The following is a 115,343-nucleotide window of genomic DNA, read 5'->3' as shown; positions in this document are numbered from 1 at the left end:
TGCAAGCGCCTTTGAAACCCGGTGAAACGGAATGGAAACGTTTTGCAATCAGCAAAGAAAATGCACCCGGAACGGAGCCTTTTTCACATGGAATTGGATTTGGAGATGTAAATAAAGATGGCATAAATGATGTCACCGTGATGGAAGGCTGGTTTGAAGGAAAAAAGGATCCGAAAGAAGGAAACTGGGTGTTTCATAATGCAAATCTTGGCGAACCCTGTTCCCATATGCAAATCATGGATATAAACGGCGATGGGAAAAATGACGTGGTAAGTGCATCTGCGCATTCGATGGGCGTTTGGTGGCATGAACAGATTACAGATGTCAAAGGCCGTCTTTACTTTGTTTCGCATTTAATGAGCAAAACGACAGCACAAACACATTCTTCTCTAATGGCCGATTTGAATGGCGACGGTCGAAAAGATTATATTACCGGAAAAAGATTTCTTGCACATCACGGCCACGACCCGGGCGATAGCGATCCTCCGATTTTATTGTGGTTTGAGTTTAATTCAGCCAAACAGCCTTATTACACAGAACATATTATTGACAGTGATTCAGGTTCGGGACTGAATATTACGGTAAAAGATATGAATGGCGATAGTAAACCGGATATAGTTGTTGCCAACAAACATGGGGTTTATTTGTTTGAAAATAGGATGAAAAAGTAATGTTGAATTGATAATTTGATGAGTCGTTATAAATTGCGGCACGAAAAACTTATCATCAACTAAAAAATACAAATATGCCGGAATTGCCAGATTTGCAGGTGTTTAGCAAGAATTTGCTTAAAAACCTGAAAGGGAAAGAATTAGAAAAAGTTGAAGTTGTTGAAGGAAAAAAGATTGATGCAGGTGAAAAAGCACTGAACGATGGCTTGTCCGGAAAACATTTGAAAGACGTTTACCGCCTGGGGAAAGAACTATATTTTGATTTTGGAAAAGATGCTTTGGTCAGTATGCATCTCATGCTTAATGGAAAGCTTATTTTGCAGGAAAATGAAGAATTGCCAAAGTATACGATCGTTGCTTTTATTTTCAAAGACGGCACCCAGCTTGCTATGACGGATTTTCAGAAAATGGCAAAAATTTCTTTGAATCCTGAAAGCAATGATACTGTTGACGCGCTTTCGGATTCACTTACTGCTGATTGGCTTGAAGGGAAACTGGCAAAAAGCAGGTCGGTAATAAAATCTTTCATTATTGACCAGAAGATGATTGGCGGGATTGGAAATGCTTATGCCGATGAGATTTTATGGGAAGCCAAAATATCCCCTAAATCTATTTCTTCCAAAATTCCAAAAGCGGAAGTAGGAAAACTGGCCAAAGCAATAAAGCACGTTTTAACGGATGCAGAAAAGCAAATCCTGAAATCTCATCCTGATATCATTAGCGGGGAAATTCGTGATTTTATGTCTGTTCACCATAGTAAACGAAAAACGAGTCCGACGGGAGCTGAAATTATTCAGGAAAAAATTGGTGGAAAAAGTACTTATTATACCGATGAACAGGAGTTATATTCCTGATTATGAAATGTGAAAACAGGCTGATTCAATAATCGCTGGATCGGCCTGTTTTCATAAATGAACAGATGTCTCAGCTTTTTTTCTGAATGCTCCGGGTGAAATTCCGATAACCTTACTGAACAACCGGTTGAAATATTGCGGATCTTCAAAACCAAGAGAATCTGCTATTTCCTTCACAGCAAGATCGGAATGATATAATAACCGCTGGGCTTCCCGCATCAATTCCTGCTGAATATAATAAGTAACCGGAAAACCGGTGACAGATCTGACTGTATCGTTCAAGTGGCTTACCGAAATATTCATTTTAGAAGCAAATTCCGATGGCTTTTTCATCGATTTGAAATTGTGACGAAGAATCTGCTTAAAAGTTTTCGTTATTTCAATACTTCGGGTTGCGTGTTTGATTAAATTAATTCGCTCCATTGACAAATAATCCGAGGCAATCTGATAAACTAGTGCGGTTACCAGAGACTGCGTAATGGTTTGGCGAAACATGTGCGTCCGGTCATCATAAATTGTATGTAAATGATTAATGAAGGAAGACAGGTTCATCGATTGTTCAGGCGATAACGGCACTCGAATTACTTCCGAAAGGCATTGATCCAGAATATTTTTAAGCTTTTCGTCCAGTATAGCGGGATCAAATGCCAGAAACCAGCCCTGTTCCAAATCTGCTGAAATAATCCGGTGAATCTGTCCCGGATAACACAGAAAAAGGGAATGATCAGCCAGCTGAATTTTTTCAAAGTCAACTTCAAGTTCCATCTCGCCTTTGTCAAGCAACACGAAATAGTAGAAATCATGCCGGTGAGCCTGGGAAACTTCATAGGTTTTACCGGCTGAATTCGCAGTAGCAAAAGACTTTACATAAATTCCGGAAAACCAATCATCCATACGATGAACCGGAATCTTTCCTTTTTTACTCATTGATCGTATTTTATGGTTCAAAAGAAAAATAAATAATAAGACCTGCCGAAATAATCTTCATTTTATAAATGTCGTTAAAAGATGGACAAATCACGGCTGTCTGTTTTTTTTAGAATTTGTAAATCACATTATAATGAGGCCAAAATATGCCATCATATTGATTCAAATGGCATATCAGTTACGGATCCATGATAAATAGTCATGTCTGTACCGTAATGTTTTCTCGCCATTTCGATAGCTGTTTTTGATATCTCGATGCCGGTCACCGTGATGCCGTTTTCTCTGAAAATTTGGGTATTGCGTCCGTATCCAATACCAGGAATCTGAATATTCTTCACAGCGTTTTGAACAAAAAAATCTTTTGTTGCTACTGCCGACTTTGAAGGCTCAAAGCCCCACATTTCCTGTTATTCTGTAAAGCTTGATTCCCAAAATTCAGGTTTATACGTTTCATTTTTCATAACTTTTCTAAATGATATTGTTGAAGCAATTTAATACATCATTTGTTATGCCGCACTGGTTAATTCAGGAGGACTTTCCGACAGAAAATGATTTTGAGCGACTGGAATATTTAAGGACAAAAAAAAGATTAACATCAATTCGATTCAAAATTATATTGCCGCAATTCTTAAATATAAGATATCAGTTTGTTCCTCTCTGGTATTCGCTATGCATGCGAGCCGCTGTTGGTGAATTGAACAAATTATCAAGACGGGCGCGGGCAGTCATTTGACGAAACGTACCGTGTTGGCCAGGATCGCCCGCGTCATGCATCATATCAGTCATCCAGACACTGAAATCCTGGTAATTCCAAATATGTGGAAGGACAGTATCTGAATAATTTTCCAATGCAGTTTTGTCCTGATCAAGTATAGCACCAAGCAGAGCTTTCGACAATATGTCTATGTCAAAAAGAGCCAGATTCATTCCTTTGGCACTGGCAGGAGGTACGAGATGCGCTGCGTCACCGGCTAGAAAAAGATTTCGATATTGCATTGGAGCATAAACCACGCTCCGCAACGGAACGAAAAATTTGTCGTGAACGGTAGCATTTTCAATAGCATTATCACTGAGCCGCAGCCGGATTTCATTCCAAAGCCGTTCATCTGACCAGTCTTCATGACCATCACTTAGTGCGCATTGAAGATAATACCTGCTTCTATGCGGACCGCGGGGAAGCTGGGCAACACAGCCATAATCACTGATGCCCATAATTGGATTTCCAGTAACGGGCGCTTCAACAAGTGCTGCCAGCCATGCGTAACCAAACTCATGACTATACCTTGTCAGGATTCCCTGAGGAATCGAAGCCCGGCTGACACCGCGGTCACCATCACAACCGATGATATAATCGCAGCGAATTTGGTGAGAACCACTAGCATCAGAATAGGAGACCAGCGGATGTTGATCCTCCTCATTTTGAATAACCACGTCGGTTACCTCAAAACGGACATCACCTGCCATATTATCAATCAGTTCCTGCAACAGGTTAATGATAAGCATCTGCTGCGTACAGAATCTGCCCGGGCTTCCGTCTTCTCCCGCAACCTCAAAAATCCGACTGTGGCCATTGAGCCGGTAATCAATTGTCTGGGCGACCGGACCACTAAGAAGCCTATCGGCCATATTCCACCGTTCGAACATTTGTACTGCGCGCGCATCAACAACACCTGCCCGTTGCCTTGTTTCCGTATAAGCGCGATCTCGCCTTTCGAGAACTACGCAAGCTACCCCAGATTTTTGCAGGAAAGTTGCCAATGTCAAACCGGACACGCCGGCGCCGATGATAACAACTTTTGTTTCTTCAAACGTTTTATTTTGATTCGTATTCATATTGTTTTGCCTGATTCAATTGTCAGTAAATTCTGTTTTTTAATTCCTGACAAAGGTCGGGGGACCGGATATGTGATTTCTTAACGGGTCACGGATTTACTTGGACGAATCGCGGATTTATGGGAAGTCTTATATAAAAATAAATGCATCAAGAGGTTAATAAAAAAGGCTGCTTCCAAAATTCCGGAAGCAGCCTGTTCTTAATTTAAATATTTTTCAAGCCTCGACAGAATTAATTTCCTGCACAACTTGCGAGAAAAGCTGATAAGATACGATTCTTGCCTGGTGGTCAAAAATATGAGAAGTTGCCATTACTTCATCAACCTGCGTTTTTTCGAAAAATGCAGTTAATTTCTTTTTCAGCTTTTCCGGTCCGCCGATGAATGAATAGGCAAGCATTTGATTCACCGCATGTTCCTCCTGGAAATTCCAGATATCGTCCATACTGTCAACCGGAGGCTGCAAAAGTTTACGACTTCCGCTAACTACGCCTAGAAAGAATTGGAGAACAGAAGTTGATAATCTGTCAGCTTCGGCATCCGTATCTGCGGCAATTACGTTGACGCAAGCCATCACATAAGGTTTGTCCAGATAAATAGACGGACGGAAATTTTTTCTATATAATTCTATTGCTTCAAGAAAATAAGCTGGTGCAAAATGGCTTGCAAATGCATAAGGCAACCCCATTGCAGCCGCCACACGTGCACTATCCGTACTCGATCCTAAAATCCAGATGGGAACTTCCAGGCCATCACCCGGAATTGCACGAATTTTACCGGTTTTATTATTTTTTGAGAAAAGGGTCTGAAGTGTTTCAATGTCGCTTGGGAAATTGTGAACCGCATTGAAATTTTCACCACGGATCGCCCTTGCAGTCATCTGGTCGGTTCCGGGAGCACGCCCCAAACCCAGATCAATTCTGTCAGGATATAAAGATGCCAGCGTTCCGAATTGTTCAGCCACTACAAGCGGCGCATGATTTGGCAGCATAATACCTCCCGAGCCTACACGGATCGTAGAAGTTCCGCCGGCGATGTAGCCGATAAGAACAGCAGTGGCAGAACTTGCAACGCTGATCATATTGTGATGCTCAGCAAGCCAATAGCGTGTGTAGCCAAGTTTTTCTGCCTCTTTTGCCAGTTCCAGACTGGTCTTGAAAGTATCCGCCGGCGTTTTACCTTCAATAACCGTGGCAAGATCCAGCACCGAATAAGCTATATTTTTTGATTCCTTTGTATCCATTGTTAAGCCTTTTTTATGATTGAAAAGTCTGTGAAAGACATTCATAACTGTTGTTGATGCAAATTTGTAACTGAATGTGACATACTGTAATTACCAAGCTGCCACTCATACTAACAACAAAAAAACCGGGATAGTTGAATAATCGTTCAAAAATTATTGTCCAATTTAAAAAAGGGGAAAATGTTTCTTTTGAAGAGAAGAAGAAATTTATCTGAAAGAGAAAACCAGCCGGATACAGGGAGTGGGTTGAAACGAATTTCTAATAAAATCCTTTTTGTAAAATAAAAAATCCAGCTCTTAATTCCCGGAAGAAAAGGAGCTGGATTTGAGTTGTTAAAAACGGTAAAAGTTATGAATAATTAACGCTTTTTCTCGGCGGGAATAAATTCTTTAAAAACCGCATCCCGAATCAAAACAGGTGGCAGCAAGCCTTGTGACAATATAAAATCATGAAAACGAATTGCTTTAAATTTGTCACCCAAAGCTGCCTCTGTATCTTTTCTCAGCGCAATCATTTTGAGGTAACCGTAATAGTAACTATTGGCTTGTCCGGGTGCCCGCAAAGTATACCGTTCCACTTCCTGTTGCGCAAAAGCTTTTGACTGAACGACGTCGTTCATTAAAACATCAAGTGCCTTTTCCGGCGTGATTGTTCCGGCCTGCAATTCCGGATCCAGAAATGCACGGGCCGCTCTCAAAAGCCGGTAATCGAGCGAAACGAGTTGTCCTTCCAAAGGCATATAAGGCTTGGTAATGTATTCAGAATACAATCCCCATCCTTCTGCATTTGTTGAATTGAAAGCGTACAAAGAACGAGCTTGTGAAACGCCTTCTTCAACCATTTTATCAAATTGAAGTTCGTGACCCGGTCTTGCTTCGTGGGCTGTTATTGTCCAGGAAGCGGCGTCAAAGGTAAAATCATCAAATTTCAAACCTTCTTTTTCTCCTGGTGCAGGCGGCATGTTTAAAGGCAAAACAAAAACGCCACGCTGACCGGTATTATTCAGGAATGGCGGCGGAACCATGTGTGGTGCAGGACCTTGTGCCGTTTCTGCCGCAGTAGCCAGACGAATAATTGCCGGTCTGTTTGGCAAAGTTACCAGTTCATGTTTGCGAATGATTTCTTCAATATCTTTCAAATGGAGTTCATACAATGCAATGATGGAGTCGCCGTGTATCTGTTTCTTTTTCAATTCTTTAATCACAAAACGATAATCGCTCGAAGACAGATTTCTTTCCTTTGCAATCTGTTCTGCAATTGATTTCATTTCATTTTGAATATCCGTAAAACCGGTATGTGCCAGTTTGGCCAGTTCAGCCGGGGGAATATCAATCCCGTAAGCTTCCAGCGCCAGAGCATATTCTTCGGGAGGCAAACGATAATCAGTTCTGGCTTTTGTCAGAACATTTTCCCGTGTCCATTTGTCATAATCTTCAACCTGCTTTTTTAACTGCGCATAAGGTTCATCCCAACCTGTCAGTTTATATTTTTTACACAATTCAGAAATGCCTTCGATGATACTGGCGTTCCGGGATAAATCTACTTCCATCTGTTGTCTGGATGGATAAATCATATTTTTCCCCGCGATCTGGCTCGAAACCCGTTGCTGAAAAATAGATGTCAATGACTTATAACCTTTTTCCAAACCGGCATATTTGCGAATTCTGGCGACAGCCGCGGCGTGTCTCTCAGCCGGAGTCTGGTCGTCCAGCAAAATTTCCAGTCCACCGTAAATTGCTGACGCCGCGTTTAAAAATGGTACTTGCCGGTTCCGCTCAAAATCCTGCTGGCGAAATCCAAGTTTCAAATGGCTTATTAAAATGTTAAGGTCCTGAATAACCGCCGGATCTTTTTCAATTTTGAGTGCAGCAACGTATTTGGTCAATAACAATTCTTCATCTTTTCTTTGTGCCAGAAGATTTGCCATTGTTGGAACAGAAATTTGCGTATCATAAATGGCTAATCCCTGCGAAGAACCTGTTTCCGGTGAATATTTGATATCCAGTTCAACCAGCATTTGTGTGTATTTATTGGACTTGGCGATCCAGTCTTTACTATGCTCAGTCGTTAAATTTTGAAGTCGGGCTGGCAAAGGCGCGAGCCAGCTTAGGGCAAAAAGTGTAAGAAAGGAAATCGACGATAATTTTTTTGACATAACAATATGAATAGGAGTTCGATGATTGTAAAGATAGGGTTAAAGCTAAACTTGTTGCGCTGAAATAACGAAAACATCAGGATGAAAATCCCAATTGTTTAAGAAAGGTTTCTCTATAATTTCCACCGATCGGTATTTCCATATTATTGATAAAAACCCGGTTCCCCTCAATATGATCAATTTTACTTTTATTGATAATGAACGACCTGTGTATACGAAGGAAAAGCGATTTTGGAAGAAGTTCTTCAACCGTTGAAAAAGTCATTGCGGGCAGCAAGGTATTTTGCGTGGTGACAATTTTTGTATAATTGCCATTTGCCTCTGCAAATAATAAATCTTGATAAAGGATTTTGAAAATCTTGCCGTCGGTTTTTATAAAAATAAAATCGTCCGATTTCGTCTCAATGTTTTCTGGCACGAGCGGTAATTGATTTTGCAATTTTTCAGTTGCCTTATCAACCGCGATGATGAAACGTTCCAGCGAAAATGGTTTTAACAAATAATCACAAGCCGAAAGGTCAAAAGCATCCAGTGCATATTCTTTGTAAGCTGTTGTGAAAATGACTTGCGGCGGATTTTTTAAGGTTTTCAAAAAGGAAATCCCGTCCATAATTGGCATATTGATGTCCAGAAATAAAATATCAACTTTTTGCTGATGTAAAATAGCCTTCGCCTCCAATGCATTTCCACTCGCTGCCACGATATTGAGATATGGCAAATGCCCGCAATAATTTTTTATGATATCCCTTGCGATTGGCTCGTCATCTACAATCAGGCAATTGAAAATAGTCATTGGTTGTTGGCTTTTAGGTATTGGCGATTGGCTTTTGGATCAGATAATGGATTTAAATTATTTCATTTTCAATCGCAGATTGACATTATAAATTATTTCGTCGTCTTCAATATTAAGTTCAGATTCGTTTGGATATAGTAATTCCAGTCTTTTTTTAACATTAACCAATCCAAAACCGCTGTTTTTATTGACCGAAGTTCCTTCTTCAACGGCCACTTTATTATGCGAATTTTTGATTGAAAACAGAATATAATTGCTCCACGTTTTTAGAGAAATGTCAATAAATATTTTCTCTTCCGCCGTGTTTTTGGAATGTTTAAAAGCATTTTCAATAAAAACAATCAAAAGCATCGGAGCAATTTTGATGTTTGTGCTGTCAATTTTTTCTATCTCTGTTTTTAATACCAAACGCTCACCAATACGGATTTTTTCAAACTCGATATAGTTGTCAATATAAGCCAGTTCATCTTTCAGTGGGACAAAATTCTGGTTGGATTCATACACAGAATATCGCAGCAAATCTGACAAACGAAGTAGCAAAGGCGGTATTTTTTCGTGCTGGGTAATGGACAAACCGTATAAATTATTCAGCGTATTAAACAGAAAATGCGGACTTAGCTGAGACTGTAAAAGATGCAGTTCACTTTGACTGTTGGCTGCGGAAGTCTGTGCTTCTTTCAATTCGTTTTGGGACATGAATCGAATAAATTTTATCAGAACTCCGGTTGCGATGCTTACAACCATAAACGGAATCCAGTACATCAGCAGGTTTAGCGCTGCATGATTCTCAAACGGATAGTCTGCATGATAAAAAATCCAGATTATGTTAATGATGATCAGTATGAAGAGCGAAATCAGGTGAATATTTAAAATCTTCTTGATTTCTGTCATCAGAATTTCCGCACAATAACGACCGAAAAAAACACCAGCCAGAAAACAACCGGTTGCGGCTGCGGAAATGGCTTCATCTTCGTTTAAATGCAAGGCGTTTACGAACGCATCTATGGCCAGGAAAAGCGGCACGGACACAATAGCGGCAAGCAAAAAGTAGGCCGTTTTGTTAGTAAGATCCTTATTATCCTCAATCCTTTTATTTTTCATATGAATCGTATTTGCATCAGTAAAACCTGTTGCAAAGCTTTATAAAAAAATGGGAAACTATCAGCCAGACTGTTGAAACAGCCGGAATCCGTGACAGAAAGCTTTTGTGGCAGGTCAAAATGTTTTGACATGTAAAAACCACATTCTGTCAGTGATTTGGGAAGTTACAACACAATTATTTCATGTAGCTAACGGCGTATTCAATATTTGCTTATCACGATTGAAAAACGCAAATCATATAGCCATGAAAACGATAATCACCTCATTATTAATTCTTTTTTTGACAAAATTTGTAGTAGCACAAACCACAGACAAAACCATCTCCGGAACAATAAAAGACACCCGGAATGAAGTACTTCCGGGAACTACCGTCCGGTTATTACAAGCAATCGATTCGACTTTAATCAAGGGAGAAATTACGGATGTAAACGGGAGCTTTCAGTTTAATAATCTGGAAAATAACACTTATCTGCTCGCCATAACAGCTGTGGGACAAAAGCCGTTTACCAGCGTTCCGCTGACAATTGATAGTGTGCACAGTATGATTTCCCTGCCGGTAATTATTCTGCTTCCGGCCAAAAGTGTTGAACTAAATGAGGTAACTGTTAAAGCAAAAAAGCCTTTGATTGTGCAGGAAATCGATAAAACGACAGTAAATGTTGAAGCCATGATCAGCAGTGCAACAAGCAATACGCTGGAAATTTTGGAAAAAACACCGGGTGTTTCCGTGAGTAGTAATGGTGATGTAAGTTTGAATGGCAGAGGTGGTGTACTTGTTTTGATTGATGGGCGAAGCACTTATATGTCGGGGGCGGATTTAGCGGCATATCTAAAATCCCTTCCCGGAGGAATGCTTGAAAAAATAGAATTAATGGATAATCCGCCTGCAAAGTACGACGCAGCAGGAAACGCAATTATCAATATTCGATTGAAAAAGAACAGGGTGGGAGGTTTTACGGGAAATGTGGCCGCAGGAATCAGTATTGGCAGATATGTGAGAAGTAATGACGCTTTAAATCTGAATTACAATTACAAAAAAGTAAATCTGTTTGCCAATCTGGGTTACGGTTTTGAAAAAAATTATAGTCTGGATAAATACGACAGACGTTTTTATGATACCTCGAACGAACTTACCTCGACTGTCAATCTGGTAAACAAACTGATCAATACAAATAATTTCCTGAGTGCGAATTTCGGGCTTGATTTCACCGCAACGGCTAAAACTACGCTGGGTGTGATTGTGAACCTGAACGGCGGAAACCGGAATGGAAATTTCAACTATACAAGCCGAAATTTCAACGCAGCTCATGAACTGGATGCAATTGGTTCAGGAAGCACGGAAAGTACAGATAAAAGAAATAATACAGGAATAAACCTGAATCTGCTTCATAAACTTAACACGACGGGCCGGGAATTTTCCGCGGATGTGAATTATTTGAAATACAATACAAGTGCAAATCAGATTTTGCAGAATAGTACTTTTTTGCCCGATGGATTATTGAATAACAGAAATGACTTTTTATACGAAATTCCTTCGGATATCAACATTTATACAGCCAAGGCTGATTATGTCCATCCTTTGAAAAACAAGGCGAAAATGGAGGCAGGAATTAAAACCAGTATGGTTGACAACGATTTTGTGTTTAATTATTTTGATGAAAATGGGAATTCACAAACGATCGATAATAGTAAATCCAACCATTTCAAGTACAAAGAAAATGTGAATGCGGCTTATGTGAACGGACAAAAAACATGGAAACGTTTCGGAGCGCAATTGGGTGTAAGGTTTGAAAATACACATGCCCGGGGACGACAACTGGGTAATGAAATAGTTGAAGAAATGACTTTTACCAAAAATTATTCAGGATTGTTTCCGAGTATCTTTTTGAATTACAAACTGGATGATAAAGGGATAAATACATTTGGAATTATGGCCGTCAGGAGAATTAATCGTCCTAATTATCAATTACTTAATCCGTTTATATTTTTCAAAGACCAGTATTCTTACAGCTCTGGAAATCCTGGCTTGACACCACAATATCAAAACAGAGTGGAGTTGAAGTACCAGCACAAACAGTTTTTAAACATGGGCCTGAGTTACAATGAATTTTCTGACCTGTTTTTCCAGACAACCCAGACCGTAGATAGCATTTTCATTTCCAGACCAGAAAATATTGCCAAAGGTTATATGGTGTTATTGAATACTACGGTTTCAGTTTCGCCGACCAAATGGTGGTATATTAATACTACGCTGAGACTTTCGCATATCACCACTCAGGGGAAAATTTATACAGAAAATCTGGATATAGCGTTGAATATGGCCAGATTTGAAATGAATAATTACCTGACTTTGGGCAAAAACTGGAATGCAGAACTAGGTGGTTATTACGCCAGTACAGATATAACGGGCCAGGCTATAACCGGTGGAATGTATCGTGTGAATGCCTCTGTTCAGAAAAAAATCATGAATGGAAAAGGAAGTATTCGTATTTCGGCAGAGGATGTATTTCATTCCTGGGTTTATCATAACCGATCTGTAAGTTTAAAACAATCAGACTTTACGCAAATCACTAAAACAGATACACCGCGTATCGGATTCGCGTTTACTTACCGTTTTGGAAAAGATACTTTCGCCAGAAAGCGCAAGTATAATAATAATGGCACGGATGATGAGAAGGAGCGGGTTAATTAATTTATTGATTGTTTGGATGTTAGTAAAATTAGTGTGTTGATCCGCATTGCGGCGGAGAGAGCATTTTATTAAATAAAGGGATATATTTGAATATAAAATGCTTAAAGCTATGCGTACTATAATTGAAGGTATTTATGAAAATGGGCAGATTTTTCTAAAAAAGCAGTCGAAAATCAATGTTAAAACAAAAGTGACTGTCATTTTTGAAGAAATCGGCAATTTAGAGTCTGATAATAAAAAGAGACCTTTTGGGATATCCAAAGGTGCTTTTGAAATAAGTCCGGATTTCGATGACCCACTTGATGACTTAAAAGAATATATGTAATGAAATTGTTACTGGACACACACACATTATTATGGTTTATTGAAGGAAATAATTTGTTATCTGAAAAAGCCAAGCTTCTTATTGAAGATTTGGATAATGAAATTTTTATAAGTTCGATAAGTCTTTTTGAATTAATTATTAACGAAAAAATTGGGAAAATGAGGCTAAATAAGCCTTTGACAGAAATTTTTACTGATATCAAAATTGCAGATATCTGTACTCTGACAATCAGTAATTCCCATCTTTTAGAATATCAAAAGTCCCCTTTCCCGAGGATCACAGAGATACCTTTGACCGATTAATTATTGCAACTGCGATAGCAGAATCTGCTGCTATTATAAGTGCAGATCAAAAATTTAATAATTATTCAGATCTCGTTAAAATCATCTGGTAATTCTTAACTTTTTCTATTCGTTCAATCCATTAACATTATCTTATTAAGTGTTTTTACAGATTGTAACGAACCCAAAATGTTCCATGTTTACCCTCAATTGATTCAAACAATACTATTTAGTACCAATTCCTACCACGCGAAAGGGAAAAGATAACAAGATTTTAGTTATCGGTACTGCTAGATGACTGAATCTGTTTTACTATGAATGCCCATGTTTGGAATATATATTTTGCAGACCTGCTCAATTTAATTACTTTTATAGAGTGATCAGTCAGTCTTGAAAATGGATAAGGAAAAGGAAATACTAGCAGCAGCATTAAAACTTTTTGTGGAATTTGGTTTTCATGGTACTCCAACGAGTAAAATCGCCAAAGAAGCAGGAGTTGCCAACGGTACTTTGTTTCATTATTTTAAAACGAAGGAAGATTTGATTGTAGCGTTATATAATGGTATTAAGGATAGATTGAATGCTTTTCTGCTAACACAGGTTAACGATGAGGAAACACTGGAAATGAAGATGAAGGCGATTTATGCAAAATCACTGGAATGGGCTCTGATTCACCGTGACGAGTTTTATTTTATCCAGCAATTCAATTTTTCGCCGCATGTGGCAAAGGTTTCCCCGGAAGATAAAGAAAGACAGACACGTTTGTCTACTTGCCTTTTGAGCGAAGGAATGGACAGTCATTTATTTAAATCACTTCCGCTTAATCTGATAGCCATGTTGCTGGGAAGCCATCTCTATGGCGTTCATCAGTATCTGGTCAGCAACGATTTACCTGATTCAAAGCAGAAAGAAGTTATCGATGAAACTTTTGTTTTGCTTTGGGAAATGCTCACAAACACCAAATGATTATATGGATACGACGAAAGGTAAAATCATACGGGCAATAATTACCGGGACCACGGGAATGGTTGGAGAAGGCGTTTTACACGAATGTTTGCAACACCCGCAGGTGGAAGCCGTTTTGATCATCAACAGAAAACCAAGCGGCATAACACATCCAAAAATCAAGGAAATTATCCACCAGGATTTCTTTGATTTTTCGGCCATTGAAAGTCAGCTTTCCGGTTACAATGCCTGTTTCTTTTGTTTGGGAGTTACTTCTGTGGGAATTTCCGAGGAAGTTTATTACAAAATGACTTACACATTAACGATGCATGTTGCGGAAACGTTAAGCAGGATTAATGCTGGTATGACTTTCTGTTATGTTTCCGGAGGTGGAACGGACAGTACGGAAAAAGGCCGTCTGGCTTGGGCCCGGATCAAAGGAAAAACGGAAAATGATTTGATGAAATTACCTTTTCAAGCTGTTTATGCGTTCCGACCCGGATTTATTAAGGCAACGAAAGGATTAAAATATACGCATAAATTTTACAAATATATTGGCTGGTTATTTCCGATTGGACGTGCAATTTATCCAACCGGCTTTTGTACCATGAAGGAGCTGGGTTTGGCTATGATACATTCCGCTACAAAAGGTTATAACAAGAAAATCCTGGAAGGAACGGACATTATTGCTTTGGGAAAAGAATAAAAACTGATTGGTAAAACAATCCGGAATGTTTTTTCATTTTTTTTGGATTATTTATTGTAACCGACTCTTGCTTTATTTATTATTATTCCTGAATAAATCATTTTTGAAACCAGTTTATCAAGTACGCGGAAGCTGCCTTGATGTGCAGTGAAAATCGTTTTTTGATGAAATTTAAGAGAAGCGACCTGACTGAAAAAATATTAACCGAGAAGCACAAATAGAAAAAGCGGATTTGTACAGAGGAGGATTCTTAATTGCAAGGTTTTAGATTGCAGAAAAAAAATATTTGAGAAATAACAGAGGCTTAAAAATAAAAAAATATAAAAAGTGCTAAATCTGTAACCAGATTTGGCACTTTTTATAGATTTGATGAAGTGGATATATATTTAAAGAGATTCAGAAGTTGGGGTTGTACTGCTTAACGAATCAGATACAACAAACTGCGCAAGCTGAAATTGACCTTGTACAACATTGCTTTTTTGTACACCTGCAAAAATGGCGGTTGATGGTTTTTGATTAGTAACTACCTGATTTTCAGTAGATTTTTCTTTGATCTTTTGTGCTTCCAGTGCTTGTTGTTTCGCCTCTTTTTCAAATAGACAAAGTACAAAAAGACATATAGCAATTATAGTAGTAGATAACGATTTCATAGCTAAAATTTAATTTACAGTAGTAAACTGATGCAAATCTAATACAAAGAGTGTTAATGACGGCAAAAGGTTGTAAAGGAAATTGCAAAAATTTAAAAAAGTTATTGAACGGAAGAGAAAATATGAATATTTTAATTTTGCCAGAAGGGCGCATGGTTACAAAATCCTTTACGCTCTTCTGACAAAAACAGGATTTATACAGTTTGCAAAAACATCATTTCACTATTTCTAAATACTTCGGAGCAATTGGCACAAGCCAGCTCTTTTTCCTGGGCATACCATCGACAAGAATTTCTGATCGCGCAGTTTTGTAACGAAGTCCCGGCAGGATTTTGATGCAGCTCAATTACTTTTTGAATCAAGCCGCATTTCCCATCTTCCCACTGATGGCAGCCATGTTGAATACATTTTCCGGAAAAGCGGAAACGTTCTTCGGCCGGTCGTCCTTTTTGTGCTTCCTCAACGAAAGTTTTATCAATCCTTATCGTATCGTTTAAATAATTCACTTTCCCATTTTCTCCTACAATACCAAACAGATCGGCACCTGGTTTGGCAATATAACTTGGACAGTCAAGCGAATTTTCAGATACCTTGTCAGAATCCATTTCCAATCTGGATAATTCTGTTTCTTGCATCATCCCACCATATTCCCCAGATAAATGGATGAAGGCCACCAAAATCAAACGGACCCTTTTTCTTTCCAACTCCGTATTCTTTCAGCGCATCCATATGCGCCAGCTCCTTCATGACAATTTCCTGAATTCCTGAATTAATCCTTTTCTTCTGATCCTCGCTCAGATGCAAACCTTCCAATGATACTAAAAACTGATTGTCCGCTTTCTTTTCCATTGTTGTATTTGTTTAAATTGTTGATAATTCTGATTGAAAACATGAGGAGTACGTTACGTGCAAAATCATAGCTATCGATCTGATTCTTAGTCGCAATCAATTGTGGAAATGGAAACAGAGGGTTATAACAATTTGAAAATTGTTATAATAAATGCGGAATCACATCGTCTGATCTGATACAAGGATTTTAGGAACCAGGGAAAGAAGTTGTTTTGCCAGCTTTGAATTTGGCTGAACTGCTAACTATTTTTATTGAAGAATTATATTACTCAACGCCAATATTAAAATCGCCATTCATAACCAGTTTTGCATCAATGGGCGCATCACTTCCGGGAATAACCAATCCCTTTATTTTGACCGTTTTTCCCTTACTGAGTAAGTCAAAAACATGTTTGGCGGTCAACTTTTTGCTCATCAATTCAAATGGAATTTTAAAACCGCATGCCTGGAAATTGCTGCATCCATAAGCCGTTTTCCCTTTTTTTAACAAATGTTCCTTACATTTTGGGCAGGTTAAGGTTTCAATGGAAATTTCTTCTTTTGGTTCTTTCGGCTTAGGTTCTCTTTTGACTTTTTCCTCTTTTTCAACAACCACAGGAACATCCTGGGCAATACTGATCATACCACCGCGATTGGACAAAACTTCCTTGGTCAAATCTACTACCATCTGGATCAATTCCTGCTTGAAAGTTTCCATCGAATATTCACCCTTTTCAATCAAACGCAGTTTTCGTTCCCAGTTTCCGGTAAGTTCTGCACTTTTCAAAAGCTCATTCTGAATGGTATCAATCAGATCAATTCCCGTTTGTGTAGCGAATAAATTCTTCTTTTTCTTTTCAATATATTTTCGTTTGAAAAGCGTTTCTATAATGTTGGCGCGGGTAGACGGACGGCCTATTCCATTGTCTTTCAGGATCTCACGCATTTCCTCGTCCTCAACCTGTTTTCCGGCAGTTTCCATAGCACGCAGCAAAGTAGCTTCGGTAAATGCTTTTGGAGGTGAAGTTTTTCCGTGGTGAATTCTCGGTTCATGCGGGCCACTTTCACCAACTACGAAATCGGGCATAATCCTTTCATCATCGGCGGCTTCTTTTCGGGCAGAGGCATCATTGGCATACACTTCCCGCCATCCCGGTTCCAGAATTTGTTTACCTGTTGCCTTGAATTCAACCTGTCCGACTTTCCCCATCACTGTGGTATTTGCAACCTTACATTCCGGGTAAAAAGCAGCGATAAAACGTCTGACAATCAGATCATAAATTCTTTTTTCATCCTGACTTACATGATTTGGAAAAACACCCGTTGGAATAATGGCATGGTGATCTGTTACCTTCTTATCGTCAAATACCGTTTTGGATTTTGGAATGGGCTGTTGCAGAAGTACCGCCGTAAGATTGGCATAAGGTTTCAAATCATTCAAAATCCCTGCGATTTTCGGATGTAAATCCTCCGAAAGGTAAGTGGTGTCAACCCTTGGATAGGTGACGAATTTTTTCTCGTAGAGATTCTGGATATGTTTTAAAGTGTCTTCTGCCGAATAACCATATTTTTTATTCGCTTCAACCTGCAAAGAAGTAAGGTCGAAAAGTCTTGGATTTCCTTCTTTGCCCTCTTTTCTTTCAAAAGAAGTAATCTCAAAAGGATGCTCTCCAAGATAAATCAGCCCTTTTTCTGCTTTTTCGATCTTTTTTATTCGGTCGATGGTTGCTGTAAATTCCGTGTCGCGGTAAATTGTTTTTAATTCCCAATACTCTTCTGATACAAACGCATTAATCTCTTTTTGACGCTGAACGATAACCGCCAAAGTAGGTGTCTGAACCCGTCCAATAGATAAAACAACCTTTCCCTGACCGAATTTTTTCGTAAAAAGCCGGGTCGCATTCATGCCTAACAGCCAGTCCCCAATGGCTCTCGCACTGCCCGCTGCATATAGATTATTATATTGATCGCTTTCTTTTAATTTCTCAAAACCTTCCCGTATTGCTTGTTCTGTCAACGAAGAAATCCACAAACGTTTTACCGGAACGGCACATTTGGCTTTCAATAAAACCCAGCGTTGAATGAGCTCACCTTCCTGGCCCGCATCACCACAGTTTATTACTTCCTCACAGTTTTTGACCAGATATTCAATTACACCAAATTGTTTGAGTGCGCCGGGATTATCAATAAGTTTAATACCAAAACTTGCCGGAATCATCGGGAGATCTTCCAAACGCCATGATTTCCAGCGTTCGTGATAGTCGTGCGGTTCTTTAAGTGTACAGAAATGTCCAAACGTCCAGGTTACCTGATAGCCGTTTCCTTCCCAATAACCATCTTTTCGCTGCTTCGCTCCGAGTACTTCGGCAATATCTTTCGCTACACTTGGCTTTTCTGCAATGCAAACTTTCATATTTCGAGGTCAGATCTCCTTAATAAAAAACCGGCAATCTGCGGAATTCTGATTTTTACTGTTGATAAATTTTTGGATTGCAAAGGTCGGAAATTTTTGGGAGTTATTATGGATAAGATAAGGCTGGGGGCTTTGTAATTCTGGTAATATATTTAATAACAATAACTTAACCATAACAAAACGTCAGGAAAACACTGGTAAGCGATTTTTGCATAACCAATCCTGAATGGCATGCAGCGCAGAAGTTTACTTAAAAATATGGGATTACTGGCAGGTGGATTTTCCTTGCCGGTTTTGTCAAAAGGCGAGTCAATCAATAATTCCCCAAAACCCGCTTTGCGCATCGCCCACCTTACTGATATTCATATACAACCTCATATTCTGGCAGCACACGGACTGACAAAATGTTTGCACCAGCTTCAAAATCTGGATATAAAACCGGATCTGATTTTTAATGGCGGTGATGTGGTGATGGGTTCTCGTAATGTTACAAAAGACAAATCGGATAAGGAATGGGTACTTTATCAAAAGGTTCTTCAAAACGAAAATTCCCTGCCCGTTTTTACCTGCGTTGGAAATCATGATATCTGGTGTAAAGATCATTCGATTTCTGCATTTGAAGGCGGGAAAACCAGAGCGATGGATCAACTGCAACTTGTAAAACCATATTACAGTTTTGACCAAAATGGCTGGCATTTTATTGTTTTAGATAGTGTGCAGTTAAAACCGGATGGTTCTCCGTACACGGCTATGTTAGGCGAAGAACAAATGGATTGGCTGGAAAAAGATTTGAAAAAGACTTCTTCTGATACGCCGGTTCTGGTCGTTTCTCACATTCCGATCTTATCGGCCTGTGTTTTTCTGGATGGAGAAAATGTGAAAGAAGGCAGCTGGCATGTTCCGGGAAGCTGGATGCATACGGATTGTGCTGCTTTGGTCAAATTATTTCACAAAAATAAGAATATCAAACTCGCCATTAGCGGACATATTCATTTGCTTGACCAGGTTGTATACAACGGTATAACCTATTGCTGCAACGGTGCCGTTTGTGGTGATTACTGGTTTGGGAAAACGCAGGAAACAAAAGCAGGTTATGCGATCATCGATCTGTTTTCAGACGGATCTTTTACAAATAATTATCACACTTATCGTTGGAGTTGATTTGGAGCTAACACCGATTTGCAATCGGTGTTGCGTGGTTTAGCGTTTGTAACGCGCGAGACTATGTAAAAAACAATCAATTAAGGATATCAAAAGCGATAAACATTCAGCCGCGTTGCAAACGCTAAACCATACCCGCCTTGCGCGGGCCGCCCCAATTGCAAATCGGGGCGAACGCACAAAAAATCCCGGCTTTTAAGAGCCGGGATTTTTAATATATGGTCAATCAGATTTTACAGCAAAACACCAAGTGCTTCTTTGGAAAAACCTACAAGTTCTTCACTTCTGTTTTCCTTAATTTTTTCAACCCAATGCGGATCAGCCAATAGAGGACGACCAACACCAACCAGATCAAAATCTCCTCTGTCGAAGCGACGAAGCAATTCGTCGAGAGAACTTGGCTGAGAACTTTCTCCTGCGAAAGCCGCCAAAAATTCTCCTGTCAAACCAACAGAACCCACCGTGATCGTTGCTTTTCCGGTGATTTTTTTCGCCCAGCCAGCAAAGTTCAAATCGGATCCTTCAAATTCGGGTTCCCAGAAACGGCGTTGTGAACAATGGAAAATATCTACGCCGGCTTCTGACAACGGAAGCAGCCATGATTCCATTTCTTCGGGTGTTTTTGCCAGTTTGAAATTGTATTCAGATGGTTTGAATTGAGAAAGACGAAGGATAATCGTGAAATCTTCACCCACTTGTTTTCTCACCTCTTTAATTACATCAACAGCAAAACGGGTACGTTCTGCCAATGTTTTTCCACCATATCGATCCGTTCTGTTATTTGTTCCATCCCAGAAAAACTGATCGATCAAATATCCGTGTGCCCCGTGAAGTTCCACACAATCAAATCCAAGTCTTTTTGCATCGGCAGCAGCACGGGCATATGCCTGAATGCTATCGGCAATATCAGCTTCATTCATTGCGCGGCCGTTTTTAAGGTTCGGATTATTATATTCCGAAGGTCCTTCGAAAGGCACCGAAGGCGTCCAGCCAGAATGATGATTGGCCATTACGCCCATATGCCAGATCTGCGGGCCCATACTTCCGCCATGTGCATGCACACCGTCAATAACTTTTTTCCAGCCGGCTAAGGATTCTTCACCATAAAAATGAGGAACATTTGCATCATTGGAAGAAGACGGACGGTCAATTACAGTTCCTTCTGATAAAATTAATCCAACTTGCCCCGCAGCTCTTCTGCTGTAATAAGCTGCAACATCATCCGTTGGAACTCCATTTGGCGAAAAAGAACGCGTCATTGGAGCCATCACAATGCGGTTTTTAATGTTTAAAGATTTCAAGCTGAATGGCTTGAAAAGTTGTTCTGAACTCATATTTTTTCGATTTACGATAACATTATATTTCAGATCCGATCAATTTGCTCAAAGCAGCGAAAGCTTCCTCATTTCTTTTATAATAAGTCCACTGGCCCGTTCGGGTTGCTTCAATTAAACCCGCTCGTTTTAAAATGGTGAGGTATTCCGAAATCGTAGATTGAGTTAATCCCGATTTTTCCTGAATGATACCCACGCAAACGCCTGCACAATTCCGATGTTCAGCATCAAAATGCAGCTCAGGGTTTTTCAGCCAGTTAAGAATTTCCAGTCTGGACTTGTTTGAAAGCGCTTTGAATATTTCTACGTGATCCATAATGCAAAGTTATATCGGAAAATCCCGATATTCCAATAAGTCGATGAATATTTATTAAAGTATTTCGATTAATAGATTTTTGAAATTTAAAGCTAGGACATTTTTCTAAGTTACCTACGACTTTTTGGTTCAAAATTGAAGGTTATAACAGCCGTTCAATCATGTTTTTAAAATTTTTTAAAAATATTTTTAATTTTTTTTCTCCAACAATGAGCGTGATTCTTCAAACCATAGAATATTCTGATTTACAGCGCAAATATGCAATGATCGATGGTTATAGGATTAGATGAAATCGAAGCTAAAAGTATTTAAATCAGACACAGAAGAATTTTTCAAAAACCATCATGAGAGAAATTACTCTTTTAGGGTGAATTTATTAGATTAGTACAATTATTAATAATCCTAATACTTTTATTTTTAAGACATTTTTAATGCGTCCAACAGAATTTAATTTTGTTCTAATAGGCGTTGAACGCATTGTATCAAAATATTGTATTATATTTGTGCATGATTTAAGAGTCACACAATCAAATTTAATTTAACAGATACAACAATGAAAAATACAAAAAATATCTTGGCTGCTGCAATGATTGCAATGACCATCACAACTTATGCTAACGCAACTTCAAATATCGTAGTTAACGAAGACAAAGCAACTGTTACAACAATTGGTAAAGCTTTACCAGAAGCTGGTCCTGCTTTGGAAACTCCTGCTCCTCAAAAAGCAACAGTTACTAAAAGTGATAACTACACTGCGCCACAAAAAGCGAATATTGTTGAGCTTAAATTGAAAAGCGATTCAAAAAAGTAATTTCGAGTACGGCCTTCGGAGGGAAGGCTGATAATATTAGATGGGAGAAAAAAGGAGGATATGTATGTCTTCCTTTTTTTTGGTTAATAGGGTACTTCGGCAGTCGGCTTTCGGCTGTCAGATTTTAAGGACCAAAGTTTCGGACTCGTTATCGGAGTCAAAATGAAATGAGTTTCCAGATTTTTGTTTTTAAAACGGTATAACACGTCATAGTCATTCCTTTTATAAGTTGACCGACAATCGACTGAAACCATGATCCGATATTTTCTTCCTTTTTCATTTCTGCTTCTGTCTGCCTTTGTTCTAGCTCCCGAAGCGAAGCAGAAGAATCTATTCAATGGTAAAAATTTTGACGGATGGGAAGGTGATACGGTGAAAACCTGGCGTGTAGAAAACGGGACAATCATTGGAGGATCGTTAACTGAAACGGTCGAGCATAACTTTTTCCTTTGTACAAAAAAGACTTACGCCAATTTTGATCTGAAAGTAAAATTCAAACTTACCGGAACCGAAGGATTCATAAACACCGGCGTACAATTCAGAAGCAAACGTGCCGAAAAGCCGGATTATGAAATGGTGGGTTACCAGGCCGATCTAGGTGATGGATATTGGGCTAGCTTATATGATGAATCGCGGAGGAATAAAACGCTGATCGCACCGGATTCAATGCTGATCAAAAAAATCCTGAGACCTGGCGACTGGAATGAGTACGAAGTAAAATGTGAAAACCGACGCATCAGGATTTTGCTGAACGGAACTCAAACCGTGGATTATACTGAAACCGATCAATCAATACCACAAAGCGGACTAATCGGTTTGCAAATCCATGGTGGAGGAAAAGCACAGGTTGCCTATAAAGATTTATTTATTCAGGAACTGTAATTTCCTTATTCTGCTTTTTTAAATTTCAGCTCAACTCTTGTCATTTGCGGATAATTGTAAGCTGTGCTCTGCGTTTTCATGCTGAATACATCCTTGAAAACGTCCGTTGGATCAATCGTCCATTCTCCACCTTTTGCCGCGGCCGGATCTGCTGAAAAAACGGTGATGTTTTTGTCATTCGTTTTCCACTTCAAAGTCATCGGATTTGTTTCGCCTTTGAAATAACCGGTAAAAGTGCCGTCCTTATTAAACTTCACATTTTCCATATATCTTTCAAAACTCGGTCCGCTAAATTGCTGGATAAGTTTTCCGTCTTTGAAAACCGGTGCGTCATTTGCATCAATTTCATTAATAACCCATTTCTCGTTACCAATCAATCTTTCAGTCGCTTCCTTCGGATCACTTGCCGCGTTATTGCAGCTGATATTTATCACAACAAATGACAATAGAGACAGAGCGGCAAATGTTTTACGGATATGCATATGCAAATTTGTTTTGAATTATCGGCTGTACATATTTGAATTATCGGCTGTACATAGTTAAATCAAAATTTCTGAAATACGCCGGTTTGCAGGAAAATTTAATTGAAGTACTTCATTTCTCCGACAAGTTTATTTTTGTTTTTAAATAATAATAAGTGCCGTTTCAACCGGTTTTAGGCACTTTTACGGCTAACAATTTCTTAATATTTCAAGCATAATTTTAACATTGTGCACATGTTCAAACATGTACATTTGCATCGTTTTAAACATAGCCAGAATTAATAATTCCTCAATCTAATGCCATAGTATCAAAATAAAACCCTCCCTTCATAAGGCAAGACACCATTCAAAAGCCATGTTCGGTAACCCCGGACTCTACTCACTTAAAATCTGAAATAATAATTTTTATCCCGCAAAATGTGGGCTGGAAAAGTATTGCCAAAACATTTCACTAAAACGTTTTATGAAAAAAACCTTACACAAATTTACAAGTCAACTGAAATGGTGGATCTGTGCGTTGGCGCTGTGTTCATCCTTTTCAGCTTTTGCCCAATCATCCCAAATGCGGGGTAGCGTTCAGGATGAAAAAGGCCAGCCGCTTATCGGTGTTTCCATCATTTTAAAAGAAGCTGCAAATGCAGAAACCCGGGGTACAACTTCGGATATAGATGGAAATTTCATCTTCAATAATCTTCGCGAAGGAACTGCCTACGATTTGACTTTCAGTTATATCGGTTACGAAAAACAAGTTGTAAATGGATTTCTGATCCGTCCGGCAACGGAAAATAAACTGGATGTGAAACTGAATCCGTCATCCGCAAATCTGGAAGAAGTGGTTGTGACGGCTTTGGGTGTCAAAAAAGAAGTGAAACGTATCGGTTATGCGGTTCAGGAAGTGAAAGGAGAGGATTTGGTAAAAGCCAGAGATTCAAACCCGATCACAGGTCTGACTGGTAAAGTAGCCGGACTTTCCGTAGCCATGAACCCGGAATTGCTTGGCTCGCCTTCCTTATTATTAAGAGGAAACCAGATCTCGCTTTACGTAGTTGACGGTGTGCCGATTAGCTCAGATACCTGGAATATCAGTCCGGATGACATTGAAACTTACACTGTTTTGAAAGGACCTGCCGCTGCTGCATTATATGGTAGTCGCGCGCAATACGGTGCGATTTTGATCACCACAAAAAAAGCCGGGAAAAAGAAAGGTTTTACGGTTGAATTCAATTCTACAAATTCTGTTGATAAAGGATTCATCGCAGTTCCGCATACACAGCACGAATATGGTGGTGGTATGTATGGACAATATGCCTATGCTGATGGTTTTGGTGGAGGTTTGCAAGATGCTCAGTATCAGCTTTGGGGGCCTAAATTCAAAGGCCAGCTGCTGCCACAATATGACGGAGAATATACACCGGACCAAACTTACACAACCACTTTCGGAGATTTGACTTACAAAGGTCACATCAAACCTACGCCTTATGTAAACCGCGGTTATGTGGATGGAAAAAGCAATCTAGACCGGTTTTTACGTGCAGGTTTTCAAACAACAAACAACATCAATTTATCAGCTTCGGGAGATAAATATGCCTTGCGTTTTTCTTTGTCACATTCCAATCAAAAGGGAATTGTGCCAAATACAGGCGTGCGTGTTTTGAATTTCAATACAACCGCTTCATATCAGTTGAGCAAACGTCTGACTTTCAATGCAAACGTCAATTTCAACAAAACGTATTCTGATAATGTCCCGGATGTAACTTACGGTCCAAATAGTTTGATCTACAATTTGTCAGTATGGACGGGTGATGAGTGGAATGTTGACGCGCCGGATATCCGCGGAAAATGGCAGCCAGGACAGAAAAACGTAAAAATCGTTTTCCCTGAACACGTACATTATAACAACCCGTGGATGATGGTGGAAGACTGGAAACGCGGTCACGATAAAACGGATATTAACGGTTATATGTCGCTGAATTACAAACTGGACGAACATTTAAACGTTACCGGTCGCTCACAGATTACAACCTATTCTTTGTTCCGTTCTGAAAAAATGCCGTGGGGTGCATTTACTTATGCAAGAACTTTGGGACAAGGAGATTACCGTGAAGACAGACGAAATATGTTTGAAAACAATTCGGATGTTCAGATCAACTACAACTATAATATTGGCCGTCTGATCAATCTTTCCGGTTTGGTGGGAGGTAGCCTTCGCAACTTTAATTACAACTCCAATTTTACATCGACGGATTATCTCGTTATCCCGAATGTCTACAACTTCAACAACAGTTTGAACCAGTTGATGACGAATAATTTCAATTCAAAAATGCGTGTGATCAGTTCTTACGCTTCTTTGGATGCCTCAATTGGGAAATACGCAACCATTTCTGCGACTGGCCGGGTTGATAAATCTTCTGCTTTGCCAAACGGTAGTAATGTATATTTCTATCCAAGCGTTTCGGGAGCTTCTGTGATCTCGGATTATGTGAAAATTCCTGAAATTATTTCCTTCCTGAAAGTGCGCGGATCGTTCGCAACGGTTCATGGAGATGCAACGGCAACGCAAATCGGTGCTACGCCTTTCAATGTTTACACAACTTTGGGAGGATCAACAGCCGGAACTTTGACAACCGCTTTTTCTCAATATGGTAACAATTATTTGAGCCCATACGGAGGTCCGGATTATTCATTGCAGGCTGTTTATTCAACCAGCAAACCTTATAATAATGTAACAGCAGCGAATTCTTCTGGAAGTATTTACGATCCTAACATCAAAACTTTCAACAGAAAAACTTTTGAAGAAGGAATTGATTTGCGTTTCCTCGCCAACCGTTTGGGATTAAGTGGTACGGTGTTCCAATATATCGACGGGCCGAGAATTCTTGCCAATGCAATTTCCCCTTCAACAGGTTACGCTTCCTATTATATCAATGCGCTGAAAACGAAGAAAAATGGAGTTGAAATTTCTTTAAGCGGTACGCCGATCAAAAAAGAAGATTTTTCATGGGACGTGATGGCCAACTGGTCGACGTTCAAGGAAGTTTACAGCGAACTGCCTCCGGGACAAAGCAACTACAATACTTTCTTCAAAAAGGGTGACCGTACGGACAAACTTTATTCAACCGGTTTTGTAAAAGCCCCAGATGGACAAATTGTTTATGACGCCGGCGGAAAACCGTTGAAAAATCCGATCAACCAGTTTTTGGGTTACATGAACGCAGATTACATGTGGTCGATCAACAACCGGTTCAAGTACAAAAACATGACCATGAGTTTCCAGTTTGACGGAAGCGTGGGCGGAATTATTTCAAACCGTCTTTATTCTTTGACAATGCAGGGCGGTGCGAACGCAGCAACAGTTCAGGGAGCTCTTGGAAAATCAAGACTTGATGATGATACCAATGCGGGTGTTAGTAATTACAAAGGAACTTACGTAGGTGACGGTGTGAAGGTTTCCAATGAAGTGGCGATTAAATATGATAACCTTGGAAATATTACCAATTATGCTGACCTGAAATTCGCTAAAAACACAGCAACAAGTACCGTACAAACCTGGGCGACACAATATTACGGTCAAATTCAGGAAGGTATGCTGACCAGCAAAACTTATGCGAAACTTCGTGAAGTGGTGATCGGTTATAACCTGCCAAAAAGCTGGTTGCAAGGTACATTTATTGATAAAGTTTCCGTGTCGGTTTTAGGGCGAAACCTGTTGTATTTCTACAAAGACAATAAATACAAAGGTATTGATGTAGAGCAATATAACGGAGCAACTGCTGCCTCGGGTCTACAAACACCAACCACACGCCGCTACGGAGTGAACTTAAATATTGTGTTTTAAAAAAGATTTTGAAAATGAAAAAATATATAAAACAAATAGTAACCCTGGCGTTGATGGTGTCGCTTGGAACGGGTTGTCAGGATAGTTTTGATGACTTGTATCCAAACCCAAACAAACCCACAGATGTGCCTGCGTCCCTTTTATTCAACCAGGTTTTGAACACAATGCTGGAATCGCCGGGCGGACAACTTGACCGGACAAATCAGTATCAATTGCAAAACAATTCCTATTTCGGAAATAATCAGTACAATTTTGGAGCAGGAAGTCAATTGTACGGTACGCTGACAAATGTGGTGAATATGGAAAAGCAGGCGACCGTTTCCGGTGCTTCTGATCTGAACCCATATCACGCCTTGGGCAAGTTTTTCAGAGCTTATTATTTTACAAAAATGAGCCTTGAAACGGGCGACATTCCGATGTCAGAAGCTTTGCAGGGAGCTACGGCCTTAATGCCAAAATACGATTCACAGAAAACGGTTTTCCAAAATAGTCTGACAATGCTTGAAGAAGCAAATGCAGATTTGACACAATTGATCGCCAAAAATGACGTGACTTTGACGGGTGACATGTATTTCTCAAACAGTCTGGCTGCATGGCAAAAAGTGGTAAATACTTTCCGTTTACGTTTGCTGATTCATTTAAGCAAAAAGGCAACTACCGATGCAGATTTAAATGTAGCGCAACAATTTGCGATGATCATCAATGATCCGGTTAAATATCCGATCATGACAAGCAGTGCTAATGAATTGAAATATACCTGGTTGAATCCAACAAACCGCTATCCTCTTAACAAGGAAACTTTCGCGAACGGCGCTTTGAATAACAGTACTTCAACCTATGTAAGTTTGTTAACCGACCGTAAAGATCCACGTGTTTTCATTACCACAGATCCGGCTCCTGGGTTGGTAACAGCTGGTGGAAGTCCTACTGATTTTTCATCTTTCAAAGGCGGTGATATCGGCCAGGATATGGGTGCTTTGGCGAGCCAGAATGGTGGTGGTGTTTTGAGTTATATCAATCGGTATCGTTATTATTCAGGTTACACTGGCGAGACAACAGCGATTATTGGATTCACAGAAATGTGCTTCAACATCGCCGAAGCCATTAACCGCGGATGGATTACGAAAGGGCCTTTGGGTGATGCTGAGGCATACTACAATGCTGGGATTAAAGCTTCTATGAGTTTTTATTCCATTCCAGCAAAAGGTACGATGACGGTTTATTCTCTTCCTTTGGGTGTTCCTGTGGCTGGTCCATATGTTTCGTCAACGGTCAATGTTGATTATGATGCTTACTATGCTCAGCCCACAGTTAAATATGTAGGAAATAACGAAGCTGGTTTGAAGCAGATTTTGGAACAAAAATACATTGCTTTTTATCTGAATAGTGGTTTGGAAGCCTATTTCAACTGGCGCAGAACGGGCGTTCCTGTTTTCAAAACGGGCGTTGGTACAGGGAATAACGGCAAAATCGCTTTACGTTATAAATACCAGGCGGCGGAACAATCTGCAAATACAGCCAACTATAATGCAGCCATTGCCCAGTATAATAATGTGGACGATGTGAACGGCGTCATGTGGTTATTGAAATAAAAATTATTCCGCAGGTTTTATCTCATGGTGAAATCTGCGGTTCATTATTTAACATTGAATATGAAAAATAAAGCACTTTTTCTGGCCGTTTTCTCAATTTTAACTTTTTCAAAAACGGTTAGGGCAAACGATTTTTCTGCCGATTCCTTGCACCACGGCGTGACTGCGCATCGTGGAAATTCGATTAAGTATCCGGAAAATACATTACAGGCTTTCCAAAGTGGAGTGGATTTGGGTGCAGACTGGGTTGAGCTTGATATTTATAAATCAAAGGACGGCAAAATTGTTGTTCTGCACGATCCCACGACTAAAAGAGTAGGCGATATCGATCTCGCAATTGCCAATTCAACATATGAAGAATTGAAAAAAGTGGATATCGCCACGGACTTCCGTACAAGAAATGGAAAGACGTTAGCTGAATGCCCGGCGCAGCACATGCCGCTTTTGGAAGATGCCGTAAAGCTGATCATGAAACAAAAACGGACACACTTGTCTATTCAGCCGAAAGCAGATTGCGTTGCGGAAGCCATTGAAATTGTGAGAAAATTTAAAGCTGAAAATATGGTAGGTTTCAATGACGGAAGCTTGAAATACATGTCGGATGTAAAAAGAATTGCACCGAAAATTCCGGTTTTCTGGGACAGACTTCCAACGACCAATGTGGAAGAAGATATTAAAATCGCGAAAGAAAAAGGATTTGAAACGCTGGTAATTCATTTCAAAGGAATCACCGAAGAAACAGTTCAAAAAGTAAAAGCAGCCGGACTGCACATTGGTTCATGGACGGTGAATGATCGTGAAACTTTGGAGAAATTATTAAAAGTTGGAGTCGAACGTATTTACACGGATGATCCGGCTTTGTTAATTTCAATCAAAAACAATTTGGTGAAATAGGTGCAGAGCACCAAAATATTTGTAGATACACCGGATATACAAATCGGGATCAAGGTGCAGCGGACCGTAATACTTGCGGTCCGCCGCGCGGTAGAAGTCCGCAATTCCCCAGGGTTCATAAGGTGCAGAGCACCGCAATATTTTCAGGTAACCTACTTATCCATTACAGATAAAATTATCAATCAAATAATTCCAAAATGAAACATATAATATTAACAATACTTACCGGAACTATACTTTCAACAACCGCTTTCGCCCAACAAAAACTGGACGTTCAGGCGCATCGCGGCGGCATGGCTTTATATCCTGAAAATACGGTTACTTCAATGATTAACGCCGTAAAACTTGGGGCAAAAACACTGGAACTGGATTGCGTTATTTCTGCTGACGGCAAAGTTGTAGTTTCTCATGATTCCTACATGTCGTCTGATTTTATGCTGAAACCAGACGGTTCCCAAATCTCAAAAAGTGAAGAAAAAAGTCTGGCTCTTTATAAGATGCCGTACGACAGCATCAGAAAATTTGATGGAGGCAGCAAACCGCATCCACGTTTTCCTGAGCAGAAGAAAATGAAAACGTACAAACCATTGCTTTCAGATCTAATTGACAGTGTGGAAGTTTATGTGAAAAAGAATAAACTGAAACCTGTTTATTACAATATGGAGACAAAAATTTCTCCGGCGGGTGATGGCGTTTACAATCCAACGCCAGACGTTTTTGTTTCACTGGTTATGGATGTGATCAAAAAGAAAAAAATCGAAAACCGAACAACAATTCAATCTTTTGATGCACGTACGTTGCAGATTTTACACAAAGAAAATGCAAAAGTTAAACTGGCGTTTTTGTTGATGAATAAAGATAGCTTTGATGATAATATCACAAAACTTGGTTTCAAGCCAGATATTTACAGTCCTTATTATACACTGGTAAATGAGGAATTGGTGAAAAAAGCACATGAAAATAAAGTGCAGGTTTTGCCCTGGACAGTTGATGAAGAAAAAGATATGTCTCAGTTGGCAACTTATGGCGTGGATGGAATCATCACAAATCAGCCCGACCGGATGATCAAACTTTTTGGAAGTTACCAGACAAAATAGAATGAATTTTCTGATTTGACGATACGATAAATCAGATTTTGCCGGTAAGTTTTAAATGCTTGCCGGCATTTTTTATATTTATCAGGCACAATTTTAATGTTATCACTAAAAATGTTGTTACCAATTTTTAGAAATCTGTCAATAATAAATTTACCATGAAAGCAATCTGGAATCACGAAGTAATTGCCGAAAGCGACGAGACAATTGTTGTTGAAAATAACCACTATTTCCCAATACAATCTGTAAATAAGGGGTATTTGATTGAATCGGCCACACACACAACCTGTCCCTGGAAAGGCGAAGCTTCTTATTATACTTTGGAGGTTGATGGAAGATCAAATCCTGATGCAGCCTGGTATTATCCTGAGCCAAAAGACGCTGCCCAGAATATCAAAAATTACGTAGCCTTTTGGAAAGGTGTTAAAATAGAAGCCTGAACCACACTATATTATGAAGTACGACGCAATTGTAATCGGCTCCGGCCAGGCAGGTACGCCACTTTCAAAAAAACTTGCCGCAGCAGGAATGAAAACTGCTTTAATTGAAAAGAGATGGGTTGGCGGAACCTGTGTAAATGACGGATGCTCGCCTACAAAAGCGATGATTTCTTCTGCAAAACTAGCCTGGTCAGTTGCCAATAGTGAAAAACTGGGTATTCATGTCGGCGGATATACCGTGGATCTTCACGAAATCCTGGAACGAAAAAATGAGATCGTTTTAAGAATGCGGGGTAATTCTGAAAAGGGTATTCTGGAAACTGAAAACCTGGATCTGATTTACGGAACTGCAACTTTTACAGGAGAAAAAGAAATCACTGTAAAACTTAATAATGGCGAAACGCAGGTTTTGTCAGCCGATAAATTTTTTCTGAATGTAGGCGAACAGCCATCAATTCCTGAAATTGAAGGAATAGACAAAATTGATTATCTGACTTCTACCAGCATCATGGAATTAGACGAAATTCCTGAACATTTGGTGATAATCGGTAGTGGTTATATAGCTCTGGAATTCGGGCAAATGTATCGTCGTTTTGGTAGCAAAGTTACTATTCTGGAACAATCAGAACGTATTTTGCATCGGGAAGATGAGGATATCGCTGACGAAATCTGTAAAATATTTAAAGAGGAGGAAATTGAAATTATTACCGATTGCAAGGTCGAATTAATTAAGAAAGAAGGTGGTAACATAACGCTCTTTCTAGGTGTTGATCAAACTTCGAAAAATATTTCCTGTTCTCATGTTTTAGTAGCGGCCGGAAGAAAACCAAATACCTCTGACCTGGGTCTTGATGTTACGGGTGTTGAAATAAATGAAAAGGGTTATATTAAGGTCAATGATAAGCTTGAAACAACCAAAGAGGGAATTTATGCTTTGGGAGATGTGAAAGGCGGACCGGCATTTACGCATATCGCTTATGACGATTACCGGATTATCCAGGAAAATGTAATTGAAAAAGGAAACGCCTCCATTAAAGATCGTCTGGTGCCATATTGTATGTTTATCGATCCGCAACTTGGACGTGTAGGCATGACAGAAATGGAAGCTAATGAAAGCGGGAAAAAGATAATTGTTGCTACAATTCCAAATACCAGCGTTGCCAGAGCCATCGAAACAGGTGATACCCGAGGCATGATGAAAGCGGTCATTGACGCTGATTCAGGGAAAATCCTGGGTGCGTCAGTTTTAGCAACAGAAGGCGGAGAAGTGGTAACAATTCTTCAAATGGCGATGATTGGCGGTATTACTTATGAACAAATCAAAAACGGTGTTTTTGCGCATCCAACCTATGCAGAATCGCTGAATAACTTGTTTATGACTTTGGATAAGTGATTTGTAAATTACAGTATTGATTACCAGTAAATTATTAATTTTAAGAATGCTTAACTGATACAACAGCCCTGATGATCATTGCCCAAAATATCAGTAAAAATTTCAACGGTATTCATGCAGTAAAAAATATTTCCTTTGAGGTCAAGGAAGGCCAGACTATGGTTTTTCTTGGTACAAGCGGCTGTGGGAAAACGACAACGCTTAAAATGCTGAACAGGTTAATAGAGCCTTCTTCCGGAAATATTACGATTAACGGGGAGGATATTTTTTCTTCCAAACCGGAAATTTTGAGGCGAAGTATTGGTTACGTTTCTCAAAATAACGGTTTATTCCCTCATTACACCGTTGCTGAAAATATAGCGGTTGTGCCCAATCTTTTAGGTTGGGATAAAGAGAAAATAAGAAAGAGATCAGAGGCTTTGTTGGAACAACTGAAACTTCCGGTTTCAGAATATGCCAATAAATATCCGGATGAATTAAGCGGCGGACAAAAACAAAGAGTGGCCATAGCGCGCGCACTTGTCTCAGATCCGCCGGTTTTGCTGATGGACGAACCGTTCGGAGCATTAGATCCAATTACGAGAGCGGGAATCCGAAAAGAATTTCGTGAATTACCGGAATTGAGAAGTAAAACGATTGTTCTGGTAACCCACGATGTGCAGGAAGCTTTTGAACTGGGCGATCAGATTTGTTTGATGGATAAAGGTGTAATTGTTCAAACGGGTACGCCGGATGAATTAATTTTCAATCCAGCTAACGATTTTTCCAAAAGTTTTTTCAATCATCAAAGATTACAGCTTGAACTAAGTGCGCTGAAATTCAGGAATATCTGGAATGAGCTTGCTAACGCTGAAAATACTTCGCCAACATCATTGATCAGCAGCCAAAGTTTATGGGAAGGCATGGAATTACTATCCGAAAAAAATCAGGAAAAGCTGATTGTGAAAGATGAAGAAAGTAATTCGTTAAAAGAAATCTCCATACAGACAATTCAGTCTGTTTATCTTGAAATAAAAAGAAAGCGATGACGGAGCAGCAAAATCTCTGGCAGTTTATGATGCAGCAATCTGATAAATTGTTGTCTCAAACCGTCACGCATATTGGTTTAACCTGCATTTCTCTTCTAATCGCAGTCGCAGTTGGTTTACCACTGGGAATCTGGATTTCGGAAAAAAAGAAAGCGGCTTGGGCAGTACTTGGTATTGCGGGTATTTTGCAAACAATTCCCAGTATCGCATTACTTGGTTTTATGATTCCACTTTTGGGAATTGGGGCTTTCCCGGCCATTGCAGCACTTTTTCTTTACGCTTTATTGCCAATTATCAGAAATACTTATACCGGAATTACAAGTGTAGATCAGGGAATTACCGAATCCGCTCGTGGTATGGGGATGAACAAATGGCAGATTTTATTTAATGTAGAATTGCCGTTGGCCATGCCGGTTATTCTGGCCGGAATCAGAACTGCTACCGTTATTAATGTTGGCGTCGCAACCTTGGCCGCCTATATCGCAGCGGGCGGATTAGGAGAATTTATATTTGGCGGGATTGCTTTAAACAATACCAATATGATTTTGGCGGGAGCCATTCCGTCGGCATTGCTGGCCATTATCCTGGATTTTCTGCTTTCACTATTTCAAAAGGCAAAGTTGAAAACGATGCGAAAAGTTTCGGTTGTTCTGCCGATAATTCTATTGGTGTGTTCCTCTTTTTACATCATTCCTCGTGCGCAGGTAAAAGTTTTGGCAGGTTTTACACCAGAATTTATGGGCCGGGAAGATGGATATCTTGGTCTTAGGTCAAAATACAAACTGGATATTCCAACCGTAGTGATCAGTGACGCTGTCATGTACAAAGCTGCGTTTGAAAATAAACTGGATGTGATCAGCGGGTATAGTACGGATGGCCGTTTGAAGGCTTATGATCTGGTTACTTTAAAAGACGACAAATCAATTTTTCCTCCTTATTACGCAGCACCGTTAGTTCGCCGGGATGTTCTGGAAAAATATCCTGAATTGCAGCCAGCGCTTGATATTCTTTCTGGTGTAATCAACGACTCCATCATGACGGAATTAAACTATAAAGTCGATTATTTGAAACAGCTTCCGGAAAAAGTGGCGCTGGATTTTATGCTGGATAAAGGTTTATATAAAAAACCGCAAATTGCTAACAATGAGGGGGTAATAAGATTAGGATCAAAGATTTTTGCCGAGCAATACATCCTGATTAATATGTATAAAATGCTGATCGAAGGCAATACAAAATTAAAAGTTGTAACCAGAACCGGACTTGGTGGAACGAAAATTTGCTTTGATGCATTAACAAATAATGAGATCGACATGTACCCGGAATACACCGGAACGGGCCTGCTTGTGATCCTCAAACCAGACAAAAAAACACTCGACGGAATGATTGATAGCCGTGACAAGGTTTTCAACTTCGTTCAAAAGGAATTCTCAGATCAATATAAATTAAGCTGGCTGAAACCGATTGGTTTTAATAACGCCTATGCGCTGATGATGCGCAGGAGTCAGGCACAATCATTGAATATACAGTCTATTACAGATTTAAAACTTTATTTGTCTAATGAAAACCACCAACATTAGGGAAAGATATAATGTCGTCAGAAAGTATACTGAACAGCTTTGTCAACCTCTTGAAACAGAAGATTATGTACCGCAGCCAGTACCCTTCGTAAGTCCCCCAAAATGGCATCTGGCTCATTCTACATGGTTTTTTGAAACCTTTATTCTGAAAAGCTCCCTTCCTGATTACCGCGTTTTTGACGAAACCTTCAACTATTTATTTAACAGTTATTACAACAATGTAGGAGACCGCGTGCTCCGTACCGATAGGGGAAATATTACGCGACCGAAAGTTTCATATGTGTATGCATACCGTCAATATGTGGACGAGCATATGAATACATTTCTCGAAACACTGGAAGATGAAAAATTATTGACGTTGATCGAATTAGGTCTTCACCACGAGCAACAGCACCAGGAATTACTGGTAACGGACATCAAATATATTCTAGGTCATAATCCGACTTTTCCGGTTTATAAACATGGACATAATCTGGTTGATGATGTAAACTCAGACACCGGTTTTGCACATATTTCCGAAGGCGTTTATGAAATCGGACATGACGGTAAAGGTTTTAGTTTTGATAATGAACTGGGCCGTCACAAAGTTTATTTGCAGGATTTTGAAATCAGCAAAGCACTGGTGACCAATGAGGAATATATTGAATTTATTGAAGCCGGCGGTTATCAGGATTTTAATTTATGGCTGGATGAAGGATGGTCGTGGGTGAACGAAAATACCATAGATTCGCCAATGTACTGGCATAAAATAAACGGAGAATGGTTTTATTTTACGTTAGGGGGATTAGAAAAACTGAATCCAAAAGCGATCCTTTCACACGTAAGTTTTTTCGAAGCCTGGGCTTATGCGCAATGGAAAGAAATGCGCCTGCCGACTGAGTTTGAGTGGGAAATAGCTTCGGATCAATTCTCCTGGGGAACGCGTTGGGAATGGACGAATAGTGCTTATTTAGCCTATCCAAATTTTACCAAAGCAAAAGGTGCCGTGGGAGAATATAATGGCAAATTCATGATCAACTGCATGGTTCTGAGAGGCGCTTCGGTAGCAACTTCACCAGACCATAGCCGTAAAACATATCGTAACTTTTTTCACACCAACGAACGCTGGCAATACACAGGAATTCGATTGGTAAAATAGCTGCCGGCTTTCGACATTCAGCAATCGGCTTATGCTCCGGTTCTGAAAGCAAGCTGATGGCGACAGCCCAAACATCAACCTACTTAAATATGGAAACTATTACTACAACCACTGACCTTACTTTTGAACAGGATATTGACGAAGGATTAACCGCACCTTTGAAAAATATTTCATCAAAATATTTCTATGATGACCTGGGAAGCGTGATTTTTCAGGACATTATGAAAATGCCTGAATATTATCCTACACCATGTGAATTCGAGATTTTATCGCTTCAAGGCGAAAATATTATCAAAAAACTGAATTTTGACGAGCCTTTCAATATCATTGAATTCGGTGCCGGTGATGGTATTAAAACCCGTCAGCTGCTCAAAAAGCTCTTGGAAAACCAAGTGGATTTTACTTATGTTCCCATCGATATTTCACAAAAAGCGATTGAAGAACTGGAAGCCAATATGCTTGGCTATCTTCCCGGATTAAAAATCAAATCCATCGTTGGAAATTATTTTTCAATGATAGATGAATTGTCGGAAATGCAGCAGCCAGGATTGTTTTTATTTTTGGGAAGCAATATTGGTAATTATCTGGAAGAGGAGGCAAACGATCTTTTGGGGCAATTTAACAATCATATGAAAAGCGGCGACAAGCTTTTGATTGGTTTTGATCTTCAAAAAAATCCGTCAGTAATTCGTGATGCCTATGATGATAGCCAAGGGATTACCAAGGCTTTCAATATGAATTTGTTACAAAGAATAAATAAGGAATTAGGTGGAAATTTCAAGAAAGAATTCTTTGATTTTTATTCTCACTACAACCCTTTAAATGGCGAAGTCAGAAGTTATCTGGTTAGTCTGAAGCAGCAGGAAGTATCCATTTCCAAAATTGGTAAAACATATTCTTTCCGTCAAAACGAGTTGATATGGACAGAGTTGTCTAAAAAATATACGATTGCTGAAATTGAAAATCTTGCTATCAACAACGGTTTTGAGCTTGTCGAGCATTTTTTAGATTGCAAACATTACTTTACGGATAGTTTGTGGACTAAATAATATCTAAATTTACGTAGATAAGAAATCTGGCTTTACTTAATAGTGAAGCCTTTTTCAATGTATATGTTGTCGATATCATCGATTTTTCCAAATCTGCCGGGAGATTTGCTAACTTTGATACAGCAGTTTTTGCGTTACCAATAACCTTTCTGTAAACCAAATCCTAAATACAATTGTCATGGAAGTCGCTATTAACGAAGTTACCGTTGCAGACCTGAAATCGATTGAACTGTTAAAGGAAGTTCCTGATAATCAGTTGCAGTGGTACATTGATGAAAGTGAACACAGAATTTTGAAGGAGGGTGATGTTTTTGCAAAGATCAATCAGCCTGTCGTATATACGCACATCATTCTCCGCGGACGAATCGAACTTTATCGTTTGCAAAACAATAATAAATCCAAAATAGCCGACCTTGTTGCCGGTAACATTACCGGAATTCTGCCTTTTTCGAGAGCTAAGATTATGCCGGCCAGTGCGGTTTGTCTGGAAGAGACAGAACTTTTATCGCTGCCGGTAGAGAAAATGCGCGAATTGATCCAGAATCATTATGAGCTGACACAAGTACTTGTGCATGTGATGGCTTCGAGGATCAGGGAATTCACAGAATTAGAGCAGCAGAACGAGAAAATGATGGCGCTAGGAAAACTTTCCGCAGGTCTGGCGCATGAATTAAACAATCCGGCAGCAGCAATCGTTAGAGGTTCTGTTTCTCTTGAAAAACATTTGCAATGTCTTCCTGACGCTTTTAAACAATTGATTTCGATTCGTTTGGACACCGAGGATATTAATAAAGTAAATGACAAAATCCACAAAGCGCTTGATAATAAAGAGCGTCCGGTTTTGACCATGATGGAGCGGGCGGATAAAGAAGATGAGATTACGGACTGGCTAGACGATCAGCCAGGGATCAAGAATGTCTATGACATGGCTGAAAATTTCGTTGAATTTGGACTGTCGATTGAAGATCTTGAAGAAATAAAAAGTCATATGCCGGAAGGCAAATTGTCACCGTTGTTGATCTGGATAAATAATAGTTTTACCACGGAACGAATGGTTTCTGAGATAGGAATTGCCTCCAAAAGAATTTCGGATCTTGTTAATTCTGTCAAAACTTTTACCCATATGGATGGGGGAGGCGACAAGGTATTTGCTGATATCCGTACTGGAATTACGAATACGATGACGATGTTGAATTATAAAATAAAGAAGGGAAATATAACAGTCATTGAAGAATTTGACGAAAATCTGCCGCCTGTAAAAGCGATGATTGGTGAATTAAATCAGGTTTGGACAAACCTGATTGACAACGCGACGGATGCACTGGAAAATACTGAAAATCCGCAATTGACATTAAAAACCAGACAGGACCGGGAATTTGTCTGTGTATCTGTAATTGACAACGGACCGGGAATTCCCGATGATATTAAGAATAAAATTTTTGATCCGTTTTTTACTACAAAAAAAATCGGACAAGGTACCGGATTGGGATTGGATGTTGTAACCAGAATCGTAAAACAACACAAAGGTACCATCAGCGTGACGTCGGAACCCGGGAGAACCGAGTTCGTCGTTTGCTTTCCAATTAATGCATAATAACCTTAACCAAGTAAATAAGATTATATGGGGTTGCCAATTATTTTTTCAATTGATGATGATGCGCAGGTTTTAAGGGCCATCACCCGCGACCTAAAATCGAAGTACCGCGATACGTACCGTGTCCTGAGTACTGATTCTGTCAAAGAGGCGCTGGAAAGTTTGATGGATCTTCAAAATAAAGGGGAAGAAGTTGCGATTTTTATTTCTGATCAACGCATGCCTGAAATGCAGGGTGTTGATTTTTTACAAAAAGCAAAAAAGATATTTCCGGATGCGAAACGTGTTTTGCTGACTGCATATTCAGATACGGATGCAGCCATAAAAGCGATTAATGATGTTCAGCTGGATTATTATCTGATGAAACCATGGGATCCTCCGGAAGAGAAATTATATCCTGCCATAGACGATTTGTTAAACGACTGGCAGGCTGATTATCGTCCTGATTTTAAGGGTATTAAAGTGATTGGTTATCAGTTTTCGCCCAAATCTCACCAGATTAAGGATTTCCTTTACGGGAATCTAATCCCTTATACCTGGATGGATATCGAAACCAGTGATCAGGGGAAATTGATCTGTTCAACGAATCATTTTGAAACGGCTGATTTTCCGGTTGTAATTTTGGAGGATGGTACGTTGATGAAAAATCCGGCCGTTTTGGACATTGCTACAAAAATTGGTTTGAATGCAACTGTGAAGCAGCAGATCTATGATGTGATCATTATCGGTGCGGGCCCGGCTGGATTAGCAGCTTCGGTATATGGTGCTTCGGAAGGACTAAGTACACTTTTGATCGAGCGAAAAGCACCAGGCGGACAGGCTGGAACTAGTTCAAGAATTGAGAATTATCTGGGTTTTCCTTCCGGATTGAGTGGTGCGGACCTGACACGACGAGCGGTAACACAGGCAGCAAGATTTGGTACTGAAATTCTTTCTCCTAAGTCGGTTAAGGAAATTAAAGTAAAGGATAAATACAAAACAATCGTACTCGAAGACGATACGGAAATCACTGCAAAAGCGGTCGTGATAACGACCGGCGTCGATTACCGTAAACTGGAAACGCAGGGAATTGAGGATTTTACGGGTAAAGGAATTTACTACGGAGCAGCTAATACCGAAGCAACCTCTTGTGGAAATAAAGAGGTATATATCTTAGGAGGAGGGAATTCTGCCGGACAAGCAGCTATGTATCTTTCCAAATTTGCGACACATGTTTATATCATAGTTCGTAAAACGGATCTGAGCTCTTCGATGTCGCAGTATTTAATTGATCAGATCTCGACGACAGAAAATATAACAATTCTGGGTTGTACCGAGATTCTTGAAGCTTGCGGAGAAAACCATTTGCAGGGTTTGAAACTGGTTGATTTGAATACAAATGCACAACGTTCGGTATCAGCTGATGCATTATTTATATTCATCGGAGCGAAACCGTATACGGATTGGGTTGGTTTGGAAATTATCAAAAACAGCAAGGGTTTTATCGAAACCGGTCGCGAAATGAATAATTACAAAGATTTCAAACGGGTATGGAAAGTGGACAGGGATCCTTACTTGCTGGAAACGAGTTCTCCTGGAATTTTCGCGGCCGGCGATGTTCGTGCGGGCGCAATGAACAGGGTGACTTCTGCGGTTGGAGAAGGTTCTATGTCAATTAATATGGTTCATCAATATTTAAGCGAGATATAAATGGCAGACGGAATTTGCAGCCACATCAGTGCAATCACTGAAATTAAAACGGCTAAAAAACGGGAATGCGAAGAGTGTGTAAAACATGGCGGCAGGTGGGTGCATTTGCGTACCTGTCAAACCTGTGGTGTCACCTTATGCTGTGATGATTCTCCTTCAAAGCATATGACAAAACATTTCCATGAAACCGGCCATCCGGTCGTTATTTCATCGGAGCCGGGAGAAAAATGGATGTGGTGTTATGTTGATGATTCATTTGTGGAATATGATTAATTGATATTTAATTGAAAAAGAGAAACCCAATTAAGATGGATTTTATGATCCGTTTAATTGGGTTTTTATTTTGGTTCGCTGCACCTTAAATCCAGATTATTAGATTCTGATTTGCTACAAATATTTCGGTGCGCTGCACCTTTGACCTGGTTTGTGGATTCTGATTTGCTACAAATATTTCGGTGCGCTGCACCTTTGACCTGGCTTGTGGATTTGATTTGCTACAAATATTTCGGTGCGCTGCATCTTTGACCTGAATTATTGGATTTTGATTTGCTACAAATATTTTTGGTGCGCTGCACCTTTGACCTGGTTTGTGGATTCTGATTTGCTACAAATATTTCGGTGCGCTGCACCTTTGATCCGGCTCGTGACTTTGTTCTGCTACAAATATTTCGGTACTCTGCACCTTTGATCTGGATTGCGGATATTTTTTTGCTACAAATATTTCGATTCTCTGCACCCTTTGATCTGGCTTGTGAATTTGTTTTGCTACAAATATTTTTTTCCCTTGATCATATTTTCGAAATCGGAACGGTGCGGAGCACCTAAATATTTGTAGAACGAAATTCCAATCTCCTTCTTTCCAAAGGTGCGGAGCACCGTAATATTTTACTCAACTATGCTACCTAACATCTACAACAATTCCAATAAATCACTTTTCGACAACGATTTCAAAATCGAAACATCGGTTTTCACCAGATCATTGGCTAAATCCCTTTTCGAATCCTGCATTTTCATGATTTTTTCTTCAATCGTGTCCGGGCAAATTAACCGAACGGCAACCACATTTTTCTTTTGTCCAATCCGGTAACTTCTGTCAATCGCCTGATTCTCAACAGCCGGATTCCACCATGGATCAACCAGATAAACATAATCCGCTTCGGTCAAATTCAATCCAACACCACCCGCTTTTAAACTGATCAGAAACACACGAACGCCTTCGTCATTCTGAAATGATTCTACCCTTTCAGAACGGTTTTTTGTTTGTCCGGTTAAATATTCAAAGGAAATATTTCGGGTTACCAATTCTTTTTTTATTAAATCCAGCATTTTTACAAATTGTGAAAAAACAAGGATTTTGTGCTGCGGTGCCTTGCTCTCAATTTGTTCAATCAGAACCTCGATTTTTGCAGACGAATCACCATAATATTCTTCGTCATTAATTAGTGCCGGCGAATCACAAATCTGGCGCAGTTTTGTCAATCCGGCCAGGATATTCAAACTTTCCCTTGGTAAATCCCTTTCCTTATGTGTAAGCAAAAAGTGTCTGAATTCGTCAGAATAGGAATCATAAACCTTCCGCTGTTCCGCACCCATTTCACAATAAATAACCATTTCGGTTTTGTCGGGAAGTTCGGTTGCAACTTGCTGTTTTGTTCTTCTGAGGATAAACGGATTTACTTTTTTCTGTAATTCCCTGGCGCGTTTACTATCTTCAAAACGGTCGATCGGAATGGCGTAATGATTTTTAAATTGAATCTTGTTACCTAATAATCCCGGACAGGCGAAAGAAAGCTGACCGTACAAATCATAAGTATTGTTCTCAATCGGTGTACCTGTCAGAACAATTTTATTTCTGGATTGCAGCAAACGGGAAGCTTTATAACGCTGTGATTCAGGGTTCTTAATAGCTTGCGATTCATCCAGGAAAATATAATTAAAACGATATTCCTTTAAAAATTTAATGTCAGAAAGAAGCGTTCCGTAAGAGGTCAGAATGATCTCATAGTCGTCAAAGTTTTGATGATCTTTAACACGATTAGAACCGTAAACCGTATGGATTTTGATAGACGGAGCAAATTTTTCAACTTCTGCCTGCCAGTTAAAAATCAGGGAAGTTGGGACGACGATCAGATTCGTATTCTGATGTCCTTTATTTCTTTGAGATAAAATAAATGCGATGATCTGAACGGTTTTTCCTAATCCCATATCATCAGCCAGACAACCGCCAAATCCAAATTCATCAAGGAAATTCAGCCAGTTCAAACCGTCTTTCTGATATTCTCGTAACGATGTTTTTAATTCTTTTGGAACTTCAACCGGTTTAATTGATTCAAAATCAGAGAATTTGGAAGTATATAGCAGCAGTTCATTTTTCACCGGCTGGCTCAATACTTCATCTTCATACAATTCCAGAATGCTTGTGAAATTAATTTTTGGCGTCCGGATCACTTCTCCGGCGATTTCTCCTGCTTCGAAATATTTCGCGAATTTTTCAATCCAGTCTTGCGGCAAAATTCCCAATGTTCCGTCTCCAAGTTCAACAAACTTGCTTTTGTTTCTGATGGATTTTGAAAGGTGTTTCAAGGTAGCAATCTCTTTCCCGAATTTCACCTGCACACTAGTATTAAACCAATCCGTTCCGCTGTTTATCGTTAAAGAAACAGTTGCTTTGTTTTGATTTAATTTATTGTTTTTCAGTTCACTAAATCCTAGAACTATAATGTTCTGATTTGTCCACTCTTCAAAAGCATCCAGAAACCAGCCTTCATCCAGAAATCTTTCTTTGCTCAGATAAAAATGATCAGTCCCAAGTTGGTCGTAAAAATCCGGATGCTGTCTTAATAAGGTTGATGTAAACTGTACTTCCAGTTCGTCGTCGCGTTCAACAGTGAAAGGTCTTCCCTTGCTATCAGTAGAATAAATTTGCTTTTTGGAGAGAACCGGAATCTCGATATTTCCGTAACGCATCACAGGCGTGATCAGAATATAATTTCCCAGATCAGACAAATAAATCAGTTGTTGATTTTCTCTTTCAAAACCATTTTCCCGCAGTTGTGTTTGCGTTGCCGATTTCAAATAAGCATAAGTAACACGGATTTTGTCCTCAACTTTTGAAAGAATTGTATTCTGGAATTCTTCAAACTTGCTTTCGTAAACCAGTATTTTATTATTGTTTTGCTTGAAAAAATCAATAACACGAAGCACATCAGGATTGTCGACCAGATGCATCGTGTCATTTATCATGACGAAATAATTGTATCGGATTTTTAATATTTCCAATGCAAACGGTCTCCCGTCGACAATAAGCTGACCGGAAACTTCGTGAAATTTATCCTTGACATCAACCAGTAAAGTCAGATCAACCGGCAAAGTCCGGATTTGAATTGGTACCAATGAAGCCGCAGAAATGCTTTCCGACACTTTGGTATCGTGGTAAAACACATCCAGTTTGAGGGGATTTTTCACAAGCGACTTCAAACCATCCATATCAGAATCTGATTTCCCGGAACGATATTGATTGTGAAATTTAGACACACCGGTATAAAACTTCAATTCTTCCGGATTTTCAAGTTTCCAGATCAGGTCAAGCGGATTAACGGAAGTCAGAGGGTTTTTCAGTTTTCCTTCCTTGGTCGTTAACGCTTCAAAAAGTTCGACATAAAAATGATCATAATATTTATGCTGTCCGAAAACGATTATTCTTTTTGAAATGTCTTTCGGATTCGTCGTTTTTGGTAAAAGCGGGTTTTGTTTTGGTATTAAATTGTCTTTTAAATAGGTCTTGGTACTTTCATTAACCGCAAAAAGATGCTTTAATTTTGGCTTGATATCGACCGTTTTATTAGCATAATGAAGCTGAAAATATTCATCCGGATTCCTTTCATTTTCCAGTCCGTAATCCTGGGCGACAAGTTTTATTTGATTATATCTCAGGTCCTTATCGAAAAATATACGCAAATCCCGGCGATCCATCAGGTTATACAAAACCTGAACCATATGCTCGCATGGTGCTTTTTTTTCGGCACTGCACGGACAGGAAAATTTAAGTGAATTTTCTGTTTGTTTGACCGAAACGATCAGCTGATCTGAAACACCGGAAGTGGTCAGGAACGTGGCAAAATCTACTTCAATGACATTTGGCTGAATATCAAAAAAACCTCTTCTACTGGTCTCTGTAAGGGAAGAACTGTATTTTAAAATGAAATTATGACTTAGTTCTGCAACGTTGAAATTGTCAAAAATATAGTCATTTTTATGATGTTTTAACGCACTGATCCGCTCGCTTATGCCTGGTTTTTTCAGCATTTTATTCTGACTTCTGGGGATTAATTATATCCTGAATTTTGATTTCGGATGGTGAAAATAACCTTATTTTAGAGAAAAGTGCTCATATTTCTGGTTGGAATTGACTTGATATTTTCGAATCAAAAGAAGATAATAATCCAAATTATTGACTTCATTCATAGTATGGGAATAATTTTTTGGAACTTTCGGCAATTGCGTTCAGTAAAAATCACCTTATGAAAAAAATAATTTCCAGCCTGTTTTCCGGATTGATTCTTTATTCTTTGACACTTTCAAATACTTTTTCTTACGCTCAACAGACGGTCCGGGATAGTTCTTCTGTTTCCGATTCCGTAAAAATGATATTGCCGGATTCGCTAAAAAAGCCTGATTATTTAAAACTGGATACATTAACGTATCGGTTTATCGGCGACGGAAATTTTACCCGAGGTAATGTAAACCGGACCTTGATGGTTTTACGTGCAGAAATTGTGGCGACGGGTCCGGTTATTTCCATTGCATCAAATCCGCGGTTTACCTATGGAAAACAAAACGGTATTCTTGCCGAAAGAGATTCTTATGTCGATTTATTTGTAGATGTTTTCAAGAAAAGAAAAACATATGTTTTTGCTTTGGGTAATTTGGAAACGAGTAATTTACGTGGAATTACACTTCGGGTTTTGGCGGGTGCAGGTATTGGTTATCGTGTGCTTAATTCCAGTAAAAACAGGTTGGTTTTAACAAACGCCATTGTTCATGAATCAACCAATTTTCGAGAGTTGCCAACAATCGGAATCCAGCGAAATTCTTTTCGGGTTAAGGGAAAACATTCGTTTGCCAAGGACCGTTTCCGAATTAATCATATAACTTATGTGCAACCTGCCATCACGGATATTTCTAATTTGAGATGGAATACCGTTATTTCACTCGAATTTCCAGTCAACAAATGGGTGGTGTTAAGAACCAGTTTTGAAAATTCCTATGAAAGTGTTGTGGAGGCTACCAGGAAGCGGGATGATTCAAGAATTACCTTTGGGATTTCTATTGGAAACAAACAGTAAAATCTTTCATTTTTGATTAAATAATTTGTTGAAAAATAGACAAAATTCTATGCTGTATTTCAGTAAAAAAGGAAAGAATATGATATAAGACAGAAAGCGTTGCTGTAATGAGTAAACAAAAATGAAATGTGTATTTTTATCACGACGCCACATCGAAATACATCTTTTATCCTACCTAACCGTAAAATGAAATTCAGTAGAATTCTTCTAGTCATCAATCTGTCTTTGCTGTCTCTTTGTGGTATTGCCCAACCAACCAAATTAGTTATACGCGCCAAAGCGAAGGATGCGAAGTTTATCGGCACTGGGATTGGTGGTGCTTATGTCGTTGTAAAAAATGATTTGACAGGAGAAATTCTTGCAAAAGGATTGACAACTGGTGCTTCCGGAAATACAGGTCTTATTCTAAAAACCCCTCATAAAAGAAATGATCGCCTGACGGATGATAAAACTGCCAAGTTTGAAGCTACCATCAATATTGACGAACCGACATTTGTAACTGTTGAAGTAATTGCGCCGGTGAATAGAAAAAGTTCTGCCATAAAAGCAAGCATGCAGCTTTGGTTAATTCCTGGTAAAAATATTGATGAGGAAGGAATTGTATTGGATATGCCTGGTTTTATTTTGGATATCCTGGAACCGCAGACACACAGGATTTTGATTCTGGAAAAAATGGCGGAGAAAAAGGTGAAGATCAAAATTAACCTGACTATGCTTTGCGGCTGTGCCATAATAAAAGGTGGTGTCTGGGATTCGGAGCAGATTGAGGTGAAGGCAATCGTGAAAAAAGATGGTGTTAAATACAAAGATCTGAATCTAGGTATAACGCCGGTTGACAATATTTTTGAAGGAATACTGGATGTGAATGCGATCGGGATGTACGAAGTTCAGGTTTATGGCTATGATAAGATTACAAAAAACACAGGAGTGGATAGAATTAATTTTGTAATTCAGTAATCATGAAAAGAAATATTTACCTGTTCGGATTTTTGCTGTTTTTCTCAGCCCGGTCCTTTTCACAGACACCTATCACCATTAAGGAAACACCTACCCGACACGGACCTGAAAAAGGATCTTTGATCATTATCGGGGGAGGTGGAGCAACACCTGAAATCTGGAACAAATTTACTGAGCTCGCTGGTGGAAAAGACAAAGCCAGAATCGTAGTGATCACTGCCGCGGCTGGTGATTCTGGTTTTTATAAAATGGATGCAGTTGATCTGGTGAAAAGAGAGACGGGTATTAAAAATGTTACATTGCTGCATACCAGCAGTTTAACCGAGGCAAACAGCGAAAAATTTGTTGCCCCAATCAAGGCAGCGACCGGCATCTATTTTGTTGGAGGTAGGCAATGGAGAATTGCAGATTCGTATTTGAACACACTAACACATAAGGCATTTCAGGAAGTTCTGCAACGTGGCGGTGTCATTTCCGGTACATCTGCGGGGGCCAGTATTCAGGGATCGTTTCTTTGGAGAGGCGATACAAAAGGTGCGCATATATTAATTGGTGATCATACGCAGGGACTCGGATTTTTGAAAAATTCTGCCATTGATCAACACTTGTTACGCAGGAACAGACAATTTGATTTGATAGAATTTATTCGTCAGTCTCCGGAAATCATTGGTATTGGTTTGGATGAAGCAACGGCCATCGTGGTACAGAAAGATATATTTGAAGTCGTTGGAAGATCTTATGTTGCCGTTTATGATTATAATACGATTGTAGCAAAAAGAGAAAGAAAGTTCTCAGACGGAAATGGTCCTGAAACGAACTATCAGGGACAATTTTTCTTTTTGAAACAAGGTCAGAAATATGATTTGAAAGAACGAAAAGTCATTCAATAAAAAGAAAATTCAGAAAGCCGGATAAGCGTTATCCGGCTTTTTGCAAAATGAAGTTTTCATTCACAACTTCGATAAAATCGATTAAAATAGAATTCTGATCATTTGTTTTCAGATAGAGTTTTATCTTTTTTAGAAAGTCGTATAATGGTTCGCTGTATTTATGCCCGGTTTGCTGTTGAAATTCTTCTATTTTGAGATCATTCCCTTTTTTGATCAATAAATGTAAGGCAATAAAAAAGTAGGAAACCGGCAATTTGCTTCCTTCAAGTAATGTCCCACTTTGTAAAGTAGTGCGAAATCGGCATTTCTTACATTGAAACTGATGTTTTGAAGACAGCCAGTAATGATCTTTGCTGCCACATTTTTTACACACAACACCTTTTCTTAATCTATATTCCTTAAAAGCCTCAGTAGAGAGTTCTTCACTTTTATATGCATCGATGAGATCTTTTGACAGCATAGTTTTTCTAATTCCAGTTATCACTATGAGCCAAAATTACACACTTATTTTTAATAAAATATAAAGTCTATATAATTAATATACTATATAAAATCTGTTCACAAATAAAAAGCGTTTTACATCCTGATTTACAAATTTTTAAGTTCTTATATTTGAATATAATACGATTGATTTTATGAATTATAATATGATATTTCGGTTTGTCAAAGTTATTCCAGCCGTTTTACTTGGCTTTTGTCTGTTTAGTTTCATCAATGATTCTGACTATGAAAATAAGATAAAGGAATGGCGCAAGGAGAGGATAATTGAACTTAAATCAGAACAGGGTTATTTAAATCTCGCCGGTCTGTTCTGGCTGGATGAAGGTAGAAATACTTTTGGTAGCGATGCTGCAAATAAATTCATCTTTCCTTCGGATAGAAGCCCTGCAAACCTGGGAGAATTCATATTAGAAAATGGCAAGGTTACGCTAATTGCTAAACCGGATGCTGAGATTTATGCGAATGATCAGTTGGTAACTAAACTAACAATTTTTCCCTCGGACCAGGAAATTGTGCTTAAACACAAAACTTTAAGATGGTTTGTGATCAAACGTGGTGAAAAATATGCCATCCGTTTAAAAGATTTGGATAGCCCTTATCTCAAAGAATTTAAGGGAATAGAAAGTTTCCCAATAGCGGAACAATGGAAGATAAAAGCAAAATTTGAACCAACAGTTGGTAGAAAAATTTCGATACTTGATGTGACAGGAAGACTTAGCGAGCAGGAATCTCCGGGTGTGTTGGTTTTTAATGTGAAAAGCAAAGAATACCGTCTAGATGCGTTGAGCGAAGGTGATAGTTTTTTCATTTTGTTTGGCGACAAAACAAACAAAAAAGAAACGTACGGTGGTGGACGATTTGTCTATACCAGTAAACCTGATGCAGATGGGTATGTTTCACTGGATTTCAACAAAGCCTATAATCCGCCTTGCGCTTTCACACCTTATGCCACTTGTCCCCTGCCGCCTAAACAAAATATACTTGCCGTGGCGGTGACAGCCGGCGAAAAGAATTACGGTCATCATTAATAAAAGTATAAATTATTACTACTGACTGGCGTAGTAGACAACGTCAAATATTATCGTTGTTTTTTCTTTAATTTGGGTTCTGCTTTTTTGATTTCAACAAAACCCAAAAGCATTTTCTTTTAAATAACATTTTCTAAACCCGTACAAATGAATCCTTTTTCTAAAAGATTTAACATCAAAAATGCCTTGCTTGTGTTGGTTGCCGGAGCCTTTTTCAGCAGCAGCACATTGACTTCCTGCGATTCTAAAAAGAAAGAAGAAGCAAAAGAATCCAAACCGGTTGTAATCGGATATGTTGGTGGTTTCCATGGCCTGGTTGATACAGATAAAATTGATGTCAAAAAGCTGACACATATCAATTACGCTTTTGTAAATGTTGAAAACGGACTGGCGTTTCTTACCAATGAAAAAACGGATTCTACAAATTTTAGAAAACTGAATCTGCTTAAAAAGATCAATCCAGATCTTAAAATCCTGATTTCAATCGGCGGCTGGGCATGGAGCGGACGTTTTTCTGACGCTGTGCTGACGGATAGTTCAAGAGCGAAATTCGCCAAAAGTTCTGTTGAAATCATCAAAAAATATAAACTGGACGGTGTCGATATAGATTGGGAATATCCCGCCATGCCCGGTGATTCAGGAAATGTTTATCGCCCGGAAGACAAACACAATTTCACATTGATGTTTGAAGCGATCAGAAAAGAGCTTGATATTTTTGAAAAAGAAGACGGACAGAAAAAACTTTTGACAACAGCGGTTGCCGGTTGGGAGGAATTTATTCCGCATTCTGAAATGGGCAAAGCGCAGGAATATCTTGATTACGTCAACTTGATGACTTACGATCTATTCTCTGGTGATACGGTAGTTCATCACGCAGGCTTATATCCAACCGACCGTTTTAAAGCAAACCGTTCGACAGATAATGGTGTGAAAGCATACCTGAAAGCGGGCGTTCCGGCAAGTAAAATTGTTGTGGGTATTCCATTTTATGGCCGTGCTTTTACTTTGGGAAAAGATTCAAAAATCGTTCTTGGCGAAACTTCTGTTGCCAAAGAATACATCGATGGCTATACTTATATCAAAGACAGTTTGGTCAATAAAAAAGGGTATAAGGAATATCGTGATACCGTTGCACATGCACCTTATTTGTACAATGAAAAAACGAAAGTTTTTATTGGTTATGATGATGAAAAATCGGTGGCTGAGAAATGTAAGTATGTGCTTGACAATAAATTAGCGGGTGTAATGTTCTGGGAATATAATTCTGATCCAAAGGGTTATCTGCTCAACGAAATTGACAAATCACTGAAATAAACCGTACCGATTTTGCTATGAAAACTTTTTTGAAAATCGGTTTCACGCTTTTCTTTTATATTCTGACTGTATTTTTTAGTCTGAAATCTGTTGCCCAAACAAAACCTGCCGCTTTCAAAGTGCTGGCGATTGCAGAAAACGGCGGTCATCATATTGCTTATTCCAAAGGGGCAAAAATCTGGCTTGATAAGCTGGCAAAAGAAAAGAATTTCAGTATTGATTATATTCAGAATACCGAAAAAATCAATGAGGAATACCTCAGTCATTACCAGCTTTTTATACAGCTGGATTTCCCGCCATATGCCTGGACGCCGACAGCGGCAGCTGCTTTTGAAAAATATATTAATGAAGGAAAAGGTGGCTGGATCGGTTTTCACCACGCCACTTTATTGGGAGAATTTGACGGCTATCCGATGTGGAACTGGTTTCACGATTTTATGGGTGGGATAAGATTTAAAAACTACATTTCCACTTTTGCTTCCGGAAAAGTAAATGTTGAGGACAAGAAACATCCGGTTATGAAGGGCGTTCCTGCTTCTTTTGTTGTCAAAACGGAAGAGTGGTATACTTACGATAAAAGCCCTAGACCAAACGTTCATGTCATTGCCAGTGTGGATGAATCGACTTACATCCCTGATTCGACAAAAGTTAAAATGGGTGATCATCCGGTAGTCTGGACAAACCCGAAAATTGCAGCGAAAAACGTTTACATTTTCATGGGACATTCGCCGGATTTGTTTGAGAATAAAGCATATACCACGCTATTCCAAAATGCTATTTTCTGGGCTGCGAAAAAATAATCAGTAAACTTTAATAAAATTCACCCTTTTGTAATCTGTTTTTATCGACATGAAAACATTTCAAAGGGGTGAATTTTTTTATTGCCCCGAAATTCGGATTTCCTTTAATTCCCTTAGCCAACCATGAAAGATTTTATCGTAATATTGCTATTACTAACATTTCAAGTTACAGGATACAGCCAGTCGGCAGGAAAGACGTTTAAAGCGACGGAAAGCGTTTCTTTTTACAAAATCAAACCGGAAGATCCGGAGGCAGTTTACTTTACAGAAGAGCAATTTAAGATTAAAGCGGACGGAAAAATGGAAGTTTCGGACGCATTGCAGGAAGCAATCAATAGTCTCAAAACGATCCGCAATTCTGGGATCATTTTTATTCCCGAAGGCACTTACCTGATTAGTAAAACCATTTACATTCCTACCGCCATAAAATTGATTGGCTATGGAAATAGGCGTCCCTTATTTGTTTTGGGAAAAAACACACCTGGTTTTCAAAAGGAAAATACTGACGATAAAGGTAAAGCGAACTACATGTTCTGGTTTACGTTTTCCATCAAAAAAGACGGTGAAGCAGTCCATGATGCTGGTGCGAGCACTTTTTATAGTTCTATTTCAAATATTGATTTCAGAATTGAAGACGGAAATCCCTTTGCAGTTGCTTTAAGAACACACTTTGCCCAGCACAGTTTTATTGAACATGTTGATATTCATGTTGGTAACGGGAAAGCTGGCATTTTTGACGCAGGCAATGAAATGGAAGATGTCAGATTTTTCGGTGGAGAATATGGGATTCTCACAACCAAACCATCGCCTGGCTGGCAATTTATGATGGTTGATACCTATTTTGAAGGTCAGCGGAAAGCAGCAATTAAATCAAGGGAAGGCGGCTTGACCATTATTCGGATGACGGTAAAAAATGTGCCGACTGTCATTGAAGTCTTTGAGAACTTTTACGAAAAGCTTTTTATTGAAGATAGCCGTTTTGAAAATATTTCCGGCCCGGCACTGATTATCAGTGATGAAAATAATGCTTATACACAGATCAGTTTACGTAATGTCAGTTGTAGTAAGGTACCGGTTCTGGTCAGTTATCCTCATAGTAAAAATTCGATTTCGGGAGAAGGAAATATATACAGGATCAAGAATTTTAATCATGGTTTACAAATTGCCGATTTAGGTAAAAAGCCTGAATTTGGAACAATCCGGGAATTTGAAACCTTAAAATCACTTCCCGTTCCTGTAAAGAAAGATATTCCGGATTTTCCGGATATGAAAAGCTGGGTCAATCTGAAATCCCTCGGTGCGAAAGGTGATGGAATTACGGATGATACCAAAGCGATTCAGGATGCAATTGATAAAAATCCAAATATTTATGTACCGCAAGGCTGGTACCGGGTTACGGAAACAATCAAATTAAAACCTAATTCAGTTTTAATCGGACTGAGCCCGATTGCTACACAGTTTATTTTGCAGGATAATACCGAGGCTTTTGGAAGCTTCGGCGGACCGAAACCTTTATTGGAATCTTCCGAAGGCGGATTTAATATTTTGACAGGAATCGGCCTTTCAACGGGTGCCCTTAATCCTCGTGCAGTAGGCTGTAAATGGATGGCCAACGCCAATTCTTACGTAAATGATGTGAAATTTTTGGGTGGTCATGGTACAATTGAACGGCCCAATTCGATCTGGAATAAATCGTCTTCTTACAGCGACGAACAATCTGCGTGGGATAGTCAATATTGGAGTTTATGGATAACAAACGGGGGAGGAGGGACTTTTAAGAACATCTGGTCGGCCAGTACTTTTGCTACTTCCGGGGCTTACATTTCCAATACCGCCACACCTGGGAGGGTCTATGCGTTATCCGTTGAGCATCATGTGCGTAATGAAGTACGGTTCAAAAATGTATCAAACTGGAAAGTTTATGCTTTACAGCTTGAAGAAGAAAGTAAGGAAAGTTCAGATTGTCAGCCACTTGAAATTGAAAACTGCGAAAATATGGTTTTTGCCAATCTCTATATGTTTCGTGTAATCAGGGTTAACACGCCGGCTGCGTATTCAGTCAGAAGCTGGGGAAATAAAAACGTCGAATTCCTAAACGTCCATCATTATAGCCAGACAAAATATACCAGCACGATACCTTTGTATGATATCAATTCCGACATTGAGGTAAGGCCGTGGGAATTTAACCGGCTATTGATAAGTGGAAATTTACCAAGACAGAAAGAATCTGTTGACTCAATCGGAAAGATACGCCAGCTTGTAAAAGGCTTTGAATTTGCAGATGGTATTTGTCATGATAGCAAAGGCAACATTTATTTTAGTGAATCGAGAATGCGGCGGATTTATAAGTGGTCGGTTGAGACAAAATCTCTGAGTCTTATTGCAGATTTTCCCTGGGAACCGCTTTCGCTGGCTTGTGATACAAAGGATAATTTATTGGTCGTTTTTAAATACATACCACGTCCGGGTTATTTGATTGCCGGAGAGCCGGAAGTTTTTCCCGTCATGCCGGATGCTGCCGGAACTTCATATAGTGGCTGGGGAAATTCGGGATTTGGTACTCTGGTTTATTCAATGGATCCGAAGAATCCGGAAGAAACAATTCAGTTGTTGAAAAAAATACCGGTTGAAAATATTAAGAATATCCGGAAAACACTTAATCCTTCGAACAGAAGACGGGATTCCGGTGATTTCAATAAAGTAAGTACAAATCATTTTAAAGAAGCTTTTGTTGCACCCGATGGCGTAATAATTATTCCCGTAGTTTATGACCTGGCACGATCTAATTCTTTGGTGGAAGGTTATCCGGGAAAAGAAATTTATGCAACAGATGAATATATTAAGCGGACTGTAAAACTTACGGTTGGTCAGGAAGGCTATTTATCAAATCCACAAATTTTTGCAGAAAGAGGAGAATTTTGTTCGGCAGTTGATCAGGATGGGAATGTGTATATAGCTGACGGCCAGATTTATATTTACAATAAAGAAGGAAAACTGATTGGTGAAATTGAAGTGCCTGAGAGACCGGCAACTTTAACTTTTGGCGGTGAAAATAAAAATACGCTTTTTATCACCGGCCGGAGTGCTTTTTATCAGGTAAAGATTAAATGAAAGTTGGAAAAAAGCGACTAGGGCATGGTTATTTTAAGGAATACATGAAAGATACATCAGTGAATTCTTAAATTGAAATACCATGAAAAAGACATATGATCCGGCAGATGCGTCAACGGAAGAATCTGTTGTAAGTCAGGGACATCAATATCCTGATCCGTTAAGTCCACAGGAAGCACCACCATTAGAACCGAGACCGGAATATCCCGATCCTGAAATTCCACAGGAGACACCGCCTTGGGAAAAAGAGCCAGAAACTCCGCCCGTAACACCAGAGCCGGAATTGCCTCCATATACGCCTGATGCGCCGGAAATCAGTCCCGAACCGTTACCAGGACAAGAACCTGATGAACCGCTGCTAGGTTTTTCATAAAAAAATGGAGTGAGGCGCATAGCCTCACTCCATTTTTTTATGAAAGCAATTAAATCAAAAGACAGGAACCTGCCCTTTAAAAATATGAGGATCTTTCGTTGCTGATGACTGAAATTTCTTTGTAACAAGATTAAGAAACTGGTTATCTCTTGCTTCGGCGGAATCGTACTCCCAAATTCCCACTTTTATCTCATTGGAATAAAAAGTGATCAGATATTTAATTGACCCTTCTTCTTTGGGTTCTTCCTGTGATCTGATAAAATAATCAACGCGGTCAATATTGAAGGCGAAATTCTGGCCTTCCAGATGAAAAAAGTTAGGCATAGCTGTAAACTTTAAAATAAAATCCTAAAACGTGTAAGTACTAAATGCTATACCAAAATTGTTCCTGCCAAATAAACCGGATAGCACGGGTTACCATTTTATCTTAATCAAAACAAATATTTTGATTAGAAGTTACACTAAAGGTACAATGTTTTTTAATGATAATCCGGATTACCACCTTAATCTTATCACTATACTTTAACGTCTATAAAATGGATTATCCGGGTTGTTGGTAATATTCCTTGACTGGAAATAAACAATTTGTAAAGGATGTTTAAAAAAATGATGACTTTTTGTACTATTCTTCGTCAATATAAGTGAACAATATAAACGTCCGACTTCTGTTATGGAATAGTAATTTTTTTGTAGAATTGTAGAATTTATTGGATTGCACATTTTGTCATGTACTTTATGGACAAGAACTTAAAGAAAATAAAATATCAGGAACTGTTTCTATCTGAGCTTAGAAATAGTTATTTTGGTGAAAAGAAACTGGAAGAGTCACTCCGGGAAATGGAAACCAAAGAGAATATGAAAAAGCTAGCCAAAGCACTCAAAAACATTTGGAAGCAAACCGATGCGGATGTAAAAAGTCTGGAAGAGGCTTTTCCAAAACCAAAGGTTGCGGATAAGCGTCATGAAGTTGTTAAAAACCAGGAGATTAAAGTGGAACAAACGGTAACTAAGATTGATAAAGCCGAAACAAAGAAAAAAGTATCTAAACCGGAAAACTTACCTCCGTATCAGATTCTGACTTACGATAATCTTGTCGAACTTGTTGATAATCTTAATACTGAACAAATTACCGAGATTTTAAAATCAGCATCAGGGCCGGAAGCAAACAATCATCAATATCTGACGAGTCTGGCAGAAAAGCTTGTTAAAGAACGGGATTCGAGATCTTAGACGCTCGTTATCAAGCCTTACCACCACAATTGCAATTTAGTACTCATACCAGTCGGGCCACCATTGTTGCAGTTTCCGACGAATTTCCTCCTCGCGGGCATTGTGACCCGGCTCGAAAAACTTCTTTCCTTTAAGATCATCTGGTAAAAAATTCTGTTGGGCAAAATTCCCAGGAAAGTCGTGAGAATATTTATATTCTTTTCCATAACCGATTTGTTTCATCAGTTTGGTCGGAGCATTGCGTAGATGTAGCGGAACTGGCAAATGTGCTGTATTTTTTGCCGCTTCCATAGCATCCGCAATAGCCAGATAACTGGCATTACTTTTCGGTGAAGTAGCGAGATAAATGGCTACTTGTGATAAAATTATTCTACACTCCGGGTATCCGATTACATTCACGGCTTGCATACATGCATTTGCCATAATCATCGCAGTTGGATTTGCGTTTCCAATATCTTCGGATGCCATGATGAGCATTCTTCTGGCAATAAAAGACGGATCTTCTCCGGCCACGATCATTCTTGCCATCCAATATACAGCCGCATTTGGATCGCTGCCGCGTAAAGATTTTATGAAGGCGGAAATAATATCATAATGCTGTTCCCCGGATTTATCGTAACGGGCAATATTTTGCTGCGCCACTTCTGTGACCCATTCATCGGTAATTTCCATTTCTTCCACATCACCTTTTCCAAGAACTACCAGTTCCAAAAGATTCAGCAGTTTTCTACCGTCTCCGCCGGAAAGTCTTAGTAAGGCATCATATGAGGTAAATGTAATTTTCTTCTTTTTCAGCCATTCATCTTTTGTTAAAGCACGATCAATCAAAGCTTTCAGTTCATCTTCTCCAAAAGCTTCAAGAATATAAACCTGGCAGCGGGAAAGTAAAGCTGAATTAATTTCAAAAGACGGATTTTCGGTAGTTGCACCGATGAGTGTTACCTGCCCTTTTTCAACAGCGCCTAGCAGTGCATCCTGCTGATTTTTATTGTAACGATGAATTTCATCAATAAAAAGAATAGGAGGGAAAAGGCCGGACGGTCTGGCCAGAACTTCTCTTAATTCTTTTACACCAGAATTAATCGCGCTGAGATTATAAAATTGTCTTTTTGTAGCGTCTGCAAGCATGAGGGCAAGCGTCGTTTTTCCAACACCCGGAGGTCCCCACAAAATCATGGATGGAATTGTATTCTGTAAAATTGCTCTCCGCAGAGATCCGTTTTTGCCCAGTAATTTTTCTTGTCCGATATAATCATCCAGTATGCGTGGTCTCAATCTTTCAGCAAGCGGTGTGGCAATCGGTGATATCATATTAAGGTTGAAGTTTTTTAGTTTGTTGTTGTATGAAGATAACAAATCTTGTTAATGAAGCATTCAATAAATTAAAATGTGTGTTTTAATTTATTGGTAATCAAATTTTTGTGTTTTTGATTAGGTATAAAAACGAAAAAAGCGTAACAACCGTTACGCTTTTCCCAAACAGAATTTAATATTTTAAGATCAGAAAGTAAGGCGATCCAATGTCATTTGTTTTTTAAGATTTCCCAACGCACCAAAAACCAGGTTATAAACAGACTGGATATTGATTTTCATCAAATCTGCAATTTCATGGTTATTCAGGTTCATGTAAAATTTCAAAAATATAGCTTCACGCTGACGACGTGGAAGTCCGTTGATCGCTACATTTAAGTGTTGGTTTGTTGAATCAAATTCCTCCTCAGAAATCATATGGTTTTCGTGAGACGGTGTGTGAATATGCCAGTATTCTACCGGAATATCTTCGTTGCTCGTATGCTTTTGCTGAGCGTTCAAATGGCGTACCAATTTTCTCTTGATAGACGCCATAAGATAAAACCGAACAGAAGTGGTGTCACCCAATGTTGTCCGGTTTTTCCATAATTCCACAAATAAATCGTGAATGCAATCTTTAATCAGTGGCTTATCAATCGTAAACTGTGAGCAGTACTGATAAAGGATATGAACGTACGAGCGATAAAGGCAGGCATAAGCGTTCTCGTCTCCTTTTCTGAACTGGTCCCAAAAACAAAGTTCTTCTTCTTGTTTGTAGCGTAAGTGAGCCATTGTAAGGTTAGGAATTTAATTGGGGTTAGGAATATTTAATAAGGGTCATTTTTACACTTGTAAATATATTTATAAAAAAACGTATTAAAAAAATATTTTCCAGAAAAAATTACATCCGATAGGTTAATCTTTCTATAATCATCCAATAAGTAACCTATTGTATAGATAAAGGTACAAATTCAAACTTTTCGCCATCAAAAAGTCCGCGGTCACTTAGTTTAATATAAGGAATTACTAATAAAGCCATAAAAGATAAAGTCATGTACGGTGACATCAAAGTTGATTTCAACCTCGTTTTTACAAATTGATCGAGTTGCGTGTAAGAAGCTGCCACTTCATATCCATCCACATCCGACATTAGTCCGGCTATCGGTAAAGCCAGCATATGTTTTTCTCCAAAACCAACTGCTGAAACGCCGCCTTTTGCTTCAACCAATAGATTGACTGCTTCACAAATACTTTGATCATCACAGCCAACTACAATAATGTTGTGAGAATCATGTGCAACCGTTGAGGCAATGGCTCCTTCCTTAATTCCAAAGTTTTTAATAAATGCAACAGCAGGTGCAGTATTCTGATAACGATTCACAACGGCGATTTTCAGAATATCGTTTTCAATGTCCGATAGAATAAATTCGCCGCCGGTTTTATAATTTTTAATTAATAACTGTGTTATCAATTGTCCTTCCAGTGCTTCTATCACCCGGATTTTATCACCGTCCGCAAATGAAACCGGAACTGCAAAATCAGCAGCTTCTTTAACAGTACAGTTGAATTGATTAATATGACTACTGCGCAGATCAGGAAGTAAAGATTTCCCATTTTCCGCAACCAGTTCTCCGTCCAGATAGGTTTGAAGGATATTAAAATCATTCATATTATCAATGATGATAAAATCCGCAGTGTCCTGTACACGAAGTAATCCGACAGGCAAATTATAATGAAGCACCGGATTAAGGCATGCGGCAGAAAGTATACTCCAAATGTCGTGACCGAGCGCCAACGCGCGTTTTACCAATACATTGATATGTCCTTCTACCAGATTGTCAGGATGTTTGTCGTCCGAACAAAACATGATTTTTTCCGGGAATTCTGCCAGTAACGGAATCAGTGCGTCAAAATTCCTCGCAGCACTTCCTTCCCGGATCAGGATTTTTACACCGTAACCAATTTTCTCTTTTGCTTCGTCATAGGTAAAACATTCGTGATCGGTTGTCATGCCGACTTCTGCATATTTTTTTGCTGCTTCACCACGAAGTCCTGGCGCGTGTCCATCAATCGGTTTATTGAAATGTTTCGCCCAGTTAATTTTGGAAATCATATCGGGATCACCGTTTAAAACGCCTGGGAAATTCATAACCTCTGCCAGATAACCGATATCCTCACTCGATAGTAATTTTTTGACATCTTCGGGATCAACAATGGCGCCTGCGGTTTCAAAAATTGTAGCCGGAACACAGGATGGAGCACCGAAACAAAATTTAAAAGGAACACGTTTTCCATCCTCAATCATATATTTCACACCTTCCACACCCATCACATTAGCAATTTCATGCGGATCTGAAACGGTTGCTACGGTTCCGTGGACAACGGAAAGTTTCGCGAATTGCGATGGTGTCAACATGGAGCTTTCTACATGCACGTGCGCATCAACGAAACCTGGCAGGATATAGGGTAATGATAGATTTTCTTTTCCTATTATATGGATGTTGGAAATGAGTTTGTTTTCAATTGTAATCTCAGTTTCCTGAACTGATTTTTCAAATATGTTGATTAGGTTGGCTTTCATTTGCTGGTTTTAGCTGTTAGGCGTTGGGGATATGCTTTGGGGTACAAGGTAGATATTATATTTAAAAGGGAGGTTTTGGGTGGTTTGGATTACTGAATTTCCATTATGGCTTGTTGAAGCTTTTAATACCGGTCGGACGGCAGAAAAAGCCGTCCGACCGGTGGCTCGAACCGGATCTTTAAAACTTGATATTTTTGAAGATAGACTTTCTCAAACAAGATTTTGGCACCGGCGACCCGTCCGACGGTTTTTTCTTCCGTCGGACGGGGGCGTCTAGACGGGTAACAAAAACTATCAAGCTTCGAAAAAATAAATTAATCTCAAAAGACTACAAATAAACCTCACATAAGCACCGGGCTCACCCGATACCCTTTTAGATACTGCAGCGGACTTTTCCCCGTATGGATTTTAAAGTATTTATTGAAATTAGCGAAGTTGTTGAACCCACTTTCAAAGCAGATTTGTGCGACACTCAGTTTCCCATCAATCAATAACTTACAGGCATGACCAATACGTAGTTCAAGCAAAAACTGAGAATAAGTTTTACGGCTTCGACTTTTGAAATACCGGCAAAAAGAATGCGGACTGACACTGGCAACTTCTGCAATTTCTTCGATAGAAATTTTTCGTTGAAAATTATCCAGTGAATATTTATAAATCTGATTAATCCTGTCGGTATCATACTGATCATATTCTTCCTGATAATGACTGTTGGAAAGCAGTTTGATATCCTTGCTTTGCGCCAGCGTTTCCAGGATTTGCAGCAGAGAAATAACTGGATTTCCCTCTTTTTGATCAAGCAGATTTTGTAATAATGACTTTACAAGATGATTTTCCGGACCTGATAACTTCATTCCATATTTTGCCTTATCCAGCAATTCGTTAATGGATTTATTCTCAGGCAGATTTCGGAAAACCTCTCCAAACAATTCAGCCGAAAAATGTAAAACCGTTGCCTGTGCATATAGCTTGGAATCACCCCTGAAATATTTCTCGTCGCAACGCCAGTAATGCGGCAAATTTGATCCAATTAACAGAAGATCTCCGCTTTGAAAATGCTGGATATTATCGCCTACAAACTGAGTTCCCGAGCCTTGTTCAATATGAACAAGTTCCATTTCAGGATGATAATGCCAGCGGTTGTAGAAATATAAAACAACATCTCTTCTGATGCTGAAAGATTGCTGCAAACCTTTGGGGACTTTTAATAATTGCGGTTTCACAGTTATAATGTCATGATTTGTGAACTTATCACTTACTTTATGCCAAAATTATTGAAAAATATGCTATAATAGTGAAACATGACCTTTTAATATTTCTATTCATTTGTATAAAAATTCAATAGAAAATATTGGTATTTTTATTTTGGCTAACTTGATGTACTATTTAGGCCCTTTTGCAGTATATATTAATGTTGGCTGCTTTTGGTAAACCGGGTAAAAGCTCATTATTTCGTCTGCTTATTGTAGTCTGAAATGTTGCTTTGCAAGAAGTTATTCAAATCACCAATCATGAACTTTATTAATATATATTTTCTCTTGAGAGTACTATGGCGTCCAATCTTTTAAAAATTCACCCCTCTGATAATGTTATTGTAGCGTTGAGGGATTTACCAACCGGGGCAGAGGCAGAATGGAACGGGGTAAGTTATCATCTGCCTTATGGTGTTTCTTCCAAACACAAATTTGTAACGGAAGATATAGAAACCGGTGGGGCAATTATCATGTACGGTGTTTTGGTAGGTCGCGCGAAGCAGCCAATCAAACGTGGTGAACCGATCACAACTTTTAATCTAAAACACGATTCTCAGGATTACAGCACTGCAAATCGTCAACCATATTTATATACCCAGCCAGACGTAAGTCGTTGGGAAGGCCGGACTTTCAAAGGTTATCATCGTGCGGACGGTCGCGTAGGAACATACAATTACTGGTTGGTACTTCCTCTTGTTTTTTGTGAAAACAGGAACGTGCTGATCATGAAAGATGCTTTCGAGCGTGAGCTTGGATATGCACAAACAGACATGTATCGCGGACAGGTTGCAGAATTTTTGAAAGCATATCAGTCCGGTGATATGTCGAAAATGCAGAATCTTGGCGGGTTTTCGGAACCAACAAGAGAACAGCAAACTAAAAATCGCCCTTTCCCAAATGTTGATGGAATTAAATTCCTGACCCATGAAGGCGGCTGCGGTGGGACGCGTACGGATGCAAACACGCTTTGTGCACTTTTTGCAGCTTACGCGGTTCATCCAAATGTTGCAGGAATTACGGTTCTTAGTTTAGGTTGTCAAAATTCGGAGTTGCAGACCTTGGAAGACGAAATCAAAAAACGTGACCCGAATTTTAACAAACCGTTTTACGCTTTTGAACACCAAAAAGGAACGGAATATTCACTGGTTTCCGGTGCTATCAAATCTACTTTTTTAGGTTTGACCGAAATGAATAAACAAACACGTGAAGACGCTCCTTTGTCAAAACTTTCTATTGGTTTGAAATGTGGGGGTTCTGATGGTTTTTCGGGAATTTCAGCAAATCCGGTACTTGGGCACCTTTCTGATATTGTAGTTGGTTTAGGCGGACAAACACTTTTGGCAGAATTTCCTGAACTTAATGGTGTCGAGCAGGAATTACTTAACCGTTGTGTAACAGAAGAAAAAGCGGCGAAGTTTGAAAAATTAATGCGCGAATATGCAGGAAAAGCAGAAGCCGTAGGTTCAGCTTTCGCCTTCAATCCTTCACCAGGAAACATCAAGGATGGTTTAATCACGGATGCGATCAAATCTGCCGGAGCTGCGAAAAAAGGTGGAAACGCTTATATTTCTGATGTTTTAAATTATACAGAAAGAGCAACAGTTCCAGGATTGGCGCTGGTATGTACGCCGGGAAATGACGTGGAAGCGACAACAGGACAAACTGCGGCAGGAGCAAATATCATTTTATTTACAACGGGATTGGGAACACCAACAGGAAATCCAATTTGCCCGGTTGCGAAAGTTGCGACGAACACCATTTTGGCAAATCGTATGCCGGATGTAATTGATTTTGACTGCGGGCCAGTAGTGGACGGATCTCAATCACTGGAAGAAAATGCGGATCATTTGCTGGAATATGTGATCAAAGTGGCGAGCGGTGAGCTTACAAAAGCACAGCAATTGGGCCAGGATGATTTTATTCCATGGAAAAGAGGCGTTTCTCTATAAACAGGAACTTCTAATAGCAATAAGAAATTAACCCCAGGATTTATCCTGGGATGTACCAAAATTAACCCAAGAATCGGGATTTATCCCGGAGTGAAGTTTTAATATTAACCCCAGGATTTATCCTGGGGAGTTTGATTGAGCGACAAACTTCCCGGGATTTCTCCCGAAGCGTGAAGTCATATTCGAGTAAAGTTATTCATCAAAAGTCTTTTCAAACAGACTCTTGATCTTATATTAAATTGTAAAATACATGTTTGATTTAACTGGTAAAGTAGCATTGGTAACCGGCGGCGCAAGCGGAATCGGGTTGGCAATATCCAAAACCTTTGCAAAACAGGGCGCACATGTCCATATTCTTGAACTTAATATTGATCTTGCCAATCAGGTTGCAGCTGATATTAAAAGTGAAGGTGGAAGTGCCGAAGCACATGCCATCGATATTTCAAAACAGGCAGATGTAATAAATGTCATTGATGAAATTGCTGAAAAAGCGACCATCAATATTCTGGTAAACAACGCCGGCATTGCTCACGTTGGCAAAGCCGACAATACTGCCGAGACAGATTTTGACCGTGTGATCAATGTGAATGTTAAAGGCGTTTACAATTGTCTTTTCGCTACGATTCCACATTTGAAAAAAGCAGGCGGCGGGGTGATTTTGAATATGGCATCTATCGCAGCAACAGTCGGTATTCCTGACCGTTTTGCTTATTCTACTGCAAAAGGAGCTGTTTTTTCCATGACTTTATCAGTAGCACGTGATTATCTGGCAGATGGAATCCGTTGCAACAGCGTTTCCCCGGCACGTGTTCATACGCCTTTCGTGGATGGTTTTATTTCAAAAAATTATCCTGGACAGGAAGCTGAAATGTTTGAAAAATTGTCAAAAACCCAACCAATCGGACGTATGGCAAAACCGGCTGAAATCGGAGCATTAGCACTTTACCTATGCTCAGACGAAGCCTCATTCATCACAGGCTGCGATTACCTGATCGACGGAGGATTCGAAAAATTAAATAACTAATTTTTATAGGTTTCACAGAGGACCCCAGAGAAAAAAAGAGGTGCACAGAGTTTTTTATTAAAAAAGTTTTGTAAAAAAATTCTGTGGTTCTCCTTTTAAACTCCCTTTTTCTCTGTGTAACAACAAACCAAGTTAATATGAAACTTTTCCGCTTTGGCGCATACGAACAAGAAAAACCTGGTGTAGAATTAACCAACGGCGAGTTGCTGGATGTTTCTGCTTTTGGTGAAGATTATAACGAGAAATTTTTTGCTACTGACGGACTTAACCGCCTGTCAGACTGGCTGACTACAAATTCTGAATCATCGCCCCGCGTTGAAAAAGGTTTTCGCTTTGGATCTTGTATCGCTCGTCCTTCCAAAATAGTTTGTATTGGAATGAATTATGCAAAACACGCATACGAATCCGGTGCAACCGAGCTTCCAAAAGAACCGATTGTATTTTTTAAATCTACTTCTGCTTTGGTTGGTCCAAATGATCAGGTGATCATTCCACGTAATTCTGTGAAAACGGACTGGGAAGTTGAACTTGCCGTGATTATTGGCAAAAAAACAAGCTATGTTGAAGAAGCAGATGCTTTGAATTATGTAGCCGGATATGCGGTTCACAACGATTATTCAGAACGTGAATTTCAATTAGAGCGTGGCGGACAATGGGTTAAAGGAAAAAGTAACGACACATTTGCCCCGATCGGGCCATACTTTGTACCAGCATCGGAAGTGCCAAATGCTAATGATCTTAATCTTTGGTTATCATTAAATGGTAAAAAAATCCAGGACAGCACTACATCAGATATGATTTTTCATGTGCCGTTTTTGGTAAGTTATCTGAGCCAGTTCATGACTTTGCTTCCGGGTGATGTCATTTCTACAGGAACGCCTGCCGGTGTTGGTTTAGGTATGAAACCGCCATTTTATTTGAAACCAGGTGACGTAGTTGAACTTGGAATTGAAGGTTTAGGCGAACAAAGACAAGAAGCAATTGCCTGGAAAGCGTTATAACTCAGAGTTAAGAAAAGAAGTTTTGATCAAAAACTTCTTTTCTTAACCATCATCAAAATATAAAAAAATGGTAATCGATTCGCATCAGCATTTCTGGATTTTTGACGAGCAACGGGATTCCTGGATCACGCCGGAAATGGAGGAAATACGTAAAAACTTCCTTCCTGCGGATTTGGAGCCAGTTTTGAAAGCAAATGGTGTTGATGGCTGTGTGGCTGTTCAGGCGGATCAGTCTAACCAGGAAACTGAGTTTTTGCTTCAACTGGCAGAATCTAATGATTTCGTAAAAGGAGTTGTAGGCTGGATTGATTTGCGGGCTGATCATTTATATGACCGACTTGAAGTTTGTTCGCAGTTTGAAAAATTGAAAGGTTTCCGTCATGTGGTACAAGGCGAACCGGATGGATTTTTGGAACAACCTGATTTTATTAAAGGTGTAAGACAACTTACTGCTTTTAATTTTACCTATGATATTCTGGTTTATCCGACGCAGCTTGAAGCCAGCTATATTTTTGCAAAACAGCTTCCAAATGTTCGTTTCGTGCTGGACCATATTGCCAAACCCTATATCAAAAAAGGAGAAATTGAAGGCTGGGCGAAGGATATTAGAAAGCTTGCAGAGCTGCCAAATGTATCCTGCAAAGTTTCCGGAATGGTAACAGAAGCGGATTGGTACAACTGGAAAAACGAAGATTTTAATCCCTATCTGGATATCATTTTTGAAGCTTTTGGAGCAAATCGCATTCTTTTTGGATCTGATTGGCCGGTTTGTCTGGTTGCTGCGGAGTATGGAGCGATGAAAGATATTCTTTCGACTTATGTAGCCAAGTTGTCAAAAGACGAACAGAAGAAAATCTGGGGAGATAATGCGGTTAAATTTTATTCTCTCGATTAAAGAAATATAATAGTAATGAAAAGATACTGCCTTGCGCTGGATTTGGTAAATGATGCTGAAATGATCGCTGAATATGAAGCGCTTCACAAAGCGATCCGCCCTGAAATTGCAAAGAGCATTCTGGATTCAGGGATTACTCAGATGGAAATTTTCAGAATAGAAAACCGTCTTTTCATGATTATGGAAACCGAAGATGATTTCAGTTTTGAGAAGAAAAGTGCCATGGATTTGGCCAATCCAAAGGTACAGGAGTGGGAGCAGTTTGTCTGGAAATATCAGCAGGCACTCCCATCAGCAAAGGAAGGCGAAAAATGGATGTTGATGGATCAGATATTCGCCCTTGTTTAAGAGATAGTTGAAAAGAAGCATATTTAGCCTGTTGAAAAGTAACTTTTAAAACTAGCAAACCACCAGCAACTCAGCAAAAGTCAGGGAAAACTTCTTAGAAATAATAAGCACAGATTGCAATTTTTAACCTAATGGTTTTAAATTATGGTTTGACCCGAATCCTTTTACTTAGCTATTTGATAGATTGAAAAAGTTAGTACTGATTATCAGCTTGATATGTTTGTCCATCACTTTATTATCCTCCCAGCCTCGTCGGGCGATCGAGATAAAGGTAATGAGTTTCAATGTTCGCCATGGTCTGGATTTGAACGACGAGTCAAATTTGATGGGGGTTTTGAAAATAATAAAAGAAAACTCGCCTCAGTTAGTTGCCTTACAGGCAGTAGATAGTTTAAAAAATAACGGGAAAGTACAGTTTCAGTTGCGGCAGCTGGCCATTCAAACGGGCATGTATTATGCATATGGCGTGGCTGACAGTACGGAAAGTGGTTCTCAGGGTGTCGGGATTTTATCGAAATGGCCTTTTGAAAAAACACAAAAATTCAAATTGCCTATGACAAAAGGTTCTGACGCAAGGGTTTTGCAATGCGGACTTATTCATCCGGCCAAAAAACTGACATTCCGTTTTTGTAATGCACGTCTGGAATATGCCTCTGTTATGGACAGAGCCATGCAGGCTGCTTTTGTGAATCAGATGTTGCAGGGAAGTATTCAACCCGTTGTGATTGGGATGGACATGGGCGCACGGCCAAATGAACAGCCGTATTTTTCTTTCCGTAAAAAATGGCAGGATGCAGCGCGTGGATCGCAAATGGAAACCTGGAATGAAGGACTTCCCGGCGACCGGATGGATTATATTTTTGTATTAATGAATAATAAGGTAAGAGTGAAAAAATATAAGGTGATCAAAAATCATCCCGAAGTTTCGGATCATTACCCAATAATGGCAACCATTGAATTTTGGTAAACACATGGATTATTCTCATTTGAAAATCGGGCTTTTTATTCCCTGTTACGTCGATCAGTTTTACCCGCAGGTCGGTATTGCGACTTTGGAATTGCTTGAAAAATTAGGTTGCACAGTTGGTTTTCCAACAAATCAAACCTGCTGCGGTCAACCTATGGCGAACTCCGGATTTGAGCATTTGACAAAAGACTGCAACAGTTTGTTTTATGATTCGTTCGCTGCTTTTGATTATGTCGTTGCTCCTTCGGGAAGCTGCGTGCTGCATATCAAAGAGCATCTGAAGGTTGAAAACCGGGAAAATGACTCGAAAATTTTGCGTAAAAAAGTATATGAACTGGTCGAGTTTATTACTGATGTTTTAAAAATCGATAAAATTGAAGCCGATTTTCCGCATCGCGTAGGATTACACCAGGGGTGTCACGGACAGCGTGGTTTGCATCTTTCACAAATGTCTGAGCTGAATGCGTCGCCTTATAACAAACCGGAAACTTTATTAAGAAAAGTGCAGGGACTGGAACTGGTTGATCTTGACAGAAAAGATGAATGCTGCGGTTTTGGCGGTACTTTTTGTGTGAGTGAAGAAGCAGTTTCTGTGAAAATGGGTAAGGATAGAGTTTCTGATCATATTCGTCACCATGCTGAATATATCACCGGATCTGACATGAGTTGTCTGCTGCACCTCGAAGGGATTTTGAAAAGAAGAAATTCTCCGGTTCAGGTAAAACACATAGCCGAGATTTTGAATAGTACTATAAAAAAACAAATACCGGTACCCAATCATTGAGCACCGGCATTTTACAAAGTTTTACGGAAATCAGAATCTGAGAAGAGCTTGTCGTTTAGTTGATTGAAGAAACGACGCGGCTCGTTTTAGTCAAGATATCAAACGTTTGTGAAGCCTTCTCTTTTCCGTCCGTAACTTCGAATGTATAAGTTCCATCCAAAAGTGTCGAAAGGTCGAAATATTTCACATAAGTTGATTCAGGACGGTGGCTTTCTGAAAAAAGAACATTTTTATCAGTATCAAGAATGCGAACATTTACAAGATTTGATACCGGATTTATATAAGCTACTCTGAATTGCATTGGTTTAACTTGCTGAACTGTCAGTTTGTTTGAAGCTGATTCAGTTTTATCAGAAGTTGCGATGGCGGTTTGTGCATTAGCAGTAAATGCTGAACCTGATATAAGCATACCAATCAAGGCAGCTGAAAAGAGCGTGTTTTTGGTTTTCATAAGGAGTGAAAATTAAATTGTGTCTAAAAAAAGTTAAATAAAACTTTGATCAGACTCTGTTGCCCCGATCAAAAAACTTTGTAATTCAAAAGTATAACATATTGCAATACAATAAAATAGCTTTTTTATGATTTTGTAAAAGTTGTTTATTAAATAATTTGCAAACTTGAAATAATACAACGAATGTGAAAAGTACAATTGTTATTCTTTAGAAAATACTATTATCTAATTGTTAAGAAAACCATGTCAAAAGCTGTAATTGAACATGCCGACGCGGCGGAGACCTTTAATAAGGATGAATCGTATGTCGATTGGCATGACGAAACCCTTTGGTTTGTCCGGACAAAACGTGATAAATCTTCGAAATTATTGCCTGAATGGGAGAATTTGCGTGAAACCGCTTCCCAGATAAAGAATTATGTACTTTCTCATATGGACGATTTGCTCGAAGCATTTGAAAAAAATGCAAAAGCCAATGGAGTCCATGTACATTGGGCGGCTGATGCGGCTGAGCATAACGAGATTGTTCTTGGAATTCTGAAACAACATAAGGTTGACAGAATGATAAAAAGCAAATCCATGCTTACCGAGGAATGTCACATGAATGAATTCCTGACCAAAAATGGAATCGAAGTTATTGATACCGATTTGGGTGAAAGAATTGTGCAGCTTCGTCAGGAGCCGCCGAGTCATATCGTTTTGCCTGCTATACATTTAAAGAAAAAAGATATTGGTGATCTTTTCCATGAACATTTGGGAACGGATGCCGGAGCAACGGATCCACAATATCTTACCGAAGCAGCCAGACAGCATTTGCGTGACAAATTCCTTACACGTAAAGCTGCGCTAACCGGAGTGAATTTCGCAGTTGCGGAAACGGGAGCATTTGTAGTTTGTACCAATGAAGGAAATGCAGATATGGGCGCGCATTTGGCCGATGTTCATATTGCCTGTATGGGTTTTGAAAAACTTATTCCTTTGCAGGCGCATCTGGGTGTTTTCCTCAGACTTTTGGCTAGAAGTGCTACCGGACAGCCAGTGACCACATATAGCAGTCATTTTAAAAAACCGAGAGAAGGCCAGGAAATGCATTTGGTGATTGTGGATAATGGAAGAAGCGTTCAGCTTGGCCGTGCCGATTTCCGGAATTCCCTGAAATGTATTCGTTGCGGGGCTTGTATGAATACTTGTCCGGTTTATAGAAGAAGTGGCGGTCATAGTTATCATAATGCAGTGGCTGGTCCGATCGGCTCCATTCTGGCACCGAATCTGGATATGACCAAAAATGCGGATCTTCCCTTTGCTAGTACATTATGTGGAAGTTGTTCAAATGTCTGTCCAGTTAAAATTGACATTCATGACCAGCTTTATAAATGGAGACAGGTTTTGGTTCAGGGAGGCCATGTTCCGCAGGCAAAAGAAATTGGCGTGAAGGCGATGTCTATGGTTTTGTCTCAACCAAGATTTTATCAATGGTCGGGCAGGTTGGGGCGTTCGGTCATGCGGACTTTGCCTTTTATGGTAAATAATTCTTTGAACCCCTGGTTTAAACAAAGAGAAATGCCGGAGCCGCCGAAAGAAAGTTTCAGAGATTGGTATGTACGGAACCGCGAATAATTTAAGCATTATAAGATTATGAGCTCACGTGAAAAAATTCTTCAGCAGATTAAGCTGAACAAACCTTCGGGATCTGTACTTCCGCTCAATTATACCTTTGAAAGCGGTTATGAAAATACGGAAGCAAAGTTTAAAGAAATATTAGAAGCTATTTACACAGAAGTGATTGTGGTGAATTCGCTTGCTGATTTGAAAACAAAAGTTGACGAAATGTACGCTGGCGTTGTCAATAAGGCTACAACTATTCCTGAACTTGCAGATTGGGCTGATTTTAGCTTGCAAATGTCTGATCCGCATGAACTGGAAATGATTGAAGTTGCGATTTTACAGGCTGAATTTGGCGTGGCGGAAAACGGGGCGGTCTGGATTTCTGATAATCATTTACAGCATCGTGCTTTACCTTTCATTACACAAAATCTTGCTTTTGTAATTCCAAGAAATGCACTCGTGAATAACATGCACGACGCATACAAAAGATTAACCGATACGACAGGCTGGGGATGTTTCATAGCCGGTCCTTCCAAAACTGCCGACATTGAGCAATCTTTAGTGATAGGTGCGCACGGAGCAAGAAGTATGGTTATCTTTTTAGTGGAGAATTAGTTATCAATTATATCAAGGATAGTTTTCAAGTTAGTCTGTAAAAAAGTTCGTCTCCCGCTTACTTTCTTATATTTTTGCAGATATTACCAGTTGCATTTTGACGTTGGCTGCGTAATTCTGCCAATAATAAACTTTGAAAAGTATGCCAAAAATAATTGTTGCGATTGACGGCTATTCAAGCTGCGGAAAAAGCACGACCGCCAAGCAAGTTGCAAAGCAGCTGAACTACGCCTACATAGACACGGGAGCGATGTACCGTGCCGTAACATTGTTTTTTATCCAGAATCACATTTCTGTTTCAAATCCAAAAGAAGTACAAAAAGCGCTAAGCGATATTCATATCACTTTTCGCAGACATAAGGTTAAAGGGACAAACGATACTTATCTTAACGGATTAAATGTTGAAGATGAAATTCGGAAAATGTATGTTTCCGAGCAGGTAAGCACCGTTAGTGCCGTTGCGGAAGTGCGCCATGCTTTGGTTGCACAACAACAGCGCATGGGTAAAACCAGAGGAATTGTTATGGACGGCCGAGATATCGGAACAGTTGTTTTTCCACAAGCTGAACTGAAAATATTCATGACAGCCGATCCGATGATCCGTGCCCAGCGGCGCCAGACTGAATTGCTTGAAAAAGGTGAATTGGTCGGTTTGCAGGAAATTGCTGAAAACCTGAAAATGCGTGATCACATCGATACAACGCGTACGGAAAGCCCGCTTCGTCAGGCAGAAGATGCGGTTTTTATTGACAATTCATTAATGACACTGGACGAACAGGTTGAAATGGTTGTTCGCCTTGCGGATGAACAAATAGGTTTGGTACTTCGTGGTCGTGAAACAAAGTAAACTTCATGACAGAAAATCTTGATTCGTTTTATGATTATTTAATTGTAGGACAAGGAATTGCAGGTACCTCACTTGCCTGGCATCTGCATAATTCCGGGAAAAAAATATTGCTGGTCAATGATTCCTCATTGCCATCTTCTTCAAAAGTTGCTGCCGGGATTTTTAATCCGCTTACAGGAAAAAAGCTGGTGAAAACCTGGCTTGCGGATGATATTTTTCCTTATGCTCAAAAATTTTATTCCGGACTGCAAGAAAAGCTGAACAGTAAAATTCTTCACCAGGCTTCCATTTTCAGGCCTTTTCGATCTATTGAAGAGCAAAATTCGTATTTATCCCGTACATCAGATCCCGGGATTTCTCCTTATATAAAAGATCCCAAACTGGAAGTGATACCTGATCATGTTCATACACCGTATGGCGGAATGGAGGTAATTCAGTCGGGATGGGTAGATTTGCCTGTTTTACTGAATGGCAGTAAAAAATATTTTTCGGAAAATAATCAGTATCTGGAATCTGCTTTTTCGGCAGACGATTTAATTTTTTCCGAAGAACATGTCATTTGGAAAAATATTACGTTTGATAAAGTAATTCTTTGCCAGGGTTATTTTGCCAATGACAATAAATATTTCAGCTGGCTACCATTCACACCGGTTAAAGGTGAGATTCTTGAAGTTGATATTGAAAAATTATCGGGCAGTCAGATAGTAAATCAGGGTATTTTTATTCTTCCGGTTTCTGGTTCGACTTGTAGGGTAGGAGCGACTTATTCCTGGGATAACCTGAATTGGAATGTTACTGAAAATGCCAGGCTGGAACTGGAAGAAAAATTCAAACCAATAGTAAAAGTACCATATAAAATCACAGGACAATCTGCCGGAATCAGGCCTTCTTCACACGACAGGAGACCCATGTTAGGCATTCATCCTGATCAGCCAAGGCTTGGAATATTCAACGGATTGGGTACTAAGGGTGTCACATTAGCGCCGTTTTTTGCGAATCAGTTTTCAGAATATCTTGTGCAGCATAAAGAATTGAGTGAGGCAGTGAATATTAAGAGGTATTTTTCGTTATATTTCCGTTGAAGTAAGCAGGAGAAAAATGAGCATAAAATTTATACACAAGCTAGCTATATCGGGTTCTATTTTCGCGCTGCTTTTGGTAAGCGTTGGAAGTATTGCACAACGTTATCCCTCCCAGGAAGTATTCGGGAAAAACCGCGTGCAGAACAAAACCTTTACCTGGAAGATTTTCCGGACTACCAATTTTGAAATTTATCACTATCAGGGTGGTACAGCATTAGCCAAGCTTACGGCGCAATATGCTGAAAATGAATTTGATAGAATTACAGATGTTTTAGGCTGGACGCCTTATACCCGCGTAAAGATTTTCCTTTACAATTCTCCTCAGGAACTTGAACAAAGTAACATGGGATTGTCAAAAATTGACAACCTCGACGAGCGGAAACTTGATCTGGGACAATCTCGTGTTGAGGTTGCCTACACGGGTGATCAGATAGGGTTTAAGAAAAAACTGGTAAAAGATATCAGTCTTCTTTTTGTTTACGACATGCTTTATGGCGGAAATATGAAAGAAGCGCTTCAAAGTTCATTACTTCTTACACTCCCTGAATGGTTTATGACTGGTGCTTCTGCCTACATTTCAGAAGGCTGGTCTCCGGAGCTGAATGATTACATGCGTGATTTTTTGAAAAATCGTAATGTTAAAAAACCAACATTGCTTACAGGAAATGACGCAACGCTGATCGGGCATTCAATCTGGAATTATATTGCTGAAAAATACGGTCGTGATAAAATTTCGGATATCCTCAATCTTACCCGTATCATTCGTACAGAGCAAACCAGTATTACAAGCACATTGGGAGTGCCGTCTTACAATCGTTTTCTTAGAGACTGGCGCGCTTATTATTTGAATATCAACAAAAAAGCGGAACAATATTACACCGATCCGGCTCCGGTTTGGAAATATAAATTGAATGAATTGACTGCCAATGACGCTAATGCGGTAATCAAACTTTCTCCTGATAAAAAATGGACAGCCGTAAGTGAAATGAAAAATGGCCGTTACCGGGTGTATTTATTTGATAGTGAATCAGGTTCTAAAAAATTAATTCGTCAGGGAAAACTTGATATAATCGGAGGCAGACTGAAAACGCAGCCGCCACTTTTAGGCTGGTCAAGAAATAATACGCTGTCTATTCTGGCTTCGGAAAACGGGCATCAGAATTTTTATCAATATGAAAATCTCGATACCAAAAAGATAAGAATAAAACTGAGACGAGTTCTTCGGAGTTTGGATCAGGTAAGCGATATGGATGTTTCCAATGACGGAACAATGCTCGCGGTTAGTGCTGACAAAAACGGACAAAACGATTTATTCCTGGTAAGTGTTTCCCGGACTTCAATCACCGGTCTTACCAATGATTTATATGATGATGTTTCACCAAGATTCGTTCAGGGATCATCAAGAAAAGTAGTATTTGCTTCAAATCGTCCAACCGATTCTCTTGGGACTGATAAAGGAAACTTTAAAACGATGTCTTCCGGATTGTCACTTTTTGAACACGACGGAACGCCAAGAGCAGAAGTTATAACCAGGTTGACACCGCTGGATCCAAAAGTAAAAGTTGCGCCAATTTATGCGGATGATAATGACGTTTATTATCTGTCGAATGTCAAAGGCGTAAATAATGTGTTTAAATATAATAAAGCGTCTAATGCAAGTTCGCAATTGACGAATTATATCTATAACATCAGAAATGCAGATATTTCATTAAAATCGGGCGGAGCTATTGCTTATACATATCTGAATGACGGTTATTACACAGCTGCATTTAAAAATGGATTTGATTCAAACGCTTCTCTTCAGACGCCTTCTCTTATCAAAGGAGACGTTATTGGTGGAAGTGAAACAAAACCTGCTGTTGCTGCAGCGGCCGTCAAAACGGATTCTGTTGCTACTCCTGCCAAATCGGAACCATCCAAACTGGCTTTGAAAGACGGAGAAGTGGATACGGATAATTACGAATTTGATGAGGAAATCCTGAAAACATTTGAATCACGTCAAAAAAGAGGAACATTCCCGACAACTCCGGCGCTGACAAGAACAAAAGCTACACGTGAGAATATTGCTATAAAAGGTCCTTACAATTACAAAGGATTGTTTATTACCAATGATGCAAGTTCTGACTGGCGAATAGATCCGGTTCGTGGTTTTGGCTACGCGCAAACGATTTCAATGAATGATCTGCTGGAAAATCATGTGATTAAAGCAGGTGTGTTTATTTCTTCAAATTTCCGGAACAGCAATCTTTTTGCAGAATACAACTACAATGCACACCGGATTGACTTCGGTGTAAGAATCGACAGACAAGCTTTGTATATTGATTCAGAAGTTGCGCCGCAGAAATATCGTTTCAATAAAGTAACGCTTTCGGCTTCATATCCATTCTCGACAACGAGCCGTTTTACACTTGCACCGATGTTTGCATCGACAAGAAATATTGATTTGATCCTGACAAATCCTGATTTGAAATCAACTTACGGAGCACTCCGCATGGAATATGTATTTGACAATACACGCACCAACGGAATCAACATGATACAGGGAACCCGTTTCAAAGTTCGTTATGACAATTACCTGGGTTTATCAAACAGCAATGAAAGTTTTGACCGCGTAAGTCTTGATTTCAGACATTATCAAAAAATCCATCGTGATCTCATTCTTGCGGTCAGAGTGGCTGCAAGTCATTCAGGAGGAAAAGCTGCCAAACAAAGTGTTTTGGGCGGTATGGAAAACTGGATAGGAAACAAAAAAGATTCCCGTACCACAGGTGTTAATGCATTGGATTTCACAAAAGATAACCGGGATATTTTCTTCACAGATTTCGCCACCAATTTGAGAGGATTTAATCTGAACCGTTTGTCTGGAACAAGTTATATGCTCGCCAATGCTGAATTGAGAATTCCTTTGATTAAGTATTTATATCGTGGTGCGATCACTTCAAGCACGCTTAGAAATTTCCAGATTGTAGGTTTTGGTGACATTGGTACAGCCTGGACTGGCAAAGGCCCATTCAGCGAAAAGAACAGTTTGAATACCGAAATTATCGGAAGTGTTGAAGATCCATTCAAAGCTACGGTTACCAATTATCGTAATCCTTATCTGATGGGTTATGGTATCGGAGCCCGCACGACGGTTTTCGGTATTTATGTGAAATTTGATTATGCCTGGGGCGTAGATAATGGCTCAACAAACAAAGCAATTCCTTATGTTACGTTGGGATATGATTTTTAAAAATTGTGAAGTAAATTATATAATTTGAAAGAAATCGAAATGGCAGGAGATTGATTCTCGTGCCATTTTTTTATAAAAACCCAACTTTTATTTAGTATCAAAAATGATGACAAATTTCCGAAACGGTATTTTATCCTGCCTTCTGATTATTTCTTTTCTTATTAATTGTCAAAATGTTTTTGCTCAAAGAGAAGTTTTATATGAGCAATATCTGCAAAATCCAATGGCGATAAATCCTGCTTTTACGGGCGTAAGAGAGACATTTAATATGACGGCCATGTTTCGAAGAAAGTGGTTTACAATTCCTAATTCGCCTTCAAGCCAGACTTTTGCTGGCGATGGTACTATTTCAAATGGAAAATTCGGAATCGGTTTTCAGGCGCTGAATGACCAGACCAGTTACTTCACAACAACGGCATTTTCGGCATCTTTTGCATATCGCCTGGGCATAAATGACAATTGGAAACTAGCACTCGGTGGACAGGGTGGCATAAATGTTTTACCGGTTTTTGATACACAATCTTCACTTAGCAGTACAAACCGCGCTTTGGGCAGTTTTGGATTAGGCGCCTGGCTGCATTCGGATGATTTTTTTATCGGTGTATCAAAACCTGAAATCTTATCTCAGAAATTTGGCCAGCAGCAGATTTCATCCTATTACCGAAGGCCGCTTTATATCATGTTAGGAGGAAGTTATGATCTGGCGGAAGATGTCAAACTTTTGCCGAATCTTTTATTTGTTCAGGAAAAGGATTACAAATTGAGAGTAGATTTCGGCGGAAGATTCTGGTTTAATGAAAAAGTCGGCATTGGTGCCACTTATCATCTGGGAGGAGCATCCATGTTGGTAGGGCAGCATATTAATTATTTACAATTATCAGCCGAAGCGCAGCTGGGAAAAAATGTGAGGCTGGGATATTTTTATAGTACCCGCCAAATTGAACAAATCTATTCGGTTAGTAACGGACCGAAAGGAATTCATGAGTTAATGCTGAAGTTTGTTCCTAACCCGAATGGCTTCCAGAAGTATTGAAGTAAACTTAAGGTGAATATCTCTGAACATGTTTAGTAAAAAGGAGATTTTTTGCGTTTTGTTTACATAAGTCTCGTAACTTTGTGCGGTAAATGAAATAATCACATTTGTGATGGATAAATACACATATATAGCAAATTCCGACGCCGCTTACATAGAGGAATTATACAATTCCTATAAGCAAGATTCAACCTCCGTAGACGAAGGTTGGCAAAAGTTTTTTGAAGGGTTCGATTTCTATCAGAAGTTCCCTGCTAACGGCAATGGACATGCCAATGGCGCCACCAATGGAAAAGCAGTAGCAGCGCCTGCAAAGGTTGATGCAACTCAGATCCGAAAGGAAATGGAGGTGGTTCATTTGATCCGTGGTTATCGTTCAAGAGGTCATTTATTGGCCACTACTAACCCGATACAAAAGAGAAAAGACCGCAAACCACAACTGGAACTGAGTGATTTTAGTCTTGGTCCTGAGGATCTTGATTCAGTTTTTGAAGCAGGAACCGAAGTTTTTGGACGTCCTGCAACCCTGCGTGAAATTGTCGATTCTCTTAAAACGATTTATTCAGGAAATATCGGATTTGAGTATCTCTATATTCGTGACCGCGAACAAAAAAACTGGTTGCGTAAGAAAATTGAAAAGGAAGCATTAAATATGACTTTTTCAATTGATGAGAAAAAACATATTCTTTCGAAATTGAATGAGGCGGTAGTTTTTGAAAACTTCCTTCACACAAAATATCTTGGTCAGAAACGTTTTTCACTGGAAGGTGGAGAAACAACGATTCCTGCTCTCGACGCGATGATCAATAAAGCGGCAGAAATGGGCGTGGTTGAAGTGATGATCGGTATGGCGCACAGAGGTCGTTTGAACGTACTTGCCAATGTAATGCAGAAAACCTACGGACAGATCTTCAACGAATTTGAAGGTAATTTGCCTGATCAGGTTTGGGGAGATGGTGACGTGAAATACCACATGGGTTACGCTAGCCAGATCACAGCTGAAAACGGAAATCAGGTTCATTTGAAACTTGCTCCAAACCCGTCACATCTTGAAGCGGTAAATCCGGTAGTTGAAGGATATATCCGTGCAAGGGCTGATGGCATGTACGAATCGGATTATGATCGTGTACTTCCCGTGATTATTCACGGAGATGCTGCGGTTGCCGGTCAGGGAATCGTTTATGAAGTAACTCAGATGTCTGGCCTAAATGGCTATTACACAGGTGGAACAATTCACTTTGTGATTAATAACCAGGTTGGTTTTACAACGGATTTTGTTGATGCACGTACAAGTATTTATTGTACTGACGTTGCCAAAGTTGTTGACGCGCCAGTTCTTCACGTAAATGGTGATGATCCTGAGGCGGTTGTATTCTGTATGCGACTGGCTGTTGAATATCGTCAGAAATTCAATAAGGATATCTTTATTGATATGGTTTGTTATCGTCGTCATGGCCATAATGAGGCAGATGAGCCTAAATTTACACAGCCAACACTTTACAAATCCATAGAAAACCACCAAAATCCTCGCGAAATCTATCAGAAGATTTTAGCGGATCGCGGTGATGTGGATGCACAGCTGGCTGCTAATATGGATAAGGAATTCAAGACATTGCTTCAGGAACGTCTTGATATGGTAAAACAAAAAGCGTTGCCATATGTTTTGCCAAAACTTGAACAGGAATGGCATAGTTTGAGAAAATCAACGCCTACCGATTTTGAGAAATCGCCTGAAACGGGTGTGTCTCTTGAAGTGCTTGAAAAAGTAGGAAAAGCGATAATCAATACGCCGGAAGGTTTCCAGCGTCTGAAACAAATCGATAAACTTCTTAAGGATCGTGAACAAATGATTTTTGAGAAGAAGGAAGTAAACTGGGCTACGGCTGAGTTGCTTGCTTATGGATCGATTTTAACAGAAGGAAATATTGTTCGTTTAAGCGGTCAGGATGTTCAGCGTGGTACATTCTCTCACCGTCATGCCGTTTTGCATGATGTTGAAACGAATGATTCTTACAGCAATCTTGAACATATTCAGGAAGACCAGGGTCCTTTCATGATCTATAACTCGTTGCTTTCTGAGTACGCAGTTTTAGGTTTTGAGTTTGGCTACTCGATGGCAAATCCTAACGCACTTGTGATCTGGGAAGCTCAGTTTGGTGACTTTGCTAACGGTGCGCAGGTCATTATTGATCAGTTTGTTTCTTCAAGTGAAACAAAATGGGATCGCTGGACTGGCCTTGTGATGCTTCTTCCTCACGGATATGAAGGTCAGGGACCAGAACATTCGAATGCACGTCCTGAACGTTATCTGCAATTGGCAGCTGACTATAACATTATTGTTGCGAACGTTACCACACCGGCTAACTTCTTCCACATGATGCGCCGTCAGTTGAAATTCCCGTTCCGTAAACCTTTGATCGTGATGTCACCAAAGTCGATGCTGAGACATCCGCTTTGTGTTTCTCCGCTTGAAGATCTTACAAAAGGATCATTCCAGGAAACGATCGGTGATACTTTTGTTGATCCTAAAAAGGTAACAAAAGTATTATTGTGTACAGGGAAATTGTACTACGAATTGTACGAGAGACAACAAAAAGACAAACGTGATGATGTTGCTATTATCCGTTTGGAACAAATGCATCCGTTCCCTCAAAAACAAATCGACGAACATCTTGCACTTTATGAAAATGCGAAAGTATTTTGGGTACAGGAAGAGCCTTTTAACATGGGTGGATGGACTTTCATGCTTCGTATGTATGCCGGTGCTAAACCATTGGAGGTTATTGCCCGTCGTTCAAGTGCGTCACCATCAACAGGATTCTCGAAAATCCATGCCCAGGAACAGGCTGAGATTATTCGCAGAGCATTTGAATAGGTATTCAACTAGTTATAAAAGACATAATTCGTTCATCATATTGCTGTAAAAATGGCTGAAATTGAAATAAAAGTACCGCCGGTTGGCGAGTCAATTACTGAGGTTACGATAGGGAACTGGTTCAAAAATGACGGTGATTTTGTGAAGTTGGACGAGGTCATTTGCGGACTGGATTCAGATAAGGCAACGTTTGAACTTACTGCGGAGTCGGAAGGTGTTTTGCACATTAAAGCACAGGAAGGCGACACATTAAATATTGGAGAGTTGATCGCAACGATCGATCCTTCGGGAAATGGTTCTGCTCCTGCGGCGTCGGCACCTGTTGCAGCAGCAGCCCCGGCAGCTGCGCCAGCTCCTGAAAAGGCAGAAGCTCCTGTTGCTGCGGCACAGGCTGAGCCTGCTGCTACTACTGAGGCAAAAATTTATGAAATGAAAGTACCTGCGGTTGGAGAATCAATCACAGAAGTTACGATCGCTTCATGGAGCAAAAAAGATGGTGACCATGTTGAAATGGACGAAATCCTTTGCGAACTGGAATCTGATAAAGCAACTTTTGAATTGCCATCAGAAGCAGTTGGTACTTTAAGAGTTGTTGGAAAAGAAGGTGATACTTTGGCAATCGGTGCAGTAATCTGTACGATCGAAGTAGGAGCCGGAAGTTCCGCTTCTGCTCCCGCAGCTGCACCAGCGGCTCCTTCAAGCAATGGCGCTGAGGCTGATAAAGGTTATACAGAAAAACACACTTCTCCTGTTGCAGCCAAAATTTTGGCAGAAAAAGGAATCGATCCTAAGGATGTGAACGGTTCTGGTTCAGGTGGAAGAATAATGAAAGACGACGCTCTTAAAGCGGGTGCAAAACCTGCGGCAGCTCCTGCTCCGGCGGCAGCGAAACCTGCGGCTCCATCGGCTCCTGCGAAAGCAGCAGTTCCTGGCGAACGTGGACAGCGTCGTGAAAAAATGTCATCGCTTCGTAAAACAATCGCAAGACGTCTTGTAGCTGTGAAAAACGAAACTGCGATGCTTACAACTTTCAATGAAGTTGATATGAAGCCGGTAATGGATCTTCGTAACAAGTTCAAAGATAAGTTCAAGGAAAAACATGAAGTTGGTCTTGGCTTTATGTCATTCTTTGTAAAAGCGGTAACCGTTGCTTTGAAAGATTTCCCGGTTGTGAATGCCTATATCGACGGCGAAGAATTGGTTTACAATGATTACGCTGATATTTCAATTGCAGTTTCCACACCTCGTGGTTTGGTTGTTCCGGTGATCAGAAATGCAGAAGATCTTTCTTTCTCAGCAATTGAAAAAGAAATCGTTCGTCTTGCTGTTCGTGCACGTGACGGAAAGTTGGGTCTGGATGAAATGTCCGGCGGAACTTTCACAATTACAAATGGAGGAACTTTCGGTTCGATGCTTTCAACACCGATTATCAACGCACCACAATCGGCGATTATGGGAATGCATAATATCGTTGAGCGTGCTGTGGTAGTAAACGGAGAAATTGTAATTCGTCCTATCATGTACCTTGCACTTTCTTACGATCACCGTACGATTGATGGAAAAGATTCAGTAAGCTTCCTGGTTCGGGTAAAACAATTACTTGAAGATCCAATGAGATTATTACTTGATATGTAATCCTGAATAGATTTAACAAAAAAGACTTCGGAGAGTTAATCTTCGAAGTCTTTTTTGTTTTGGTTAAAGTCAGTTATGATCAGCTTAATTTCGGGTTTTCTTTATGCCGGTCTTTATCCCGATCCGTTTTCTTAGCCAGATTCTTTTCAAAAGCTTCCGTCAAATTAATTCCGGTTTGGTTAGCCAGACAGATTAAAACCCAAAGCACATCCGCCATTTCATCCCCCAGATCTTTATCCATATCAGATTTTTTGAAAGACTGATCGCCGTAAGTTCTGGACATAATCCGGGCTACTTCTCCAACTTCCTCAGTCAGAATTGTCATGTTGGTAAGCTCTGAAAAATACCGTACTCCGTAAGTTTTTATCCAGTGATCAACTTTTTGTTGTGCCTCGTCAAGGGTCATTTTATTTTTATTTAAATTCTGTTTTTAGAGTCAATTATAATAGTAACGGGCCCGTCATTAAGTAATGCAACTTTCATATCCGCGCCGAAAATCCCGGTTTGGATTGGTTTTTCAAGCTCTTTATTAAGAAAATCAATCATTTGCTCATATAAGGGAACAGCAACTTCCGGCCTTGCAGCATCAATAAATGACGGTCTGTTTCCTTTTTTTGTACTGGCGTGTAAAGTAAACTGGCTGATTAAAAGAATATTTCCGTTAACAGATTTTAAATCGAGATTCATCTTTCCTTCTTCATCACCAAATATTCGCATTCCGATTATTTTCTTGCCGAGCCATTCGATATCTTCTTTTGTATCTTCATGTGTTATGCCAAGTAAAATTAAATATCCGGCATCAATTTTGCCTTCAACTTTTCCTTCAATGGTTACCGATGCTTCGCTTACACGTTGAATTACTGCAATCATAAGTGAGTTATTAAATGAAATGTCAATTCGAAGTTTTTCTTTTGACAAACAAAATCTTAGGCCGGCAAAATAACAATAAATAAAACAGGAATACATTTCAGTAAATTTTATTTCAATATCAAAATTAACAGGAAATAATACTGAACATGTTGAAACACCGTATTAAGGGTTGTATCTTGTAAAAAGGAACTGCCTGAACAGAAACCAATTAATGTCAGATGATCGTAACAGATAAATCAGATACCGGAAAATCAATCGTGAAGGAAGAGCGGATATCAGTTTTTGATATTTTCAAAATCGGTGTCGGGCCGTCGAGTTCTCATACGCTCGGACCGTGGCGGGCGGGACAATTATTTGTGAAGTTATTGGAAAGTACCACAAGTCTGGATCAGGTTATTTCGGTTAAAATAAATCTGTATGGCTCTCTTGCAAAAACTGGAAAAGGCCACGGAACAGACCTGGCAGTTCAGCTTGGTTTATGCGGTTATGATCCTGTGACAATGGATACCAAACAAATTGACGATATAAAATCCCAGATTGCTGACAATAAAAAACTTATCCTGAATGTAAGTTATGAAATAGATTTTGATCCGAAAACAGATATTATATTTCAAATGCAGGAATCGCTTCCTTTCCATCCCAATGCATTGACGTTTTCGGCGGAGACAAAAGCTAACGGAACAATAAGTGAAACCTATTATTCTGTTGGTGGCGGTTTCGTAATTAAAGAAGAAAACCAGAAAGAAACTGCACCTTGCGTCAAATTGCCTTACCCGGTGGATCACGCTTCCGATCTTTTAAACTGGCATCAACAAACCGGAATGTCGATTTCAGAAATTATTTATGAGAATGAAAAAGTATGGCGAAGTGAAGAAGAAATTAGATTAGAGCTGCTGAATATCTGGCGGGTGATGAAAGAAAGCATTTACGAAGGTTGTCATAATGAAGGAATTTTATCCGGTGGATTATTTGTCAAACGACGGGCAGCTTCTTTAAGTAAGAAGCTTTTAAATAGTAAAGAATATTCCGGTTATGATGAATGGATAAATGCTATCCGTTCGAGTGGAAATGGATTTAAATATACACTGGACTGGTTAAGCTGTTTTGCGTTGGCGGTTAATGAAGAAAATGCCTCATTCAGTCGGGTGGTAACCGCTCCAACGAATGGGTCGGCTGGAGTCATTCCTGCGGTTTTACAATATTATCTTCTTTTTTGCAGTGGTACAGAGGATGATATTATCCGGTTTTTGTTAACTGCCAGCGAGATCGGATGTATTTTCAAAAAGGGTGCTACGATTTCCGCGGCGATGGGCGGCTGTCAGGCTGAGATTGGTGTTTCTTCTGCTATGGCGGCGGCTGGACTGACGGAAGTTTCGGGCGGAACGGTTGAACAATGTATGATGGCGGCGGAAATTGCGATGGAACATCATTTGGGTATGACTTGTGATCCTGTGGGTGGATTGGTACAAATTCCGTGTATTGAACGAAATACGATGGGGGCCATAAAGGCCATCACGGCATCGCAATTAGCCATGCAAAGCAATCCTGAAAATGCAAAAGTATCCTTAGACAACGTAGTGAAAACGATGTGGGAAACGGCTTTGGATATGAATTTCCGCTACAAAGAAACTTCGGAGGGCGGTTTGGCGATTAATATTCCAATTAGCTTGAGTGAATGTTAGTACCGTTGTTTTACAAATGCAACAGCAAATGTGCCAGTCCAAAATAAACACCATAACCAATCAAATCATTGGCGGTGGTAATGAATGGCCCCGAAGCAACAGCAGGATTTATGCCAATTCGATCCAAAACAATCGGTGTAACGGTTCCGGTAAAAGACGCTAGGAAAACAACAGATAACAAAGCCGACGACACAACCAATGCAAGTTGAAGCTCATTTCCAATCAGAAGATTAAATCCAAATACAATTCCGCTGATAATTAATCCATTAATGGAAGCCACGGCAAACATCCTGATCAATCTGCTCCACACGCTGATATCAAGACCCGTTTTATCGGCAATACTTTGAAGAATAATTGACGAAGTCTGAATTCCAACATTTCCTCCCGTCGAACCGATAATGGGAATGAAAGCTGCCATGGCCGGAATAATTTTGAGATCTCCTTCAAAAAAACTGATAAATTTCGCTGCCAGAATGCCTCCCATCATACCTACCAAAAGCCAGGGTAAACGTGCACGGGTTTGCTGCCAGATCGTATCGTCTTCCTCAACATCTCCGGTGATACCGGCCATAGCTAATGTATCAGAATTGGCTTGTTCGGTAATTACGTCAATGACGTCATCAATTGTAATTCGTCCCAAAAGTTTTCCCTGAACATTAACAACAGGCAGTGCATCAAGGTCATAACGCTGCATCAGTTCTGCAACTTCCTCAGCGGGACGATAGGTTTCTACAAAAATGACATCTTTATCGTAAAGCCTTTCGATTTTAGTATCCTTATTGGCCAGTACGATTTTTTTCAGGGAAAGTATACCAAGCAGAATTCCGTTATCATCAATCACATAAACTGCATATACCTTTTCAACGTCTTCTGCCTGCTTTCTTAATTCCTCAATACACTGATTTACATTCCAGTTAACATTGGCTTTTACCAACTCTTTCTGCATCAAACCACCCGCCACATCTTCGTCGTAATGAAGCAGATCAAGAATAAAACGGGCCTGTTCGCGGTCTTCAAGTAAAGCAATAACTTCTTCACGAACGCGAATTGGCTGTTCATTCAGCAAATCCACCGCATCATCCGAATCAAAAAGATTGACGTAACGGGAGATTTCTTCGGAAGTAAATGCTTCCAAAAATTCCCGTCTTTCATTTGGATCAAGTGCCGCCAGAATTTCTGCCCCAAGCGGCGTATCCAGCTGATTGATCAGATATCTGGCTTCGGGAGTTTCCAATTCATACAGCAAGCCCGTTATGTCGGCCGGAAAAAGCTCTGCCATTTTGATACGAATGGCTTCGGGATTTTCAGTGACGATCAGTTCCTGAACTTGTTCAACGTATTCTTTGGTTAACTCAAAATTCATAAAGCTTTACTGGCAAATGGTACTGGAAAAAGTGATGAGGTTAAATTAAACTGACTAAAAAAGCGTATCTAAAACGATTCTTCCGACAAGTTATTTTTTTGCTGATTTTCTTTTATTACAGTTTCCGCGAGAATGGTTAATTCTACAAAATCGGCAACGCTAAGTTGTTCAGCACGTTTTGTCAAAAGCAGATGTTCGGGCATTTCCCCAATGGGTTTCAAGGCATTCCGAAGTGTTTTTCTTCTTTGATTGAAAGCAGTTTTTACTACCCTGAAAAATAATTTCTGATCACAGGCAAGTGATTTTGTCGCATTTCTGGCCAGACGAATCACACCGGATTGTACTTTCGGAGGTGGATCAAAAGCACCGGGAGGAACAGATACCAGATAGGTGATATCGTAAAAAGCCTGCAACAAAACGCTCAGAATTCCATAATCTTTATTTCCCGGAGGAGAGGCAATACGCTGCGCCACTTCCTTTTGCAGCATACAAACTACTTCCGTCACCTGATCAGGATTTTGTAATACCTTGAAGAAAATCTGGGAGGAAATATTGTACGGGAAATTTCCAATAATTGCAAAAGGCTCCGGAAATACTTCCGAAGTATCATATTTAAGAAAATCGCCTTCAATGATACGAGGGGTTAATTCCTCATAATGTTTTTTCAAATAGGCGACCGATTCTGTATCAATCTCAATAACATAAGTTGAATATGCAGATTTTTGAAGTAAAAACTGCGTCAACACACCCATTCCGGGACCTATTTCCAATACTTTACTATACCCTCCATGTCCACTCAAACCGTCAACAATTTTGTTGGCGATATTCATGTCTTTCAGGAAATGTTGTCCCAAATGTTTCTTGGCACGAACTTTCGAATCGTTCTGATTTTTATAATTTATTTTCACGAGTCAAAATTACGTCTTAATTCGTAGATTTATCGAATAAAGAATAGGAAGTAATCTTAAAAATACGGTTTCCGACAAATTATGGAAATGATATCATCACTGACTGACTGGCAGTCAATACACACAACGCTGCAACATTTGAATTTGATTGGAGTAACTTTTACGCCGGATTTTATTATCCGGGCGATTAGTCCCTATGCTATACAGAAAACAGGCTGGCTTGAATCGGACTTAATCGGGGAAAGTATTTTTGACAAACTGGTACCGAAAGACGAAGAGGACGAGATAAGCCAGATGCTTGAAGAGGGGATTCAGGGAAAACGAAAATTGGAACAGCGTGAAGTTCCTTTTCTCGCACAAAAGGGAACGCTTCGTACTTTTTCGATCAATTCCGTATTGATCCAAAACGGAGATGACAAGATTTTGTACATCACTTTGGTTGGTGATGATATTACCAGAAAACGCCGGATGGAATCTTCCATCACAAAATCCAATGCGCAGCTCCAGGATTTGGTAGACAATACCAGTGATTTGATTCAGCTAGTCGCGATAGATGGAAAATTCATTTTTGTGAATAAAGCATGGCGTGAAGTTTTGGGTTATCGCCTGGATGAAACTGCGTCCATGCGTATGCAGGATATTCTGCATCCACAATACAAAGACGCAGCCATTGCTCAGCTGGATTTAATCCGTGAAGGGAAAGCCAACGCTAATTTTGAAACGGTTTTTTTAAGTAAGGAAGGGAAAAAAGTTTTTGTTGGGGGAAGTGTCAATTGTCGTTATGACAATGGAAAACCGACTGCATTTCGTTGTATTTTAAATGATTATACAGAAAAAATAAGGGCTGAAAAAGCACAAAGTCTTTATTATAGTATCGCCAACTGGACGGTCAATACGCAGAATCTTGATGATTTTTATCATACTATTCACCAGGAATTAGGCAAGATCATCGACGTTCAGAATTTCTTTATAGCGCTTTATGATCAAAGTAAAAGCTATCTATATTTCCCATATTATGTAGATCAGTATTTCAAAGGAAATGTTCGTTTTACAAGACGGAGGCTGGGAAATGGCGTAACTGAATATGCGATTGCATCAAACAAACCGCTTTTTCTTTCTGATACTGATATTGAAAATCTTGCGAAAACGAATAGTCTTCACCTGTATGGCGTGACACCAAAATTACTTTTGTGCGTACCGCTTCGAATCGGCGACAGAGTTACGGGAATTATTGGCGTCAAATCTTATGACGATCCAAATATGTTCGATGCACGTGATCTGGAATTACTGGAATTTATTTCCGGTCAGGTTGCTTTGGCGATTGCACGTAAGCAAAGCGAAGAGGAATTAAGTAAATATGCGGCGAGATTAAATGCCATTTTTGATAGTAGTTCACATTTAATCTGGTCGGTTAATAAAAGTTTACAGCTGACCTCCTTCAATTTGAATTATGCGGATCTGGTTGAAGGCCAGGTTGGCGTGCGTCCTTCGTTGAATATTAATGCTGAAAAATTTGGCTGGCGGATTGTTGGTCAGAAAAACAGAAGAGCGCTGGAAACAAAATATCGTCAGGCACTACGCGGGGAACCACAATATTTCGAATTTAAAATCGACCGGACAAATGGCGGGGAAATGTGGCTGGAATTTTATCTGAACCCGATACAGTATTCCAATGGTGTCATTGAAGAAGTTTCTGGTATAGCACGTGATATTACCAGACGTAAAGAAGCGGAATTATCACTGCGTCATAGCGAAGAATTGTTCCGTGGGATTTTTGAAAACTTGCAGGATATTTATTGTCGTATTGATCGTCAGGGACGAATTTCGATGATCAGTCAGTCTGTTTTCAAACGAATGGGTTATACGCCTGATGAAGTAATCGGACATGAAATTACTGAATTCTTTAAGGATCGGAAGAAAATCCATTCAGCACTGATCCGGCTTCGAAAAACAAAAAGTCTGCGAAATTTTGAAATCAGCATAAACCGGAAAGACGGAACTGAACGCCAGTTTATGGTGAATATGCTGATGTTTACCAACGATAAAGGTAAAGCAATTGAGGTGGCAGTTTTGGCGAGAGATATCACGGAATTGAAACGTAACGAGCTTGAATTGTTAAAAGCAAAAGAACATGCAGAGCATTCATTAAAAGTAAAAGAAGGCTTCCTGGCCAACATGAGCCATGAAATCCGGACACCGATGAATGGCGTAATCGGGATGATTGATTTGCTTGGCGAATCACAGCTTAATCCGGAGCAGAGAGACTATGTGATGACAATTAAACGTTCTTCCGAAACTTTGCTGGACATTCTGAATGACATTCTCGATCTGTCAAAAATTGAGGCGGGTAAAATGGTGCTGCATGAAACACCGATTGCCTTGGAAGAATTGATGGTGAAACTGGTGTCATTATTTGGACAAACAGCGAAGAATAAAGGAGACGAATTAACGTATCATATCGCCGAAAATCTTCCTCAATTCATCATTGCGGACCAGACAAGACTTTTGCAGATTTTATCCAATCTTACCTCAAATGCCATAAAATTCACAGAAAAAGGAGCTGTCAAAATCTTTCTTTCTCTGGTAAAAAATGAAGGCAAGATTTATAAAATAAAAGTTGAGGTTCAGGATTCCGGAATTGGTATCAGCGCCATTGATAAACAGATTCTCTTTACCTCATTTACGCAGCTTGACAATTCTTCCCGTAAATCTTTTGGTGGAACAGGCCTTGGTTTGGCCATTTCAAAACAGCTTTGTGAGCTGATGAATGGAGAAATCGGTGTGGAATCTACGGTAGGCGAGGGCAGTACTTTTTGGTTTACTTTTGAAACAAAAAGCACTTCCATTGCTCAGGTAAGTTCTGGGGCGCAGATGGAAGAAGTGCCTATTGAAAATGTTTTCTCAGATTTCCATCCGGTCATTTTGTTGGTTGATGATAATGCCGTAAACCGGAAAGTTGCCAATGAGATTTTGAAAAAATCTGGTTGTATTGTTGATCTGGCGGAAAGCGGTTTCCAGGCGATTGAAAAGGTTGAAAACAAACTGACACTTTCCGGTGAAAGTTATGACATCATCTTTATGGATATTCAAATGCCTGATATGGACGGCGTTGAAACAACGCAGGAATTAAAAAAGCGTTTTCCAAAACTAACTTCCCCGATTGTTGCCATGACGGCCTATTCGATGAAGGAAGACCGCGATAGATTCATGAGCCAGGGAATGGACGATTACATTGCAAAACCAATTCGTGCCCAGCATCTGATTTGGAAAGTAAAAGAATTATTGGGTAACGTGGAGGGCCGGAAACTGGTAACCAAACAAAAGGAAATTGCTCAGCAAGTCTCATTACCAATTCTGGATAAAGAAATCATAGATCAGCTAAAAGGCATAGGAGGAGCGGATCTTGTTTTCTCAGTTTTTGAAGATTTTGTCATGGAATCTGACGAACTGGTTGAGGGGGCAGTAACCGCTTTTGCTACCGGAGATATTCCGACGGTTAAAAGTAATCTTCATACTTTGAAAGGAAGTGCCGGAACTGTTGGCGTTTCCCAGGTTGCTGAAATAGCCAAAGATGCCGAATGGCGATTAAAATCAGATGATACCAGTACGCTGGCAGAAGCTTTGCCGCAACTGCAAAAGGCGTATCGCAGGTTTCTGGATAATTATGAAGAATTATTGAAAGACTGGTTGAAATAAGATATCAATTTGTACATTCCTTACATTTCAATGGGTAAAATTGTAAGACAATTCCAGTGAATTGTGAGGAATGTACACTTTAAAACAGATATTTTTCCCGCACAAGGTTGCATGTTAAGTCCAACAGTCATCCAGCCTAAACTTCGTGCGGCGTATTCCTTTTTTGATTAGGAAACTTAAAATTCAGCATTTCATTTGTCATGTGTCTGAAAAGGGTAATCGTTGCGTTTCTTACACTGATAAGTTCTTCGGATATATCCTTTAAATTCCGGCCTGCTGCATTAAAGTCTTCACTGCAATCTAAATTCCTCTGCTTCAAAAGGAATCGAATTGATAAGCGCGACCATGTCTTGTTTATTCTAAGCTTCGCTTAAATCATTCTTAAGGATTAGATTGAAAAAACAGGAATATAAGGAAGGAAAGTCTTCCATTTTTGGACGGTCAATTTTTGTCACTCCGATTGATGATTAAAGGCGGAAAGTCTTTTTTTGCAACTTCGTTTGTTCGAAAACAGATAATGTGAGATGTGAGTAAGTGAAGATATCAATACATGTCATTTTAGGAATGACTAAAATATTGTAACTTTTAGTGTCGTGAAGTTTTTAATTTTTTTAAAATCTGATAAGTTATAAGTGTAAAGCTCATCACAATAACTTTCAGCCAATGCGGTATGAAGACAGTCGTTAATATTTTGAAACCCTATTTTTCTAGCAAGCTTGATTGCTCGTTTATAATGGGTTTCGGTGTAATTGACAGTTTGAAAATTTATAAGTTCCATCATCATTCCTTCGATATCATCATCAGGAACTTTCAATTTTGACAGAACAAAAGCAGATTCTTGTAAACACAATAATGAACAAAAGAACAAACCTGCTTTTGAGGCATCCTCAATCAATTTAATTGCATGATGATGTTTACTCTTATCCTGTTCAACAAGATAATGGATAATAACATCCGTGTCAAAATAAACCATACCTTACAAATTAACTTCATTTGCTAATGAAGATAAATCCAAGTCCGGATCAACCTTGATTTGTCCGATCCTTTTGCGCAAGATTTCCATTTTTTTGAAAAGTTCGGATTGATCAGAAGATACGGTTTCATTAACATCTTCAATAATAATGTTAACCTTTTTACCGGCAAAACTGTCCTTTACCTGTTCAAGGAAGTTTTCGTTTAAGGAATCGGCAGGAAGTGTGTATGTTACTTGCATGATGGATATTTTTTAATCTAATATAACGATTTTTCTAAAATAATGTTCTTCGGCAACCCGATTGTTAAGATTGTGCAGTTATGCTTTTCAATTCCGTCTATAAAATCAGCCAGATCATCGGTTGGAATCACCTTTTTGCAGATTGATTTGGGTTTGTCCTTCTGACGGTTAAACTTTTTAAATGAATCGGGCTCTAACCTTCCGAAACCTTTACTAGAAATCATGAAAACTATATTTGCTTCCGTATTATTGATACTTTGCATGGCACTGCCAGGCTTTGTTCATGCACAAACTGCTCAGATTACAGGAACAGTGCTCGACAGTACCAGCCGTTCGCCGGTTGTTGGGGCATATGTGGCTGTGAGTCGCAATGTACCGGATGCAAAGCCGGAATATGTTACTACGGATGTAAATGGGAAATTTCTTGTGACCGGACTTAACAAAGAATCCTATCGTGTAAAAATTTCTTACCTGAGCTACAAGGATGCTGAGAGAGTAATCACAATGTCGGATGACATTCAAAATGCAGGAACATTTTTGCTTTCCGAAGCAGTATCAAACCTGAAAGAAGTAAAGGTAGTGGGCCAGGTTGCGGCAGCGGAACAAAAAGGTGATACCACCCAATTCAACGCCGCTGCATATAAAACAAATCCAGACGCTACAACGGAAGATTTAATTCAGAAAATGCCTGGTATAACGGTCACAAACGGAACGGTCACAGCGCATGGTGAAACTGTAAATAAGGTTTTAGTTGATGGGAAACCATTTTTCGGTGATGATGCGGCACTGACTTTAAAATCACTACCGGCGGAAATTGTTGATAAAATTGAAGTTTTTGACAAATTAAGTGATCAGTCAGCATTTACCGGCTTTGATGATGGAACTGGCCAGAAAACCATCAATATCGTTACAAAAGCAAATCGCAGAGTTGGACAGTTTGGAAAAGTTTATGCCGGATATGGCACAGATGATCGCTACCAGGCAGGTGGAAATATGAGCTTTTTTAACAAAAACCAAAGAATTTCAGTCATTGGTCTTACCAATAACATTAACGTTCAAAACTTCTCAAACCAGGATTTACTTGGTGTTTCCGGCGGTGGCGGTGGCGGCGGTGGTGGAGGAAGAGGAGGGGCTGGTGGAGCTGGCGGTGCTTCGAGCAATTTTCTTGTGGGAAATCAGAGCGGATTAACGGGTACCAATTCATTTGGATTAAACTATTCCAACAAGTTTGGTAACAAAGTAGATGTAACGGGAAGTTATTTTTTCAACCGTACAAGCAATAACAACTTCCAGAATACCAACCAGGATTATTACGGTAAACAGCTTTATAAAGAATCAAACACGTCAGGTTCGACCAACATCAATCATCGTCTGAATTTCAGAGTTGAGTATACGATTGATAAAAAGAACATGTTGATTTTTACGCCCCGGTTAAGTTTTCAGAACAACCAGTCGGGAATTGTAAAAGATGGATTTACCACACTGGGTGATGGTACTGCGGTCAACAGTACGGCAACGGACCAATCAAATAAAAATCATGGATACAATTTCACAAATGATCTATTGTTCCGTCACGCATTTGATAAAAAAGGCAGAACACTTTCGTTTAATTTGAATACACAGATAAACGATAAAAGCGGAAACGGACAATTGTATTCTAAAAACCAGTACTTTACCAATTTGGAAATGCCTGGTGATACGATTGATCAGAAGAATTATACCTCTTCAAATGCATTGAGTTTGGGTGGAAATTTAGTTTATACCGAACCAATCAGCAGCACTGGTCAATTGCAGTTTAATTATGGTCTCACAGTAAGTAACAGCAATTCAGACAAAGAAACTTATAATAATGTTTTGCCTGATGGAAGTTCTTACACCCAGCTTGACTCGTTGTTATCAAACAGTTTTGATAACCGCTACACAACGAACCGTGCGGGAATTGGCTATCGGTACAGAAAAAATAACTGGTCTGGAAACGTAGGTGTTGATTTTCAAAATACCGGATTATATAGCAAACAATTGTCGCCGATTAATGAAAAAGTGGATCACACTTTTACCAATTTTCTGCCCAATTTAATGCTTACTTACCGGTCAAAATCGGGAACTCAATTCCGTACATTTTTCCGTAGTTCAACAAATCAGCCATCCATTTCCCAATTGCAAAATGTGGTAGACAATAGCAATCCGCTTTCTTTAACGGCTGGTAATCCGAATTTGAAACAGGAATATCGTAATACTTTAAATATGCGCTATTCGATTGCGGGAGCAAATCATCCATATAATTTGAACGCAATGATTTTTGTAACACAAACAAATAATGCGATTGTAAATTCAACCTTTATTGCCCAGCAGCCTACTACTTTACCAAGTGGGATTGTTTTGGAGCAAGGAGCGAAACTGACTGCACCTATTAACATGGACGGAAGCTGGAACGCCAGAACATTAATCGCTTACGGAAAACCGATTTCTAAAATTAAACTGAATGTAAATCTTACTTCCGGATTCAATTACGTACGTGCTCCGGGTATGATCAACAATATTTCCAATTTCTCAAATACCTATGCATATAGTCAGGGATTAGTTTTGAGTAGTAACATTAGTGAGAAACTGGATTTCACAGCTTCGTATTCAGGTAACTATAACGTGGTTCGTAATTCAATTCAGCCAACGCTTAACAATAACTATTTCACTTCAAGTATTACCGGTCGCGTTAACTGGATTTTTGGAAAAGGATTTCTTTTACAAAGCGATATTAATAATCAGTCGTACCGAGGTTTGGGTGCCGGATATAACCAGAACTTTACTTTATGGAATGCCAGTTTTGGTAAGAAATTCCTGAAAAATAATGCAGGAGAATTAAAACTGACTGTATTTGATATTTTGAAACAAAACAACAGCATTACCCGTAACGTTACAGAAACTTATGTGCAAGACGTTACAAGCAGAGTATTAACTCAATATGCGATGCTTACTTTCACATATACGTTGAGAAATTTTGGTAAGATGCCAACCAACAATAATTCTGAAAGACGTCGTGATTTTGATGGAATGGGTGGTGGATTTCCTGGTGGAGGAAGACCAGGTGGAGGCCCGGGAAGTTTCTAAAATGCTCGGCCTACGCGGCTCGCCCCGATTTGCAATCGGGGCGGCTATGGTTTAGCGTTTGTAACGCGAATCAAACAAATTATTTTCGCTTTACAAACGCTTCATCTTACGATTTATCTCTTGGTAGGAAAAGGAATCACAAGTTCTTCACCGCGGCTGGCAATATCTTTCGTTTTTCCGTTAGCCTTCATAATAGCTTCCTTACTTACATCATATTTTCCTGAAACAACTTTCAAAATATCCCCAGGTCCAACGGTATGAACCGCTTTTACACGAATTTTGATTTTATCCCCGGACTTTAATTCTGTTATAGACGGATTTAAAGATTTCAAAGTTTCCGTTGTCAGATTATAGCGACTTGCGATAGAAGAGAAAGTCTCACCACCTTTCACAGTACGGCTTATTTCCCGTCCGCCAATTCGTGAAGCGACAACCTTGGCATCCTCCGTTTTCTTTGGTTCTTCTTTTTTCTCTTTTTCTTTTTCCGGCGTTTTCTCTTTTTCCTTTTCCGTAGTTTTTGGTTTTTCTTTGATTACCGGATCTTCGGACTCAGCTTCTTCCGCAACTGGTTCTTCGGTAACTATTTTATCCTCAGTGGTATCCCTGATTGTTGAAGTCAGTTCTTCCGAATTTGTAGAATCATCAGAAACATATTCATAGCCTACATAAAGCATTGCCAAAACCAACAATACCAACACAAACAAGGTAATAATCGGTAGGTTGGATTTTTCAGCAGGGCGTATGTTTCGTTTTTTGGGGCTTTCGTCTTCCATATTTTAGTGATGATTCGATTACTGGTGACTTTACTTGATACGAAAATAATAAACCAACGTTACTTTGCAATTTCATTTTTTAATTCCTTATTCATCGTCGCCACTTTGTCTTTTAATCCTTCTTTGAAGATATCCAGTCTGTTAGCAACCTCAACATCACTTGCTCCGATAATTTGTGCCGCAAGAATTCCTGCATTTCTGGCACCATTCAAAGCAACCGTAGCAACCGGAACCCCCGATGGCATTTGTAAAATTGACAAAACAGAATCCCAGCCATCAATAGAATTACTCGACAAAACCGGTACTCCGATAACAGGCAAAGAAGTCAAAGACGCCACCATTCCCGGTAAATGTGCTGCTCCGCCTGCCCCTGCAATAATTACCTGTAATCCACGCTTGCGAGCACTGGACGCATATTCCAGCATTCTTTCCGGTGTGCGGTGCGCAGATACAATTTCCATTTCAAACGATATTCCAAGCTCGTTTAGTGCGTCCGCTGCTTCCTGCATTACCTTGCGGTCAGACAGGCTTCCCATGATTATTCCTACCATTTAATACTATGTTTTATCAATACCAAATTTCAAAAATGGTAATCGTTATTTTTCAGATTTTGAACCGCTTATTACTCTGATATTCTTTTTCACAAAATCAACCTTTGCTTTCAATGAAGCCAGATCGTGATCCATTATCGTGATATGGCCCATTTTCCGGAAAGGTTTTGTGATTGCTTTCCAATATAAAAAAGGAAAAACCTGGTCCGTAGCCAGAAGTTTTTCCATTCCTTCATATACTGCTGGTCCTTCAAAACCATCTTCACCTAATAAATTCACCATCGCAGAAGGCGCATAAATTTCTGTACTTCCCAAGGGCAAATCCAGAATTGCCCGCCAATGCTGCTCGTATTGTGACGTTGCGTTCGCTCTTATGGTATGATGACCGCTATTATGCGGACGAGGAGCTACTTCATTAATCAGTACTTCTCCATCGCCAGTCAGAAATAATTCAACCGCCAGTAAACCCACAATCCCAAAAGATTCAGCCGTTTTTGTAGCAATTTCCTGTGCTTTCTGATCAGTTCCTTTACTGATTTCAGCAGGTGCAAAAAGATATTCAACCAGATTTAATTCTGGATGAAAAACCATTTCAACCGTTGGGAAACATTTGATTTCTCCGGATGGATTTCTGGCAACGATAACAGCTAGTTCCTTTTCAAAAGGAACTGCCTTTTCCAATAATCCCGGTTGGTCAAAAGCTTTTTCAATATCAGCTTCGGATGTAACACGCTGCACGCCGCGACCATCATATCCGTCGCGTCCAAGTTTATGAAAAGCAGGAAGAAAATCTACAAAATTTCTTACGTCCTCACGGTTTTCGGTTAAGACGAACTCTGCTGTTGGAAGACCTTTTTCAAGGTAAAATTGTTTCTGGATTCTTTTATCCTGGATCTTTCTGATTACCGAAGGCTGTGGATAGATTTTCTTTCCTTCTTTTTCCAAAGCTTCCAGCGCTTCAACATTTACCTTTTCAATTTCAATGGTGATCACGTCAAGACCCTTACCAAACTGGTAAACAGTATCATAATCCTGTAAAGAACCTTGGGTGAATTTTGGAGCAATTTTGCGGCAGGGCGCTTCTGCATCAGGATCTAAAATGTGAATATCAAGGTTCCAGTCTATGGCGGCCTGCAAAAGCATAAGTCCTAATTGACCACCGCCAAGAATACCTATTCGGGATGAAAGCATTTAGTAGTTCGATTGTATTTGTGCAAAATTGGTGGAAAAACTGCGAACTTAAAACTGTTTCCACCAATAATCGCGATTGGATTAGCTACATAGCTTATATTAAATCATTTCATAAACCTGATTAAGCCGATTTCGACTAACAAAAAGAAAAGCGCGGCGTATAAAAAGTATTTCCAAAGACTCGTTCCAAAGTTCTGCTGCTGAAATTCTTTGGCAAATGCATCATCATCGATTTTGTCAAAAACCTGAATATTTGTTTGCCCGGAAAAGATATTCCTCAGCTCGGCTGGTGAATAATAATCCAGTTTCGATTCAGCATTACTATGATTTAAAGCAATGAGCTGCTCAACTTTATTATCCTTTATCAATTCAAAATATCCGGCATCCAATCCATTACCAAGTTGGTCACCCTGCGGAATTTCAAATAATAGCTGGTTGCCGACGATTTTTTGGGAAGGAATCAATTCTGTTTTATTTCTTCTCAATTTGTAAACCGTATTCTGGCTTTCATTCGTAACGGTTAGTGCAATCGGATTTTCATCAAATGTAAAAGCTGTGCGCTGTGCTCTTACACTTAGCGCTGCCATTTTGTACATGATCGGAACAAAAATCGCATGTTGCGCCATCGATCCGAATTCCGGATTTAAAGGTGCTGAAAACAAATATATTTTTCCTTTTCCACCCGAAATCTGGTTAAGATAAGGTTGGCCACTTCGTAAAGATAAAAGTGATTGTCCGGCGTTGGTCCAGTTCCATGTCGGCGATGCAGAGGGCAGATTTAAATTTATTTCCTGCCGGATCGATTCTTCAAAAACATCACTGAAAAATGGGTTATTACGATCTGGCGCGGCTATGGCTATTAAATCACGGGATGTACTTTTTTCAGAAGTCAAGCCATTAATACCAAAACTTTGCAGCAGTGAAGTATAACTTGTGGCATTCGGTTGGGAAGGTGGAATAACGGTCAGACTTCCACCTTTTCGAACAAAATCCTGAATTTCCTGCGCCAAAGTACCAGCTGGTTGTTCAACGCCTTCCAATACGACCATATCAGAATTTTTAATCAGACCCGGATCAACATTTTGGGATGAATAACTTTGTAATGCAAACAAACTGTCGTTGGCATATACATTGTCAATATAATTGCCATCCTGCTTTTGTCCGTATATATGAAGTATGCGAATGAGCGGCGAGGCGTTTAAAACAAAATAATAATCATTGTCGAAAGTGACTGGAAAATCGTCGAACGTGATTCTTCCTTTTTTGTAGCCTTTTCCTTTCAGGTTAAAATTAAATTTAGCAATCGCACTTCCGTTTGCGGGAACATCCACCGACGCCGTAGAAGACTGCGTATTATCCAGACTTAATTTCAAAACAATTTTTTTAGCCGCTTCGCTACCAGAATTACTCACTTTTACAAAAAGGATATTGTTCTGCAATTCACGGATAAATGGCGTGTTCAGCCACACAGAATCTACAAAAACATTTTTCTCGGCAACGGCCTGAACAGGTACCAGAAAAAGCCGGTTAATGGTGTCTGTTTTTAATTTTGACAAATCCCCGGAAGTACTTTTCTGGAAATCGGAAAACCAGAAAAATTGGTTTTTTCCTGCACTTTGATGTTTTGTTACAAGATTTTCCTGACGCTTGTAAACCTGTTCCAAAGTACGAGGCGTATGAGAAAGTCCGATTGTTGTAAACCGGTCACGGATTTTATCAGCCGGATAAAGTCCCTGTTCCTGAGAAGAAAAATCGTTTGTAACGAGTTGTAATGATGATGCATTTTTAAATAATCCCAGCAGATCATTCAGTTTTGTCGTCGCAATATCAAGATAGCGTTTATTATTTGATTCATTTTGCATGCTGAATGAATTGTCCAGATACAAACTGGTAATCCCTTTTCTATCAACCGAAGCGTCATTTTTACCCGGAAAAAACGGCTGTGCGAATGCAAATACCAAACAAATAATCGCCAGTGTACGCGCTGCCAAAATAAGCCAGTGTTTTATTTTCCGGATCGAACGCGTTTGTGTTTCCACCGCTTTTAAGAAAGCGACATTGGTAAAATAAACACGTTTGGTACGACGGAAATTGAATATATGAATGGCTATCGGAACCGATATGGCCAGTAAACCCCACAAGAATGACGGAAAAAGAAAACTCATTTATGATTGAATGTTTATTTAGCAGTCGGCTTTCGGCAATCGGCTGTCAGATTTTGGGCTCTTAGGAATTCGATATCTTAAAGAACGTAAATTTTTCAAATATCGGATGAGAAACTTTTGCTTTTTATTACTTCTTGCCACAGCCAAAAGCTAATTGCTAAGACCTAAAAGCTCTTCAAGCTATTTATTTCGTCCGCTTTCTGATAAGTCGACTGCTTTTTTCTAACTTTGTAATTCATTTAGTGGTTGCCAAATCGTCACGGCGTTCGGCAATCTTTTGTAAATAAAGAAATTGATTAATTTTTAAAGGAATTATGGCCAAAGTATCGGTGAACAAACACCAGCCTGTTTATCAAATGCCAACGAATCCGGCAGCGGTTCGCACAAAAAGGTATGCGTTGCCAACGAAGAAATACATTACGATTGCCATGAAGCATTTTTTTAAGTCGCAGATTAAATGGGTGTTACTACCTGTTGCTTTGCTTCTTATCAATGCGGTTGTAAGTCTTACAGGCCTTTATCCTAACTACTGGATCTATGTTGTAATCTTTGTTGCTGTTATTCTTTACATCTTGTTCTGGGTTGTCCAGTTTACGGGAATTACGCAGCTTGCCCAATACAAACCGATGTTTGAGAAGTTTTCATATGAAATTGACAACCGTCAGATTTTGATGAAAATGAATGCAAAAGAAGGCAGCATTATGAAATGGGAACAAATTCAGGACGTATATAAAGATGAAGAATCTTACATATTAATCATTTCAAGAGGCCAGTTTGTACAGCTTCCGTTCTCAATTTTCACTTCGGAACATGATATCAAGGTTTTTGAAAGAATATTGAAACAAAAAGAATTTCTGAAAGAGAAATAGTATTTTGTTTGAAATAATTATGAAAAGCGGAAATTGGGTAATACCTGATTTCCGCTTTTTTTGTTTCGTTGTGGATTTGATTTTTAGAAGGAAACATCGAAATTAGTTATGTCACCCCATTGGAGTTATGTATTATTTTGACATTTTGTTCCTATAATAATGTCATCCCTTTGGGATTGGCTTCATGAATTCAAAATTTTATTTCATTATGATTTATGTATTAGATCTTTCTGCGACATGATAATTTAATGTCATATAAAATCTAAGCAACAATCCCGAAGGGATGATATTATTATAGAAGGATGGAAATAAACGAGGCCTAAACCCAGAATGGGTGACATAATCCCATCAGATAATCATCTTAAATGAATTAATCTGAATTTTTGACTGGCCTGTTTTTGATGAAAATAGTATAGTCCAATTACGAAATTGCAAACATTTGTATATCAATATTTTAAACTGTTATTTTTATTTCAATCTTAACATCAAACGCAAAAATTCTGGCCTGTTAACAATATCAAAAACAAACGTTTTCCCCATTCATGAACCAAAGAAGCTTCAAAATCGTAAAACCAGTATGAAAAAAGCCTATTTTTACGGCTTCTTGTTACAACAGATCTTAATTTATGTCAAATAACCTCTTCGATTTTGGAATGATTGGGTTGGGAGTAATGGGCAGAAACCTATTGCTTAACACAGCTGATCACGGTTTTTCTGTTATTGGTTTTGATAAAGACGAAACCAAAACTGCTGCTTTGGAAGCGGCGGCGACAGATGGTACTACCGTAAAAGGGGTTCCAGATCTTGCACATATGGTGCAGCAATTACAAAGTCCGCGTAAGCTTATGATGCTTGTGCCAGCCGGAAAACCGGTTGACGATGTGATAGAATCTTTGTTGCCTTTGGTTGAAAAAGGTGATGTAATCATTGATGGTGGAAATTCCCATTATACAGATACTTTGCGCCGGGTTAAATATCTGCGTGAAAAAGGCATTCATTTTATGGGTGTAGGTGTTTCTGGTGGCGAGCAGGGTGCGCGTACGGGACCAAGTATTATGCCAGGCGGTGACGTTGAGGCCTATGGTCATGTAAAACCTTTGCTTGAAGCGATTTCTGCCAAAGTAAATGGTGAACCTTGTGTTGCATATCTTGGAAAAGAAGGTGCCGGACATTATGTGAAAATGGTTCATAATGGAATTGAATACGCCATTATGCAATTAATCAGTGAGGCTTATACATTACTGAAACATGCAGGACTCAGCAACGATGAACTTCACGAAACATTCAAAAGATGGAATGAAGGTGCGTTGCAATCATTTCTGGTAGAAATTACAGCTGATATTTTCCTTCAAAACGACGATAAAACAAGTGCGCGTTTGCTGGATGTAATTTCCGATAAAGCAGGTTCGAAAGGAACCGGGAAATGGACTTCACAGGATTCTATGGAATTGCCAGTTGCCGTTCCTGTAATTGATACTGCCGTTGCAATGCGTACGATTTCGGGTTATAAAGATGAAAGAGTAAAAGCTTCTGCATTGTATAATGAATCAGGTGCGTCACTTACTGTTTCTACTGAGGAATGGATAAAGCAGGTTCATGACGCACTATATTTTGCTACGATATTAAGTTATGCGCAAGGTTTGGCTATGCTTTATCAGGCATCCAAAGAACTTGCCATGGATATTCCTTTGCCGGAAGTTGTAAGTGTTTGGCGCGGTGGTTGTATCATCCGTTCAACCTTGTTGGAAACTTTTACACAGGCGTACAAACAATCACCAGACCTTTCGAATATTTTACTGGATTCCGGAGTTGCCTCTCTTGTAAAATCTGCTGAAAGTAACACACGTGCAATTGTTGCGCAGGCAGCACTGAGTGGGATTCCGGCTGCGGCATTTATGTCGTCGCTTGCTTATTTTGATGCTTACCGCACCGAAAGAATGGCGACAAATCTAATACAGGCACAACGTGATTATTTTGGCGCACACACATATCAGCGCACTGATGTTTCAGGCTCGTTCCACACGGAATGGAATCATTAAAAAGTAACTTTTATGAAAACAAGTAAGAGACCGCCCGCTTCTATATTATTTATTTTTGGAGGCAGCGGTGATTTAAATTATAGAAAATTAACACCAGCACTTTATAATCTTTTCCTTGACGAATGGATGCCCGAAAAATTTGCAATTGCAGGTATCGGGAGAAGTGCTTATAGTAATGAAGAATATCACGGTCATTTGCTTGATGGAATTACAAAGTTTTCCAGAAGAAAAGATGAGCAAAATGAACATTGGGGAGATTTTAGTCAGCACGTTTCCTATCTTCAAATGGATGGAGATGACGCAGCTGCCTATCATAAAATTACGGATCTGGTAAAGGAAAAAGAAGCAGAATGGGGCCAGCACCCGAATGTGATTTTTTATCTGGCCGTTGCTCCGCAGCTTGTACCTTCTATTGCAACAAAACTTGGTGCACTTAATTTGTGCAGTGACGTTCATTGTACCCGAATCGTGGTTGAAAAACCTTTCGGGCACGATCTGAAAAGTGCACATGAATTGAATGCGTTGCTTTCCGGTATGTTCAAGGAAGAACAGATTTTCAGAATTGACCATTATTTGGGAAAAGAAACGGTACAAAATATCCTGGCTTTGCGTTTTGCAAATGCTTTGTTTGAACCGCTTTGGAACCGTAATTATATTGACCATATTCAAATTACGGCCGCTGAAAGTGTTGGTTTGGAAGGTCGTGGTGGCTATTTTGAAAATTCTGGTGCTTTGCGTGATATGGTGCAAAACCACATTTTGCAAATACTTTGTATGGTGGCAATGGAAGCTCCGGTTTCTTTTGATGCCAATGAAATCAGAAATAAAAAGGTAGATGTGCTTCATGCAATCCGCCGTATTGCGCCGGATAAAGTACATGAACATGCGGTACGCGGTCAATATTCAAGCGGTACGAAAAAAGGTGAAAACGTTGTTGGATACCGTGAGGAAAAAGGCGTTAATCCTGAATCTGCGATTGATACTTTTGCCGCGGCGAAATTCTACATCGACAACTGGCGCTGGCAGGGCGTTCCGATATATGTCCGCACCGGAAAATATCTGAATCAGAAAGCTACGCATATTACGTTGCAGTTTAAATCGCCACCGCATAATGCATTCCCGTCAGAAGCGGAGGATGTTTGGCATTCCAATAAACTTACGATCAGCATTCAGCCTGAAATGGATATCAGCCTAAGTTTTCAGGTAAAACGTCCAGGCCAGACGATGACGCTTGATCCGGTAAATATGACTTTCAGTTATGATGATGCCTCAAAAGATCATGCGCCGGAAGCTTACGAAACTTTGCTTTTGGATGTGATGGAAGGTGATGCAACGTTATTTATGCGTGGCGATCAGGTGGAAGCGGCCTGGAAAGTAATTATGCCGATTCTGGAAAACTGGGAAAGTAATAAACCGACTGATTTTCCAAATTATGCACCGGAATCATGGGGACCGGATGCGGCCGATCAGTTGATTGCCCGTGAAGGACATGCGTGGATTAATACACCATCAGCTTAAACATAAAACTATGGGACAACTTCATATTGCAAAGGATTCCGTACAGCTAAGCACAGATCTTGCTGAATGGATCAGTAATTACATCAAAGAAGTATCGACAAAAAAGGATCGTTTTACTTTTGTCCTTTCCGGAGGCAGTACGCCAAAGTTGCTTTATACTTTGCTGTCTGCCAAACCTTACAATGAAAGCATTCCTTGGGAAAAGATACATTTTTTCTGGGGTGATGAAAGAGCAGTTCCCTTTGAAGATTCTCGTAATAATGCTAAAATGGCATATGACGAACTTTTGGATAAAGTAGGTGTGAAAGCTGAAAATATCCATGTCATGCGCACTGATATCGGTGCAGAAGAATCTGCTGCTGAATATGAAAAAATATTGAAACAGTATTTTGAGGGTGAGGAAACTACTTTCGATTTTGTATTATTAGGCATGGGAGATGACGGGCATACGTTGTCGTTATTCCCCGGAACTTCGGTGATTCATGAAAAAGATGCATGGGTAACTTCTTTCTTTTTGCCAGCTCAGGATATGTACCGCATCACGCTCACAGCTCCTGTTGTCAATCATTCGGCTGCGGTTGTATTTTTGGCTGTTGGTAATGGCAAAGCGGAAACTTTGAAGCACGTGCTGGAAGGAGATTTCAAACCGGATACTTATCCATCACAGGTTATCAAACCAACAAATGGTGAACTTCACTGGTTTATCGACGAAGCTGCGGCGGCTGATTTGAAAGCATAATTGTCGCAACAGAAATAAAAAGGGAAGGGCGCTTTACAAAGCTTCTTTCCCTTTTTTCGTTTTAAAATAATTGAAAAACCGAAATTGTTAATCCCTAAATTTAATAGGCGCATTCCCGAATTCCTATTACATTTGACCCATTACTCAATCCCGCAAAAAAGCCTTGAAAACTGTATTAATTATTGATGACGAAGAAAAACTTCGTGCACTTTTGGCAAGAATCCTGAAATCCGAAGGCTTTGATGTGCTTGAAGCCGGTGATTGCAAATCTGGTTTGAAAAGTGTTGAAATTAATGATATTGATGTTGTTTTATGTGATGTAAAATTGCCGGATGGTAGCGGCGTGGATATGGTTTCCAAAATCAAACAGAAAAAATCTCAGGTTGAGGTTATTCTGCTGACTGCCTATGGAAACATCACGGATGGTGTGCAGGCCATGAAAAATGGCGCTTTCGATTATATTGTTAAAGGTGACGATAATGATAAAATCATTCCGCTGCTGCACCGTGCTATTGAAAAAGTACAATTACAAAAACGTGTTAAAGAACTGGAAAAAAGGGTTGAAGATAAATTTTCCTTTCAGTCCGTTATTGGTAAATCAAAGGCAATTCAGCAAGCCATTGAGCTGGCACAAAGAGTAGCACCCAATGATACAAATGTATTACTGACCGGGGAAACAGGAACAGGAAAGGAAGTTTTTGCACAGGGAATTCATCAGGCAAGTCAGCGTTCGGGGAAAAACTTTGTTGCCCTGAACTGTGGTGCCTTCGGGAAAGATATTCTGGAAAGTGAATTGTTCGGATATAAACAAGGCGCTTTTACCGGTGCGAATAAGGATAAAAAAGGGTTAATCGAAGAGGCCAACAATGGCACTTTATTTCTGGATGAGATTGGTGAAATGCCACTTGAATTGCAGGCTAAACTTCTTCGGGTTTTGGAAACAAATGAGTTTATAAAACTTGGGGATACCAAAACTACCAAATCGAATTTCAGGTTGATAGCCGCTACAAATCGTGATTTGAAAGTTGAAAGCGAAGAAAAACGTTTCCGGTCGGATCTGTATTTTAGATTAAATGTTTTTCAAATTCAACTCCCGCCGCTTCGGGAAAGAGTGAAGGATATTGAGCCTTTGCTACAATTTTTTGTCAACCAGTTTTCGGCAAAAATGAACAAGAAAACGCTGACTTACTCAGACGAATTTCTCAAAAAACTGGAAACATATAAATGGGTTGGAAATATCCGGGAACTGAAAAATGTGATTGAACGGGCGGTGATTTTAAGTGATGATCAGCTTGATATTGAAAGTCTTCCATTTGAAATCCAGCAATCGGAACCAGCAGCAAAAAATGGTCAGTTATCCGCTTTTTCAATGGAAAGCATTGAAAAACTGCACATCCAGAAAGTACTAAATTATGCCAAAGGAAATAAAGCAGAGACGGCCAGATTGCTGGAAATTGGTATCGCTACGCTTTATAGAAAATTGGAAGAGTACAATATTCATTGAAAATTTTTAGTTAGAATAAAAAAAACGGCCTCTAATTAGTGGCCGTTTTTAATTACAACTTGTTGCATTTTAATATTGACAAATTAGCATAGGTTAAATAATAAAGAAAATCGTGTTCATTTGTTAACTGATTTGATATCAGGATTTTCTCAATTCAATTACAGAATTATACCTAAGTTACTAACTGATTTCTTAATTTAAATAGAGCTGATTACGAATCAGAAATCAATTGAATTTCTAATGTGTAGCCATCTCTGACATTTCTTTATCAAAGAAGGTCTGTTGCAATTAAAACACTATTAAACCCAACTTAAAATGAGGTTAAAATTGGATTTCGGTTGATCTTCTATATAATTTTATTTAAATAATTATAACAATTAACAATCTAGTACTCAGAATTAAAATTGTTAGTGGCTTCATCCAAACCTTTGAAAAGTGAAATTTCATCAATTTCAAAACAGCTGGCTCTAAAATTTTCTCTTTTTCAAGCAGTAAGAATATCTGTTTAATTGAAACTAATTATCTATTTTTGTGTTAAGTCTATAACATTAGTAGATTATCTGTTCAATTTTAAACCGATTTAGTTATGTCACTTCGATTAGGAGATATTGCCCCGGATTTTGAGGCAAATACTACACAAGGACCAATAAAATTCCATGAATGGTTGGGAACGAGCTGGGGCTTATTATTTTCTCACCCAGCTGACTTTACGCCGGTTTGTACTACTGAACTTGGAAAAACTGCACTTTTGAACGGTGAGTTTGAAAAACGTAACGTTAAAGTTTTGGCAGTTAGCGTTGACGATATAGATTCTCATAATCGCTGGATTCCTGATATCAACGAAGTAAATGATACTGTTGTTAATTTCCCGATCATTGCCGACGAAGGCAGAAAAGTGGCAGAATTGTACGATATGATTCACCCGAATGCAAGTGAAAAAGCAACAGTTCGTTCGGTATTCATTATTGGCCCAGATAAAAAAATTAAACTTACATTAACTTACCCGGCTTCAACGGGACGTAATTTTAATGAGATTCTTCGTGTTATCGATTCACTTCAATTGACTGCTAACTATTCTGTTGCTACGCCGGCGGATTGGAAAGATGGTGAAGATGTGATCGTCGTTCCGGCTGTAAGTACGGAAGATGCAGAAAAGAAATTTACGAAAGGTTTGCGCATCGTAAAACCATATCTTCGCTATACACCTCAGCCTAACAAATAATTTTTTTGGGTTGATAAATAAAAAATCCTCAAATTTTTTCCTGTGAAAGGAAGAAATTTGAGGATTTTTTTTATCGTAATATTTCTAGTTTTCTACTTCCGATTTTTCGATTTCCTCAGGTTCAATAACCGGAGTGCCATAAAAAGTCATATGTCTTGCGCCTTGATAGTAATACCAGATTGAAGCTGCCATAGGAATGTGACTGATATCATTATAATTGAACCATGGTCCGAAACTGAATTTTAATGCATGAAAACCGGCCGCTACTGCACCAAGTCCCGTTGCTATAAAAATGTTGACGCTTCCCGGGTCTTTTTTGTGTTTGTAAACATAAATTTCGATCATGAATAACATGAGGAAAAGACCGTAAAATGCATGAATTTCTACCACTACAAAATTCAGTGTAACCAATGTCAGAACAAAAAACAGCGTTAATTCGAAATAATTAAGATATCCGAGCCATGAACCAAATTTGGGTTTTAAGAGCGGTTTGATATGCCAAATTGCAGCTCTCTCGAATAAGGCAACCGCAATCATACTTGAAAACCAGCCGGGAATTTTTCCTTGCTGTCCTGTTAAATATAAAAATCCGTGTCCCAAAACGCCGCCAATAACCGTTGCAATCCCCATAAATAAAAAGAAATAGCGTATCTGGCTGTACATGCGGTGCGCACGGGCAAGTCGGCCTAAATGCACAAATGCATAAAAGCAGACAATCGCCATCAGCAGGCTGGAAATTACAGTCGAAGGTTCAAGAATGGTAATACCAAACAGTTTGATCTGATGAACTTTGCTGAAATCTATGATAACCTCATTCATTGAAAGAAAGTCTTATAGGAGTAAAAGGACCTGAACTGAAAATTATTTTGTCAAAAGTAAGAACAAATGTGGTCTTGTCTGCAACATTCGTTAGTCTAGACCACTCTTTATTAATATTATGCCAGTAACGGTAAAATCATATTTGCTGTTTTTTTTCACTGTTTGATTTTTTGACTGGTATAATTAGTCAGGCGAAAAGTACTACTGGTAGACAAAATCGAGTTGCTGGTCTATTTCCTGAATGGAAGTGAATCACGTAATATTTCTTTGTATCAGGAAATGTGTTCAAAAATAGACTGACCCTCCTGACAATCAATTATTCAACCATGAGAAGATTTTTTTTAATGAATTTTAAAGTAGCAGCTCTTGCCTTTATTTTATTTTTTTCGGCACATTTAAGTAAGGCGCAAGGCCCGTTGGCTCCTTCAACTAATTCACCGGCTTCGGTGACTCCAAAGGGAAATTCAAAAATTTCAGGAATCGTTTCTGATTCAGTCGCGGCAAAACCGGTTGAGTTTGTAAGTGTGGCTTTGGTCAATTTTTCGGATAACAAGGTACTTGACGGAGCGGTAGGGGATGAAAAAGGAAAATTTGAAATAAGCGGTGTTGCCGCGGGAAAGTACAAATTGTTGTTTTCGTTTATCGGATTTAAAGATAAATCTGTAAATGTAACTGTGGAAAACAGTAAGAACGTTGACCTTGGAACAATTAAAATGTCTGCCAATACCAAAACGCTTGATGAAGTTACCATCACAGGTGAAAAGTCGATGGTTGAGGAAAAAGTGGATAGATTGGTTTATAACGCTGAAAAAGATATTACTTCAAAAGGCGGTGACGCTTCTGATCTTTTGAGGAAGGTACCGATGTTATCAGTGGATCTGGACGGAAATGTCTCATTACGTGGAAGTTCCAATATTCGCGTATTGATTAATAACAAACCTTCAACGATCATAGCAAGTAACGTTGCGGATGCATTAAAACAGATTCCTGCCGATATGATCAAATCTGTTGAAGTTATTACTTCACCATCGGCAAAATATGATGCGGAAGGTTCAGGCGGTATTATCAATATCATTACCAAGAAGAATAATTTGCAAGGTTTAACCCTGAATGTGGATTCAGGAGTAGGTAATCGTGGTACGAACCTGGGCCTGAATGGTAGTTACCGAAAAGGAAAAATGGGGTTTACTCTGGGTGGATTTGGCCGTGCGTTTTATAACAAAGCTACGTCTGTACTGGATCAGGATACAAAATCAGGTAGTGATGTTTTTTCAACCAAACAAAATTCTAACGCCAAAGACAGAGGTTTGTTCGGACAGTATTCTCTTGGATTTGATTATGATCTTGGGAAAAATCAGGCACTTTCTGCCGGCGTAAGATATGGTACACGTAACTTCATTCAGAAACAAAATCTGTTCATTGATCAGTTTACGAATTCTGTCGCCACTGCAAATTCACGGCGTAAAGTAGATCGCAAAGACTTATCGGGAACCATTGATATGAACGTTGACTATGTACGTACTTTCAAACCGCAGCAGGAATGGAGCTTCTCAACACTTTATAGCCATACTAATCTGACCAATAATTTCAATACTGATATTCTAAATACGAGTGGAAATGTTGGTAGCAGACTGAAAAACGTGAATGGTAATTACAACAATGAATTTACACTTCAAACTGATTATCAGACCCCAATCAAAAAAAATCAATTGCTTGAATTCGGAGCCAAGGGAATTTTCCGTAAGGTGAGCAGCGATTACAAATATCTGATGGCCGGTGAAACCGGGGATTTTACAATCAATCCGGATAATCCGTCGGGAACATTAAATTATAACCAGAATGTTGCTGCCGGTTATGTTTCTTACTCTTTGACCACAAAAAATAAATACACGATCAAGGCTGGTACGCGTTATGAATATACCGGCATTAGCGCTGATGCGGGTGATAAAGGCAAGATTTCAATTCCTAGTTATGGTAATCTTGTTCCGAGCATAAACCTTTCTAAAAATATAACTGACGCAACCACAATTAAGGTTGCATATAACAGAAGATTGCAGCGTCCCGGAATTCAACAGCTGAATCCAAACGTGAACATTGCCAATCCGCAAAGCATCAGTATGGGAAATCCTTCACTGAGTCCGGAGCTAACCAATAATTTTGAAGCAGGTTTGAGTACCAATATTAAGAAGACTTATCTAAATGTTTCGGTTTTCGCACGTAATACAAATAATTCTATCACCCAGGTGCGTACTACCATTGATACGCTTGCCGGTGCAATTGTTACTACCTACGAAAATATCGGAAAGCAGCGCGCTTATGGAGCCAACGTTTTTGCCAACGTGTACCTGACTTCGAAATGGACACTGAATGGAAGTGTTGATTTGTTGCAGTCACATATGGAGGGGCAGACAACCAATGCAGAAGGGGTTTCGGAAGCTGTCAGTAATTCAGGATTTAATTATGGAGGAAGGATTATGTCTCAGCTTTCATTGAAAAAAGGCTGGGGATTACAGGCATTCGCTTTCTATCGTGGTAAGGAAGTACAATTACAAGGTTCGAGAACCGGATTTTATATGTACTCGCTTGGCTTCAAAAGAGACTTTAATAACAAAAAGGGAAGCATAGGTTTTGGTGCTGAAAACTTTATGACGAAAGGAGTAAGGTTCACTTCCGATCTTCAATCACCGATTTTTGCACAAACCAGCCAAACGCAATTATACAACCGGAATTTCAAAATAACATTTAACTATACTATTGGAAAAATGAGTTTTGATGCGCCAAAACGTAAAACTCGCTCAGTTTCCAATTCGGATGTAAAAGGAGGAGGAGAGAATAATTAAGATATTTCAAAGAACATTTTATTTAAGACTAACCTTCGGGTTAGTCTTTTTTTGTTTATAAGTTTTCTTTCTTTAATATAACCGTTGAAATCTTACGGGATGGTTATGATTTCGTATATTGAAATAGATTAGTATTCATTTGAATTAGTATGCCATGAAATGGTCATTTATTATTCAGCAAAAATTTAAAGCAAGTTTACTTCTTGGAGGCATTATGGTTACTATAATTTTAGGCACTGTTTTGTCCAGAAATAATATAGAAGGAATTGACAAATCATTTTCTTCAATCTATCAGGATCGGCTTATTCCGGCTACGACGATTATTTATCTCACTGAAAATTTGTACAACAAACGGCTTTCTCTGGAAAAATATCTTTTCTCAGAAGACCACATTGAAAATGCTACCATTGATTTGCAGTTAAATCGGTATAATAAAAACCTGGATTCTTTAACCACTGCTTTTGAAAAAACGTATCTCATAGAAGAAGAAGCTAGGATCCTTGCCAATTTTCGAGATATGGCAGAGGCTTATATTTTGCTGGAAAAGCAAATAATTGACGAGCATAGATTTGGTGATTCTGCAAAGGCGAAAGAAATGTTTGAAGGAGTCGGAGTTTTAACTTTTCAAAATTCACTTGCCCACCTTAACGAACTTGCCAAAATTCAGTCGCAGGTAGGAAATACGCTTATGCAGAAATCCAGGATTGATTTTGCCGGTTTTGAAATACTGTCGTTTTTGCAAATCGCACTTGCAGTGATTTTAGGGTTGATTATTTTGGTTCTGATCAAAAATTCCCGGATCATCAATAAACCGGATATTTTAAAAACAAAAGGTCAAAACTTTCATTTGAATTAGTATTACAAACAAAAACGAGGGATACTGATGCTCTAACATCAATATCCCTCGTTTTTGTTTGTAGATTTTATTGACCTACTTTACGGCCTTTCAAAGTCTCACGCTGATTGCTTACCTGTTTCAACAAATCTTTACTAACAAAAAGACGCGTTCCGTTTCCGGACTGAAGGTCAAATGTGCGGTCTTTGTAAGTAAACTTATTGTTCGGCAAAATATCAAGGAAGTAATTTTGTCCACTCAAATTGAATTTCATCCCTTTTTTATCTGTCTGTGTGTCATCCCAGGAAACCGAAATGGTCCCGCTGGTAGAGCCAAGTGCTACACCCGGCGTAAAAAGACGCACATTGATCGTCTGAATGCTTTTACCATTATTAATACTAATTTTTCCTTCGGGATTTACCTTGATGTCATTTGGATCACTTACTTCTCTGCGGATAGTAATCGCCTTGTCATTGAAAAACTGAACCTTACTCAGTGGAATCCCTGCATTTTCAAGATCCTTCCGCAGATCTTCGGTGAACACAGTATAGTTTGTGAATGGAATTGAATTCGTAGTAGCACAGCCCGATATTGCTGCGATAAGTGCCAGGCCGACAAATAGTTTTTTAATTAGATTCATGGTTTTTAATTCGTGTTTCAGTAATAACTGATTGTCAAAATATTTATTTTTTATAAAATGTAGAGAACGCAATATTACTAAAAAGCCTTGCAGTAACCAACTTCAAAATGATATGAATACAAGCGTTTTTGTGCTGACAATCTGTCAGACTGCTTTCGTCATAATTCCTATTGGAACGCAAATTTTTATGCGGTATTGCAAAGCAGAAAATAATTCTAAAATATAATATTCAATAAACAGAGAAATTATGGAATCAGTGATTCAGGAAAAAGGAAATCTTAGCATTCATACCGAAAATATATTTCCGATAATTAAAAAATTCCTTTACTCGGACCACGAAATATTTTTACGCGAATTAGTTTCAAACGCTGTTGATGCAAGTCAGAAAATCAAAAAACTTGCATCTTATGGCGAGTTTAACGGTGAACTTGGAGATTTGAAAGTGGTGGTTAAGCTTGATAAAGAAGCTAAAACCATTACAATCAGCGATAACGGTATCGGTATGACCGCTGATGAGATTAAAAAATATATCAATCAGATCGCTTTTTCTGGTGCTACCGAATTTGTTGAAAAATACAAAGACAAAGGTGAAGACGGAAAAGGTGACAAAGGAATAATCGGGCATTTTGGTCTTGGATTTTATTCTGCCTATATGGTTGCAGAAAATGTTGAAATCATCACAAAATCCTACAAAGACGGTTCAGAGGCCGTTCGCTGGATATGTGACGGATCGACCGAATATGAATTAACGTCAGCCGAAAAGTCGGATCGCGGATCTGATATTATTCTTCACATTGCTGCGGATTCAGAAGAGTTTTTGGATGAAAGTCGTCTGAGAGGAATTCTTGAAAAATATGGTAAGTTTTTACCGATTCAGATTGAATTTGAAGATAAAATCATCAACAATCCTAGTCCGATCTGGACAAAAAATCCATCGGATTTGAAAGATGAAGATTATATCGCATTCTACAAAGAACTTTATCCTTTCAGCGAAGATCCGTTGTTCTGGATCCATTTAAATGTAGATTATCCTTTCAATTTGACCGGGGTTCTTTACTTTCCGAAATTGAAAAACGATTTCCAGGGACAACGTGAAAAAATCCAGCTTTATAGCCGTCAGGTATTTATTACGGATGAGGTAAAAGATATCGTTCCTGATTTCCTTCAGTTGTTACACGGTGTTATTGACTCTCCGGATATCCCGTTGAACGTGTCAAGAAGTTATCTTCAGGCGGATGGTAATGTGAAGAAAATCAACGGATACATTACCCGTAAAGTAGCTGATAAATTATCCGAAATCTTCAAAAATGATCGTGCCGGCTTCGAAGGTAAATTTGATGACATCGGATTGTTCGTGAAATACGGAATTATCAGCGATGAGAAATTCTACGAGAAAGCGAAAGATTTTTGTTTGCTGAAAAACGTTAATGGTAAATTCTTCACTTTTGAAGAGTATAAAGAAGCCGTTAAAGAAAATCAGACCGACAAAAATGATACACAGGTTTGGTTGTATACAACCGACGAAAAGAAACAGGATGCTTTCATTCAGTCTGCTAAAAAACGCAGTTATGATGTTCTTTCTTTAACCAGTGTTATTGATTCACATTTTATCAATGCATTGGAACAAAAGGTTGAAAAAATCCAGGTAAAACGTGTAGATGCAGATACACTTGACAAGCTTATCGAAAAAGATGTGACTTTGGAAAGCATTCTTTCAACAGAAGAATCTGATAAAGCCAAAAAAATCTTTGAAGAAGTAGTAAACAGTAAAACTGGTAATGTTCAGATTGAAGCAATGCCGGTTGACGAATTGCCTGTTGTTATTACATTCCCTGAATTTATGCGTCGTATGACAGATATGCAGGCCTCTTCGGGACAACCTTCGATGTTCGGAAATATGCCATTGATGTATACAATTTCAGTTAATGCGAATCACCCGATTATCGGTAGAATTTTGAATACTGAAAATGAAGAAGATCAAAAGACTTTGGCGAAACAGGTTTATGACCTGGCACTTTTGTCACAAGGACTTTTGGTTGGAAGTGATTTAACACAATTTATCCAACGTACAGTTGTTGGTTTGTAATTGAAATAGAAAAGACAAAAATCCGCTTTCATTACGAGAGCGGATTTTTTTTTGTTATTACAAAATGCTAAAAAATCATTGTCTGCCGGCAATAAGTTTGTCTTTCAAAATCTGTAATTCCTGCCATCTTTTTTCATTGGCAAGTTTTGCCTGTTGAGGCCAGCTGCTTGGATCATGCATCTGGAAACGAGGTCCTGCATTTTTCAGGATATTGGATAATCTTATCGGATTGGTGTTAGACAATTGTTCGTAACTGTAAATCCCCTCCTTGTTGATAAGTTCCTCAATTTTAGGTCCTATCCCTTCAATAATTTTAAAATCATCAACCTTAGTCGGGTCAGCAGGTACAGCAGTTGGGTAAACTGTTTTGGCAGCTTTGCCAACAAGTGTAGGCTGAGCAGAGGTAAATTCACGTTGCTGCGCACGACAATTTGCAAGTTCAAGTTTCTTCTCGGAAATTGATTCACGGAGTACTCGTATACGTCCGTTAGTAATGAGACGCGCGATCAACCAGCCAACAAAAGTTGCGATGATCAGCAATATTAATATTTCAGTTATAGCAACAGGCTTACTGAATGGATTGAGTTGTAAAATCATCATGATTTCTTATATCGTTATCTTAAAGATTGATCAATTAACTATTCTTCGCGGCCTCCATTAAGCAGGTCCTGCCATGCTTTTAGCTCATCCCAGTTTCCTTTTGAAGCCAGTTCAGCCTGACGTGGCCATGTGGACGGATCGTGCACCTGAAATCGGGAATCGGAGTTTGCAAGAATTGCTGAAATCTGGTCAGGCGTTTTTTGGCTTAACTGATAAAAAGAATGTATACCGGCCCCTTTCAGAATGCTTTCAATTTTGGGGCCAATTCCTTCAATTATTTTCAGATCGTCATGCTGTACTTTTTCCGTAGCCACAGGTATGCCTGAAAAACTTTCCCGAATTGAATTGGATGAAGTTTTTAGTGCTGTTTTTT

95 protein-coding genes (2 of these 95 running past the window's edge) are annotated in these 115,343 nt (G+C 39.3%); 59 read left to right on the top strand and 36 right to left on the bottom strand.

What is annotated here, in order from left to right; all coding sequences use genetic code 11:
- Together IEE83_RS21165 and IEE83_RS21160 are read left to right on the top strand one after the other, a co-directional pair.
- Nucleotides 1–671 carry the 3' portion of an FG-GAP repeat domain-containing protein gene (locus tag IEE83_RS21165; RefSeq protein WP_194122495.1) on the top strand. It extends 535 nt beyond the left edge of the window, so the window shows 671 of its 1,206 coding nt (coding positions 536–1,206); the start codon falls outside the window, past its left edge; its stop codon occupies nucleotides 669–671.
- 74 nt (nucleotides 672–745) lie between these two features.
- Entirely contained in the window at nucleotides 746–1,525 is a 780-nt protein-coding gene (locus IEE83_RS21160) for a DNA-formamidopyrimidine glycosylase family protein (protein WP_194122494.1), read from the top strand.
- A gap of 51 nt (nucleotides 1,526–1,576) precedes the next feature.
- Here the strand turns inward: IEE83_RS21160 and IEE83_RS21155 are convergent, their stop codons facing one another.
- From IEE83_RS21155 to IEE83_RS21125, 7 genes are all read right to left on the bottom strand, one after another.
- Nucleotides 1,577–2,452 (bottom strand): AraC family transcriptional regulator, encoded by an 876-nt coding sequence (locus IEE83_RS21155; RefSeq protein WP_194122493.1) that lies wholly within the window; start codon nucleotides 2,450–2,452, stop codon nucleotides 1,577–1,579.
- A gap of 152 nt (nucleotides 2,453–2,604) precedes the next feature.
- Nucleotides 2,605–2,853: a class I SAM-dependent methyltransferase gene (locus IEE83_RS21150; RefSeq protein ID WP_228101917.1), complete on the bottom strand. Its 249-nt coding sequence runs from the start codon at nucleotides 2,851–2,853 to the stop codon at nucleotides 2,605–2,607.
- Nucleotides 2,854–3,094: 241 nt separating this feature from the next.
- On the bottom strand, nucleotides 3,095–4,285 hold the full coding sequence (locus IEE83_RS21145; RefSeq protein WP_194122492.1) for a 4-hydroxybenzoate 3-monooxygenase: 1,191 nt from the start codon (nucleotides 4,283–4,285) through the stop codon (nucleotides 3,095–3,097).
- A gap of 216 nt (nucleotides 4,286–4,501) precedes the next feature.
- Nucleotides 4,502–5,527, bottom strand: coding sequence for an LLM class flavin-dependent oxidoreductase (locus tag IEE83_RS21140; protein ID WP_194122491.1), 1,026 nt, complete (start codon nucleotides 5,525–5,527; stop codon nucleotides 4,502–4,504).
- 359 nt (nucleotides 5,528–5,886) lie between these two features.
- Nucleotides 5,887–7,683 (bottom strand): DUF885 domain-containing protein, encoded by a 1,797-nt coding sequence (locus tag IEE83_RS21135; protein ID WP_194122490.1) that lies wholly within the window; start codon nucleotides 7,681–7,683, stop codon nucleotides 5,887–5,889.
- Between the two features lie 76 nt (nucleotides 7,684–7,759).
- Nucleotides 7,760–8,476 (bottom strand): LytR/AlgR family response regulator transcription factor, encoded by a 717-nt coding sequence (locus IEE83_RS21130; protein ID WP_194122489.1) that lies wholly within the window; start codon nucleotides 8,474–8,476, stop codon nucleotides 7,760–7,762.
- Between the two features lie 57 nt (nucleotides 8,477–8,533).
- On the bottom strand, nucleotides 8,534–9,577 hold the full coding sequence (locus IEE83_RS21125) for a sensor histidine kinase (protein WP_194122488.1): 1,044 nt from the start codon (nucleotides 9,575–9,577) through the stop codon (nucleotides 8,534–8,536).
- 244 nt (nucleotides 9,578–9,821) lie between these two features.
- On the opposite strand from IEE83_RS21125, the gene IEE83_RS21120 reads away from it, so the two are divergent.
- From IEE83_RS21120 to IEE83_RS21105, 5 genes are all read left to right on the top strand, one after another.
- Nucleotides 9,822–12,269, top strand: coding sequence for a TonB-dependent receptor (locus IEE83_RS21120; protein WP_194122487.1), 2,448 nt, complete (start codon nucleotides 9,822–9,824; stop codon nucleotides 12,267–12,269).
- Between the two features lie 109 nt (nucleotides 12,270–12,378).
- Complete coding sequence (locus IEE83_RS21115) at nucleotides 12,379–12,594, top strand: antitoxin AF2212-like protein (protein WP_194122486.1); 216 nt, start codon at nucleotides 12,379–12,381, stop codon at nucleotides 12,592–12,594.
- Nucleotides 12,595–12,844: 250 nt separating this feature from the next.
- Nucleotides 12,845–12,988 (top strand): PIN domain-containing protein, encoded by a 144-nt coding sequence (locus tag IEE83_RS33625; protein ID WP_369009355.1) that lies wholly within the window; start codon nucleotides 12,845–12,847, stop codon nucleotides 12,986–12,988.
- A 283-nt stretch (nucleotides 12,989–13,271) separates the two neighbouring features.
- Nucleotides 13,272–13,841 (top strand): TetR/AcrR family transcriptional regulator, encoded by a 570-nt coding sequence (locus IEE83_RS21110; RefSeq protein ID WP_194122485.1) that lies wholly within the window; start codon nucleotides 13,272–13,274, stop codon nucleotides 13,839–13,841.
- A gap of 4 nt (nucleotides 13,842–13,845) precedes the next feature.
- A complete protein-coding gene (locus IEE83_RS21105; RefSeq protein WP_194122484.1) occupies nucleotides 13,846–14,526 on the top strand; it encodes an NAD-dependent epimerase/dehydratase family protein in 681 nt (226 codons plus the stop codon).
- 386 nt (nucleotides 14,527–14,912) lie between these two features.
- Here IEE83_RS21105 and IEE83_RS21100 read toward each other — a convergent pair whose 3' ends face one another.
- The 4 genes from IEE83_RS21100 to IEE83_RS21085 form a co-directional block, all read right to left on the bottom strand.
- Entirely contained in the window at nucleotides 14,913–15,176 is a 264-nt protein-coding gene (locus IEE83_RS21100; RefSeq protein WP_194122483.1) for a hypothetical protein, read from the bottom strand.
- 194 nt (nucleotides 15,177–15,370) lie between these two features.
- Nucleotides 15,371–15,814, bottom strand: a complete 444-nt coding sequence (locus IEE83_RS21095) for a hypothetical protein (RefSeq protein ID WP_194122482.1) — start codon at nucleotides 15,812–15,814, stop codon at nucleotides 15,371–15,373.
- Entirely contained in the window at nucleotides 15,771–16,025 is a 255-nt protein-coding gene (locus tag IEE83_RS21090; RefSeq protein ID WP_194122481.1) for a hypothetical protein, read from the bottom strand. Before IEE83_RS21090 ends, IEE83_RS21095 begins: the two co-directional genes overlap by 44 nt.
- Before the next feature lie 265 nt (nucleotides 16,026–16,290).
- The gene (locus tag IEE83_RS21085) at nucleotides 16,291–18,417 is read right to left on the bottom strand and encodes a type IA DNA topoisomerase (protein WP_194122480.1); all 2,127 of its coding nucleotides are present in this window, start codon (nucleotides 18,415–18,417) and stop codon (nucleotides 16,291–16,293) included.
- A gap of 231 nt (nucleotides 18,418–18,648) precedes the next feature.
- Between IEE83_RS21085 and IEE83_RS21080 the strand changes: the two genes are divergently transcribed.
- Entirely contained in the window at nucleotides 18,649–19,578 is a 930-nt protein-coding gene (locus IEE83_RS21080) for a metallophosphoesterase family protein (RefSeq protein ID WP_194122479.1), read from the top strand.
- A gap of 233 nt (nucleotides 19,579–19,811) precedes the next feature.
- Here IEE83_RS21080 and IEE83_RS21075 read toward each other — a convergent pair whose 3' ends face one another.
- The gene (locus IEE83_RS21075) at nucleotides 19,812–20,912 is read right to left on the bottom strand and encodes an NADH:flavin oxidoreductase (protein ID WP_194122478.1); all 1,101 of its coding nucleotides are present in this window, start codon (nucleotides 20,910–20,912) and stop codon (nucleotides 19,812–19,814) included.
- A gap of 22 nt (nucleotides 20,913–20,934) precedes the next feature.
- The gene (locus tag IEE83_RS21070) at nucleotides 20,935–21,228 is read right to left on the bottom strand and encodes an ArsR/SmtB family transcription factor (protein ID WP_194122477.1); all 294 of its coding nucleotides are present in this window, start codon (nucleotides 21,226–21,228) and stop codon (nucleotides 20,935–20,937) included.
- Nucleotides 21,229–21,781: 553 nt separating this feature from the next.
- Here IEE83_RS21070 and IEE83_RS21065 point away from each other — a divergent pair.
- Both IEE83_RS21065 and IEE83_RS21060 read left to right on the top strand, forming a co-directional pair.
- Nucleotides 21,782–22,039 (top strand): hypothetical protein, encoded by a 258-nt coding sequence (locus IEE83_RS21065; RefSeq protein WP_194122476.1) that lies wholly within the window; start codon nucleotides 21,782–21,784, stop codon nucleotides 22,037–22,039.
- A 252-nt stretch (nucleotides 22,040–22,291) separates the two neighbouring features.
- Nucleotides 22,292–22,921 (top strand): 3-keto-disaccharide hydrolase, encoded by a 630-nt coding sequence (locus IEE83_RS21060; protein WP_194122475.1) that lies wholly within the window; start codon nucleotides 22,292–22,294, stop codon nucleotides 22,919–22,921.
- A 5-nt stretch (nucleotides 22,922–22,926) separates the two neighbouring features.
- Here the strand turns inward: IEE83_RS21060 and IEE83_RS21055 are convergent, their stop codons facing one another.
- Nucleotides 22,927–23,403 carry a hypothetical protein gene (locus IEE83_RS21055; RefSeq protein WP_194122474.1) on the bottom strand — a complete coding sequence of 159 codons (477 nt, stop codon included), beginning with the start codon at nucleotides 23,401–23,403 and terminating at the stop codon, nucleotides 22,927–22,929.
- Between the two features lie 463 nt (nucleotides 23,404–23,866).
- On the opposite strand from IEE83_RS21055, the gene IEE83_RS21050 reads away from it, so the two are divergent.
- The 13 genes from IEE83_RS21050 to IEE83_RS20990 all read left to right on the top strand — a co-directional run bounded on the left by IEE83_RS21050 (nucleotide 23,867) and on the right by IEE83_RS20990 (nucleotide 40,999).
- A complete protein-coding gene (locus IEE83_RS21050) occupies nucleotides 23,867–27,238 on the top strand; it encodes a SusC/RagA family TonB-linked outer membrane protein (protein WP_194122473.1) in 3,372 nt (1,123 codons plus the stop codon).
- A 14-nt stretch (nucleotides 27,239–27,252) separates the two neighbouring features.
- On the top strand, nucleotides 27,253–28,830 hold the full coding sequence (locus tag IEE83_RS21045) for a SusD/RagB family nutrient-binding outer membrane lipoprotein (RefSeq protein WP_194122472.1): 1,578 nt from the start codon (nucleotides 27,253–27,255) through the stop codon (nucleotides 28,828–28,830).
- A gap of 60 nt (nucleotides 28,831–28,890) precedes the next feature.
- On the top strand, nucleotides 28,891–29,724 hold the full coding sequence (locus IEE83_RS21040) for a glycerophosphodiester phosphodiesterase (RefSeq protein WP_194122471.1): 834 nt from the start codon (nucleotides 28,891–28,893) through the stop codon (nucleotides 29,722–29,724).
- 197 nt (nucleotides 29,725–29,921) lie between these two features.
- Entirely contained in the window at nucleotides 29,922–30,821 is a 900-nt protein-coding gene (locus tag IEE83_RS21035; protein WP_194122470.1) for a glycerophosphodiester phosphodiesterase family protein, read from the top strand.
- Between the two features lie 155 nt (nucleotides 30,822–30,976).
- Nucleotides 30,977–31,258: a DUF427 domain-containing protein gene (locus IEE83_RS21030; RefSeq protein WP_194122469.1), complete on the top strand. Its 282-nt coding sequence runs from the start codon at nucleotides 30,977–30,979 to the stop codon at nucleotides 31,256–31,258.
- A 13-nt stretch (nucleotides 31,259–31,271) separates the two neighbouring features.
- The gene (locus IEE83_RS21025) at nucleotides 31,272–32,651 is read left to right on the top strand and encodes a mercuric reductase (protein ID WP_228101916.1); all 1,380 of its coding nucleotides are present in this window, start codon (nucleotides 31,272–31,274) and stop codon (nucleotides 32,649–32,651) included.
- Between the two features lie 71 nt (nucleotides 32,652–32,722).
- Nucleotides 32,723–33,679, top strand: a complete 957-nt coding sequence (locus tag IEE83_RS21020) for an ABC transporter ATP-binding protein (protein WP_194122468.1) — start codon at nucleotides 32,723–32,725, stop codon at nucleotides 33,677–33,679.
- Nucleotides 33,676–35,256 carry an ABC transporter permease/substrate-binding protein gene (locus IEE83_RS21015; protein WP_194122467.1) on the top strand — a complete coding sequence of 527 codons (1,581 nt, stop codon included), beginning with the start codon at nucleotides 33,676–33,678 and terminating at the stop codon, nucleotides 35,254–35,256. The genes IEE83_RS21020 and IEE83_RS21015 overlap by 4 nt, the downstream gene beginning before the upstream one ends.
- Nucleotides 35,237–36,394, top strand: a complete 1,158-nt coding sequence (gene egtB / locus IEE83_RS21010; RefSeq protein ID WP_194122466.1) for an ergothioneine biosynthesis protein EgtB — start codon at nucleotides 35,237–35,239, stop codon at nucleotides 36,392–36,394. Before IEE83_RS21015 ends, egtB begins: the two co-directional genes overlap by 20 nt.
- Nucleotides 36,395–36,483: 89 nt before the next feature.
- Nucleotides 36,484–37,443, top strand: a complete 960-nt coding sequence (locus IEE83_RS21005; protein WP_194122465.1) for an L-histidine N(alpha)-methyltransferase — start codon at nucleotides 36,484–36,486, stop codon at nucleotides 37,441–37,443.
- 178 nt (nucleotides 37,444–37,621) lie between these two features.
- On the top strand, nucleotides 37,622–39,037 hold the full coding sequence (locus tag IEE83_RS21000) for an ATP-binding protein (protein WP_228101915.1): 1,416 nt from the start codon (nucleotides 37,622–37,624) through the stop codon (nucleotides 39,035–39,037).
- A gap of 27 nt (nucleotides 39,038–39,064) precedes the next feature.
- Nucleotides 39,065–40,726 carry a response regulator gene (locus tag IEE83_RS20995; RefSeq protein WP_194122464.1) on the top strand — a complete coding sequence of 554 codons (1,662 nt, stop codon included), beginning with the start codon at nucleotides 39,065–39,067 and terminating at the stop codon, nucleotides 40,724–40,726.
- Complete coding sequence (locus IEE83_RS20990) at nucleotides 40,727–40,999, top strand: UBP-type zinc finger domain-containing protein (protein ID WP_194122463.1); 273 nt, start codon at nucleotides 40,727–40,729, stop codon at nucleotides 40,997–40,999.
- Nucleotides 41,000–41,635: 636 nt separating this feature from the next.
- Here the strand turns inward: IEE83_RS20990 and IEE83_RS20985 are convergent.
- Nucleotides 41,636–45,031 (bottom strand): DEAD/DEAH box helicase, encoded by a 3,396-nt coding sequence (locus tag IEE83_RS20985; RefSeq protein ID WP_194122462.1) that lies wholly within the window; start codon nucleotides 45,029–45,031, stop codon nucleotides 41,636–41,638.
- Nucleotides 45,032–45,246: 215 nt separating this feature from the next.
- On the opposite strand from IEE83_RS20985, the gene IEE83_RS20980 reads away from it, so the two are divergent.
- The 3 genes from IEE83_RS20980 to IEE83_RS20970 all read left to right on the top strand — a co-directional run bounded on the left by IEE83_RS20980 (nucleotide 45,247) and on the right by IEE83_RS20970 (nucleotide 47,918).
- Nucleotides 45,247–46,071, top strand: coding sequence for a DUF481 domain-containing protein (locus IEE83_RS20980; RefSeq protein WP_194122461.1), 825 nt, complete (start codon nucleotides 45,247–45,249; stop codon nucleotides 46,069–46,071).
- Nucleotides 46,072–46,257: 186 nt separating this feature from the next.
- A complete protein-coding gene (locus IEE83_RS20975) occupies nucleotides 46,258–47,028 on the top strand; it encodes a hypothetical protein (RefSeq protein WP_194122460.1) in 771 nt (256 codons plus the stop codon).
- A 2-nt stretch (nucleotides 47,029–47,030) separates the two neighbouring features.
- Nucleotides 47,031–47,918 (top strand): cyanophycinase, encoded by an 888-nt coding sequence (locus IEE83_RS20970; RefSeq protein WP_194122459.1) that lies wholly within the window; start codon nucleotides 47,031–47,033, stop codon nucleotides 47,916–47,918.
- A gap of 28 nt (nucleotides 47,919–47,946) precedes the next feature.
- Here IEE83_RS20970 and IEE83_RS20965 read toward each other — a convergent pair whose 3' ends face one another.
- Nucleotides 47,947–48,378, bottom strand: a complete 432-nt coding sequence (locus IEE83_RS20965; RefSeq protein ID WP_194122458.1) for a transposase — start codon at nucleotides 48,376–48,378, stop codon at nucleotides 47,947–47,949.
- Nucleotides 48,379–48,553: 175 nt separating this feature from the next.
- Between IEE83_RS20965 and IEE83_RS20960 the strand changes: the two genes are divergently transcribed.
- From IEE83_RS20960 to IEE83_RS20940, 5 genes are all read left to right on the top strand, one after another.
- Nucleotides 48,554–49,447: a DUF1684 domain-containing protein gene (locus tag IEE83_RS20960; RefSeq protein WP_228101914.1), complete on the top strand. Its 894-nt coding sequence runs from the start codon at nucleotides 48,554–48,556 to the stop codon at nucleotides 49,445–49,447.
- Nucleotides 49,448–49,594: 147 nt separating this feature from the next.
- Nucleotides 49,595–50,761, top strand: coding sequence for a glycoside hydrolase family 18 protein (locus IEE83_RS20955; RefSeq protein ID WP_194122457.1), 1,167 nt, complete (start codon nucleotides 49,595–49,597; stop codon nucleotides 50,759–50,761).
- A gap of 17 nt (nucleotides 50,762–50,778) precedes the next feature.
- Complete coding sequence (locus tag IEE83_RS20950; RefSeq protein WP_194122456.1) at nucleotides 50,779–51,561, top strand: ThuA domain-containing protein; 783 nt, start codon at nucleotides 50,779–50,781, stop codon at nucleotides 51,559–51,561.
- 123 nt (nucleotides 51,562–51,684) lie between these two features.
- On the top strand, nucleotides 51,685–54,672 hold the full coding sequence (locus IEE83_RS20945) for a glycosyl hydrolase family 28-related protein (RefSeq protein WP_194122455.1): 2,988 nt from the start codon (nucleotides 51,685–51,687) through the stop codon (nucleotides 54,670–54,672).
- An 82-nt stretch (nucleotides 54,673–54,754) separates the two neighbouring features.
- The gene (locus tag IEE83_RS20940) at nucleotides 54,755–55,045 is read left to right on the top strand and encodes a hypothetical protein (RefSeq protein ID WP_228101913.1); all 291 of its coding nucleotides are present in this window, start codon (nucleotides 54,755–54,757) and stop codon (nucleotides 55,043–55,045) included.
- A 54-nt stretch (nucleotides 55,046–55,099) separates the two neighbouring features.
- Here the strand turns inward: IEE83_RS20940 and IEE83_RS20935 are convergent, their stop codons facing one another.
- Entirely contained in the window at nucleotides 55,100–55,369 is a 270-nt protein-coding gene (locus IEE83_RS20935) for a hypothetical protein (protein ID WP_194122454.1), read from the bottom strand.
- Between the two features lie 411 nt (nucleotides 55,370–55,780).
- Here IEE83_RS20935 and IEE83_RS20930 point away from each other — a divergent pair, with 411 nt between their 5' ends.
- Entirely contained in the window at nucleotides 55,781–56,275 is a 495-nt protein-coding gene (locus tag IEE83_RS20930; RefSeq protein ID WP_194122453.1) for a DUF892 family protein, read from the top strand.
- 36 nt (nucleotides 56,276–56,311) lie between these two features.
- Here the strand turns inward: IEE83_RS20930 and IEE83_RS20925 are convergent, their stop codons facing one another.
- The 4 genes from IEE83_RS20925 to IEE83_RS20910 all read right to left on the bottom strand — a co-directional run bounded on the left by IEE83_RS20925 (nucleotide 56,312) and on the right by IEE83_RS20910 (nucleotide 61,369).
- Nucleotides 56,312–57,586: a replication-associated recombination protein A gene (locus IEE83_RS20925; RefSeq protein ID WP_228101912.1), complete on the bottom strand. Its 1,275-nt coding sequence runs from the start codon at nucleotides 57,584–57,586 to the stop codon at nucleotides 56,312–56,314.
- Nucleotides 57,587–57,775: 189 nt separating this feature from the next.
- Nucleotides 57,776–58,357, bottom strand: a complete 582-nt coding sequence (locus IEE83_RS20920; RefSeq protein ID WP_194122452.1) for an RNA polymerase sigma factor — start codon at nucleotides 58,355–58,357, stop codon at nucleotides 57,776–57,778.
- A 154-nt stretch (nucleotides 58,358–58,511) separates the two neighbouring features.
- On the bottom strand, nucleotides 58,512–60,146 hold the full coding sequence (gene ade / locus IEE83_RS20915) for an adenine deaminase (protein ID WP_194122451.1): 1,635 nt from the start codon (nucleotides 60,144–60,146) through the stop codon (nucleotides 58,512–58,514).
- 341 nt (nucleotides 60,147–60,487) lie between these two features.
- A complete protein-coding gene (locus IEE83_RS20910; protein ID WP_194122450.1) occupies nucleotides 60,488–61,369 on the bottom strand; it encodes an AraC family transcriptional regulator in 882 nt (293 codons plus the stop codon).
- 326 nt (nucleotides 61,370–61,695) lie between these two features.
- Here IEE83_RS20910 and IEE83_RS20905 point away from each other — a divergent pair, with 326 nt between their 5' ends.
- The 7 genes from IEE83_RS20905 to IEE83_RS20875 all read left to right on the top strand — a co-directional run bounded on the left by IEE83_RS20905 (nucleotide 61,696) and on the right by IEE83_RS20875 (nucleotide 68,367).
- On the top strand, nucleotides 61,696–63,348 hold the full coding sequence (locus tag IEE83_RS20905) for a UxaA family hydrolase (RefSeq protein ID WP_194122449.1): 1,653 nt from the start codon (nucleotides 61,696–61,698) through the stop codon (nucleotides 63,346–63,348).
- Between the two features lie 250 nt (nucleotides 63,349–63,598).
- Nucleotides 63,599–64,372, top strand: coding sequence for an SDR family NAD(P)-dependent oxidoreductase (locus IEE83_RS20900; RefSeq protein ID WP_194122448.1), 774 nt, complete (start codon nucleotides 63,599–63,601; stop codon nucleotides 64,370–64,372).
- Between the two features lie 137 nt (nucleotides 64,373–64,509).
- Entirely contained in the window at nucleotides 64,510–65,373 is an 864-nt protein-coding gene (locus IEE83_RS20895; protein WP_194122447.1) for a fumarylacetoacetate hydrolase family protein, read from the top strand.
- Nucleotides 65,374–65,440: 67 nt separating this feature from the next.
- A complete protein-coding gene (locus tag IEE83_RS20890) occupies nucleotides 65,441–66,268 on the top strand; it encodes an amidohydrolase family protein (protein ID WP_194122446.1) in 828 nt (275 codons plus the stop codon).
- 15 nt (nucleotides 66,269–66,283) lie between these two features.
- Nucleotides 66,284–66,616 carry an L-rhamnose mutarotase gene (locus tag IEE83_RS20885; RefSeq protein ID WP_194122445.1) on the top strand — a complete coding sequence of 111 codons (333 nt, stop codon included), beginning with the start codon at nucleotides 66,284–66,286 and terminating at the stop codon, nucleotides 66,614–66,616.
- Nucleotides 66,617–66,800: 184 nt separating this feature from the next.
- Nucleotides 66,801–67,583 carry an endonuclease/exonuclease/phosphatase family protein gene (locus IEE83_RS20880; RefSeq protein ID WP_228101911.1) on the top strand — a complete coding sequence of 261 codons (783 nt, stop codon included), beginning with the start codon at nucleotides 66,801–66,803 and terminating at the stop codon, nucleotides 67,581–67,583.
- Between the two features lie 4 nt (nucleotides 67,584–67,587).
- The gene (locus tag IEE83_RS20875) at nucleotides 67,588–68,367 is read left to right on the top strand and encodes a (Fe-S)-binding protein (RefSeq protein WP_194122444.1); all 780 of its coding nucleotides are present in this window, start codon (nucleotides 67,588–67,590) and stop codon (nucleotides 68,365–68,367) included.
- Nucleotides 68,368–68,422: 55 nt separating this feature from the next.
- Here IEE83_RS20875 and IEE83_RS20870 read toward each other — a convergent pair whose 3' ends face one another.
- Nucleotides 68,423–68,818: a hypothetical protein gene (locus IEE83_RS20870; protein WP_194122443.1), complete on the bottom strand. Its 396-nt coding sequence runs from the start codon at nucleotides 68,816–68,818 to the stop codon at nucleotides 68,423–68,425.
- A 243-nt stretch (nucleotides 68,819–69,061) separates the two neighbouring features.
- Between IEE83_RS20870 and IEE83_RS20865 the strand changes: the two genes are divergently transcribed.
- The 8 genes from IEE83_RS20865 to odhB all read left to right on the top strand — a co-directional run bounded on the left by IEE83_RS20865 (nucleotide 69,062) and on the right by odhB (nucleotide 81,742).
- Nucleotides 69,062–70,435, top strand: coding sequence for a lactate utilization protein B (locus tag IEE83_RS20865; RefSeq protein WP_194122442.1), 1,374 nt, complete (start codon nucleotides 69,062–69,064; stop codon nucleotides 70,433–70,435).
- An 18-nt stretch (nucleotides 70,436–70,453) separates the two neighbouring features.
- Nucleotides 70,454–71,038, top strand: a complete 585-nt coding sequence (locus IEE83_RS20860) for a LutC/YkgG family protein (protein ID WP_194122441.1) — start codon at nucleotides 70,454–70,456, stop codon at nucleotides 71,036–71,038.
- Between the two features lie 142 nt (nucleotides 71,039–71,180).
- Nucleotides 71,181–71,885: a (d)CMP kinase gene (gene cmk, locus IEE83_RS20855; protein WP_194122440.1), complete on the top strand. Its 705-nt coding sequence runs from the start codon at nucleotides 71,181–71,183 to the stop codon at nucleotides 71,883–71,885.
- Nucleotides 71,886–71,890: 5 nt separating this feature from the next.
- Nucleotides 71,891–72,967, top strand: coding sequence for an NAD(P)/FAD-dependent oxidoreductase (locus IEE83_RS20850; RefSeq protein ID WP_194122439.1), 1,077 nt, complete (start codon nucleotides 71,891–71,893; stop codon nucleotides 72,965–72,967).
- Between the two features lie 16 nt (nucleotides 72,968–72,983).
- Nucleotides 72,984–76,199, top strand: a complete 3,216-nt coding sequence (locus IEE83_RS20845) for a hypothetical protein (protein ID WP_194122438.1) — start codon at nucleotides 72,984–72,986, stop codon at nucleotides 76,197–76,199.
- Nucleotides 76,200–76,302: 103 nt separating this feature from the next.
- Nucleotides 76,303–77,232 (top strand): PorP/SprF family type IX secretion system membrane protein, encoded by a 930-nt coding sequence (locus IEE83_RS20840; protein ID WP_194122437.1) that lies wholly within the window; start codon nucleotides 76,303–76,305, stop codon nucleotides 77,230–77,232.
- Nucleotides 77,233–77,344: 112 nt separating this feature from the next.
- A complete protein-coding gene (locus IEE83_RS20835) occupies nucleotides 77,345–80,107 on the top strand; it encodes a 2-oxoglutarate dehydrogenase E1 component (protein WP_194122436.1) in 2,763 nt (920 codons plus the stop codon).
- Between the two features lie 51 nt (nucleotides 80,108–80,158).
- Nucleotides 80,159–81,742, top strand: coding sequence for a 2-oxoglutarate dehydrogenase complex dihydrolipoyllysine-residue succinyltransferase (odhB, locus tag IEE83_RS20830; protein ID WP_194122435.1), 1,584 nt, complete (start codon nucleotides 80,159–80,161; stop codon nucleotides 81,740–81,742).
- A 79-nt stretch (nucleotides 81,743–81,821) separates the two neighbouring features.
- Here odhB and IEE83_RS20825 read toward each other — a convergent pair whose 3' ends face one another.
- Together IEE83_RS20825 and dtd are read right to left on the bottom strand one after the other, a co-directional pair.
- Nucleotides 81,822–82,148, bottom strand: a complete 327-nt coding sequence (locus tag IEE83_RS20825; RefSeq protein ID WP_194122434.1) for a nucleotide pyrophosphohydrolase — start codon at nucleotides 82,146–82,148, stop codon at nucleotides 81,822–81,824.
- A gap of 11 nt (nucleotides 82,149–82,159) precedes the next feature.
- Nucleotides 82,160–82,612: a D-aminoacyl-tRNA deacylase gene (gene dtd / locus IEE83_RS20820; RefSeq protein WP_194122433.1), complete on the bottom strand. Its 453-nt coding sequence runs from the start codon at nucleotides 82,610–82,612 to the stop codon at nucleotides 82,160–82,162.
- A gap of 218 nt (nucleotides 82,613–82,830) precedes the next feature.
- On the opposite strand from dtd, the gene IEE83_RS20815 reads away from it, so the two are divergent.
- Nucleotides 82,831–84,294, top strand: coding sequence for an L-serine ammonia-lyase (locus IEE83_RS20815; protein WP_228101910.1), 1,464 nt, complete (start codon nucleotides 82,831–82,833; stop codon nucleotides 84,292–84,294).
- A gap of 10 nt (nucleotides 84,295–84,304) precedes the next feature.
- Here the strand turns inward: IEE83_RS20815 and mgtE are convergent, their stop codons facing one another.
- Both mgtE and rsmA read right to left on the bottom strand, forming a co-directional pair.
- Nucleotides 84,305–85,657 carry a magnesium transporter gene (gene mgtE / locus IEE83_RS20810; RefSeq protein ID WP_194122432.1) on the bottom strand — a complete coding sequence of 451 codons (1,353 nt, stop codon included), beginning with the start codon at nucleotides 85,655–85,657 and terminating at the stop codon, nucleotides 84,305–84,307.
- A 68-nt stretch (nucleotides 85,658–85,725) separates the two neighbouring features.
- Nucleotides 85,726–86,559, bottom strand: coding sequence for a 16S rRNA (adenine(1518)-N(6)/adenine(1519)-N(6))-dimethyltransferase RsmA (gene rsmA / locus IEE83_RS20805; protein WP_194123493.1), 834 nt, complete (start codon nucleotides 86,557–86,559; stop codon nucleotides 85,726–85,728).
- A gap of 87 nt (nucleotides 86,560–86,646) precedes the next feature.
- Here rsmA and IEE83_RS20800 point away from each other — a divergent pair, with 87 nt between their 5' ends.
- The gene (locus IEE83_RS20800; protein WP_194122431.1) at nucleotides 86,647–90,261 is read left to right on the top strand and encodes a PAS domain S-box protein; all 3,615 of its coding nucleotides are present in this window, start codon (nucleotides 86,647–86,649) and stop codon (nucleotides 90,259–90,261) included.
- 568 nt (nucleotides 90,262–90,829) lie between these two features.
- Here IEE83_RS20800 and IEE83_RS20795 read toward each other — a convergent pair.
- A complete protein-coding gene (locus tag IEE83_RS20795; RefSeq protein ID WP_194122430.1) occupies nucleotides 90,830–91,234 on the bottom strand; it encodes a type II toxin-antitoxin system VapC family toxin in 405 nt (134 codons plus the stop codon).
- A gap of 3 nt (nucleotides 91,235–91,237) precedes the next feature.
- The gene (locus IEE83_RS20790) at nucleotides 91,238–91,474 is read right to left on the bottom strand and encodes a hypothetical protein (RefSeq protein ID WP_194122429.1); all 237 of its coding nucleotides are present in this window, start codon (nucleotides 91,472–91,474) and stop codon (nucleotides 91,238–91,240) included.
- A gap of 222 nt (nucleotides 91,475–91,696) precedes the next feature.
- Between IEE83_RS20790 and IEE83_RS20785 the strand changes: the two genes are divergently transcribed.
- The gene (locus IEE83_RS20785; protein ID WP_194122428.1) at nucleotides 91,697–94,579 is read left to right on the top strand and encodes an outer membrane beta-barrel protein; all 2,883 of its coding nucleotides are present in this window, start codon (nucleotides 91,697–91,699) and stop codon (nucleotides 94,577–94,579) included.
- A gap of 113 nt (nucleotides 94,580–94,692) precedes the next feature.
- Here the strand turns inward: IEE83_RS20785 and IEE83_RS20780 are convergent, their stop codons facing one another.
- The 4 genes from IEE83_RS20780 to IEE83_RS20765 all read right to left on the bottom strand — a co-directional run bounded on the left by IEE83_RS20780 (nucleotide 94,693) and on the right by IEE83_RS20765 (nucleotide 99,259).
- Entirely contained in the window at nucleotides 94,693–95,352 is a 660-nt protein-coding gene (locus tag IEE83_RS20780) for a LysM peptidoglycan-binding domain-containing protein (RefSeq protein WP_194122427.1), read from the bottom strand.
- 59 nt (nucleotides 95,353–95,411) lie between these two features.
- Entirely contained in the window at nucleotides 95,412–95,903 is a 492-nt protein-coding gene (gene purE / locus IEE83_RS20775; RefSeq protein WP_194122426.1) for a 5-(carboxyamino)imidazole ribonucleotide mutase, read from the bottom strand.
- A 45-nt stretch (nucleotides 95,904–95,948) separates the two neighbouring features.
- Entirely contained in the window at nucleotides 95,949–97,094 is a 1,146-nt protein-coding gene (gene purK / locus IEE83_RS20770) for a 5-(carboxyamino)imidazole ribonucleotide synthase (protein ID WP_194122425.1), read from the bottom strand.
- Nucleotides 97,095–97,198: 104 nt separating this feature from the next.
- Nucleotides 97,199–99,259 carry a BatA domain-containing protein gene (locus IEE83_RS20765; protein ID WP_194122424.1) on the bottom strand — a complete coding sequence of 687 codons (2,061 nt, stop codon included), beginning with the start codon at nucleotides 99,257–99,259 and terminating at the stop codon, nucleotides 97,199–97,201.
- A 314-nt stretch (nucleotides 99,260–99,573) separates the two neighbouring features.
- On the opposite strand from IEE83_RS20765, the gene IEE83_RS20760 reads away from it, so the two are divergent.
- The 6 genes from IEE83_RS20760 (at nucleotide 99,574) to IEE83_RS20735 (ending at nucleotide 107,150) form a co-directional block, all read left to right on the top strand.
- Nucleotides 99,574–100,128, top strand: coding sequence for a YcxB family protein (locus tag IEE83_RS20760; RefSeq protein WP_194122423.1), 555 nt, complete (start codon nucleotides 99,574–99,576; stop codon nucleotides 100,126–100,128).
- A 626-nt stretch (nucleotides 100,129–100,754) separates the two neighbouring features.
- The gene (gene gnd / locus IEE83_RS20755; protein WP_194122422.1) at nucleotides 100,755–102,167 is read left to right on the top strand and encodes an NADP-dependent phosphogluconate dehydrogenase; all 1,413 of its coding nucleotides are present in this window, start codon (nucleotides 100,755–100,757) and stop codon (nucleotides 102,165–102,167) included.
- Nucleotides 102,168–102,179: 12 nt separating this feature from the next.
- Nucleotides 102,180–103,685: a glucose-6-phosphate dehydrogenase gene (gene zwf / locus IEE83_RS20750; RefSeq protein ID WP_194122421.1), complete on the top strand. Its 1,506-nt coding sequence runs from the start codon at nucleotides 102,180–102,182 to the stop codon at nucleotides 103,683–103,685.
- A gap of 10 nt (nucleotides 103,686–103,695) precedes the next feature.
- Entirely contained in the window at nucleotides 103,696–104,424 is a 729-nt protein-coding gene (gene pgl, locus IEE83_RS20745; RefSeq protein WP_194122420.1) for a 6-phosphogluconolactonase, read from the top strand.
- A 163-nt stretch (nucleotides 104,425–104,587) separates the two neighbouring features.
- On the top strand, nucleotides 104,588–105,928 hold the full coding sequence (locus IEE83_RS20740) for a sigma-54-dependent transcriptional regulator (RefSeq protein ID WP_194122419.1): 1,341 nt from the start codon (nucleotides 104,588–104,590) through the stop codon (nucleotides 105,926–105,928).
- A gap of 586 nt (nucleotides 105,929–106,514) precedes the next feature.
- Nucleotides 106,515–107,150 carry a peroxiredoxin gene (locus IEE83_RS20735; protein WP_194122418.1) on the top strand — a complete coding sequence of 212 codons (636 nt, stop codon included), beginning with the start codon at nucleotides 106,515–106,517 and terminating at the stop codon, nucleotides 107,148–107,150.
- An 84-nt stretch (nucleotides 107,151–107,234) separates the two neighbouring features.
- On the opposite strand, the gene IEE83_RS20730 is transcribed toward IEE83_RS20735, so the two are convergent.
- Nucleotides 107,235–107,969 (bottom strand): DUF6962 family protein, encoded by a 735-nt coding sequence (locus IEE83_RS20730; protein WP_194122417.1) that lies wholly within the window; start codon nucleotides 107,967–107,969, stop codon nucleotides 107,235–107,237.
- A 326-nt stretch (nucleotides 107,970–108,295) separates the two neighbouring features.
- On the opposite strand from IEE83_RS20730, the gene IEE83_RS20725 reads away from it, so the two are divergent.
- Together IEE83_RS20725 and IEE83_RS20720 are read left to right on the top strand one after the other, a co-directional pair.
- A complete protein-coding gene (locus tag IEE83_RS20725) occupies nucleotides 108,296–110,809 on the top strand; it encodes a TonB-dependent receptor (RefSeq protein WP_228101909.1) in 2,514 nt (837 codons plus the stop codon).
- Between the two features lie 154 nt (nucleotides 110,810–110,963).
- The gene (locus IEE83_RS20720) at nucleotides 110,964–111,665 is read left to right on the top strand and encodes an MCP four helix bundle domain-containing protein (protein WP_194122416.1); all 702 of its coding nucleotides are present in this window, start codon (nucleotides 110,964–110,966) and stop codon (nucleotides 111,663–111,665) included.
- A 67-nt stretch (nucleotides 111,666–111,732) separates the two neighbouring features.
- Here the strand turns inward: IEE83_RS20720 and IEE83_RS20715 are convergent, their stop codons facing one another.
- Nucleotides 111,733–112,284, bottom strand: coding sequence for a hypothetical protein (locus tag IEE83_RS20715; RefSeq protein ID WP_194122415.1), 552 nt, complete (start codon nucleotides 112,282–112,284; stop codon nucleotides 111,733–111,735).
- Between the two features lie 247 nt (nucleotides 112,285–112,531).
- Between IEE83_RS20715 and htpG the strand changes: the two genes are divergently transcribed.
- Nucleotides 112,532–114,370 carry a molecular chaperone HtpG gene (htpG, locus tag IEE83_RS20710; protein WP_194122414.1) on the top strand — a complete coding sequence of 613 codons (1,839 nt, stop codon included), beginning with the start codon at nucleotides 112,532–112,534 and terminating at the stop codon, nucleotides 114,368–114,370.
- Between the two features lie 75 nt (nucleotides 114,371–114,445).
- Here htpG and IEE83_RS20705 read toward each other — a convergent pair whose 3' ends face one another.
- Both IEE83_RS20705 and IEE83_RS20700 read right to left on the bottom strand, forming a co-directional pair.
- Nucleotides 114,446–114,970, bottom strand: a complete 525-nt coding sequence (locus IEE83_RS20705; RefSeq protein ID WP_194122413.1) for a helix-hairpin-helix domain-containing protein — start codon at nucleotides 114,968–114,970, stop codon at nucleotides 114,446–114,448.
- A gap of 38 nt (nucleotides 114,971–115,008) precedes the next feature.
- Nucleotides 115,009–115,343: the 3' portion of a helix-hairpin-helix domain-containing protein gene (locus IEE83_RS20700; protein WP_194122412.1), read on the bottom strand. The gene runs 175 nt beyond the window's last position; the window shows 335 of its 510 coding nt (coding positions 176–510); its start codon lies beyond the right edge, outside the window; it ends in the stop codon at nucleotides 115,009–115,011.

This window comes from Dyadobacter subterraneus, assembly GCF_015221875.1.
Taxonomy (GTDB): Bacteria; Bacteroidota; Bacteroidia; order Cytophagales; family Spirosomataceae; genus Dyadobacter; species Dyadobacter subterraneus.
This window is presented reverse-complemented; position numbering and strand designations above follow the sequence as displayed.

What these genes read in the sequence shown, in the direction of transcription:
- IEE83_RS21160 (WP_194122494.1), top strand. Translation starts at nt 746, where the DNA reads ATGCCGGAATTGCCAGATTTGCAGGTGTTTAGCAAGAATTTGCTTAAA.
- IEE83_RS21155 (WP_194122493.1), bottom strand. Translation starts at nt 2,452, where the DNA reads ATGAGTAAAAAAGGAAAGATTCCGGTTCATCGTATGGATGATTGGTTT.
- IEE83_RS21150 (WP_228101917.1), bottom strand. Translation starts at nt 2,853, where the DNA reads ATGTGGGGCTTTGAGCCTTCAAAGTCGGCAGTAGCAACAAAAGATTTT.
- IEE83_RS21145 (WP_194122492.1), bottom strand. Translation starts at nt 4,285, where the DNA reads ATGAATACGAATCAAAATAAAACGTTTGAAGAAACAAAAGTTGTTATC.
- IEE83_RS21140 (WP_194122491.1), bottom strand. Translation starts at nt 5,527, where the DNA reads ATGGATACAAAGGAATCAAAAAATATAGCTTATTCGGTGCTGGATCTT.
- IEE83_RS21135 (WP_194122490.1), bottom strand. Translation starts at nt 7,683, where the DNA reads ATGTCAAAAAAATTATCGTCGATTTCCTTTCTTACACTTTTTGCCCTA.
- IEE83_RS21130 (WP_194122489.1), bottom strand. Translation starts at nt 8,476, where the DNA reads ATGACTATTTTCAATTGCCTGATTGTAGATGACGAGCCAATCGCAAGG.
- IEE83_RS21125 (WP_194122488.1), bottom strand. Translation starts at nt 9,577, where the DNA reads ATGAAAAATAAAAGGATTGAGGATAATAAGGATCTTACTAACAAAACG.
- IEE83_RS21120 (WP_194122487.1), top strand. Translation starts at nt 9,822, where the DNA reads ATGAAAACGATAATCACCTCATTATTAATTCTTTTTTTGACAAAATTT.
- IEE83_RS21115 (WP_194122486.1), top strand. Translation starts at nt 12,379, where the DNA reads ATGCGTACTATAATTGAAGGTATTTATGAAAATGGGCAGATTTTTCTA.
- IEE83_RS21110 (WP_194122485.1), top strand. Translation starts at nt 13,272, where the DNA reads ATGGATAAGGAAAAGGAAATACTAGCAGCAGCATTAAAACTTTTTGTG.
- IEE83_RS21105 (WP_194122484.1), top strand. Translation starts at nt 13,846, where the DNA reads ATGGATACGACGAAAGGTAAAATCATACGGGCAATAATTACCGGGACC.
- IEE83_RS21100 (WP_194122483.1), bottom strand. Translation starts at nt 15,176, where the DNA reads ATGAAATCGTTATCTACTACTATAATTGCTATATGTCTTTTTGTACTT.
- IEE83_RS21095 (WP_194122482.1), bottom strand. Translation starts at nt 15,814, where the DNA reads ATGATGCAAGAAACAGAATTATCCAGATTGGAAATGGATTCTGACAAG.
- IEE83_RS21090 (WP_194122481.1), bottom strand. Translation starts at nt 16,025, where the DNA reads ATGGAAAAGAAAGCGGACAATCAGTTTTTAGTATCATTGGAAGGTTTG.
- IEE83_RS21085 (WP_194122480.1), bottom strand. Translation starts at nt 18,417, where the DNA reads ATGAAAGTTTGCATTGCAGAAAAGCCAAGTGTAGCGAAAGATATTGCC.
- IEE83_RS21080 (WP_194122479.1), top strand. Translation starts at nt 18,649, where the DNA reads ATGCAGCGCAGAAGTTTACTTAAAAATATGGGATTACTGGCAGGTGGA.
- IEE83_RS21075 (WP_194122478.1), bottom strand. Translation starts at nt 20,912, where the DNA reads ATGAGTTCAGAACAACTTTTCAAGCCATTCAGCTTGAAATCTTTAAAC.
- IEE83_RS21070 (WP_194122477.1), bottom strand. Translation starts at nt 21,228, where the DNA reads ATGGATCACGTAGAAATATTCAAAGCGCTTTCAAACAAGTCCAGACTG.
- IEE83_RS21065 (WP_194122476.1), top strand. Translation starts at nt 21,782, where the DNA reads ATGAAAAATACAAAAAATATCTTGGCTGCTGCAATGATTGCAATGACC.
- IEE83_RS21060 (WP_194122475.1), top strand. Translation starts at nt 22,292, where the DNA reads ATGATCCGATATTTTCTTCCTTTTTCATTTCTGCTTCTGTCTGCCTTT.
- IEE83_RS21055 (WP_194122474.1), bottom strand. Translation starts at nt 23,403, where the DNA reads ATGCATATCCGTAAAACATTTGCCGCTCTGTCTCTATTGTCATTTGTT.
- IEE83_RS21050 (WP_194122473.1), top strand. Translation starts at nt 23,867, where the DNA reads ATGAAAAAAACCTTACACAAATTTACAAGTCAACTGAAATGGTGGATC.
- IEE83_RS21045 (WP_194122472.1), top strand. Translation starts at nt 27,253, where the DNA reads ATGAAAAAATATATAAAACAAATAGTAACCCTGGCGTTGATGGTGTCG.
- IEE83_RS21040 (WP_194122471.1), top strand. Translation starts at nt 28,891, where the DNA reads ATGAAAAATAAAGCACTTTTTCTGGCCGTTTTCTCAATTTTAACTTTT.
- IEE83_RS21035 (WP_194122470.1), top strand. Translation starts at nt 29,922, where the DNA reads ATGAAACATATAATATTAACAATACTTACCGGAACTATACTTTCAACA.
- IEE83_RS21030 (WP_194122469.1), top strand. Translation starts at nt 30,977, where the DNA reads ATGAAAGCAATCTGGAATCACGAAGTAATTGCCGAAAGCGACGAGACA.
- IEE83_RS21025 (WP_228101916.1), top strand. Translation starts at nt 31,272, where the DNA reads ATGAAGTACGACGCAATTGTAATCGGCTCCGGCCAGGCAGGTACGCCA.
- IEE83_RS21020 (WP_194122468.1), top strand. Translation starts at nt 32,723, where the DNA reads ATGATCATTGCCCAAAATATCAGTAAAAATTTCAACGGTATTCATGCA.
- IEE83_RS21015 (WP_194122467.1), top strand. Translation starts at nt 33,676, where the DNA reads ATGACGGAGCAGCAAAATCTCTGGCAGTTTATGATGCAGCAATCTGAT.
- egtB (WP_194122466.1), top strand. Translation starts at nt 35,237, where the DNA reads ATGAAAACCACCAACATTAGGGAAAGATATAATGTCGTCAGAAAGTAT.
- IEE83_RS21005 (WP_194122465.1), top strand. Translation starts at nt 36,484, where the DNA reads ATGGAAACTATTACTACAACCACTGACCTTACTTTTGAACAGGATATT.
- IEE83_RS21000 (WP_228101915.1), top strand. Translation starts at nt 37,622, where the DNA reads ATGGAAGTCGCTATTAACGAAGTTACCGTTGCAGACCTGAAATCGATT.
- IEE83_RS20995 (WP_194122464.1), top strand. Translation starts at nt 39,065, where the DNA reads ATGGGGTTGCCAATTATTTTTTCAATTGATGATGATGCGCAGGTTTTA.
- IEE83_RS20990 (WP_194122463.1), top strand. Translation starts at nt 40,727, where the DNA reads ATGGCAGACGGAATTTGCAGCCACATCAGTGCAATCACTGAAATTAAA.
- IEE83_RS20985 (WP_194122462.1), bottom strand. Translation starts at nt 45,031, where the DNA reads ATGCTGAAAAAACCAGGCATAAGCGAGCGGATCAGTGCGTTAAAACAT.
- IEE83_RS20980 (WP_194122461.1), top strand. Translation starts at nt 45,247, where the DNA reads ATGAAAAAAATAATTTCCAGCCTGTTTTCCGGATTGATTCTTTATTCT.
- IEE83_RS20975 (WP_194122460.1), top strand. Translation starts at nt 46,258, where the DNA reads ATGAAATTCAGTAGAATTCTTCTAGTCATCAATCTGTCTTTGCTGTCT.
- IEE83_RS20970 (WP_194122459.1), top strand. Translation starts at nt 47,031, where the DNA reads ATGAAAAGAAATATTTACCTGTTCGGATTTTTGCTGTTTTTCTCAGCC.
- IEE83_RS20965 (WP_194122458.1), bottom strand. Translation starts at nt 48,378, where the DNA reads ATGCTGTCAAAAGATCTCATCGATGCATATAAAAGTGAAGAACTCTCT.
- IEE83_RS20960 (WP_228101914.1), top strand. Translation starts at nt 48,554, where the DNA reads ATGAATTATAATATGATATTTCGGTTTGTCAAAGTTATTCCAGCCGTT.
- IEE83_RS20955 (WP_194122457.1), top strand. Translation starts at nt 49,595, where the DNA reads ATGAATCCTTTTTCTAAAAGATTTAACATCAAAAATGCCTTGCTTGTG.
- IEE83_RS20950 (WP_194122456.1), top strand. Translation starts at nt 50,779, where the DNA reads ATGAAAACTTTTTTGAAAATCGGTTTCACGCTTTTCTTTTATATTCTG.
- IEE83_RS20945 (WP_194122455.1), top strand. Translation starts at nt 51,685, where the DNA reads ATGAAAGATTTTATCGTAATATTGCTATTACTAACATTTCAAGTTACA.
- IEE83_RS20940 (WP_228101913.1), top strand. Translation starts at nt 54,755, where the DNA reads ATGAAAAAGACATATGATCCGGCAGATGCGTCAACGGAAGAATCTGTT.
- IEE83_RS20935 (WP_194122454.1), bottom strand. Translation starts at nt 55,369, where the DNA reads ATGCCTAACTTTTTTCATCTGGAAGGCCAGAATTTCGCCTTCAATATT.
- IEE83_RS20930 (WP_194122453.1), top strand. Translation starts at nt 55,781, where the DNA reads ATGGACAAGAACTTAAAGAAAATAAAATATCAGGAACTGTTTCTATCT.
- IEE83_RS20925 (WP_228101912.1), bottom strand. Translation starts at nt 57,586, where the DNA reads ATGATATCACCGATTGCCACACCGCTTGCTGAAAGATTGAGACCACGC.
- IEE83_RS20920 (WP_194122452.1), bottom strand. Translation starts at nt 58,357, where the DNA reads ATGGCTCACTTACGCTACAAACAAGAAGAAGAACTTTGTTTTTGGGAC.
- ade (WP_194122451.1), bottom strand. Translation starts at nt 60,146, where the DNA reads ATGAAAGCCAACCTAATCAACATATTTGAAAAATCAGTTCAGGAAACT.
- IEE83_RS20905 (WP_194122449.1), top strand. Translation starts at nt 61,696, where the DNA reads ATGGCGTCCAATCTTTTAAAAATTCACCCCTCTGATAATGTTATTGTA.
- IEE83_RS20900 (WP_194122448.1), top strand. Translation starts at nt 63,599, where the DNA reads ATGTTTGATTTAACTGGTAAAGTAGCATTGGTAACCGGCGGCGCAAGC.
- IEE83_RS20895 (WP_194122447.1), top strand. Translation starts at nt 64,510, where the DNA reads ATGAAACTTTTCCGCTTTGGCGCATACGAACAAGAAAAACCTGGTGTA.
- IEE83_RS20890 (WP_194122446.1), top strand. Translation starts at nt 65,441, where the DNA reads ATGGTAATCGATTCGCATCAGCATTTCTGGATTTTTGACGAGCAACGG.
- IEE83_RS20885 (WP_194122445.1), top strand. Translation starts at nt 66,284, where the DNA reads ATGAAAAGATACTGCCTTGCGCTGGATTTGGTAAATGATGCTGAAATG.
- IEE83_RS20875 (WP_194122444.1), top strand. Translation starts at nt 67,588, where the DNA reads ATGGATTATTCTCATTTGAAAATCGGGCTTTTTATTCCCTGTTACGTC.
- IEE83_RS20870 (WP_194122443.1), bottom strand. Translation starts at nt 68,818, where the DNA reads ATGAAAACCAAAAACACGCTCTTTTCAGCTGCCTTGATTGGTATGCTT.
- IEE83_RS20865 (WP_194122442.1), top strand. Translation starts at nt 69,062, where the DNA reads ATGTCAAAAGCTGTAATTGAACATGCCGACGCGGCGGAGACCTTTAAT.
- IEE83_RS20860 (WP_194122441.1), top strand. Translation starts at nt 70,454, where the DNA reads ATGAGCTCACGTGAAAAAATTCTTCAGCAGATTAAGCTGAACAAACCT.
- cmk (WP_194122440.1), top strand. Translation starts at nt 71,181, where the DNA reads ATGCCAAAAATAATTGTTGCGATTGACGGCTATTCAAGCTGCGGAAAA.
- IEE83_RS20850 (WP_194122439.1), top strand. Translation starts at nt 71,891, where the DNA reads ATGACAGAAAATCTTGATTCGTTTTATGATTATTTAATTGTAGGACAA.
- IEE83_RS20845 (WP_194122438.1), top strand. Translation starts at nt 72,984, where the DNA reads ATGAGCATAAAATTTATACACAAGCTAGCTATATCGGGTTCTATTTTC.
- IEE83_RS20840 (WP_194122437.1), top strand. Translation starts at nt 76,303, where the DNA reads ATGATGACAAATTTCCGAAACGGTATTTTATCCTGCCTTCTGATTATT.
- IEE83_RS20835 (WP_194122436.1), top strand. Translation starts at nt 77,345, where the DNA reads ATGGATAAATACACATATATAGCAAATTCCGACGCCGCTTACATAGAG.
- odhB (WP_194122435.1), top strand. Translation starts at nt 80,159, where the DNA reads ATGGCTGAAATTGAAATAAAAGTACCGCCGGTTGGCGAGTCAATTACT.
- IEE83_RS20825 (WP_194122434.1), bottom strand. Translation starts at nt 82,148, where the DNA reads ATGACCCTTGACGAGGCACAACAAAAAGTTGATCACTGGATAAAAACT.
- dtd (WP_194122433.1), bottom strand. Translation starts at nt 82,612, where the DNA reads ATGATTGCAGTAATTCAACGTGTAAGCGAAGCATCGGTAACCATTGAA.
- IEE83_RS20815 (WP_228101910.1), top strand. Translation starts at nt 82,831, where the DNA reads ATGATCGTAACAGATAAATCAGATACCGGAAAATCAATCGTGAAGGAA.
- mgtE (WP_194122432.1), bottom strand. Translation starts at nt 85,657, where the DNA reads ATGAATTTTGAGTTAACCAAAGAATACGTTGAACAAGTTCAGGAACTG.
- IEE83_RS20800 (WP_194122431.1), top strand. Translation starts at nt 86,647, where the DNA reads ATGGAAATGATATCATCACTGACTGACTGGCAGTCAATACACACAACG.
- IEE83_RS20795 (WP_194122430.1), bottom strand. Translation starts at nt 91,234, where the DNA reads ATGGTTTATTTTGACACGGATGTTATTATCCATTATCTTGTTGAACAG.
- IEE83_RS20790 (WP_194122429.1), bottom strand. Translation starts at nt 91,474, where the DNA reads ATGCAAGTAACATACACACTTCCTGCCGATTCCTTAAACGAAAACTTC.
- IEE83_RS20785 (WP_194122428.1), top strand. Translation starts at nt 91,697, where the DNA reads ATGAAAACTATATTTGCTTCCGTATTATTGATACTTTGCATGGCACTG.
- IEE83_RS20780 (WP_194122427.1), bottom strand. Translation starts at nt 95,352, where the DNA reads ATGGAAGACGAAAGCCCCAAAAAACGAAACATACGCCCTGCTGAAAAA.
- purE (WP_194122426.1), bottom strand. Translation starts at nt 95,903, where the DNA reads ATGGTAGGAATAATCATGGGAAGCCTGTCTGACCGCAAGGTAATGCAG.
- purK (WP_194122425.1), bottom strand. Translation starts at nt 97,094, where the DNA reads ATGCTTTCATCCCGAATAGGTATTCTTGGCGGTGGTCAATTAGGACTT.
- IEE83_RS20765 (WP_194122424.1), bottom strand. Translation starts at nt 99,259, where the DNA reads ATGAGTTTTCTTTTTCCGTCATTCTTGTGGGGTTTACTGGCCATATCG.
- IEE83_RS20760 (WP_194122423.1), top strand. Translation starts at nt 99,574, where the DNA reads ATGGCCAAAGTATCGGTGAACAAACACCAGCCTGTTTATCAAATGCCA.
- gnd (WP_194122422.1), top strand. Translation starts at nt 100,755, where the DNA reads ATGTCAAATAACCTCTTCGATTTTGGAATGATTGGGTTGGGAGTAATG.
- zwf (WP_194122421.1), top strand. Translation starts at nt 102,180, where the DNA reads ATGAAAACAAGTAAGAGACCGCCCGCTTCTATATTATTTATTTTTGGA.
- pgl (WP_194122420.1), top strand. Translation starts at nt 103,696, where the DNA reads ATGGGACAACTTCATATTGCAAAGGATTCCGTACAGCTAAGCACAGAT.
- IEE83_RS20735 (WP_194122418.1), top strand. Translation starts at nt 106,515, where the DNA reads ATGTCACTTCGATTAGGAGATATTGCCCCGGATTTTGAGGCAAATACT.
- IEE83_RS20730 (WP_194122417.1), bottom strand. Translation starts at nt 107,969, where the DNA reads ATGAATGAGGTTATCATAGATTTCAGCAAAGTTCATCAGATCAAACTG.
- IEE83_RS20725 (WP_228101909.1), top strand. Translation starts at nt 108,296, where the DNA reads ATGAGAAGATTTTTTTTAATGAATTTTAAAGTAGCAGCTCTTGCCTTT.
- IEE83_RS20720 (WP_194122416.1), top strand. Translation starts at nt 110,964, where the DNA reads ATGAAATGGTCATTTATTATTCAGCAAAAATTTAAAGCAAGTTTACTT.
- IEE83_RS20715 (WP_194122415.1), bottom strand. Translation starts at nt 112,284, where the DNA reads ATGAATCTAATTAAAAAACTATTTGTCGGCCTGGCACTTATCGCAGCA.
- htpG (WP_194122414.1), top strand. Translation starts at nt 112,532, where the DNA reads ATGGAATCAGTGATTCAGGAAAAAGGAAATCTTAGCATTCATACCGAA.
- IEE83_RS20705 (WP_194122413.1), bottom strand. Translation starts at nt 114,970, where the DNA reads ATGATGATTTTACAACTCAATCCATTCAGTAAGCCTGTTGCTATAACT.